The organism is Pseudomonas sp. FBF18 (genome assembly GCF_024261405.1).
GTDB lineage: Bacteria > Pseudomonadota > Gammaproteobacteria > Pseudomonadales > Pseudomonadaceae > Aquipseudomonas > Aquipseudomonas palmensis.
This window is the reverse complement of record NZ_QKRS01000011.1, coordinates 60,097-173,193: the sequence shown is the minus strand read 5'-3', so window position 1 is coordinate 173,193 and position 113,097 is coordinate 60,097. Positions and strand designations below refer to the sequence as shown.

Annotated in this window: 109 protein-coding genes (1 of these 109 only partly in view); 80 read left to right on the top strand and 29 right to left on the bottom strand. The window is 64.3% G+C overall.

Going from position 1 to position 113,097, the window contains the following annotated elements:
- The 4 genes in view from lpdA to DN387_RS18105 are tightly spaced (at most 2 nt apart) and all read right to left on the bottom strand, a layout consistent with a single transcriptional unit that may run on beyond the window.
- Positions 1-478, bottom strand: partial view of a dihydrolipoyl dehydrogenase gene (gene lpdA, locus DN387_RS18120; protein ID WP_054915651.1) — the 5' portion only. 905 nt of this gene lie to the left of the window's left edge; 478 of the gene's 1,383 nt are visible here — the first part of the coding sequence; the start codon lies at positions 476-478; its stop codon lies beyond the left edge, outside the window.
- Positions 479-480: 2 nt separating this feature from the next.
- Positions 481-1,776: a dihydrolipoamide acetyltransferase family protein gene (locus tag DN387_RS18115; RefSeq protein ID WP_054915650.1), complete on the bottom strand. Its 1,296-nt coding sequence runs from the start codon at positions 1,774-1,776 to the stop codon at positions 481-483.
- The gene (locus tag DN387_RS18110; RefSeq protein WP_043861770.1) at positions 1,777-2,835 is read right to left on the bottom strand and encodes an alpha-ketoacid dehydrogenase subunit beta; all 1,059 of its coding nucleotides are present in this window, start codon (positions 2,833-2,835) and stop codon (positions 1,777-1,779) included.
- Between the two features lies 1 nt (position 2,836).
- On the bottom strand, positions 2,837-4,069 hold the full coding sequence (locus tag DN387_RS18105) for a 3-methyl-2-oxobutanoate dehydrogenase (2-methylpropanoyl-transferring) subunit alpha (protein ID WP_043861771.1): 1,233 nt from the start codon (positions 4,067-4,069) through the stop codon (positions 2,837-2,839).
- Between the two features lie 199 nt (positions 4,070-4,268).
- On the opposite strand from DN387_RS18105, the gene bkdR reads away from it, so the two are divergent.
- From bkdR to DN387_RS18090, 3 genes are all read left to right on the top strand, one after another.
- Positions 4,269-4,760: a Bkd operon transcriptional regulator BkdR gene (bkdR, locus tag DN387_RS18100; protein ID WP_043861772.1), complete on the top strand. Its 492-nt coding sequence runs from the start codon at positions 4,269-4,271 to the stop codon at positions 4,758-4,760.
- A gap of 235 nt (positions 4,761-4,995) precedes the next feature.
- Complete coding sequence (locus DN387_RS18095; protein ID WP_177332976.1) at positions 4,996-6,237, top strand: glutamine synthetase family protein; 1,242 nt, start codon at positions 4,996-4,998, stop codon at positions 6,235-6,237.
- A 173-nt stretch (positions 6,238-6,410) separates the two neighbouring features.
- Positions 6,411-7,751 (top strand): MFS transporter, encoded by a 1,341-nt coding sequence (locus DN387_RS18090; RefSeq protein WP_054915648.1) that lies wholly within the window; start codon positions 6,411-6,413, stop codon positions 7,749-7,751.
- Between the two features lie 137 nt (positions 7,752-7,888).
- On the opposite strand, the gene DN387_RS18085 is transcribed toward DN387_RS18090, so the two are convergent.
- From DN387_RS18085 to flgA, 4 genes are all read right to left on the bottom strand, one after another.
- Entirely contained in the window at positions 7,889-8,632 is a 744-nt protein-coding gene (locus DN387_RS18085; RefSeq protein ID WP_043861775.1) for a flagellar brake protein, read from the bottom strand.
- A gap of 80 nt (positions 8,633-8,712) precedes the next feature.
- Positions 8,713-9,180 (bottom strand): flagella synthesis protein FlgN, encoded by a 468-nt coding sequence (locus tag DN387_RS18080; RefSeq protein WP_043861776.1) that lies wholly within the window; start codon positions 9,178-9,180, stop codon positions 8,713-8,715.
- A gap of 46 nt (positions 9,181-9,226) precedes the next feature.
- Positions 9,227-9,538, bottom strand: a complete 312-nt coding sequence (flgM, locus tag DN387_RS18075; protein WP_043861777.1) for a flagellar biosynthesis anti-sigma factor FlgM — start codon at positions 9,536-9,538, stop codon at positions 9,227-9,229.
- 175 nt (positions 9,539-9,713) lie between these two features.
- The gene (gene flgA, locus DN387_RS18070) at positions 9,714-10,466 is read right to left on the bottom strand and encodes a flagellar basal body P-ring formation chaperone FlgA (protein ID WP_043861778.1); all 753 of its coding nucleotides are present in this window, start codon (positions 10,464-10,466) and stop codon (positions 9,714-9,716) included.
- A 68-nt stretch (positions 10,467-10,534) separates the two neighbouring features.
- On the opposite strand from flgA, the gene DN387_RS18065 reads away from it, so the two are divergent.
- Positions 10,535-11,464 (top strand): chemotaxis protein CheV, encoded by a 930-nt coding sequence (locus tag DN387_RS18065; protein WP_043861779.1) that lies wholly within the window; start codon positions 10,535-10,537, stop codon positions 11,462-11,464.
- Positions 11,465-11,513: 49 nt separating this feature from the next.
- A complete protein-coding gene (cheR, locus tag DN387_RS18060) occupies positions 11,514-12,341 on the top strand; it encodes a protein-glutamate O-methyltransferase CheR (RefSeq protein WP_043861780.1) in 828 nt (275 codons plus the stop codon).
- A gap of 58 nt (positions 12,342-12,399) precedes the next feature.
- Here the strand turns inward: cheR and DN387_RS18055 are convergent, their stop codons facing one another.
- A complete protein-coding gene (locus DN387_RS18055; RefSeq protein ID WP_054915647.1) occupies positions 12,400-14,994 on the bottom strand; it encodes an autotransporter outer membrane beta-barrel domain-containing protein in 2,595 nt (864 codons plus the stop codon).
- A gap of 139 nt (positions 14,995-15,133) precedes the next feature.
- Entirely contained in the window at positions 15,134-15,292 is a 159-nt protein-coding gene (locus DN387_RS18050) for a hypothetical protein (protein WP_156326233.1), read from the bottom strand.
- 59 nt (positions 15,293-15,351) lie between these two features.
- On the opposite strand from DN387_RS18050, the gene flgB reads away from it, so the two are divergent.
- From flgB to DN387_RS17940, 22 genes are all read left to right on the top strand, one after another.
- Complete coding sequence (gene flgB, locus DN387_RS18045) at positions 15,352-15,759, top strand: flagellar basal body rod protein FlgB (protein WP_054915646.1); 408 nt, start codon at positions 15,352-15,354, stop codon at positions 15,757-15,759.
- 3 nt (positions 15,760-15,762) lie between these two features.
- Positions 15,763-16,206, top strand: coding sequence for a flagellar basal body rod protein FlgC (flgC, locus tag DN387_RS18040; RefSeq protein ID WP_054915645.1), 444 nt, complete (start codon positions 15,763-15,765; stop codon positions 16,204-16,206).
- Positions 16,207-16,221: 15 nt separating this feature from the next.
- The gene (gene flgD, locus DN387_RS18035; RefSeq protein ID WP_043861783.1) at positions 16,222-16,926 is read left to right on the top strand and encodes a flagellar hook assembly protein FlgD; all 705 of its coding nucleotides are present in this window, start codon (positions 16,222-16,224) and stop codon (positions 16,924-16,926) included.
- Positions 16,927-16,957: 31 nt separating this feature from the next.
- Positions 16,958-18,319, top strand: a complete 1,362-nt coding sequence (gene flgE, locus DN387_RS18030) for a flagellar hook protein FlgE (protein ID WP_043861784.1) — start codon at positions 16,958-16,960, stop codon at positions 18,317-18,319.
- Positions 18,320-18,340: 21 nt separating this feature from the next.
- Complete coding sequence (locus DN387_RS18025; RefSeq protein ID WP_229590460.1) at positions 18,341-18,583, top strand: hypothetical protein; 243 nt, start codon at positions 18,341-18,343, stop codon at positions 18,581-18,583.
- A 192-nt stretch (positions 18,584-18,775) separates the two neighbouring features.
- The gene (locus tag DN387_RS18020) at positions 18,776-19,516 is read left to right on the top strand and encodes a flagellar basal body rod protein FlgF (protein ID WP_043861786.1); all 741 of its coding nucleotides are present in this window, start codon (positions 18,776-18,778) and stop codon (positions 19,514-19,516) included.
- A gap of 45 nt (positions 19,517-19,561) precedes the next feature.
- The gene (gene flgG / locus DN387_RS18015) at positions 19,562-20,347 is read left to right on the top strand and encodes a flagellar basal-body rod protein FlgG (protein ID WP_043861787.1); all 786 of its coding nucleotides are present in this window, start codon (positions 19,562-19,564) and stop codon (positions 20,345-20,347) included.
- A 53-nt stretch (positions 20,348-20,400) separates the two neighbouring features.
- Complete coding sequence (gene flgH, locus DN387_RS18010) at positions 20,401-21,096, top strand: flagellar basal body L-ring protein FlgH (protein WP_043861788.1); 696 nt, start codon at positions 20,401-20,403, stop codon at positions 21,094-21,096.
- Between the two features lie 12 nt (positions 21,097-21,108).
- Entirely contained in the window at positions 21,109-22,218 is a 1,110-nt protein-coding gene (locus DN387_RS18005; RefSeq protein ID WP_054915656.1) for a flagellar basal body P-ring protein FlgI, read from the top strand.
- 10 nt (positions 22,219-22,228) lie between these two features.
- Entirely contained in the window at positions 22,229-23,434 is a 1,206-nt protein-coding gene (flgJ, locus tag DN387_RS18000; protein ID WP_043861789.1) for a flagellar assembly peptidoglycan hydrolase FlgJ, read from the top strand.
- A 10-nt stretch (positions 23,435-23,444) separates the two neighbouring features.
- A complete protein-coding gene (flgK, locus tag DN387_RS17995; RefSeq protein WP_054915644.1) occupies positions 23,445-25,484 on the top strand; it encodes a flagellar hook-associated protein FlgK in 2,040 nt (679 codons plus the stop codon).
- 13 nt (positions 25,485-25,497) lie between these two features.
- Positions 25,498-27,081: a flagellar hook-associated protein 3 gene (locus tag DN387_RS17990; RefSeq protein WP_054915643.1), complete on the top strand. Its 1,584-nt coding sequence runs from the start codon at positions 25,498-25,500 to the stop codon at positions 27,079-27,081.
- 70 nt (positions 27,082-27,151) lie between these two features.
- Entirely contained in the window at positions 27,152-30,709 is a 3,558-nt protein-coding gene (locus tag DN387_RS17985; protein ID WP_054915642.1) for a glycosyltransferase, read from the top strand.
- Positions 30,710-30,766: 57 nt separating this feature from the next.
- Positions 30,767-33,553 carry a glycosyltransferase gene (locus tag DN387_RS17980; protein ID WP_082405756.1) on the top strand — a complete coding sequence of 929 codons (2,787 nt, stop codon included), beginning with the start codon at positions 30,767-30,769 and terminating at the stop codon, positions 33,551-33,553.
- 219 nt (positions 33,554-33,772) lie between these two features.
- Positions 33,773-34,936, top strand: coding sequence for a dTDP-4-amino-4,6-dideoxygalactose transaminase (rffA, locus tag DN387_RS17975; protein ID WP_054915641.1), 1,164 nt, complete (start codon positions 33,773-33,775; stop codon positions 34,934-34,936).
- Positions 34,937-34,973: 37 nt separating this feature from the next.
- Positions 34,974-38,549 carry a glycosyltransferase gene (locus DN387_RS17970; protein ID WP_054915640.1) on the top strand — a complete coding sequence of 1,192 codons (3,576 nt, stop codon included), beginning with the start codon at positions 34,974-34,976 and terminating at the stop codon, positions 38,547-38,549.
- A 238-nt stretch (positions 38,550-38,787) separates the two neighbouring features.
- Complete coding sequence (locus tag DN387_RS17965; protein ID WP_054915639.1) at positions 38,788-39,729, top strand: ketoacyl-ACP synthase III; 942 nt, start codon at positions 38,788-38,790, stop codon at positions 39,727-39,729.
- Positions 39,730-39,997: 268 nt separating this feature from the next.
- On the top strand, positions 39,998-40,846 hold the full coding sequence (locus DN387_RS17960) for a flagellin domain-containing protein (RefSeq protein WP_054915638.1): 849 nt from the start codon (positions 39,998-40,000) through the stop codon (positions 40,844-40,846).
- 72 nt (positions 40,847-40,918) lie between these two features.
- A complete protein-coding gene (locus DN387_RS17955) occupies positions 40,919-41,284 on the top strand; it encodes a flagellar protein FlaG (protein WP_054915637.1) in 366 nt (121 codons plus the stop codon).
- A 72-nt stretch (positions 41,285-41,356) separates the two neighbouring features.
- A complete protein-coding gene (fliD, locus tag DN387_RS17950; protein WP_054915636.1) occupies positions 41,357-42,766 on the top strand; it encodes a flagellar filament capping protein FliD in 1,410 nt (469 codons plus the stop codon).
- 133 nt (positions 42,767-42,899) lie between these two features.
- Positions 42,900-43,295 (top strand): flagellar export chaperone FliS, encoded by a 396-nt coding sequence (gene fliS, locus DN387_RS17945; protein WP_043861798.1) that lies wholly within the window; start codon positions 42,900-42,902, stop codon positions 43,293-43,295.
- 9 nt (positions 43,296-43,304) lie between these two features.
- On the top strand, positions 43,305-43,601 hold the full coding sequence (locus DN387_RS17940; protein WP_043861799.1) for a flagellar assembly protein FliT: 297 nt from the start codon (positions 43,305-43,307) through the stop codon (positions 43,599-43,601).
- Between the two features lie 94 nt (positions 43,602-43,695).
- Here DN387_RS17940 and DN387_RS26175 read toward each other — a convergent pair whose 3' ends face one another.
- Complete coding sequence (locus DN387_RS26175; RefSeq protein ID WP_229590459.1) at positions 43,696-43,884, bottom strand: hypothetical protein; 189 nt, start codon at positions 43,882-43,884, stop codon at positions 43,696-43,698.
- Between DN387_RS26175 and fleQ the strand changes: the two genes are divergently transcribed.
- From fleQ to DN387_RS17760, 35 genes are all read left to right on the top strand, one after another.
- Entirely contained in the window at positions 43,798-45,249 is a 1,452-nt protein-coding gene (gene fleQ / locus DN387_RS17930; protein ID WP_229590457.1) for a transcriptional regulator FleQ, read from the top strand. The two genes, DN387_RS26175 and fleQ, sit on opposite strands and share 87 nt — an antisense overlap.
- 206 nt (positions 45,250-45,455) lie before the next feature.
- Complete coding sequence (locus DN387_RS17925) at positions 45,456-46,664, top strand: PAS domain-containing sensor histidine kinase (RefSeq protein WP_054915635.1); 1,209 nt, start codon at positions 45,456-45,458, stop codon at positions 46,662-46,664.
- Positions 46,661-48,046, top strand: coding sequence for a sigma-54 dependent transcriptional regulator (locus DN387_RS17920; protein ID WP_054915634.1), 1,386 nt, complete (start codon positions 46,661-46,663; stop codon positions 48,044-48,046). The genes DN387_RS17925 and DN387_RS17920 overlap by 4 nt, the downstream gene beginning before the upstream one ends.
- Before the next feature lie 116 nt (positions 48,047-48,162).
- A complete protein-coding gene (gene fliE / locus DN387_RS17915; RefSeq protein WP_043861803.1) occupies positions 48,163-48,489 on the top strand; it encodes a flagellar hook-basal body complex protein FliE in 327 nt (108 codons plus the stop codon).
- A 15-nt stretch (positions 48,490-48,504) separates the two neighbouring features.
- Positions 48,505-50,283 (top strand): flagellar basal-body MS-ring/collar protein FliF, encoded by a 1,779-nt coding sequence (fliF, locus tag DN387_RS17910; protein ID WP_043861804.1) that lies wholly within the window; start codon positions 48,505-48,507, stop codon positions 50,281-50,283.
- Positions 50,276-51,295 carry a flagellar motor switch protein FliG gene (gene fliG, locus DN387_RS17905; protein ID WP_043861805.1) on the top strand — a complete coding sequence of 340 codons (1,020 nt, stop codon included), beginning with the start codon at positions 50,276-50,278 and terminating at the stop codon, positions 51,293-51,295. Before fliF ends, fliG begins: the two co-directional genes overlap by 8 nt.
- A gap of 131 nt (positions 51,296-51,426) precedes the next feature.
- Positions 51,427-52,209, top strand: coding sequence for a flagellar assembly protein FliH (gene fliH / locus DN387_RS17900; RefSeq protein WP_054915633.1), 783 nt, complete (start codon positions 51,427-51,429; stop codon positions 52,207-52,209).
- On the top strand, positions 52,199-53,557 hold the full coding sequence (gene fliI / locus DN387_RS17895) for a flagellar protein export ATPase FliI (RefSeq protein WP_043861807.1): 1,359 nt from the start codon (positions 52,199-52,201) through the stop codon (positions 53,555-53,557). The genes fliH and fliI overlap by 11 nt, the downstream gene beginning before the upstream one ends.
- A gap of 6 nt (positions 53,558-53,563) precedes the next feature.
- Entirely contained in the window at positions 53,564-54,016 is a 453-nt protein-coding gene (gene fliJ, locus DN387_RS17890) for a flagellar export protein FliJ (protein ID WP_043861808.1), read from the top strand.
- 90 nt (positions 54,017-54,106) lie between these two features.
- Positions 54,107-54,412 (top strand): STAS domain-containing protein, encoded by a 306-nt coding sequence (locus DN387_RS17885; RefSeq protein ID WP_043861809.1) that lies wholly within the window; start codon positions 54,107-54,109, stop codon positions 54,410-54,412.
- Positions 54,409-56,124, top strand: coding sequence for a fused response regulator/phosphatase (locus DN387_RS17880; RefSeq protein WP_054915632.1), 1,716 nt, complete (start codon positions 54,409-54,411; stop codon positions 56,122-56,124). Before DN387_RS17885 ends, DN387_RS17880 begins: the two co-directional genes overlap by 4 nt.
- A gap of 25 nt (positions 56,125-56,149) precedes the next feature.
- Positions 56,150-56,515 (top strand): Hpt domain-containing protein, encoded by a 366-nt coding sequence (locus DN387_RS17875; protein ID WP_043861811.1) that lies wholly within the window; start codon positions 56,150-56,152, stop codon positions 56,513-56,515.
- A 71-nt stretch (positions 56,516-56,586) separates the two neighbouring features.
- Positions 56,587-57,903 carry a flagellar hook-length control protein FliK gene (locus tag DN387_RS17870; RefSeq protein WP_254506153.1) on the top strand — a complete coding sequence of 439 codons (1,317 nt, stop codon included), beginning with the start codon at positions 56,587-56,589 and terminating at the stop codon, positions 57,901-57,903.
- Positions 57,904-58,077: 174 nt separating this feature from the next.
- The gene (fliL, locus tag DN387_RS17865) at positions 58,078-58,575 is read left to right on the top strand and encodes a flagellar basal body-associated protein FliL (RefSeq protein WP_054915630.1); all 498 of its coding nucleotides are present in this window, start codon (positions 58,078-58,080) and stop codon (positions 58,573-58,575) included.
- Between the two features lie 9 nt (positions 58,576-58,584).
- On the top strand, positions 58,585-59,553 hold the full coding sequence (fliM, locus tag DN387_RS17860) for a flagellar motor switch protein FliM (RefSeq protein ID WP_043861814.1): 969 nt from the start codon (positions 58,585-58,587) through the stop codon (positions 59,551-59,553).
- Positions 59,554-59,601: 48 nt separating this feature from the next.
- Positions 59,602-60,072, top strand: coding sequence for a flagellar motor switch protein FliN (gene fliN / locus DN387_RS17855; protein ID WP_043861815.1), 471 nt, complete (start codon positions 59,602-59,604; stop codon positions 60,070-60,072).
- Positions 60,073-60,126: 54 nt separating this feature from the next.
- The gene (gene fliO / locus DN387_RS17850; protein ID WP_229590456.1) at positions 60,127-60,528 is read left to right on the top strand and encodes a flagellar biosynthetic protein FliO; all 402 of its coding nucleotides are present in this window, start codon (positions 60,127-60,129) and stop codon (positions 60,526-60,528) included.
- Positions 60,528-61,280 (top strand): flagellar type III secretion system pore protein FliP, encoded by a 753-nt coding sequence (fliP, locus tag DN387_RS17845; RefSeq protein WP_054915628.1) that lies wholly within the window; start codon positions 60,528-60,530, stop codon positions 61,278-61,280. The genes fliO and fliP overlap by 1 nt, the downstream gene beginning before the upstream one ends.
- A gap of 18 nt (positions 61,281-61,298) precedes the next feature.
- Complete coding sequence (fliQ, locus tag DN387_RS17840; protein ID WP_043861818.1) at positions 61,299-61,568, top strand: flagellar biosynthesis protein FliQ; 270 nt, start codon at positions 61,299-61,301, stop codon at positions 61,566-61,568.
- Positions 61,569-61,575: 7 nt separating this feature from the next.
- Positions 61,576-62,352 (top strand): flagellar biosynthetic protein FliR, encoded by a 777-nt coding sequence (gene fliR, locus DN387_RS17835; protein WP_054915627.1) that lies wholly within the window; start codon positions 61,576-61,578, stop codon positions 62,350-62,352.
- A gap of 2 nt (positions 62,353-62,354) precedes the next feature.
- Positions 62,355-63,491 (top strand): flagellar biosynthesis protein FlhB, encoded by a 1,137-nt coding sequence (gene flhB, locus DN387_RS17830; RefSeq protein WP_054915626.1) that lies wholly within the window; start codon positions 62,355-62,357, stop codon positions 63,489-63,491.
- A gap of 164 nt (positions 63,492-63,655) precedes the next feature.
- On the top strand, positions 63,656-65,785 hold the full coding sequence (gene flhA / locus DN387_RS17825) for a flagellar biosynthesis protein FlhA (RefSeq protein WP_043861821.1): 2,130 nt from the start codon (positions 63,656-63,658) through the stop codon (positions 65,783-65,785).
- Positions 65,786-65,796: 11 nt separating this feature from the next.
- Positions 65,797-67,107, top strand: coding sequence for a flagellar biosynthesis protein FlhF (gene flhF / locus DN387_RS17820; protein ID WP_054915625.1), 1,311 nt, complete (start codon positions 65,797-65,799; stop codon positions 67,105-67,107).
- A 119-nt stretch (positions 67,108-67,226) separates the two neighbouring features.
- Positions 67,227-68,060 carry a flagellar synthesis regulator FleN gene (gene fleN / locus DN387_RS17815; protein ID WP_054915624.1) on the top strand — a complete coding sequence of 278 codons (834 nt, stop codon included), beginning with the start codon at positions 67,227-67,229 and terminating at the stop codon, positions 68,058-68,060.
- On the top strand, positions 68,057-68,797 hold the full coding sequence (gene fliA, locus DN387_RS17810) for an RNA polymerase sigma factor FliA (RefSeq protein ID WP_043861824.1): 741 nt from the start codon (positions 68,057-68,059) through the stop codon (positions 68,795-68,797). Before fleN ends, fliA begins: the two co-directional genes overlap by 4 nt.
- Positions 68,798-68,901: 104 nt before the next feature.
- Positions 68,902-69,276 (top strand): chemotaxis response regulator CheY, encoded by a 375-nt coding sequence (locus DN387_RS17805; RefSeq protein WP_043861825.1) that lies wholly within the window; start codon positions 68,902-68,904, stop codon positions 69,274-69,276.
- Between the two features lie 20 nt (positions 69,277-69,296).
- Positions 69,297-70,085 (top strand): protein phosphatase CheZ, encoded by a 789-nt coding sequence (locus tag DN387_RS17800; RefSeq protein ID WP_043861826.1) that lies wholly within the window; start codon positions 69,297-69,299, stop codon positions 70,083-70,085.
- A 12-nt stretch (positions 70,086-70,097) separates the two neighbouring features.
- A complete protein-coding gene (locus DN387_RS17795; protein WP_054915623.1) occupies positions 70,098-72,335 on the top strand; it encodes a chemotaxis protein CheA in 2,238 nt (745 codons plus the stop codon).
- Between the two features lie 45 nt (positions 72,336-72,380).
- A complete protein-coding gene (locus DN387_RS17790) occupies positions 72,381-73,502 on the top strand; it encodes a chemotaxis response regulator protein-glutamate methylesterase (protein WP_054915622.1) in 1,122 nt (373 codons plus the stop codon).
- Entirely contained in the window at positions 73,502-74,242 is a 741-nt protein-coding gene (locus DN387_RS17785; RefSeq protein ID WP_043861829.1) for a flagellar motor protein, read from the top strand. Before DN387_RS17790 ends, DN387_RS17785 begins: the two co-directional genes overlap by 1 nt.
- Positions 74,243-74,245: 3 nt before the next feature.
- The gene (gene motD, locus DN387_RS17780; RefSeq protein ID WP_043861830.1) at positions 74,246-75,133 is read left to right on the top strand and encodes a flagellar motor protein MotD; all 888 of its coding nucleotides are present in this window, start codon (positions 74,246-74,248) and stop codon (positions 75,131-75,133) included.
- A 43-nt stretch (positions 75,134-75,176) separates the two neighbouring features.
- Positions 75,177-75,965 (top strand): ParA family protein, encoded by a 789-nt coding sequence (locus DN387_RS17775; protein WP_043861831.1) that lies wholly within the window; start codon positions 75,177-75,179, stop codon positions 75,963-75,965.
- The gene (locus tag DN387_RS17770) at positions 75,965-76,858 is read left to right on the top strand and encodes a CheW domain-containing protein (RefSeq protein ID WP_054915621.1); all 894 of its coding nucleotides are present in this window, start codon (positions 75,965-75,967) and stop codon (positions 76,856-76,858) included. The genes DN387_RS17775 and DN387_RS17770 overlap by 1 nt, the downstream gene beginning before the upstream one ends.
- A gap of 64 nt (positions 76,859-76,922) precedes the next feature.
- Positions 76,923-77,402, top strand: coding sequence for a chemotaxis protein CheW (locus tag DN387_RS17765; protein WP_043861833.1), 480 nt, complete (start codon positions 76,923-76,925; stop codon positions 77,400-77,402).
- Between the two features lies 1 nt (position 77,403).
- Positions 77,404-77,796, top strand: coding sequence for a DUF2802 domain-containing protein (locus DN387_RS17760; RefSeq protein ID WP_043861834.1), 393 nt, complete (start codon positions 77,404-77,406; stop codon positions 77,794-77,796).
- A gap of 25 nt (positions 77,797-77,821) precedes the next feature.
- On the opposite strand, the gene DN387_RS17755 is transcribed toward DN387_RS17760, so the two are convergent.
- Both DN387_RS17755 and DN387_RS17750 read right to left on the bottom strand, forming a co-directional pair.
- Positions 77,822-78,157: an EscU/YscU/HrcU family type III secretion system export apparatus switch protein gene (locus DN387_RS17755; RefSeq protein WP_043861835.1), complete on the bottom strand. Its 336-nt coding sequence runs from the start codon at positions 78,155-78,157 to the stop codon at positions 77,822-77,824.
- The gene (locus DN387_RS17750) at positions 78,154-79,725 is read right to left on the bottom strand and encodes a flagellar hook-length control protein FliK (protein ID WP_054915620.1); all 1,572 of its coding nucleotides are present in this window, start codon (positions 79,723-79,725) and stop codon (positions 78,154-78,156) included. The genes DN387_RS17755 and DN387_RS17750 overlap by 4 nt, the downstream gene beginning before the upstream one ends.
- A gap of 182 nt (positions 79,726-79,907) precedes the next feature.
- Between DN387_RS17750 and ccmA the strand changes: the two genes are divergently transcribed.
- From ccmA to DN387_RS17690, 12 genes are all read left to right on the top strand, one after another.
- Entirely contained in the window at positions 79,908-80,540 is a 633-nt protein-coding gene (gene ccmA, locus DN387_RS17745; RefSeq protein ID WP_043861837.1) for a cytochrome c biogenesis heme-transporting ATPase CcmA, read from the top strand.
- Positions 80,537-81,205 carry a heme exporter protein CcmB gene (gene ccmB / locus DN387_RS17740; protein ID WP_043861838.1) on the top strand — a complete coding sequence of 223 codons (669 nt, stop codon included), beginning with the start codon at positions 80,537-80,539 and terminating at the stop codon, positions 81,203-81,205. The genes ccmA and ccmB overlap by 4 nt, the downstream gene beginning before the upstream one ends.
- Positions 81,206-81,248: 43 nt before the next feature.
- The gene (locus tag DN387_RS17735; protein WP_043861839.1) at positions 81,249-82,025 is read left to right on the top strand and encodes a heme ABC transporter permease; all 777 of its coding nucleotides are present in this window, start codon (positions 81,249-81,251) and stop codon (positions 82,023-82,025) included.
- Entirely contained in the window at positions 82,022-82,198 is a 177-nt protein-coding gene (gene ccmD, locus DN387_RS17730) for a heme exporter protein CcmD (protein ID WP_043861840.1), read from the top strand. The genes DN387_RS17735 and ccmD overlap by 4 nt, the downstream gene beginning before the upstream one ends.
- A complete protein-coding gene (gene ccmE, locus DN387_RS17725) occupies positions 82,195-82,650 on the top strand; it encodes a cytochrome c maturation protein CcmE (protein WP_058542048.1) in 456 nt (151 codons plus the stop codon). The genes ccmD and ccmE overlap by 4 nt, the downstream gene beginning before the upstream one ends.
- Before the next feature lie 11 nt (positions 82,651-82,661).
- Complete coding sequence (locus tag DN387_RS17720) at positions 82,662-84,635, top strand: heme lyase CcmF/NrfE family subunit (protein ID WP_167400228.1); 1,974 nt, start codon at positions 82,662-82,664, stop codon at positions 84,633-84,635.
- Positions 84,632-85,168: a DsbE family thiol:disulfide interchange protein gene (locus DN387_RS17715; RefSeq protein ID WP_043861843.1), complete on the top strand. Its 537-nt coding sequence runs from the start codon at positions 84,632-84,634 to the stop codon at positions 85,166-85,168. The genes DN387_RS17720 and DN387_RS17715 overlap by 4 nt, the downstream gene beginning before the upstream one ends.
- Positions 85,165-85,641, top strand: coding sequence for a cytochrome c-type biogenesis protein (locus DN387_RS17710; protein ID WP_054915617.1), 477 nt, complete (start codon positions 85,165-85,167; stop codon positions 85,639-85,641). Before DN387_RS17715 ends, DN387_RS17710 begins: the two co-directional genes overlap by 4 nt.
- Entirely contained in the window at positions 85,634-86,818 is a 1,185-nt protein-coding gene (gene ccmI, locus DN387_RS17705; protein ID WP_054915616.1) for a c-type cytochrome biogenesis protein CcmI, read from the top strand. The genes DN387_RS17710 and ccmI overlap by 8 nt, the downstream gene beginning before the upstream one ends.
- A 10-nt stretch (positions 86,819-86,828) precedes the next feature.
- A complete protein-coding gene (locus tag DN387_RS17700; RefSeq protein WP_043861846.1) occupies positions 86,829-87,239 on the top strand; it encodes a hypothetical protein in 411 nt (136 codons plus the stop codon).
- A 50-nt stretch (positions 87,240-87,289) separates the two neighbouring features.
- Positions 87,290-88,228 (top strand): 2-hydroxyacid dehydrogenase, encoded by a 939-nt coding sequence (locus DN387_RS17695; RefSeq protein WP_054915615.1) that lies wholly within the window; start codon positions 87,290-87,292, stop codon positions 88,226-88,228.
- 91 nt (positions 88,229-88,319) lie between these two features.
- Complete coding sequence (locus DN387_RS17690) at positions 88,320-88,733, top strand: GFA family protein (RefSeq protein WP_054915614.1); 414 nt, start codon at positions 88,320-88,322, stop codon at positions 88,731-88,733.
- Here DN387_RS17690 and DN387_RS17685 read toward each other — a convergent pair.
- Positions 88,726-89,619, bottom strand: coding sequence for a LysR substrate-binding domain-containing protein (locus tag DN387_RS17685; RefSeq protein ID WP_054915613.1), 894 nt, complete (start codon positions 89,617-89,619; stop codon positions 88,726-88,728). The genes DN387_RS17690 and DN387_RS17685 overlap by 8 nt on opposite strands.
- Before the next feature lie 156 nt (positions 89,620-89,775).
- On the opposite strand from DN387_RS17685, the gene DN387_RS17680 reads away from it, so the two are divergent.
- The 3 genes from DN387_RS17680 to DN387_RS17670 all read left to right on the top strand — a co-directional run bounded on the left by DN387_RS17680 (position 89,776) and on the right by DN387_RS17670 (position 92,126).
- Positions 89,776-90,708, top strand: coding sequence for a DMT family transporter (locus DN387_RS17680; RefSeq protein WP_054915612.1), 933 nt, complete (start codon positions 89,776-89,778; stop codon positions 90,706-90,708).
- Between the two features lie 91 nt (positions 90,709-90,799).
- Complete coding sequence (locus tag DN387_RS17675; RefSeq protein WP_043861851.1) at positions 90,800-91,138, top strand: FKBP-type peptidyl-prolyl cis-trans isomerase; 339 nt, start codon at positions 90,800-90,802, stop codon at positions 91,136-91,138.
- A 325-nt stretch (positions 91,139-91,463) separates the two neighbouring features.
- Positions 91,464-92,126, top strand: coding sequence for a hypothetical protein (locus DN387_RS17670; protein WP_054915611.1), 663 nt, complete (start codon positions 91,464-91,466; stop codon positions 92,124-92,126).
- Positions 92,127-92,129: 3 nt separating this feature from the next.
- On the opposite strand, the gene DN387_RS17665 is transcribed toward DN387_RS17670, so the two are convergent.
- From DN387_RS17665 to DN387_RS17655, 3 genes are all read right to left on the bottom strand, one after another.
- Positions 92,130-92,807: a hypothetical protein gene (locus DN387_RS17665; RefSeq protein WP_043861855.1), complete on the bottom strand. Its 678-nt coding sequence runs from the start codon at positions 92,805-92,807 to the stop codon at positions 92,130-92,132.
- The gene (locus tag DN387_RS17660) at positions 92,807-93,703 is read right to left on the bottom strand and encodes a hypothetical protein (RefSeq protein WP_143516676.1); all 897 of its coding nucleotides are present in this window, start codon (positions 93,701-93,703) and stop codon (positions 92,807-92,809) included. The genes DN387_RS17665 and DN387_RS17660 overlap by 1 nt, the downstream gene beginning before the upstream one ends.
- A gap of 98 nt (positions 93,704-93,801) precedes the next feature.
- The gene (locus DN387_RS17655) at positions 93,802-94,239 is read right to left on the bottom strand and encodes an Lrp/AsnC family transcriptional regulator (RefSeq protein ID WP_043861856.1); all 438 of its coding nucleotides are present in this window, start codon (positions 94,237-94,239) and stop codon (positions 93,802-93,804) included.
- Between the two features lie 131 nt (positions 94,240-94,370).
- Between DN387_RS17655 and DN387_RS17650 the strand changes: the two genes are divergently transcribed.
- A complete protein-coding gene (locus DN387_RS17650) occupies positions 94,371-95,276 on the top strand; it encodes a DMT family transporter (RefSeq protein WP_054915609.1) in 906 nt (301 codons plus the stop codon).
- 81 nt (positions 95,277-95,357) lie between these two features.
- Entirely contained in the window at positions 95,358-96,278 is a 921-nt protein-coding gene (locus tag DN387_RS17645) for a class I SAM-dependent methyltransferase (RefSeq protein ID WP_102063796.1), read from the top strand.
- A 102-nt stretch (positions 96,279-96,380) separates the two neighbouring features.
- On the opposite strand, the gene DN387_RS17640 is transcribed toward DN387_RS17645, so the two are convergent.
- The 12 genes from DN387_RS17640 to gcl all read right to left on the bottom strand — a co-directional run bounded on the left by DN387_RS17640 (position 96,381) and on the right by gcl (position 112,352).
- A complete protein-coding gene (locus DN387_RS17640) occupies positions 96,381-97,832 on the bottom strand; it encodes a PepSY domain-containing protein (RefSeq protein WP_054915608.1) in 1,452 nt (483 codons plus the stop codon).
- Positions 97,833-97,880: 48 nt separating this feature from the next.
- On the bottom strand, positions 97,881-100,034 hold the full coding sequence (locus DN387_RS17635) for a TonB-dependent siderophore receptor (protein ID WP_054915607.1): 2,154 nt from the start codon (positions 100,032-100,034) through the stop codon (positions 97,881-97,883).
- Between the two features lie 90 nt (positions 100,035-100,124).
- A complete protein-coding gene (locus DN387_RS17630) occupies positions 100,125-100,511 on the bottom strand; it encodes a DUF2946 domain-containing protein (protein ID WP_043859887.1) in 387 nt (128 codons plus the stop codon).
- A 54-nt stretch (positions 100,512-100,565) separates the two neighbouring features.
- Positions 100,566-102,605, bottom strand: a complete 2,040-nt coding sequence (locus DN387_RS17625; protein ID WP_043859888.1) for a mechanosensitive ion channel family protein — start codon at positions 102,603-102,605, stop codon at positions 100,566-100,568.
- Between the two features lie 238 nt (positions 102,606-102,843).
- Entirely contained in the window at positions 102,844-103,845 is a 1,002-nt protein-coding gene (locus tag DN387_RS17620; protein ID WP_043859889.1) for a sulfate ABC transporter substrate-binding protein, read from the bottom strand.
- A 92-nt stretch (positions 103,846-103,937) separates the two neighbouring features.
- Positions 103,938-104,762 (bottom strand): ion transporter, encoded by an 825-nt coding sequence (locus DN387_RS17615; RefSeq protein ID WP_043859890.1) that lies wholly within the window; start codon positions 104,760-104,762, stop codon positions 103,938-103,940.
- 31 nt (positions 104,763-104,793) lie between these two features.
- On the bottom strand, positions 104,794-105,672 hold the full coding sequence (locus tag DN387_RS17610; RefSeq protein ID WP_054915606.1) for an urea transporter: 879 nt from the start codon (positions 105,670-105,672) through the stop codon (positions 104,794-104,796).
- A gap of 169 nt (positions 105,673-105,841) precedes the next feature.
- Positions 105,842-107,257, bottom strand: a complete 1,416-nt coding sequence (pyk, locus tag DN387_RS17605; RefSeq protein ID WP_043859892.1) for a pyruvate kinase — start codon at positions 107,255-107,257, stop codon at positions 105,842-105,844.
- Positions 107,247-108,527 (bottom strand): glycerate kinase, encoded by a 1,281-nt coding sequence (locus tag DN387_RS17600; protein WP_054915605.1) that lies wholly within the window; start codon positions 108,525-108,527, stop codon positions 107,247-107,249. Before DN387_RS17600 ends, pyk begins: the two co-directional genes overlap by 11 nt.
- A 183-nt stretch (positions 108,528-108,710) precedes the next feature.
- Positions 108,711-109,604 (bottom strand): 2-hydroxy-3-oxopropionate reductase, encoded by an 894-nt coding sequence (locus DN387_RS17595; RefSeq protein WP_054915604.1) that lies wholly within the window; start codon positions 109,602-109,604, stop codon positions 108,711-108,713.
- Positions 109,605-109,736: 132 nt separating this feature from the next.
- Positions 109,737-110,519, bottom strand: coding sequence for a hydroxypyruvate isomerase (hyi, locus tag DN387_RS17590; protein ID WP_054915603.1), 783 nt, complete (start codon positions 110,517-110,519; stop codon positions 109,737-109,739).
- A 57-nt stretch (positions 110,520-110,576) separates the two neighbouring features.
- Positions 110,577-112,352 carry a glyoxylate carboligase gene (gcl, locus tag DN387_RS17585; protein ID WP_054915602.1) on the bottom strand — a complete coding sequence of 592 codons (1,776 nt, stop codon included), beginning with the start codon at positions 112,350-112,352 and terminating at the stop codon, positions 110,577-110,579.
- Positions 112,353-112,609: 257 nt separating this feature from the next.
- On the opposite strand from gcl, the gene DN387_RS17580 reads away from it, so the two are divergent.
- Positions 112,610-113,050 carry a heme-binding protein gene (locus DN387_RS17580; protein WP_054915601.1) on the top strand — a complete coding sequence of 147 codons (441 nt, stop codon included), beginning with the start codon at positions 112,610-112,612 and terminating at the stop codon, positions 113,048-113,050.
- Positions 113,051-113,097: the final 47 nt, after the last annotated feature.

Here is a 113,097-nt window from a genome sequence, read left to right as displayed (position 1 = left end):
AGATGATCGGGCCGCCCAGTGGAAGCATGGGCAGCTCCACACTGCTGGAGCCCGTGGCGAGCAGCAGGTGCTCGCACTGAATGCGCTGGCCTTCGACGTCGACGGTTTTGCCGTCGACGATCCTTGCCCAGCCATGAATCACCGTCACGCCGTGTTTCTTCAGCAAGGCGGCAACGCCGCTGGTCAGGCGGTCGACGATGCCGTCCTTCCAGGCCACGCTCTGGGTAATGTCCAGGCTGGGAGCCTGTACCTTGATGCCCAGGCTGGAGTGCTGGCTGTGCTGACAAGTCTGGTGGAACTGCTCCGCTACATGGATCAGTGCCTTGGATGGAATACAGCCGATGTTCAGGCAGGTGCCGCCCAGTGCCTGGCCTTCGACCAGTACAGTGGGGATGCCCAGTTGACCGGCACGAATCGCCGCGACATAACCGCCGGGGCCGCCCCCAATGATCAGCAGGGTGGTATTGAGAGTCTGCATGGTCACTCCACAAACAGGCTGGCAGGTTGTTCGAGCAGGCCGCGGATGGCCTGGATGAAGAGCGCGGCGTCCATGCCGTCGACCACACGATGGTCGAACGAACTGGACAGGTTCATCATCTTGCGCACCACGATCTGGCCGTTGACCACCATTGGCCGCTCGACGATGCGGTTGACCCCGACAATGGCCACCTCCGGCGTGTTCACCACCGGTGTGCTGACGATGCCGCCCAGTGCGCCGAGGCTGGTGAGCGTAATGGTCGAGCCGGACAGCTCTTCACGGCTGGCCTTGTTGTTGCGGGCGGCGTTGGCTACCCGGGCGATCTCGCTGGCATTGCTCCACAGGCTGCCGGCCTCGGCATGGCGCAGCACCGGTACCATCAGCCCGTTGTCGCCCTGGGTGGCGATACCCACATGCACTGCACCATGGCGGGTAATGAGCTGGGCTTCGTCGTCATAGGTGGCGTTGATCTGCGGGAATTCGCGCGCGGCGATCACCATTGCCCGTACCAGGAAGGGCAGCAGGGTCAGCTTGCCGCGGCTGTCACCATGCTTCTTGTTCAGGTGCACGCGCAGTTCTTCCAGCGCGGTCACGTCGATTTCCTCGACATAGCTGAAGTGCGCGACGCGGCGCTTGGCATCCTGCATGCGCTGCGCGATCTTGCGGCGCAGGCCGATCACAGGCACCTGCTCGCTGTCGTCACGCCTTGCATAGCCACCGGGGCCCGATGCACTGCTGGTACTCGGTTGAACGAGAAAAGCGTCCAGGTCTTCGTGCAGGATGCGCCCGGCAGGGCCACTACCATGCACATAGCGCAGCTCTATGCCCGCATCCAGCGCGCGCTTGCGCACCGCCGGGGAGGCCAGCGGACGCTCGTTGGCCTCACGTGGCACGATCGTCGGTGAACGCTGTGCGTTGCCTGAAGGTGCCGCTGCCGGGGTAGACACGACGGCGGGCTGGGGTTGGGCTTCGGGTACGCTGGCCTTCGGTGCGGCAGTTACCGCAGGCGGCGTGGCTGCTGCCGGCTTGCCGGCGCCTTCCTGATAGTTGCCGGCCCCTTCGACCTCGATGCGAATCAGCTCGCTGCCTACGGCCATGACCTCACCGGGCTGGCCGCCCAGGGCCAGCACCTTGCCGGTGACCGGCGAAGGAATTTCCACGGTGGCCTTGTCGGTCATGACGTCGGCGACCACCTGATCTTCGGTGACGGTATCGCCGACCTTTACGAACCATTCCACCAGCTCAACCTGTGCGATGCCTTCGCCGATGTCCGGCATCTTGATGACGTGCGTGCCCATTCAGACCTCCATGACCCGTTTCAATGCCGCACCCACTCGCGATGGGCCGGGGAAGTACGCCCATTCCTGCGCGTGCGGGTAGGGGGTGTCCCAACCGGTGACACGTTCGATCGGGGCTTCGAGGTGATGGAAGCAGTGCTCCTGTACCAGCGCCACCAGCTCGGCGCCAAAGCCGCAGGTGCGGGTGGCTTCGTGCACGACCACACAGCGGCCGGTCTTCTTCACCGACTCGACGATGGTCTCCAGGTCCAGTGGCCAGAGGCTGCGCAGGTCGATGACCTCGGCGTCGATGCCGGTCTCTTCGGCAGCCACCTGGGATACATACACCGTGGTGCCGTAGGTCAGTACCGTCACCGCATTGCCTGGGCGGGTGATGGCAGCCTTGTCCAGTGGCACGGTGTAGTAGCCATCCGGTACGGCGCTGGCGGGGTGTTTGGACCAGGGCGTTACCGGCCGGTCGTGGTGCCCGTCGAAAGGGCCGTTGTACAGGCGCTTGGGCTCCAGGAAGATCACCGGGTCGTCGTTTTCGATCGAGGCGATCAACAGGCCCTTGGCGTCGTAGGGGTTCGAAGGCATCACGGTACGCAGGCCGCAGACCTGGGTGAACATCGCCTCCGGGCTCTGGCTGTGGGTCTGGCCGCCGTAGATGCCGCCACCGCACGGCATGCGCAGGGTCAGCGGGGCCACGAACTCGCCGGCAGAGCGGTAGCGCAGGCGGGCCATCTCCGAGACGATCTGGTCCGAGGCAGGGTAGAAGTAGTCGGCAAACTGGATTTCCACCACAGGGCGCAGGCCATAGGCACCCATGCCCACGGCGGTGCCGACGATACCGCTTTCGGAGATCGGTGCGTCGAACACCCGCGACTTGCCGTACTTGTTCTGCAGCCCTTCGGTGCAGCGGAACACGCCGCCGAAGTAACCGACGTCCTGGCCATAGACGACAACATTGTCATCGCGCTCAAGCATGATATCCATGGCCGAGCGCAGGGCCTGGATCATGGTCATGGTGGTAGTCGCCATGGCGGTTTCCAACTGGATAGTGGTGTTGTGATCGTTCATGTCAGATCCCCAGTTCCTGGCGCTGGCGCCGCAGGTGTTCCGGCATTTCCTTGTACACATCCTCGAAAATGCTCGCCGGGCTGGGCATCTGCCCGCCGGCCAGGGTGCCGTACTGCTCGGCTTCCTTCTGCGCACTGATGATTTCGGCTTCCAGCTCAGCAGTCACCGCCTGATGCTCTTGCTCCGACCAGTGCCCGATGGCCACCAGGTGCTGCTTGAGGCGGGCGATCGGGTCGCCGAGGGGGAAGTGGCTCCAGTCGTCGGCCGGACGGTACTTGGACGGGTCGTCCGACGTGGAGTGCGGCCCGGCGCGGTAGGTCACCCATTCGATCAGGGTCGGGCCCAGGCCGCGGCGGGCACGTTCGGCGGCCCAGCGCGAGGCCGCGTACACCGCGATGAAGTCGTTGCCGTCGACCCGCAGCGAAGCGATGCCACAGCCAACGCCGCGGCCGGCGAAGGTGGTGGATTCACCACCGGCGATGGCCTGGAAGGTGGAGATGGCCCACTGGTTGTTGACCACGTTGAGAATCACCGGGGCCTGGTACACGTGTGCGAAGGTCAGCGCGGTGTGGAAGTCCGACTCGGCCGTAGCACCATCGCCGATCCAGGCCGAAGCGATCTTGGTATCGCCCTTGATGGCCGAGGCCATGGCCCAGCCGACCGCCTGCACGAACTGGGTCGCCAGGTTACCGCTGATGGTGAAGAAGCCGGCTTCGCGCACCGAGTACATGATGGGCAGTTGGCGACCCTTGAGCGGGTCGCGCTCGTTGGACAGCAGCTGGCAGATCATCTCCACCAGCGACACGTCGCGGGCCATCAGGATGCTCTGCTGGCGGTAGGTGGGGAAGCACATGTCGCTGCGGTTCAAGGCCAGTGCCTGGCCGCTGCCGATGGCTTCCTCGCCCAGGCTCTGCATGTAGAAGGACATCTTCTTCTGGCGCTGCGCCACGACCATGCGGCTGTCGAACAGCCGGGTCTTGAGCATCGCGCGCATGCCTTGGCGCAGCACTTCGGGGCCGATGTCCTCGGCCCAGGGGCCAAGCGCACGGCCCTGTTCGTCGAGCACGCGGATCAGCCCGTAGGCAAGGTCGGCGGTACCGGCGGGTTCGGCATCGATGGCGGGTTTGCGGACCTGACCGGCGTCATTCAGACGCAGGTAGGAAAAATCGGTCTGGCAGCCTGGCCGGCCTGTAGGCTCGGGCACATGCAGACGCAGGGGGGCGTACTCGTTCATGCTTTTTTACGCTCGCTCTGTCTTGTGTTTTTGTTGAGCTTTGAAGCGGTCGCTACTGAACCCGGCTTGTGACCGGAGAGTCAGTCTTGCCTACATCATATTCCGCTGGCGGAAGAATATTTTTCTCAAGTTCATTGCCTTTGGGCTGGCTTGCGGATAAACATTCTTCAAAAGAACAAGAAGCAGGTGAATTTGTCTCATGCGCAAACTGGATCGTACTGACATCGGCATTCTCAACAGCCTTCAGGACAATGCCCGCATCACCAACGCCGAGCTGGCCCGTTCGGTAAATCTGTCGCCCACCCCCTGTTTCAACCGGGTCAAGGCGCTGGAGGAGCTTGGCGTGATTCGCCAGCAGGTGACCTTGCTGTCGCCCGAAGTGCTGGGGCTGGACGTCAACGTGTTCATCCACGTCAGCCTGGAAAAACAGGTGGAGCAATCGCTGCACCGCTTCGAAGAGGAAATCGCCGAGCGCCCGGAAGTGATGGAGTGCTACCTGATGACCGGCGACCCGGATTACCTGCTGCGTGTACTGCTGCCGAGCATCCAGGCCCTGGAGCGGTTTCTGGACTACCTCACCCGCTTGCCCGGGGTGGCCAATATTCGCTCCAGCTTCGCCCTCAAGCAGGTGCGCTACAAGACTGCGCTGCCGCTGCCGGCCAACGGTATTACGCTGCCAGGCACAGTGTAGACAGCTTCTACGGGTTGGCTGGCGGCGTTCGCTCAGCGATCGGGCCTACATGGTGCTTGATATTTTTAACACCCCCGGACTATGTTGTTCGGGTCGCCGTTCGCGGCTTGTTAAAAATAACAAGGATCAAGTCATGACGACCAATGGCCAACGTTCTCTCGCCGAGCGATTGACGGGCATTGATGAAATCGAATGCGTCACCCCCGACCTCAATGGCGTGCCTCGCGGCAAGGTGATGACCGCCGAGGGGTTCCTGGAAGGGCGGCGCCTGCAGATGGCACGCGGCGTGCTGCTGCAGTGCATCATGGGCGGATACCCTGCGGCACGCTTCTACGGCAGCGACGATGGCGACCTTGCCCTGGCGGCCGACCCCCTGCATATCTACCGCCTGCCCTGGAGCGACGAACCAAGGGCACTGGCGATCTGCGATGCCAATGAGCTCGATGGACAGAGTTCGGGCTTGTCCACCCGCGGCCAGCTCAAGGCGGTGATCGAGCGGTATCGCACGCACGGCCTGGCGCCAGTGGTGGCCACCGAGCTCGAGTTCTTCGTGTTCGCTCCCAATCCCGACCCGAGCCAGCCGTTCCTGCCGCCCACCGGGCTGGACGGTCGGCGCGAGGACGGCCATTCGGCGTTCAGCGTCAGTTCCAACAATGGCCTGCGCCCGTTCTTCAGCGAGGTCTACCGTTGCATGGAGGCCCTGGGCCTGCCGCGCGACACCTTCATGCACGAGATGGGCGTCAGCCAGTTCGAGATCAACCTGCTGCACGGTGACCCGCTGCTGCTTGCCGACCAGACCTTCCTGTTCAAGCACCTGCTCAAGGAGGTTGCGCTCAAGCATGGCCTGAATGTGGTGTGCATGGCCAAGCCGCTGGCCAGAACTCCAGGCAGTTCGATGCACATTCACCAGAGCGTGGTCGAGATCGACAACGGCCGCAACGTGTTCAGCGACGCCCAGGGGCAGCCCACGCCCGCCTTCTATCACTTCATCGGCGGCCAGCAAGCGTGCATGGCCGACTTCACCGCGTTGTTCGCGCCCAACGTCAATTCCTATCAGCGCCTGTGTCACCCCTATGCCTCGCCCAACAATGCCTGTTGGTCTGAAGACAACCGCGCTGCGGGCCTGCGTATTCCTGCCAGCGCACCGGTAGCGCGCAGGGTCGAGAACCGCCTGCCCGGGGCCGATACCAACCCCTACCTGGCCATCGCCGCCAGCCTGGCGGCCGGCTTGTACGGCATCGAACAGCAACTGGAGCCGGCGCCGGCGATCCAGGGCGAATTCGAGGTGCCCGACAACCTGTCACTGCCCTGCACGCTGCACGCGGCACTGGAGCGTCTCAAGCGCAGCCAGTTGGCGAGGGAACTGTTCGGGACTGAGTTCATCGAAGGTTACATCGCGTCCAAGACCCTGGAACTGACCAGCTTCTTCGACGAGATCACCCCGTGGGAACGGCGCGTGCTGGCGGCACAGGCGTAACTGCGGGGCGGCAATGCCGCCTGGCGCCAGGGTAAGCAGAGGCAGGTGGCAGCCATGATCGAGATCATGGTTTGTCACCTGTTTTTTTATGCCCGGCCCGCCGCGTCGGCGTTTTTTTCACTTATGCTTTCAAGCAGTTTTTTCACCTGCTCAAGGGGCCCTCAGGGACGTCGATGCGAAGTATCTGGAAGTCTTTTCGCGCGCTGTATTTCGCCGCATTGATGATGTTGATCGGTTCCGGCCTGTTGAGCACCTACCTGGCCCTGCGCCTGGCGGCCGATCAGGTCGACAGCCTGTGGGTCGGTGCGCTGATGGCGGCCAACTATTTCGGCCTGGCGCTGGGGGGCAAGATCGGTCACCGGCTGATCGCCAGGGTGGGGCATATCCGCGCCTACGCTACGTGTGCCGGCATCGTCGGCGCAGCGGTGCTTGGTCATGGTCTGGTCAGCTGGCTGCCGGCCTGGCTGCTGCTGCGGGTGATCGTCGGCCTGGGCATGATGTGCCAGTACATGGTGATCGAGAGCTGGCTCAACGAACAGGCCGACGCCAAGCAGCGTGGGGCGGTGTTCAGCGGTTACATGATCGCCTCCTATCTGGGCCTGGTACTGGGCCAGCTGATTCTGGTGGTTCACCCGCAGTTGGGCCTGGAGCTGCTGATGCTGGTGGCCATGTGCTTTGCGCTATGCCTGGTTCCGGTGGCCCTGACCCGGCGCATCCACCCCGCACCGCTGCGTCCGGCCCCCATGGAGCCGCGGTTCTTCATCAAGCGCGTCCCCCAGTCGCTGAGTACGGTACTCGGGGCGGGGCTGATCGTGGGGTCGTTCTATGGTCTGGCGCCTCTGTACGCCTCCAAGCAGGGGCTCAGTACAGAACAGGTCGGTGTGTTCATGGGCTGCTGCATCTTTGCCGGCCTGCTGGTGCAGTGGCCATTGGGCTGGTTGTCGGACCGTTACGACCGGGCCGTGCTGATTCGCAGTGTGGCGGTGGGGCTGGCCGTCACCTCCCTGCCATTGGCGCTGCTGCCGAGCGTACCGCTCGAGGTGCTGTTCATCACCGGTTTTGCGGTCTCGCTGCTGCAGTTCTGCCTCTACCCGCTGGCGGTGGCGTTTTCCAACGACCACGTTGAAAGCGAGCGACGGGTCTCGCTCACCGCGATGCTGCTGGTGACCTATGGCGTGGGGGCGAGCATCGGGCCGCTGGTGGCCGGTGTGCTGATGAAGACCCTGGGCGACCAGATGCTGTACGCGTTCTTCTGTTTCTTCGCGCTGGTGCTGGTGTGGCGCATCCGTCCCAAAGCGGTTACCAACCTGCATCAGGTCGAGGATGCGCCATTGCTTCACGTAGCGATGCCGGCGGCAGGTTCACCGCTGTCTGCGGCGCTCGACCCGCGGGTTGATGAGCAGGTGGTGCAGGATCAGATGCAGGCACCGGTGGGTGCCGAAGATACCGAGGAGGAGGGCGCGCCCGGGGAGGCTGAGGGCGTCGAACCTGTCAAGCCTGCGCCAGAAGTGTGAGTGGCGTGGGGGGCAGATAGTGGCGAAGGGCTGCGTCTGAGTTCCGCTGGCAGGCGGGGCGCCAGGCGCCCCTTTGCGGATGAATCCGTTGCCGCTGAATGGGTAGCGACCCTTGGAAATGTGAAGCGTGATGTCTATCAGTAATCGTCTTTGTCGAAGCGTCGCGCTTCACGTTGCAGCTGGTACACAAAGCTTTCGATCTTGCGCGCCATCTGTCCTGTCACGTTATGAAAGCGAATGCCGGCGAAGGTGGCGTTCAGGCGCTCTTCATAGTGCAGGTGGCGCAGCTCGACCATTACCTGAGAAAGCCCCAGCGGCAGGCCGGTAGCAAACTTCTCGTAGACCTGGCCCAACTGCAACCGCTCCTCGATATCGCCCTCGAAGCGAAGCTTGCAGCCAGTAGCCGAAATATCCAGCAGCTTGCCCTTGAGCGGGTGCTCGCCACGCAGTTTCTCGCCGTCGAAAATCACGTCGACCAGTTGCGACAGCTTCAGTGCCGCGCGAAACGCATTGCGACGCTGGTGATAGGTAACTTCTGTGGGCAGGCTGCCGCGGTAGCAGCGTGAGCCGTCAGAGGTGCTGATGCTCAGCGGGGTAGTGCAGTCCCAGGCAATGCGCACGCCGTCATGGAAGCCTTCGATACGGAATGGTTCGCCATTTTCGAGGAAGCGTTCGCCATCGCGCGGGATCATTTCGTCCAGGGCCATGCTGTTGCTGTCCCGGTCTACCTCCACCACATAACTCTGGAAGCGCTGGCTGCGTTCGGGGAACGTGATGATCAGTGGGTCATGGCTCTCTAGCAACATCCGCAAATGAGCGGCAATTTCCAAAGGCGTAGTCAGCACCTTCGGAGGCTGAGGAGCTTCTTCGTCATTGAACACGGTTGATGAATCTCCAGGCAAAAACGACACAGGCAATTGCTGGCATTCTGCCAGCATGAATCGTGCCTTGATAGAGGGGGTCACGCCTGGCTGAGTGCACGAGGCTTTGAAAGCGGCGATGTAGTGCCGCGGGCATCGTAGAGCGACGGTGATTCGCCACCCATGAGGATCTTGATCTGGTTTTCGGTGGTGTACTGCTGAAGCTGGATCGCCTGGCCGTTGCGTGCGTTGACCGCCTGGCAATCATTCATCAGCGCAGCCAGCACATCGAGCTGCTCGATGAGCAGGGAGCCCAGGTCCGATTGCTCGGCCATGGCCACTACACCTTCGCGGCTTTGCGGCAGGCCCAGGTTCGCAAGCAGCGCACTACGTCGTTGTCCGCCTTGATCGAGCAGCACCACCAGCGATTGCTTGCGGGCTAGAATATTTTCCAGCAAGGGCATGTCGCGGCCATGCAGGGCCACGGCTTCAGCCTGCAACAACTCGAGCAGTTGTTGCGCTGGAGCAATATCATCTTCGATCAGTTGCAGCAGAGTAGTGTCGTGCATTGGCTGGCTCTTGGTTCTAGCGTCCTGAAGTCAGCGCGCCAGAGGGCTAGCGCTGGGCTTCGAAATTGAGCAGTTTGCTGGCGACGCGCTGGGCGTCCACCTGGTAGCTGCCGTCGGCGATGGCCTGTTTCAACTCGGCCACGCGGGCGCTGTTGACAACCGGTTGATCGCGCAGCTTGTCGCTGACCTGTTGCAACTGCTGGGCCTCGTGGCTCAGGTGTACGGCTTCTCCGCTCTGGCCAGCCTCGGTAGCGCTGGTGGCAGTGCGAGCAGTGGCCGTGCTTTCCTGGCTGTTGCCAGTGCGCACGGCGCCCGTCACGGACGGGGAATTATTCAAACGACTGAAGTCGATGACCATGATCAGAAAACCTCTGGGTGTTTGGACGCTTGCCTTGTTTTCGGCCAACCCGAAAGAAACTTTAGACGCAAATGCAGTGCAGCTTGCGCGGCCAGCCCATCAACCCGGTTCGACACAGTTTAGGAAAAGCGGTTCCTGATCGCCAGCCTTGTTTGTTCTGGCGTCGTGACCCGCTTCACATCGCGACTTCCACCTGCCCTGGTCCAGTGACCCGTGCCTTCACCACCCGTTTGGAGTTCAGATTGCGTACCCGTATCTGTTCACTGATGCCGCCCTTGCTCAAGGCTTCTCCCGGCATGCGCACGCTCAGCGTGCCGCTGCGGGCGATGATGACCACATGATCGCCCTTGCGGACCACTTCGGCCTGCTCCAGATGCAGCGGCGTGAGCACCTGATCGATGACCGTCGGTCGGATGACCTTCAGGCCCACGGCCTGCTCCAGGCTGGTCAGGTAGCCCTGGTTGAGCATGCCCACGTCCCGCTCGCGCAGGCTCACGTCCTGTTCGCCGACCACGCTGTCGCGCTTGAGCGGACGCGCCACGGTCACCACATTGCGAAACAGCCGCACCTGGGCCGGCACGAACACCGTCCACGGGGAGCTGCCATCGCAGCGTACGCGCACGGTCACCCTGCCCAGCGGTTGCGCCGGGCTTTCCAGGGTGGCGCCCAGTTGCTGGTCGCACAGTGGCATGCGCAGGCGCGGGTCGAGGCTGTTGACCTGGATCTCGAAGCGCCCTTCGGTCTGGCTGGTCGCCAGGTAATCCTCGACCGTGAATTCAAGAAACCCCTGAGTGACACCGATAAGCTGTTCAGGCAAGGTGAAAGCGTCAGCCAGAGTTCGAACGCCGGGGGCCAGCAGGCACAGCGCAGCAAGGATGCCGGGCAAGGGGCGGGTCAGGCGTCGGAAAAATGTCGTTTTCGTGTTCATACAGTTAAAAAAGCAAGGCGCGTGCCGACTGCGGTACGACGCTCGAGCATTTGGTCGAGGAGTCTGGCATGGCTGGTGTAATGGATTCGGTTAACCAGCGCACACAACTGGTAGGGCAGAACCGTCTCGAACTGCTGTTGTTCCGCCTCAATGGCGAGCAGCTGTACGGGATCAACGTGTTCAAGGTGCGGGAGGTGCTGCAATGCCCGAACCTGACCGTGATGCCCAAGTCCAACCCGGTGGTGCGCGGTGTGGCGAATATTCGTGGGGCAACCATCCCGATCCTGGATCTGGCGATGGCGACCGGCATGCCCGGTCTGAGTGAAGATGTCAGCAAGAGCTTCGTGATCATCACCGAGTACAACACCAAGACCCAGGGGTTTCTGGTGCACTCGGTCGAACGCATCGTCAACATGAACTGGGAGGAGATCCATCCGCCACCCAAGGGCACCGGTCGTGACCATTACCTGACGGCCGTGACCCGGGTGGACGGCAAGATGGTCGAGATCATCGACGTGGAGAAGATCCTCGCCGAGGTCTCGCCGACCTCCGAGGCGATCTCCCTGGGTGTGGTCGACGAAGAAGTGCAGGTCAAGGCCGTGTCGCTGCGCGTGCTCACCGTGGATGACTCCTCGGTGGCACGCAAGCAGGTCAGCCGTTGCCTGCAGACGGTGGGGGTCGAGGTGGTGGCGCTCAACGACGGCCGGCAGGCGCTGGATTACCTGCGCAAGATGGTCGATGAGGGCAAGCATCCGGAAGAGGAATTCCTGATGATGATTTCCGACATCGAGATGCCGGAAATGGACGGCTATACCCTGACTGCAGAAATCCGCAACGACCCGCGCATGCAAAAGTTGCACATCATCCTGCATACTTCGCTTTCCGGCGTCTTCAACCAGGCCATGGTCAAGAAGGTGGGCGCGGATGATTTTCTCGCCAAGTTCCGGCCGGATGACCTGGCGCAACGCGTGGTCGACCGGATCAAGGCCACCCACTAACGGCCAGGGCTCGTCCCTGGCGTTACACATGATTTAAGAGGCGGCATCATTGTCTACGGGTAATTTGGATTTCGAACAATTCCGGGTCTTCCTGGAAAAAGCCTGTGGCATCCTGCTGGGCGAAAACAAGCAGTATCTGGTCTCCAGCCGTCTCAACAAGCTGATGGAACAGCAGGGCATCAAATCGTTGAGCGAGCTGGTGCAGCGGATCCAGACCCAGCCGCGTAGCGGCTTGCGCGAGCAGGTGGTCGATGCGATGACCACCAACGAAACCCTGTGGTTTCGCGACAACTATCCGTTCGAGGTGCTCAAGAACAAGGTCTTGCCCGAGCAGATCAAGGCCAACCCTGGCCAGCGCCTGCGCATCTGGTCGGCGGCCTGTTCGTCGGGGCAGGAGCCGTACTCGATCTCCATGGCCATCGACGAGTTCGAGCGCAGCAACATCGGGCAATTGAAGATGGGGGCGCAGATCGTCGCCACCGACCTGTCCGGCTCGATGCTGGCCAACTGCAAGACCGGTGAGTACGACAGCCTGGCCATTGCCCGTGGCTTGTCCCAGGAGCGCCTGCAACGCTATTTCGACCCCAAGGGGCCGGGGCGCTGGGCAGTCAAGGCCCCGATCCGCAGCCGCGTCGAGTTTCGTTCGTTCAACCTGCTCGACAGCTACGCGAGCCTGGGCAAGTTCGACATCGTGTTCTGCCGCAACGTGCTGATCTACTTCTCCGCCCAGGTGAAGAAGGACATCCTGCTGCGCATTCACGGCACGCTCAAGCCCGGCGGTTACCTGTTCCTGGGGGCGTCCGAGGCGCTCAACGGGCTGCCCGACCATTACCAGATGGTGCAGTGCAGCCCGGGGATCATCTACCAGGCCAAGTGAAACGAAAAAGGCCGGTGTCGCGAGACACCGGCCTTTTTCATGCAGCTGCTGTCATCGATCAGAAATCGTAACGCACCTTGGCCGAGAACACATCGGCGTCAAAGCCCGATTTGCCGATGTAGTCGTAGTTCACGCCCAGGGTCACCGCTCCCAGCTTGTAGTCGGCGCCTACGCCGGCTTCGTAGCTGTTGCGCACGGCCTTGGCGCCGCTGGTGACGAACGGGGTGCTACCCAGCAGGAAGGTCGAGGTGCTCTTGGCTTCGTCCGCCGCGAAGTCATGGTATGCCATCAGGCGAGCCTGTGGCTGCAGGGTGCCGGCGCCCAGCGGATACTCGCCGGCAACGCGCAGGCCTGCGCCCAGCTCGATGGCCTCGTAGCGCTGGTCTTTGACCTTCAGTGCAGCCGACGAACCCTTCTCGCGGTAACCGTCGATGTTCACCAGGCTGTAGCGCGCTGCAATGCGCGGCTCGACCAGCATCTGCGGGTTGATGTGATAGGTGTAGCCACCCACCACGTTCAGGCCCAGCAGGTCGCTGTCGTAATCGGCCTTGGCCGAGGTGCCGGCAATCTTGCGTTTGCTGTCGTTGTCGTTCAAGCCATAGCTCAGGCTGGCATCGACGAAGTAGTTGCCCTGCTCGAAGCCGCCGTACAGCGTGAAGGCGTGGCTGTCCACCTTGGTCTGGTTGCCGCTTTTGCCGTTGACGTCGGTGTTGATGAAGCTGTACGCCAGGCCCAGGGTCAGGTTGTCGTTGAGCTTGCCGTCGGCACCCACCGCGATGCCGCGGCTGTAGGCGTTGTAGCCGGCCACGCCGTCGCGCAGGTCCTGGCTGGCATCGCTGTAGAGGGTCTGCACCCACACGCCGGTGTCCTTGAACGCTTCGCCCGAGGAGGCGCCGCGCAGGCTGCTGGTACGGCTGCCGGTGACATTGCTCACCAGGTTCTGGCTGGTGGTGGCTGCCTGGGTGGCGCCGCCGTTGACTTCAGGTGTCAGTTGCTCGGCCAGCTTGGCCAGCTGGGCCTCGTCGGCATTGGCGAAGGCTTGCAGCAGCGGATCGTTGGCGCTCAGTTTGCTCAGGATGCTGTCGCGGTTCAGGCTGCCCAGGGCCAGCTGGCTGTTGGCCGAGGCACCCTGGCCGACCAGGATGTCGGTGACTTCTTCGGCGCCCTTGCCGGTGACGGTAGCCACCAGCTTGTTGTCCTGCAGGCTGTAGCTGTCGATCTTGAGCAGGGCCGAGCTGCTCACCAGGTTCAGCTTGCCGTTGGCGTCGACATTGTCGGAAGCGTCCAGCAGATCGATGCGCCCGGCCTGGAACAGGTTGTACGTGCTGCCCTGGGCGCTGAAGTCGCTGCCCTGTGCGGCCAGGCGAATCTGTGCGCCCTTGCCGAACTCGGCAGTACCGCTGACGGCCACCACGGCGGTGTCGGCACGGGTGGCGCTGCTCAGGTTCAAGTCCAGCGACGAGTTGCCGGCCACGTACAGGTTGCCGTCGATGGTGGTGTGCGGCTGCACGAAGTTCAGGTGCGCTGGCGCATTGCGGCTGACGCTGCCCACGTCCATCCAGCCGCCCTGGCGCAGACGGATGTTGGCACCGTCGCTGCTGCTGTCGGTGCCGCTGAAGTCCACCTTGCCGTACACCTCGACGGTGGTCAGGTCGATCAGGTTGCCGGTGATCTTGCTGCCGTCCAGCAAGGTCAGGTACACGCTGCGCTCGGTTTCGGAGGCATCGACCGCTTCGTCTTCGGAGATCAGCGTGCCGCTGTTGACGATTTCCAGCCCTGCATAGCTGTTGTACAGCCGGTTGTCATCGTAGGCATCGATGTCGAAGTTGCCGATCACGATGGCCGCATCGGTCGCCTTGATGGTGCCGGTGTTGACGATCTGGCGCTCGGCGGTGGTGAAGCTGGCGCCGTCCACACGGATGCCTTCGGCGTCATCGCCGGTGGCGATGATGGTGCCGTTGTTGACGATGCCGGCCAGGTCGACCATGTCCACATTCTGCCCGTTGAAGCTGGTAGTGGCGTCGATGGCGGTAGCGCCGTCGCCGGTAACCTGGATCAGGCCGTTGTTGATCAGCTTGCCGTCGATACGGCCGCCTTCCAGGTTGATGCCCTTGGCGCTGGTGCCCTTGGCGATGATGCGGCCAGTGGTGTCATTGAGCAGGTCGCCCTTGATCGTGCCGGTGAAGTCCAGTGCACGGGCCACGTCCATTTCGCTGCCGTCGAGCAGCGGTTCGCCGGTGGCGCTGAGCAGGCCCTGGTTGATGACGCTGCCATTGATGGTGGCCGGGTCGATCATCAGGGCATTGGAGCCGCCGCCCACGGCGCTGATGCTGCCCTTGTTGATCAGGTTGCCGTCGATCTGGTTGCTGGCCCAGCTGCTGCCGTCTTCCCAGGCGTCCAGGTCGATGCCGCCGGCAAAGTCGCCGCTGCTGTTGATCGTGGTGTTGAGAATCAGGTCGCCCTTGACGTGGTTGCCGTTGAATTCGATCGCGTCTTCGGCGGCACTGCCGGTGTAGGCGCCAGTGAATTCGAGGTTGCCTTCGTAGGTCTTGTGCTCGCTGATGAAGCCGGCATCGGTCAACTCGATGGTTTGGGCGCCGACAGGCAGGGCGGTGGCAGTGATTGCCAGGGCGAGCAGGGTCTTGCGAAACATCACAGGAGTCACGGTTTATTCCTTAAACACAGCGTATTGAATTCGGCGCTTGCCTGCGTGGCGTGACGGCTGTGCGGTGATAGCCAGATGCCACGTAGCGGAGCGGGACGGATCTTAGATGAGAGATGGCGAATTGGCATTAAAATTTGACGCCAAAAGGGCGCAGGGTGGGGTTGCCGCTGCCAGGCAATTGCCGCTTTGCCGGTGTCTGGCGGAAATCCGTTGCCGCTTTTCTGGCATTGCCATCGCTGGCAAGCGCGGCAAAGCCCCGGCTTTGCTGGGTTTTGTGTTTTGGCACGGGACTTGCTCTATCACCGGCAACGAACCCTACGGTCAACCTTCAAAGGTTTCCCCGACATGAGCATCAGTTTCGACAAAGCGCTTGGCATTCACGAAAAGGCACTGGGCTTTCGCGCCCAGCGTGCCGAAGTGCTGGCCAACAACATCGCCAACGCCGACACGCCCAACTACAAGGCGCGCGACATGGACTTCTCGTCCGTGCTGGCGGCCGAGACCGACAAGGTCAAGAACGGCCATTTCTCCCTCGAGCGCACCAACACCCGGCACATCGAGGCCCAAGGCCTGGCGATGGGTGACGAAACCCTGCAGTACCGCACGCCCATGCAGCCCTCGATCGACCAGAACACCGTTGACGCGCAGCTCGAGCAATCCAGCTATGCCGAGAACGCCGTGGGTTTCCAGGCCAGCTTCACGCTGCTCAACAGTAAATTCAAAGGGCTGGTGTCAGCCCTGCGCGGAGAGTAAGTCATGTCCCTTGCCAGCGTTTTCAACATTGCCGGTAGCGGCATGAGTGCGCAGACCACGCGCCTGAACACCGTTGCCTCCAACATCGCCAACGCCGAGACCGTTTCCTCGAGCATCGACCAGACCTACCGTGCCCGCCACCCGGTGTTCGCCACCACGTTCCAGCAGGCCCAGAATGGCGTCAGCCAGTCGCTGTTCCAGGACCAGGGCGAAGCCGGGCAGGGCGTTCAGGTGCTGGGTGTGGTCGAAGACCAGGGCAACCTCGAGGCGCGCTATCAGCCCAACCATCCGGCGGCGAACAAGGACGGCTACGTCTACTACCCGAACGTCAACGTGGTCGAGGAAATGGCTGACATGATCTCCGCCAGCCGCTCGTTCCAGACCAACGCCGAACTGATGAACACGGCCAAAACCATGATGCAGAAGGTCCTGACCCTGGGTCAGTGATAAGGGGCGTTTTTTATGGCTGATGTAAACCTGAACGACGTCATTTCCAATTCCGGCGTCAAGAAGTCCAGCAATACGAACGCGGCAAGCGGCCTGGGCGGCAAGACCGCCAACGGCCAGACCCTGGGCAAGGACGCGTTCCTTCAGCTGCTGGTTACCCAGATGCAGCACCAGAACCCGCTCGACCCGCAGGACAACAGCGAGTTCGTGGCCCAGCTGGCGCAGTTCTCCAGCCTCGAAGGCATCACCTCACTGAACGATTCGGTCAACGCCATCACGGGGGCCATGGGTTCCTCGCAGGCGCTGCAGGCCTCCGGGCTGGTCGGTCGCTCGGTGATCACCCAGGCCGACAAGGCCGTGGTCGACACCACCAAGAGCTTCACTGGCCAGGTGGTGGTCCCGCAGTCGATCACTTCGGGCACCGTCACTGTCACCGACAAGGATGGCAAGACCATCAAGACCATCGACCTGGGCGAGCAGAAGGCCGGCAATGCCGACTTCATCTGGGACGGTACCAACGAGAAGGGCGAAAAGGTCGACCCGGGTACCTACACCTTCACGGCCAAGACCACCGTCGATGGCAAGTCGGCCGAGATGTACACCCTGCTGCCGGCCACCGTCAGCAGCGTCACCATCAGTCAGACCGGCGGCGAGCTGATGCTCAACCTCGCTGGCCTGGGCAGCGTTGCGCTGTCCAAGGTCCAAACTATCGGTATATAGAGCCGGCTAACGCGGCACAAGGAGTGGAAAGATGTCTTTCAATATCGGCCTTAGCGGTCTCTATGCAGCCAACAAGCAACTGGCTGTCACCGGCAACAACATCGCCAACGTTTCGACCACCGGCTTCAAGGCCTCGCGCGCCGAGTTCGCCGATGTGTACTCGGCCAGCAAACTGGGCGTGGGCAGCAAGACCGTCGGCAACGGGGTGCGTCTGGCTGCAGTCTCCCAGCAGTTCGGTCAGGGTGACATCAACAACACCGGCAACGTACTGGACATGGGTATCCAGGGCCAGGGCTACTTCGTCCTGAGCGACAACGGCTCGCTGAGCTACACCCGTTCCGGTGCGTTCCAGACCAACAAGGACAACTACGTGGTGACCTCGGACGGTATCCGTCTGCAAGGTTACGCGGCCGACGTCAACGGCAAGATCATCAAGGGCGTGCTGACCGACCTGAAGATCGACACCTCCGCGCTGGCGCCAAAGACCACCACGCTGATCGATCAGGGCATCAACCTGAACTCCTCGGCGCCGTCGATCCCGCTGCAGGTACTGGATGACAGCACGCCGCCGGTGCTGGTGGACAACAAGACGTTCGACCCTTCGGACGAGAGCACCTACACCAAATCGTTCCCGACCAAGATCTACGACAGTCAGGGCAACGAGCACACGATGGAGCAGTTCTATCGCAAGACCGGTGACAACCAGTGGACCACCTACACGCTGGTCGATGGTCGCAACCCGTTCGACCCTGCCAGCACCAAGCCACTGTCCGGCACCATCAGCTTCAATCCTGATGGCAGTGTCAAGGCCATGACTGCCGACAATACCGGTCACCCGGCGGGCTCCGAATTCACCGTGGTCAACAACAACTTCACCATGAAAGGCTGGGTGCCGGCGTCCTACGACAAGGCCACCGACAAGTGGGCATCCAACGGTTCGGCCGGCAATGCCGACGGCATCCGTATGAACATGACCAGCACCACGTCGTACAACACCGACACTGCCCGCATGTCCCAGGCGCAGGACGGCTATGCCACCGGCATCCTGTCCAGCCTGAGCATCGACTCCACCGGTGTGATGTTCGCCAGCTTCAGCAACCAGCAGTCCCGCGCCATCGGCCAGGTCGCGATTGCCAGCTTCGCCAACGAGCAGGGCCTGGAGCAGCTGGGTGGTACCCGCTGGAAAGAGACCTACGCCTCGGGCATCCCGGGCATCGACACGCCGAAGACCGGTACCCTGGGTTCGATCGAGTCCAACGCACTGGAAGCGTCCAACGTCAACCTGACCATGGAGCTGGTCGAGCTGATCAAGGCGCAGAGCAACTTCCAGGCGAACTCCAAGACCATCTCTACCGAAAGCACCATCATGCAGACCATCATCCAGATGACCTGATGATCGCCTGATGGAATGAGCATGGACGAACCCCTTTCTCGGAAGGGGTTCGTTGTTTCGGAGGCAGTAGAAATGAAGTGCGCACTCGCAATCGTGGGCTTCGCCTTGCTGGTGGTGGCTGTGCAGGTCGGCGCCGACATGGCCGCCTGGTATCGCTGGGAAAGCCAGGCCGATGGCCGGCTCGTCTGTTCGCAGGTTTCGCCGGGCGAGGGCTGGCGTCGGTTTGCCGGGCCTTTCAACAATGGCGCTTGCCGTGACAACTGAGGTTTGCCGCTAGCGGCAAGCTGGCGCCGTATTTTCGACGGTGCATCGCACGCGCAGGCGCTGGCCTGTGCTCCAGCCCCCGCATTGACGGGGCTTTACCCCTGTTTTGCAGAGTTGGTTTGAAACTTGCTTGAGTGACCGGCAAAGCAGCGGTGAACGGCAAGTGTTCGCCAGCGCAGCGGAGGATGATCTGTGGACAAGATGCTTTACGTGGCCATGACCGGTGCCAGCCAGAACGCACTGGCGCAACGGGCGCATGCCAACAACCTGGCGAACATTTCCACCAGCGGCTTTCAGCGCGACCTGGAGCAGGCGCGCTCGATGCCGGTGTTTGGTGACAGCTTTCCGGCGCGTGCCTATGCCATGACCGAACGTCCTGCCACCGATTTCAGCCCCGGTGCCATGCAGGAGACCGGCCGCGACCTGGACATCGCCATTGGTGGCGACGGCTTCATCGCCGTGCAGGCCCCGGATGGCAGCGAAGCCTACGTGCGTACCGCCAGCCTCAACATCGATGCCCTGGGCGTGCTGCGCGCGGGCAACGGCATGCCGGTGATGGGCAATGGTGGCCCGATTGCCGTGCCGCCCGAGCAGAAGGTCGAGATCGGCCAGGACGGCACCATCAGCATTCGCGCCATGGGTGAAGGCCCGCGGGTGATGGCCGAGGTCGATCGCATCAAGCTGGTCAACCCCGACGTCAAGACCCTCAACAAGGGCCTGGACGGCATGATCCACACCAAGAGCGGCCAGCCTGCCGATGCCGATGCCAACGTGCAGGTGGTGTCCGGTTTCCTGGAAGCCAGCAACGTCAACGCCGTCGAGGAAATGACCTCGGTGCTGGCGCTGTCCCGTCAATTCGAACTGCACGTCAAGATGATGACCACGGCCAAGGAAGGCGACGAAGCCATGGCTCGGGTTTTGCAAATCGGCTAATTACACAGACGTAGCGCCGTAAAACAGGCGCACGAGGAGAACAGCATGCTTCCGGCTCTTTGGGTCAGTAAAACCGGTTTGTCCGCCCAGGACACCAACCTGACCACCATTTCCAACAACCTGGCCAACGTCTCGACCACCGGCTTCAAGCGTGATCGTGCCGAGTTCCAGGACCTGCTCTACCAGATCAAGCGCCAGCCAGGTGCACAGTCGACCCAGGACAGCGAGCTGCCATCGGGTCTGCAGGTGGGTACTGGTGTGCGCATCGTCGGCACCCAGAAAAACTTCAGCACCGGCAGCCTGCAAACCACCGAGAACCCGCTGGACATGGCCATCAACGGTCGCGGCTTCTTCCAGGTACTGCAGCCAGACGGCACCGTTTCGTACAGCCGTGACGGTACCTTCCACCTGAACTCCGATGGCCAGGTGGTCACCGCCAACGGTTTCGCCCTCGAGCCTGCCGTGGTCGTGCCGCCAGACGCGCAGACCTTCACCGTGGGCCAGGACGGCACCGTATCGATCACCACCGCCGGCAACCCGGCCGCGCAGATCATCGGCAACATCCAGACCGCCGACTTCATCAACCCGGCCGGCCTGCAGGCCATGGGCAACAACCTGTTCCTGGAAACCGCCGCCAGCGGTGCGCCGCAGATCGGCACGCCGGGCCTGAACGGCTTCGGTACCACCCTGCAGCAGACCCTGGAAAACTCCAACGTCAGCACCGTGGAAGAGCTGGTCAACATGATCACCACCCAACGTGCCTACGAGATGAACTCCAAGGTGATTTCCACCGCCGACCAGATGCTCTCGTTCGTTACCCAGAACCTGTAAGTGAAGCCCCAGGGGCGCTGATGCGGCGCCTGTTACACCGTGAGGTCAGAGTCATGAGCCGTTTGTTGTCCGTATTCGCCCTGGGTGGGGTGGTGTTGCTGGCCGGTTGCGTCGCGCCGACGCCAAAGCCCAACGACCCGTACTACGCGCCTGTGTTGCCGCGTACACCCCTGCCTGCAGCGGCCAACAACGGCTCCATCTACCAGGCCGGTTTCGAGCAGAACCTGTACAGCGACCGCAAGGCGTTCCGGGTGGGCGACATCATCACCATCACGCTCAACGAGCGTACCCAGGCGAGCAAGAACGCCAACTCGCAGATCGCCAAGAACAGCAAGGCCGAGCTTGGCCTGACCTCGCTGTTCGGTGCCGGGGTCAACACCAACAATCCGTTTGGCGACGGTGACCTGAGCCTCAGCGCCGGCTACAGCGGCGACCGCGCCACCAAGGGCGACAGCAAGGCGGCCCAGGGCAATACCCTGACCGGTTCGATCACCGTCACCGTGGCCGACGTGCTGCCCAACGGCATCATCGCGGTACGCGGCGAGAAGTGGATGACCCTCAACACCGGCGACGAGCTGGTGCGTATTGCCGGCATGGTACGCGCCGACGACATCGCCACCGACAACACCGTGCCGTCGACCCGGGTCGCCGATGCGCGCATCACCTATTCGGGCACCGGCTCGTTTGCCGATGCCAGCCAGCCCGGTTGGCTGGACCGCTTCTTCATCAGCCCGCTTTGGCCTTTCTAGGTTCGGATGATCATGTTCAACATCAAGCAGCTGATTGCCGCGACTGTCCTGTTGTCCACCGCGTTCGGCGTACATGCCGAGCGCCTCAAGGACATCGCCAGCATTTCCGGCGTGCGTACCAACCAGTTGATCGGCTACGGCCTGGTGGTGGGGCTCAACGGCACGGGTGACCAGACTACCCAGACCCCGTTCACCCTGCAGACCTTCAACAACATGCTCTCGCAGTTCGGTATCAAGGTGCCGCCGGGCTCGGGCAACGTGCAACTGAAAAACGTCGCGGCAGTGTCGGTGCACGCCGACCTGCCGGCGTTCGCCAAGCCGGGCCAGGTGGTGGACATCACCGTGTCGTCCATCGGCAACTCCAAGAGCCTGCGCGGCGGCAGCCTGCTGATGACCCCGCTCAAGGGTATCGACGGCAACGTCTACGCCATTGCCCAGGGCAACCTGGTGGTGGGCGGCTTCGATGCCGAGGGCCGTGATGGTTCCAAGATCACCGTCAACGTGCCATCGGCCGGGCGTATTCCGGGCGGTGCATCGGTAGAGCGCTCGGTGCCGAGCGGCTTCAACCAGGGCAACAGCCTGACCCTGAACCTCAATCGCCCCGACTTCACCACCGCCAAGCGTATCGTCGACAAGGTCAACGAACTGCTCGGCCCTGGTGTGGCCCAGGCGCTGGATGGTGGCTCGGTGCGCGTCACCGCACCCCTGGACCCGAGCCAGCGCGTCGACTACCTGTCGATCCTGGAGAATCTCGAGATCGACCCCGGCCAGGCAGTGGCCAAGGTCATCATCAACTCGCGTACCGGTACCATCGTGATCGGCCAGAACGTCAAGGTATCGCCAGCGGCGGTCACCCACGGCAGCCTGACCGTGACCATCACCGAAGACCCGATCGTCAGCCAGCCCGGCCCGTTCTCCAATGGCGAGACGGCAGTGGTGCCGCGCTCGCGGGTCAACGCCGAGCAGGAAGCCAAGCCGATGTTCAAGTTCGGGCCGGGCACCACGCTCGACGAGATCGTGCGTGCGGTCAACCAGGTGGGCGCGGCCCCCGGTGACCTGATGGCGATTCTCGAAGCCCTCAAACAGGCCGGCGCGCTGCAAGCCGACCTGATCGTGATCTGAGGGGCTGGTCATGGATATGCCTAAAAGCGGCATCAGTGCCGCCGACAGTGGTGCCTACACCGACCTCAACCGCCTCAACTCGCTCAAGGTGGGTGATCGCGACAGCGACGCCAACCTGCGCAAGGTCGCCCAGGAATTCGAGTCGCTGTTCCTCAACGAGATGCTCAAGTCGATGCGCTCGGCCAGCGATGTGCTGGCCAAGGACAACCCGCTCAATACCGAAACCACCAAGCAGTACCAGCAGATGTACGACCAGCAGCTGGCGGTGAGCATGTCCCGCGAGGGCGGCGGCATCGGCCTGCAGGATGTGCTGATGCGCCAGCTGTCCAAGCAGAAGGCCACCAACGCTGCAGCGGCGGCCAGCAGCCCGTTCCCGCGGGTCGATCTGCAGCAGCGCAGCCTGTGGGCGACCAAGGTGGCCGAGCCACTGCGTGATGCAGCCAGCACCAGCCACCGCAACGACATGGCGGCGCTCAATTCGCGGCGCCTGGCGTTGCCCGGCAAGCTCACCGATCGCCTGCTGGCCGGTATCGTGCCGTCGGCAGATGGCACGCCAGCCACCACCAATACCGCCGCGTTGCCGCAGCGCACCACGGCCATGACCGATGCGCTGGTCAAGGGCGACTGGGCCCCGGCCCAGACTTTTGCCGCGCCGGGCTCGATGCGTATCTACGGACGTGCCGTGGCGCAGCCGCCACTGGCCCCGGCCAAGCGCGCGTTCGATTCCAGCGACGAGTTCGTCACCACCATGCTGCCGATGGCCGAGCAGGCCGCCAAGCGTATCGGCATCGACCCGCGGTACCTGGTGGCACAGGCCGCCCTGGAAACCGGCTGGGGCAAATCGGTGATGCGCCAGGCCGATGGCAGCAGCAGCCACAACCTGTTCGGCATCAAGGCCACCGGCAACTGGAAAGGCGATCAGGCACGTGCGATCACCAGCGAGTTCCGTGACGGGCAGTTCGTCAAGGAAACCGCTGCGTTCCGTTCCTATGACTCCTACCAGGACAGCTTCCACGACCTGGTGAGCCTGTTGCAAAACAATGCTCGCTATAAAGATGCGGTAAATGCGGCCGATAAGCCTGAACAGTTTGTGCGAGAGCTGCAGAAGGCCGGGTATGCAACCGATCCGGACTACGCCAGCAAGATCTCGCAGATCGCAAAACAGATGAAGTCGTACGAGAGCTACGCAGCTGTCGCTACTACAACGAAACTATAAGGTTTGAATTATGGCGAGTTTGATCAATATCGGCTTATCCGGTGCCAGCGCTGCCCAATCGGGCATGCACACCACGGGTAACAACATCGCTAACGTCGATACCGCTGGTTACTCGCGCCAGCAGAACATTCAAAACTCCAAGAGTTCGATCCGCGAAGGCCAGGTGTTCATCGGCACCGGCACCACGCTGGCCGATGTGCGCCGCGTGTACAACAACTTCCTGGAAAACCAGCTGCGTACCACCAACTCGCTGAGCAGCGAGGCCAACGCCTTTCTCGACCAGGTCAGCCCCACCGACAAGCTGCTGTCGGACAAGGACACCGGTATCACTGGCGCCCTGCAGAGCTTCTTCACCGCCCTGCAGAGCGCTGGCGCCAAGCCGACCGAAGACGCCTCGCGCCAGTTGCTGCTGACCAGCGCCCAGGCACTGAGCAAGCGCTTCAACACCATCGCCGCGCAGCTCAACCAGCAGAACACCAACATCAACGGCAACCTGTCGTCGATGGCCACCCAGGTCAACAACCTGACGGCCACCATTGCCAACTACAACGACCAGATCTCCCGCGTGTCGTCATTGCAGGGCAGCCCCAACGACCTGCTCGACAAGCGCAACGAAGCGGTGCGCCAGCTCAGCAACCTGGTGGGCGTGGATGTGGTCGAGCGCGAGGGCAACCTCGACGTGTACCTCAAGAACGGCCAGTCGCTGGTGCTCGGCAAGACCACCAACACCCTCGAGACGGTGAACAGCCCGACCGACCCGACCCGTTCCAACCTGGTGCTCAACCGCGGCACCACCAAGATCGATATCACCAACAGCGTCAGCGGTGGCGAGATCGGCGGCCTGATCACCTACCGCAATGACGTGCTGGAACCGGCGCTCAACGAACTCGGCCGTGTGGCCCTGGTGGTGGCCGACCGGATCAACAGCCAGCTGGCGCAAGGTATCGACAAGAACGGTGACTTCGGCGCGACCCTGTTCAACGATATCAACAACGCCACCATGATGGCTCAGCGCAGCATCGCCAAGGCGGGCAACAACGCCGCCACCGGCAGCCTTAACGTCAACATCAAGGACACCGGCAAGCTGACCACCAGCGACTACCAGGTGACCTTTACCGACGACAACAACTACACCGTCACCCGGCTCCCGGGTGGCACTGCAGTGGGCTCCTACAAGCTGGACGAGACGCCACCGCCGGTGATCGACGGCTTCACCCTGGAAATGAACGGTGGCCTGCCCAGCAAGGGCGACTCGTTCAAGATCACCCCGACCCGCGGCGCCGCGGGAAGCCTCGACACCGTGCTCACCGACCCCAAGCGCATCGCGCTGGCGGCGCCGCTGACCGGCACCAGCGGTGCAGGCAACCAGGGTACCGGCATCATCGGTCAGCCCAACCTGACTTCGATGATCGACATCTACGACTCGGCCCAGCGCATCGAGCTGCAGAACGGCCTGAAGTACTCGACGCCGGTCAAGCTGGTGTTCGGTGATGAAAGCACCAACCCGCAGACCTACAAGATCCACAACGCCCAGGGCGATGAAATCGGCAGCGGTACTATCATTCCGGGCCAGGAAAACAAGCTGCAGATCAACGTGCCGATGGTCGATGCCAGCGGCAACCCGGTGGGTACGCCACAAAAGAACATCACTTTTGAAATGACCGTGGCCGGTTCGCCCAAGCAGGGCGACAACTACACGGTGGGCATGACCGGTGCCGGCTCGGCCGACAACCGCAACGGCCAGGCGGTGATCGATCTGCAGACCAAGGCCACCGTCGACGTCGGCCCCAACGGCAAGGGCATCAGCCTGACCGACGCCTACGGCAAGCTGGTGGAGAACGTCGGCGGCAAGGCGGCCCAGGCCAAGCTCGATACCGAGGCCACCGGGGCCCTGCAGAAGTCTGCGGTAGCCGCCAGCGCTTCGGTGTCCGGCGTCGACCTGGACGAAGAAACCGGCAACCTGATCAAGTTCCAGCAGTACTACACGGCCTCCTCGCAGATCATCAAGATCGCGCAGGAAATTTTCTCCACGCTGATCAACAGCCTTTAAGGAGTCGTAGATCGTGCGCATTTCCACCGCCCAGTTCTACCAGACCAGCACCTCCAACTATCAGGCTAACTTCGCCAAGGCCGTGGAGTCCCAGCAGCAGGCCAGTGACCAGTTGCGCGTACGTACCGCCGCGGACGACCCGGTCGGTGCCGCGCGCCTGCTGCAACTGGAACAGCAGAACAACCTGATCACCCAGTACAGTGGCAACATCTCCAGTGCACGCTCCAGCCTGGGCACCTCCGAGGCCACCCTCAACAGCATCACCAATGTGCTGTCGCGGGTGAAGGAGCTGGCGATCGGCGCCGGCAGCGGCAACATGACCGACAACGATCGCAAGGCCAACGAGCAGGAGTTGTCGCAGCTCGAAGAGCAACTGTTCAGTCTGATGAACAGCCGCGACGAGAACGGCAAGTACATCTTCTCGGGTTCGCGTGGTGACACCCAGCCGTTCGAACGCAATGCCGATGGCACCTACTCGTACAAGGGCGACCAGAGCACCACCAACCTGCAGGTCGGTGACATGCTCAGCGTGGCCACCAACGAGACCGGCTACGACGTGTTCCAGAAGGCGCTAAACACCAGCCGCAGCCAGACCACCATGACCGCGCCTGCCAACCCGGCCGACGTGCGTGTCAACCTGTCCAATGGCCAGGTCTCCGGCAGCTCGACCTACAACGACCTGTTCCGCAGCGGCGAGCCGTACAAGATCGAGTTCGTCAGCGCCACCGAATTCAAGATCACCGACGTCAACAACGTCGACCGTACCCTGGAAGCCACCAATGGCGGGGTCTTCAACCCGAAGGGCGGCAACACCACCATCAATTTCCGCGGCGTCGACATCCGCATGGAAGTCGGCCTGCAGGGCGACGAATTGACCGATCCCACCGCCGCTGACGACGCGGTGCGCGGGCACGAGTTCACCCTCGCTTCCAAGCCCGACGAAATCACCGGCACCCGCAGCCCCGGCAACGTGTCGCCCGACGGCCAGCTCAGCGGCCTGTCGATCGCGGACAAGGCAAAATACGACGCTGCGTTCCCCGGTGGCGGTGCGGTCGTCAAGTTCACCAGCGACACCACGTTCGATGTCTATGCGCAGCCGATGACTGCCGACAGCCGTCCTGTGGGCAGCGGTGATACCACCGTCAGCCCGACCCGTGTGGCCGGCGTCGACTTCACCTTCACTGGTACTCCGAAAGATGGCGACCAGTACTCGGTGCAGGTCAACAACCACCAGAACCAGAACGTGCTCGACACCATCCATCAGTTGCGTACCGCGCTGCTGACACCTGTCGACAACGATCCGACAGCCCGCCGCAACTTCCTCGCGTCGATGGACTCGGCTATCTCCAACCTGGCCAGCGCAGCGGACAAGATCGCCGAATCCATCAGCTCCATCGGTGGACGCGGTGCGGCACTGGATGTGCAGGCAGAAACCAACGAAGCCTTGCAGTCGGCCAACACCATCACGCAGAACTCGATCCGCAACGCCGACCCTGCCGAGACGATGATCCGTCTCACGCTTCAGCAGAACATGCTGCAAGCCTCGCAACTGGCCTTCAGCAAGCTGGCCGCGCTCGGGCTGTTCAACCGGCTCTGATTGACCCTTTTCTGCAGTACCCACCCGGGGGCGCTCAGTCGCCCCCGGGGTTTTCTCCAGGTCTATCTCAATGAACGAACTGCCGCTCGTCAGCATCGCCATCCCCGCGTTCAACCCCGAATTTTTCAGCCGCGCCCTGCACAGTGCCATTACCCAGCGTTATGCCAATGTGGAAGTGGTCGTGTGCGACGACAGCCAGGGTGACGAGATCAAGGCGATTTTCGACCTGTGGGCAGGCCAGGCCACGTGCGCGCTGCGGTATGTGCGCAACCCGTCGACGCTGGGCTTTTCGCGCAATGTGCTGATGTGCCTGGAGCAGGCGCAGGGTGAATTCATCAAGTTTCTCTGCGATGACGACTGGCTGGTGAGTGACTGCATCGCTCAGTCGGTGCAGGTGATGCTCGACTGCCCGGATGTGAATGTGCTGGTTCACCATCGGCTGATCTGCGCGGCGGACGAGACGCTGCTGCCTATGCGCCCGGCCAACTGCATGATTTCCCCCAGCAGTGCGGTGATCAACGGCGGCGATTTGCTGGAAGCGCTGGAGAGCAGCCTGCCGAACCTGTTCGGTGGCATCAGCCATGCCCTGGTGCGCCGCGCCCAGGTTCAGGCATTGCTGCCGCAACTGGTGCAGGACGGCGAGGGCTTTCGCGCGCGTCTGGTCGAGGCACTGTTCATCTGCCTGCTGCGCCGTGGCCACCTGGCCTACCTGAACACCATGCTCAGCCTGGAGCGCGTTCACCCTGGGCGCTTGAGCCATCACCCCAGCATGACCCTGGCTTTCGCTACCGAAAGCGAGTGGTTGCGCCAGATGCTCGCCTCGCGCACCAGTGAACCGGCGCCGGCCAGCGGTTGGGTGCGGCACATACCACTGGAGCTCTACACCGCCGGCGCTGACAAGGCCTGGGAAGAGTTCGAGCTGACGCGCCTGTATGCGCGCCAGGTCGCCAGCTTTCAGCAACAGGTCGGCACCAGCAGCCTGAGCTTCACCGAGCTGTACGGCGAGTGGCTGGGGTGTCGGGTATTGTCGGCGGCGCAGCTTGACCTGCTGCCCAAGCGCATTGCGCAATGGCCGCGTCGCCCGCGCATCGACGTGCTGGTGCTCGCTGCCCAAGACGATGGCGTGGCACTCAAGGCCACGCTGGACAGCCTCGAGCAACAGTCCTATGCCGCTGCGGCCATTTGCGTGCTGGGCCCGGCAGCGCTGCAACCGTTGAACCCCAAGCTCGTGCAGGTGCACGCCCAGGGCCACGCCATCGAGCAGCTCAATGACTGCGTGACCCGCGATGGGGCGGGTGACTGGGTATTCCTGCTGCGTGCAGGCGACTGCCTGCACCCGCATGCGTTGGTCATCATGGCCGAGCGCATGGCACTGCAACCCGACTGCGCGTGCCTGTACACCGATGAAGGCACCCACGACAACCTGCAGCCCAGCCAGCCGATCTTCAAGCCGGACTTCAACCTGGACCTGATGCGCAGTGTTCCCTACGTAGGCAGGCTGCTGGCCTTCGATACCGCCCGGGTGCGTGAGCAGGGCGGTTTCGACCCGCAGTTCGAGTCGCTGGCACCCCACGACATGCTCTGGAAACTGGTCGAGAGTCAAGGGTTGGGCGCGGTGGGGCATGTCGCCGAGCTGCTGGTGCAATGTCGCTACGGCTATGAGGCCTGGCAGCGGGAAGCGGCCTGTGCCGTACAGGCACCCAGGGTGCTGCGTGCGCATCTGGCACGCCTGGGCGTCGAGGCCGAGGTGGTCAGCGCCGAAGGCTCGATGTTTGCCCATGTGCAGTATCGACATGCCGATACGCCGGCGGTGTCGATCATCGTTGCCGCAGGCGATGACGTAAAGGCACTGACGCGCTGCGTCGAATCGATTTTCGAGCACACCGCCTACCGCAACTACGAGATCCTGATTGCTGTCAGTGGTCGTGAGTCGATGCCAGTACAAGGCTGGCTTGCTGCAATGCAGGGGCTTGGCAGCGAGCAGTTGCGCATTGTGCCGGTAACCTCGGCGAATGGCCCGGCGCTTTACAACCAGGCCAGCCTGCAGGCACGTGGCAGCTACCTGCTGTTGCTCGATTCGGACTGCGTGTTTTTCGACGCGCAATGGCTTGATGAACTGGTAGGTCAGGCCCAGCGCCCAGAGGTCGGCATCGTCGGGCCAAAATTGTGCAACCAGACTGGCAACGTGACCGGAGCAGGCCTGGTGCTGGGGCTGCACGGTGTTGCCAGCAGTCCGTTTTTCGGCCAGCCCGCAGACGCCAATGGCTACATGAATCGGTTGGCTTGCGTGCAGAACTACAGCGCCGTGAGTGGCGTCTGCCTGATGGTACGTCGCGAGCTGTTCGACCAGCTTGGCGGTCTGGACGGCGAAACCTTCTCGACCGGCTTGAGTGATGCCGACCTTTGCCTGCGTATGCGCGACCATGGCTATCTGATCGTCTGGACTCCCTTTGCGGTGGTTGCCAAGGCCACCTCGCAGACGGTGGCCCTGGACGAGCAGCACAAGGACAGCTTCTACGAGCGCTGGCTGCCGCGCGTGGCCAATGACCCGGCGTACAACCACAACCTCAGCTTGCGCATGGCCAGTTTCAACCTGGAGCCGGGCCTGCGCGAGGGATGGGTGCCGTTCATCCAGCCGGTGCTGCCTTTTGTCATGGCCTTGCCAATCAACACCACTGCGGTCGGACACTATCGCGTCAGCCAGCCGTTCAAGGAGCTGGAACGGGCCGGCTGGATACAGGGACAGTTGAACTATGTGCTGCCGAGCATGGTGGAGCTTGAGCGTTGCAAGCCGGATGTGATCATCCTGCAGTGCCGCTATACCACCGGCTCGCTTGAGGAGATGGCGCGCATCCAGCGACTTTCTTCGGCTCGGCGCATCTACGAGATCGATGACTACATCATCGATGTGCCCGAGAAGAATGAACACCGGCGCAACATGCCCGGCAACATGCGCGAAATGGTCAGCCGCGGTATCGCCCTGTGTGATCGGGTGGTGGTCTCCACCGAGCCACTGGCCGACGCGCTGTCGAGCATGCACCGGGATATTCGCGTGGTCCCCAACATGCTCTCGCGCTCGTTGTGGGGCGGCCTGAAGGGGCGCCGCCAGACGTCGGCGCGTCCGCGTGTCGGCTGGGCGGGCGGCACCAGCCACCGCGGCGACCTCGAACTGCTGGCCGAGGTGGTCAAGACCTTGGCCAATGAGGTCGACTGGGTGTTCTTCGGCATGTGCCCGCAGCTGCTGCGTCCCTACATCAAGGAGTTTCATGCCGGCGTGCCGCTGCACCTGTACCCGCAGAAGCTGGCGGGCCTGAACCTCGATCTGGCGCTGGCGCCGCTCGAGCAGAACCTGTTCAACGACTGCAAGAGCAACCTGCGCCTGCTGGAATACGGTGCTTGCGGTTTCCCGGTGATCTGCACCCAGACCAAGGCCTACGGTGGTTACCTGCCCTGTACGCGGGTCGCCAGTAACACCACCGAGCAGTGGCTGGACGCGATCCGCATGCACCTGGCAGATCCGCAGGCCAGTTATCGCCAGGGCGATGCGCTACGCGAAGCGGTACTGCGTGACTACGTACTCAATACACACAATCTGCAGCAATGGGCCAACGGCTGGTTGGCCGATTGACCTCCACCGGCCGGCAAGTCGCCTGGTCGGGCATCCAACAACAGAGGTAGGTGCTTTATGACTGACAACGCAACCGGGTTGGGCAAAGACGTTACGGTCGTGCTGCTGGGGCATGAAGAGCAGGGCTATCGCGAGCGCGCACTGCATTACTACAAGACGCAGGGTCTCGCCTGTGCAGTGGTCGAGCACGCCTCGTCGAACCTGACTGGCGATGCCTGCACCCAGGGGCTGCAGGCGCTGCTTTCGCAGCTTGCAACGCCGTTCGTGAGCCTGGCGCTGGATACCGACTTTGTCCGTGTTCAGGCCCTGGAGGCTGCGGCAGAGCATCTTCATGCGCACCCGCAGTGCCAGTTGGCCCAGGGCTACGTGCTGGGCTACGCCCCCGGCAGCAAGCAGGTGGCCTACCACAAGATCGGCGATGCACTTGATGCCGCCGTTGGCGAAAACGCACGTGTTGCCATCGAGCAGTATGCCGCCAGCGGACAGTCGGCCTGGCGTGCGCTCGTGCGAGTACCGACGCTGCAGGCTGTGCTGGCGACCTTGCCCGCCGGGCTCGATTTCGATACCTGGCTGGTGGTGGTGTCGTACTCGATGCTCGGCCAGGGCGCGCTCAAGCGGCTGGACCAGACCGATGCGCTGGTGCAGTACGCCGAAAGCCGGCTGAGCCAGGTCGAACGCGAAGAGCAGCGAGTGCGTGCGGTGCGCGTGCTGCGCCAGTGGGACGCCGACCACCTTCGGCTATGCGCCGACGATGAGGGCTTCACCGTCATCGACCGGTTCGTTGGCGCCACCCAGGGTGGTGTTGCTACCGATCTGCTGTTCACCTCCACCTGGAGCGGCATGAATGCAGCGCCCGAGCGCAGGTTCGAGCCGCGCCAGTTTGTCGAGCTGCCTTACTACAATGCGCCGTTGTTCGAGGTACTGACCGGTCTGGAGTTCCTGTTGCACGCCTGGCCTGTGGGACAGGCCCATCGGCAGGCGGTCGAGGGTACCTGGGTGAGCCAGTTCGAGCTGTTGCGCGAGCACCCCAACGACACCGTCGATACCCTGAGGGCACGCTACTGGCAAGCGTTGGACCTGGGGGTGTTCACCCCCGAGGTTTGCCGCCGTCTGCTTGCGACCCTGGTGGATGAGGACGTCCAGGCCGATGCCCGCGAGCTGCAGGCATGGCTGGAACGCCTGGATGGTCTGCCGGGCATCGACCCGGCCGCGTGGCTCAGGGCCACCGCCTCGGGCCTGGTGCAGGAGTCGATTGCCGCTGCCACGCCGGACGCCGCCACCCAGCAGCGCATCGTCGCCCACCTGAGCAAGCAGCGTGCTGCGCAGATCGCCTTCGTGGTTGTCGACCTGGAAGACGACAACGGCGCACTGCAGAACACCTTCGACAGCCTGTTGGCCAGTGGCCTGCGCGACTTCAAGCTGGTCGTGCTCAAGGCCGGCAAGCCGCCGGTGGTGACCACGCCCCGCGATACCCTGCATTTCATCCAGGTGACGCCGGGCAATTTCGTCTCCCACCTGAACCAGGTGGCGCGTCAGGTACCAAGTGAATGGCTGTTGCTGCTGCAGGCCGGCGACCTGCTGACCGTGGGCGGCTTGCTGCGCCTGCAGGTGGAGCTGGCGTCAGCCCCGGGCTGCCTGGCCATCTGCGCCAACGAAGTGCAGCGCGACTCCGACGGGCGTCTGGTCAGCGTGGTGCGCCAGGGTGGCAACCTGGACCTGCTGCGCAGCCGTCCCGACCTGATGTCGCAGCACTGGCTGGTACGTCGCGAGGCAGTGGTCGAACTGGGCGGCTACAGCGAAACCTACCCGCAGGCGGTGGAGTTCGACCTGCTGCTGCGTCTGGTCGAGCACAACGGCCTGAACTGCCTGGCACACATGGACGAGTACCTGGTGATCGGCCGGGGCGGGCGTGAGGGCATGGCCCAGGACGCGCTTTCCACGCTCAACCGTCACCTGGTGGCGCTGGGCTACCGTGGCCAGGTCAATGACGCAGGCGAGGGGCAGTTGCAGATCGACTTCCGCCATCAGTCCACGCCACTGGTGAGCATCCTGATCGCGGCCGACGATGACCTTGAGCAACTCAAGGCCTGCGTGGTCAGTGTGCTGCAGCGTACCCGCTACCCGCGCTACGAAGTGCTGGTGGCCTGCCGCGACACCCTGGCAGACCTCACGGTCGCTGCGCTGCAAGGGTTTGGCGGGCGGGTCAAGCTGCTGGCCGGCGAACACGTGCAGTCAGCCTCGCAGCTCATCAACCTGGCTGCCGTCAACGCCAGTGGCGAGTACCTGGTGCTGCTCTCCAGCCGTTGCCAGGTGGTGACGCCGGCCTGGATCGAAGCCCTGCTCAACCAGGCCCAGCGCCCTGAAGTGGGCGTGGTGGGTGCGCGTCTGGTGGACCGCGAAGCCGCCATCAGCCATGCCGGTTACGAACTGCTTGCCGGCGCCCAGGTGCAGTCGCCCTGGCTGGGGGTGTCGACGCGCGACAGCAAGGCGTCGCTGTGGTCGGGCGTGGTCCGCAGTTGTGCGGCGGTGTCGGCTGACTGCCTGATGGTACGCAAGGCACTGTTCGAGCAGTGCGATGGCCTGTCTGCCGAGGGCGGTGCCGACATCGAGCTGTGCCTGAAGGCAGCCGATGCCGGCCTGCTGGTGATCTGGGCGCCACAGGCGCAGTTGCTCAGCGACCAGGTGCCGATGCCGGATGCCCAGGCCTGTCAGGCGCTGGAAGGCCGTTGGCCGGCTGCGTTCAGCAGCCGGGTGATCATCGACGGCCGGTTTGGTGTCGATGTGTCGCGCTCGGTCGCTGCCGGTGGTTCGCCGGTGCTGGAGTGGCTCGCCGACCTGGGCTGATGGCGCGGGTTTTGCAAAAGCCGGGTTTCGTGCCCGGCTTTTTTGTGCCCGACCCGCTCAGGCATGAGCGCCGCGTCAGGATCATGCCGGGGTACGGCAGTTTATTGACAGCCATCGCAGGGCGGGCGGGCTTTTCAAGCCGCAGGTGCGCCGTTGTGATCGCCTGAAAAACCTACACAGATCGTATCGGCCCCAGGGCCGTGCGATGGAGGCGTTACCGTGAGCAAACAGGTTATCCCTTTCAACAAGCCGTTCGTGGTTGGCAAAGAGCTGTTCTACATTGCCCAGGCGGTCATGAACGGCTCCATTGCGGGGGACGGCGAATTCACCACGCTGTGTCAGGGCTGGCTGGAAAACAACCTGGGCTGTGAAAAGGCGCTGCTGACCCATTCGTGCACCGCTGCGCTGGAAATGGCCGCGATCCTGGCCGACGTCGGGCCGGGCGACGAAGTCATCATGCCGTCCTTCACCTTCGTCTCCACGGCCAATGCCTTCGTGCTACGCGGCGCGGTACCGGTGTTCGTGGACATTCGCGACGACACCCTGAACCTGGACGAGCGCCTGGTCGAGGCGGCCATCACCGACAAGACCAAGGCCGTGGTGGCGGTGCACTACGCCGGGCAGCCGTGCGACATGGATGCCTTGGCGCAGATCTGCGAAAAGCATGGCCTGTTCCTGATCGAGGATGCCGCCCAGGCGATCCTGGCCCGGGACCGCAAGCGCGCCCTGGGCACCATCGGGCACCTGGGCTGCCTGAGCTTTCACGAAACCAAGAACGTCATCAGCGGCGAGGGCGGTGCCCTGCTGATCAACGATCCGCGGCTGGTCGAGCGGGCCGAGATCATCTGGCAGAAGGGCACCAACCGCAAGGCCTTCAGCCGCGGCGAAGTGAGCAAGTACACCTGGGTGGATGTCGGCTCGTCGTTCCTGCCCAGCGAGCTGACGGCCGCATTTTTGTACGCGCAGCTCGAGCATGGCGAGCGCATCAACAAGCACCGTCGGACCCTGTACGAGAAGTATTTCAGCCTGCTGCGACCGCTGGCCGCCGATGGTCTGTTTCAGCTGCCGCGTACCCTGGACGACAAGCCGGCCAACGCACACATCTTCTACCTGCTGATGCGCAGTGTCGAAGAGCGCACGGCGTTGATCGCGTTTCTGCGCGAGCATGGGGTGAATGCGGTGTTCCACTATGTGCCATTGCATGACTCGCCAGCCGGCCTGCGTTATGCGCGCAGCAGCGGCCAGTTGCCGATCACCACGGATGTCTCGCAGCGCCTGTTGCGCCTGCCGTTGTTTTCCGACATGCGTAGCCGCCAGGTGGCGCATGTGTGTGCGTGCATCGCGCGCTTTTTCCAGGACAAGCCTTCGAGCGCCTCGCGCTGACAGCAGCACGCCCCTAATCAGAGATTGGAGTTTCACCATGTCGCATGCCTCGCAGGTCGACGCGCAGGTCCTTGAGCAGGCGTTGTTTCGACACACCCTGATGTTCGCCAAACCCGAACACCCTTACTACATCATGGCGCCCGACTACCGGGACACCTCCTCGGGCATCGTGTCGCTGCACTACCTGTGTCACGTGCTCAACCTGAACGGGCGCGAGGCGTATCTGTGCGGGCCCAAGGTGGTCAACCCCAACCTGAAGACGCCGCTGCTCGACGCCGCCACCGAGCAGCGGCATCAGCAACACGGCAAGGTGGCCATCGCCGTGTATCCGGAGGTGGTGGTCGGCAACCCGCTGGGGCGCAGGGTGGTCTCGCGCTTTTTGCTGAACTTCGAAGGGCTGATCAACGGCAAGTCGATGGAGGCCGCGCCCACCGACCTGCTGTTCTACTACGGCCCGGCGCTGGCCAAAAAACGCGGCCACGCCAACCCCGACCTGCTGGGCCTGCCGGTGCTCGACATCGACCTGTTCAAGGCGCCGCCGGCGGGCACGCCACGCAGGGGTTGCTACCTGTATCAGAATCGTCATCCCCTGGAGCAGATCGACTACTCGCTGTTGCCCGAGGGTATCCAGCTGCTGCGCATCGCCAATGCGCTGCCGCTTCATGAACTGGCCCAGGTGCTGCGCTCGGCCGAGGTGATGTACAGCTACGAATGGTCGATGACCTGCGTGATCGCCGTGCTGTGTGGCTGCCCGGTGATCTTCATGCCCGGTAGTGGTGTCGACCAGGCGTTTCTCGAAACCGGCTTCCTTGGCAGCGCCGGCTTTGCCCTGCTTGACCAGCCGGACGCGCTGGCCACCGCCAGGGCAGGGGTGGAGGGGGCATTGCAGCGCTACGTGCTGGCAACGCTGCCGTTCTGGCAGCAGCTGGATACGTTCATTGCCAAGACCCAGGCCGCGGCCGCGCTCGAAGCGGCGGACCTGAACCTGGGCGTGCTGCCCTGGTTGCGCGAGCGCCACCCTGATGCCCAGCAGCTGCGCCTGATCAACGAGCGCCTCGACAGCCAGCCGATGCCGGTCATCGGTGTGCTTGTGCTGGATGACGGTGATGATCGCCAGCGCCTGGCCGCCACCCTGGCCAGCCTGGGTACGCAGCGCTGCCTGTACCCGCACCTTGAGGTCAGCGTGCTTGGCAACCAGTCGTTGGCCGACCCGCAGGTACGGCATGTGCTCTGTGCCCGGGAGCGGCAAGCTGAAGCCATCAATACTGCGCTGCAGCACAGTCGGTGCGACTGGTTCCTGATCGTGGAGGCGGGCGTCGAATTCACGGCCTCGGGCCTGTTGATCGCGGCACTCGAGCTGGGCGGTGCCGAGGCCGGTTGCCTGGCGTACATGGCTGATGAAGCGATGCGCGCGACCAACGGCAGCACCGACATCGCACTGCGACCGGATTTCAACCTCGACCTGCTGCTGAGTTTCCCGGCGAGTCTGTCGCGGCACTGGTTGTACCAGCGCCAGGCCTTGTTGCAACGGGGCGGCTTCGCCCTCGACTGCGTTCGGGCCTTCGAGCTGGAGTACCAGCTGCGTCTGGTCGAACAGCAGGGCCTGGGCTGCGTGGGGCATGTCGCCGAGCCGTTGCTGATCGGCGAGGCCCTGCCGTTGCGTGATTGCGCCCACGAGCGCGCGGTGCTGGAACGCCACCTGCAGGCCCGCGGTTACACGCAGGGGCAGGTCGCGGTGCTGGCGTCGTCGCCGGGCCGTTATCGTCTCGAGTACGGGCATGCCCAGGCCGCCTCGGTGAGTATCCTGATCGCCCTGGAAGGCAGCGTCGGCCACTTCCAGCGCTGCATCGAAACCTTGCTGGAGAACACGACGCTGGCTGGCGGCTTCGAAGTGCTGTTGCTGGCGCCGTCTGCCCTGGACGAGGCTGCCCGTGAATGGCTGGCGATGGTCGAGCAGATCGGCGGTGAGCAGATTCAGGTCCTGCACTATGCTGCCGGCCAGTCGCGGGTTGCCATGTGCAATCACGCGGCGCAGCAGGCCCGTGGCGATTTCCTGCTGTGGCTGGATGCGCGTGCGGGGATCCTCGCGCGCGACTGGCTGCAGCAATTGCTCAATCACGCCCAGCGGCCCGAGGTGGGCGCGGTGGGGGCCAAGCTGCTGGCGGCCGACGGCAAGGTCCGGCATGCCGGCCTGGTGCTGGGGCTCACCGGCCTGGTGGGCTCGGCATTCGACGGGGTCGATCATCAGCAGGCCGGTTACATGGGGCGGCTGCAGGTCGATCAGGACTGTTCGGCGCTCAGTGGCGAATGCCTGATGCTGCGCCGGGCGCTGTTCCTCGAGGCCGGCGGCTTTGCCGAAGATCCGCTGCTGGCCCGCTGGGTGGATGTCGACCTGTGCCTGAAGCTGCAGGAGGCCGGTTACCTGAACGTCTGGACGCCCCATGTGCAATTGCTGATGGACGCTTGCGAGCGCGACGCGGCGACCACGGAGCAGGAGGACGCTCTGCTGGCCCGTTGGCTGCCACGCCTGGCCCGCGATCCGGCATACAACGCCAACCTGTCGTTGCAGGTGCCGGGTGGCTTTGTCCGGGCGAGCAACTCGCTGGTGTGGAACCCGCTGAAAAGCTGGCACCCGCTGCCCATGTTGCTGGCTCACCCGGCCGACCTGCAGGGCGCCGGCCAGCAGCGCATCGTCGAGCCGTTCAAGGCGCTGCGCGAGGCGGGGTGGGTGGACGGGCTGGTCACGCCGCACCTGCTGTCTGCCGTGGAGCTGGAGCGCTACGCACCGGACACCGTGCTGCTGCAGCGCCCGCTCGATGACGCGCAACTTCTGGCCATGCGGCGCCTGCGGGCGTTCTCGCGGGCGTTCAAGGTGCTCGACGTGGACGGCTATCTGCCGCAGATGCGCTTGCAGGGCGCGCATGCCGGGTTTGGCGCCGACGAAATCAGCCAGCGCTTGCAGAGCGCGGTGATCCTCGCCGATCGCATCATCGTGCCTGCGCCCGCGCTGGCCGAGGTGCTGGCAGGCCAGCACGACGATATTCGTGTGCTGGAGGCCAGCTTGCCGGGCCGATGGTGGCGCAATCTCCAGGGCAAGCGTGGCATGGGCAGCAAGCCCCGTGTCGGCTGGGCCGGGGCGGTGGATGCCGACCTGCTGGTCGATGTGGTCAGGACGCTGGCCGCGGAGGTGGAGTGGGTGGCGCTGGGCGACTGCCCCGAGGCCCTGCGCCCCTACATGAAGGAGGTACACGCCGCCGTCGCCCCCGAACGGCAGGCCGCAGCGCTGGCCGCGCTCAACCTGGACCTGGCGCTGGCGCCCATGGCCCAGAGCCTGCTCAATGCCTGCTCGGGCAACCCGGGGTTGCTGGAGTACGCCGCCTGTGGCTACCCGATCATCTGCAGCAATGTGCCGGGCTTTGCCGGTGTCGATGTGCTGCCGCTGACCCGCGTGGCCAACACCACGGCCGACTGGCTGGCCGCGATCCGCCTGCACCTGGGCGACCCGCAGGCTTCCGCCAGCCTGGGCGAGGTGCTGCAGGCCAGCGTGCGGCGCGACTGGCTGCTCGAGGGCGAGCGCCTGGCGCTGTGGCGCGCGGCCTGGCTGGCGGGCTGAGTGGTTTTGCAGGGCGGTCGGGCCTTCCCGACCTGGCCGTCCTCACGTGACCGTGAAGTGCTGTGCACAAGCATCGCCCTGGTTCGCGTACAATGCCGTGACTTGGCAGTCGAAACGTGCATCTCTAAGCTAATGAATCAGCGGGCGGTGCAGGTGGCCTGGAGCGGCGCTGCGTGAGATCCCTTGCCTGCAGGGGAGTGAGGCCCGTGAAAATCCGCATATCTATCGGGAAGCCACAATGATTGGCATCAAAAGTATCGCGAGTTACGTACCTGTCGAGGGTCTGAACAATTACGCCCAGGGTGCGAAATTCGGCAAGGATCAGGACTTCATTCTGGGCAAGATCGGTTCGACCTTTCTGCCGCGCAAGGAGGCAGGTCAGGAGACCTCGGACTTGTGTGTAGAGGCCGCCAAGGTCCTGTTCGCTGCCAATCCTTCGTTGTCCCCGGAGTCGATCGATGTGCTCATCGTGGTCACCCAGAACGGCGACGCCGAAGGGTTGCCGCACACTGCCGCGATCGTCCAGCACAAGCTTGGCCTGCCCACCCATGTGGCGGCCTTCGACATTTCCCTGGGCTGTTCCGGTTACGTCTACGGTCTTTATGCCATCAAGGGCTTCATGGAGGCGGCGGGGCTGAAGAACGGCCTGCTGATCACCGCCGATCCCTATTCCAAGATCGTCGATCCGGAAGATCGCAACACCACCATGCTGTTCGGTGATGCTGCCACGGTCACCTGGATGGGCGAGGACGCGGCCTGGCAACTGGGCAAATCGAGCTTTGGCACCGACGGTGGCGGCGCAGAGCACCTGAAGGTGAATGACGGGGTGTTCTTCATGAACGGTCGCCAGGTGTTCAACTTCGCGTTGCTCAAGGTACCTGCGCACCTGCGTCAGTTGCTCGAGGCGAGCAATCTGGGGGCCAACGACATCGACCTGTTCTGCATTCACCAGGGCAGTGCGGCAATCGTCGATGCCGTGGCGCGCCGCTTCGAGGAAGACAAGCCCGAAACCATCGAGAAATTCGTCAAGGACATGGTCGAGACCGGCAACACGGTGTCCTCGAGCATTCCGTTGCTGCTGGAAAAGCACGTACTGGGCACCCAGCACAGGCGTGTGGCCTTGAGCGGTTTTGGCGTGGGCCTGTCGTGGGGCTCGGCAATCATCGAGCGTCGGGACTGAACCGACCTCCCGTCTACAGAAGCGCTGCCTTGAAGGTGGCGCTTTTTTTTGCCTTTGCGGTATGCCACAACCAAGGCTGTGCCGCAGGGGCCATAAAGCTGGCGTCAAACCCTTGATTTCATTGGAGTGGCAGGGTGCCAGTAAAAATTTTCAAAAAACCCCTAAAGCAACCTGCACAGACGACGATAACTATTACGAAGGTTCTCTAGGCCACACCCGGCGCTTGCCAGGGCCGGAAGCCGCAATACCCACAAACGAGGAATTCGTCATGGCATTAACCGTAAACACCAACGTCACGTCGCTGAACGTTCAGAAAAACCTGAACCGCGCTTCCGACGCCCTGAGCACCTCGATGACTCGCCTGTCTTCCGGCCTGAAAATCAACAGCGCCAAAGACGACGCCGCTGGCCTGCAGATCGCTACCCGTATGACCTCGCAGATCCGCGGTCAGACCATGGCAATCAAAAACGCCAACGACGGTATCTCGATCGCCCAGACCGCTGAAGGCGCGATGCAAGAGCAGGTCAACATCCTGCAGCGTATGCGTGAACTGGCTCTGCAATCGCGAAACGACTCGAACGATTCGGACAACCGTGACTCGCTGAACTCCGAGTTCGCTCAGATGCGTGACGAGCTGACCCGTATCGCTCAGTCCACCCAGCTGAACGGCAAGAACCTGCTGGACGGTTCCGCCAGCACCATGACCTTCCAGGTCGGTTCGGAAACCGGTGGCATCAACCAGATCAGCATCGACCTGACCGGCAAGTACCTGGCCAGCGACCTGGGTATCACCAACGCCATCACCATCGCCGGTAGCGACAGCGCCACTGCCGAGACCAACTTCTCGGCTGCAATGGACGCGATCGATGCTGCGGTCAAGACCATCGGTGAAGGCCGTGCTGCACTGGGTGCCGTTCAGAACCGTCTGACCAGCACCATCAACAACCTGCAGAACATCAACGAAAACGCCGACGCTGCCCGTGGTCGTGTACAAGATACCGACTTCGCTGCCGAGACCGCTCAGCTGACCAAGCAGCAGACTCTGCAACAAGCTTCGACTTCGGTTCTGGCCCAGGCCAACCAGCTGCCATCCGCCGTACTGAAACTGCTTCAGTAATCGCCTGATGGTTATCGGCGGGGGAGTGCACCTGTGGCGCTCCCCCGCCTTTTGCATTGAGAGGTGGTTGGCATGGATATGAGCGTCAAGCTGAACCTGTCCTACCAGGCTGCAAAGCCTGTGGAGCAGCCCACCGAGCGCCCTGCGGTCAAGCCCGTGGAGGCTGTCGAATCCATCAAGCCAGCGAAGGAAAGCGCCGACAGCGGCCTGCCCGAAGCTGAGAAGGTCAAGAACGCGCTCAAGGACATCGAGAAGTTTCTCGCCTCGTCGCGTCGCAATCTCGAATTTTCCACGGATGAAGAATCCGGCCGAATTGTAGTTAAAGTCATCGCCAGTGAAACCGGTGAGCTGATCCGCCAACTTCCTTCGGAAGAGGCGTTGAGAATTGCCCACAGTCTGAGCGATGTTAACAGCCTGCTGTTCAACGCCAAGGTCTGATGCTGGCGTCCGAGCAGCACGTTCGCTAGCCTTGATCGGCTAGGGGCGGCGCGCAACCAAGAGGGAATAGCAATGGCGAGTTCAATTTTACCGGGCACCGGTCTGGGTTCTGGGGTCGATATCAACAAGATCGTCAGCACGCTGGTGGCGTCTGAAACCGATCCGAAAGCCAACCAGATCAAACGCCAGACTGCCAACAACTCGGCCATGCTTTCTGGTGTCGCATCGCTCAAGAGCGCGCTGTCTGTCTATCAGGCGGCGATGAAGAAGCTCAATGATCCCCTCGCGCCGTCGTTCAATGCCTATGCGGCAACGTCCAGCAACGACGCCGCGATCAAGGCAACCTCCAACAATACCGCGGTGCCTGGTACCTACACGATCCGTGTCGACAACCTGGCCACCTCGTCCAAGGTGGCCAGCCAGAACTTCGACACCGGCGCCACCACGCCGATTCCCGAAGGTGACCTGCTGATTACCCGGGACGGTGTCACCCACACCGTCAAGGTCGGCCCTGGTGCAACCTTGCAGTCCGTGCGCGACACCATCAACTCGTCGCTGTCCGAGAAAGGCATCACTGCCAACCTGGTCAATGGTGCAGACGGTTCGCGCCTGGTGTTCAGTTCGACCAAGACCGGTGAGGGTACGGACATTTCCGTCGACGGCACCATCGACGCGCTCAAGATCGCGCCGGGCGAGAAGATGGTTGGTGACGGTGCCGGCTACATCGGTGAGCCGGCCAAGGACGCAAAACTGTACGTCGACGGCCTGCCGGTCACGAGCAAGAGCAATACCGTCACCGGTGCCATCAGTGGCATCAGCCTGGACCTGCTTCAGGCAACCGGCCCCGACGACAGCAAGGCTGTACAGGTTACGGTGGGCGAGAACACCGATGGCCTGAAAAAATCGGTGCAGGCCTATGTCGATGCCTATAACACCCTGATCAAGGCGGTCACCAACCTGACCTCCGTGAGCAAGGATGCCGATGGCAACACCGTGCTGGGCCCGTTGACCAACGACCCGACCACCCGTTCGCTGCTGAGCGACCTGCGCAGCCAATTGGCGACAGAGTCGGACGGTACCCGCCTGACCACCCTCAGCCAGCTGGGCATCAACACCCAGAAGGACGGTACCCTCGAGTTCAACTCCGTCAAGTACGACGCCGCGATGAAGGACAAGAAGCTCGGTGCCGACGTGCAGGAGCTTTTCACCGGCAAGAATGGCGTGTTCGCGCACATGAACAAGGCGATCGAACCGTACCTGCAGACCGGTGGCATTCTCGACTCGCGCAAGAACGGCCTGGACAGGCTGCAGAAAGACCTCGAGAACCAGCAGGAGGCCCTGGATCGGCGCATTGCGTCGCTGACCGAGTCGCTGACCAAACGCTACGTGGCCATGGATACCCTGGTCGGCAAGCTCGAGGCGCAGCGCAAGAACATTGCCTCGATGTTCGCCTCGATCGAAGCGCAGCAGAAGAACTCCTGATAGCAGGGGCCGCAAAAAAGCCCGGCAGCACCCCTTCGGGTGCTCCGGGCTTTTCGTTTTCGGGGTTAAAGTTTTTTGACCCGCAGGCGATACAGGCGGTATATGAACCTTTTCGTTTGTTACGAGGTAGAACATGAACCCTATGTTGGCCCTTCGGCAGTACCAGAAAGTCAACGGCGTGGCGCAGACCTCCGAGGCCAGCCCGCACCGTCTCGTGCAGATGCTCATGCAGGGCGGGCTGGATCGCATCGCGCAGGCCAAAGGTGCAATCGCGCGCAATGACCTGGCCCAGAAGGGCATCCTGATCGGCAAGGCCATCGGGATCATCGGCGGTCTGCGCGAAGGGCTCGACCTCGAAAACCAGGCCGAGGCACTGGCCGACATCGATGGGCTGTACGCCTACATGAGCAGGCGCCTGGTCGAGGCCAACGTGCAGAACGACCCGGAGATCCTCAATGAAGTCGCACGCCTGCTGATTACCGTCAAGGAAGGTTGGGACGCGATCGGCGATCAGGTCGCCGACGTCTAGGAGAACGCCATGAGTGCCGTGCTCGAACGTATCGAACAAACCCGCGAAGCCCTGCTCGGGGCATTGGCCAGCCGCGACTGGGAAACGATCACCGAACTGGACCTGAGCTGCCGTGTTTGCGTCGAGGACGTACTGGCCGAGGCATCGACCAATGAACAGGTTCTGCGCACCAGTCTTGAGGAGTTGCTCGACGTCTACCGCCAACTAATTGATGTTGCAAGTGGTGAACGTCAAACAATAGTCGACGAGATGACGCAGATCCGCCAAGCGAAAAACGCCGCAAAGGTATACCATCTGTTCAGCTGACGCTGGACGGTTCGAAAATGCAGTGCGCCATAAATTTGACTGTGTACGATTTTTTGACTTAACTAGTGGCTGTTTTCTAATTTCAGACGTCCGATCACTGACCGCTCCAGTCGGAATGGATGTCGAGCATGCCCACATTGGGTGTCGAGTTGACTAGGGAAGTTTCGATTGCATGTGGCGTGAAACCAAAATTCTCCTGATCGATGACGATGACGCTCGCCGCCGCGACCTGGCGGTGGTGTTGAATTTTCTTGGCGAAGAAAATCTTTCCTGCTCCAGCCACGATTGGCAGCAGGTCGTTCAGTCGTTGTCATCCAGCCGTGAAGTACTCTGTGTCCTGGTCGGCACCGTGAACGCTCCGGCAAGCCTTTTGGGCTTGCTTAAGACCGTGGCTGCCTGGGATGAGTTCCTTCCGGTATTGCTGTTGGGTGAAATATCATCTGCCGAGTTGCCCGAGGACCTGCGCCGCCGGGTGCTTTCCAACCTGGAGATGCCGCCCAGCTACAGCAAGCTGCTCGATTCGCTGCACCGTGCCCAGGTCTATCGCGAGATGTACGACCAGGCCCGCGAGCGCGGTCGTCAGCGTGAGCCCAACCTGTTCCGTAGCCTGGTCGGTACCAGCCGCGCCATCCAGCATGTGCGCCAGATGATGCAGCAGGTGGCCGACACCGACGCCAGCGTGCTGATCCTCGGCGAGTCGGGTACGGGCAAGGAAGTGGTCGCGCGCAACCTGCACTACCATTCCAAGCGCCGTGAAGCGCCGTTTGTGCCGGTCAACTGCGGCGCGATCCCGGCCGAGCTGCTCGAAAGCGAACTGTTCGGTCACGAGAAGGGGGCGTTCACCGGCGCCATCACCAGCCGTGCCGGGCGTTTCGAGCTGGCCAATGGCGGCACCCTGTTCCTCGACGAAATCGGCGACATGCCGCTGCCGATGCAGGTCAAGCTGCTGCGCGTGCTGCAGGAGCGCACCTTCGAGCGTGTGGGCAGCAACAAGACCCAGAGCATCGATGTGCGCATCATCGCCGCCACTCACAAGAACCTCGAGAGCATGATCGAGGTGGGCAGCTTTCGCGAAGACCTGTACTACCGCCTCAATGTGTTCCCGATCGAGATGGCCCCGCTGCGTGAGCGGGTCGAAGACATTCCGCTGCTGATGAACGAGTTGATCTCGCGCATGGAGCACGAGAAGCGGGGGTCGATCCGCTTCAATTCCGCCGCGATCATGTCGCTGTGCCGCCATGGCTGGCCGGGCAACGTGCGCGAGCTGGCGAACCTGGTGGAGCGCATGGCGATCATGCACCCGTATGGCGTGATCGGCGTGTCCGAGCTGCCGAAGAAGTTCCGCTACGTCGATGATGAAGACGAGCAACTGGTCGACAGCCTGCGCTCGGACCTGGAAGAGCGCGTGGCAATCAACGGCCATACGCCCAATTTCAGCAACCATGCGATGTTGCCGCCCGAAGGTCTTGACCTCAAGGACTACCTGGGCAGCCTCGAGCAGGGCCTGATCCAGCAGGCGCTGGACGATGCCAACGGTATCGTGGCGCGTGCCGCAGAGCGCCTGCGCATCCGCCGCACCACGCTGGTGGAAAAAATGCGCAAGTACGGCATGAGCCGTCGCGATGGAGACGAACAGGCGGAGGATTGACGCCTGCTTCCTGCCGGCAGGCCCCGACCGGGGCCTGCCGAACGCAATACCCCTATTTTCCACAGGGCTGTAAAGCCTGCCCTTGCTGGCTTTGGGCGGCGCGCCGCTGCTGCTGGCAACCCCCCGTCAAAGTATCCGGCACGGCTATTGCTATACCGCTGGCAACATACCGTTTTATGACGGTGAGCCATGCGAGAGAGCAACCCATGCCCCACGCCGCCCACATCCCCGCCGCCGAGCCCAGGCGTTCTGACGCCGCCGAACAGCAGAGTCGTCAGGGGCTCGAGCAGGCGTTTGCCCTTTTCGACCAGGTGTCGACCCAACTGAGCCAGTCCTACAACCTGCTCGAGGCCCGTGTCACCGAGCTCAAGGGGGAGTTGGCCGTGGTCAGTGCGCAGCGCATGGCGGAGCTGGCGGAGAAGGAGCGACTGGCCAACCGCCTGCAGAACCTGCTGTCGCTGTTGCCCGGCGGGGTGATCGTGATCGACGGCCAGGGCCGCGTGCGCGAGGCCAACCCGGCCGCCGTCGAACTGCTGGGCCAGCCGCTGGTGGGCGAGCTGTGGCGTCAGGTGATCGCCCGCAGCTTTGCGCCGCGCGAGGACGACGGCCACGAAGTGTCGCTGCGCGATGGTCGCCGCCTGTCGATCGCTACCCGCTCGCTGGATGCCGAGCCGGGCCAGCTGGTGCTGTTGACCGATCTCACCGAAACCCGCCACCTGCAAAGCCAGCTGGCGCGGCACGAGCGCCTGTCGACCCTGGGGCGAATGGTGGCCTCGCTGGCGCATCAGATCCGCACGCCACTGTCGGCCGCCTTGCTGTATGCCAGTCACCTGGCCGAGCAGGACCTGCCGCTGGACACCCGTCAGCGTTTTGCCGGCAGCCTCAAGGAGCGTCTGCACGAACTCGAGCACCAGGTACGCGACATGCTGGTGTTCGCCCGCGGCGAACTGCCGCTGACCGACCGTGTGACCCCCAAGGCGTTGTTCCAGGCGCTGCAGCAGGCCGCGCAGGTACATGTACAGGGGCATGCTGTGCGCTGGCAGTGCGACAGCCACCTGGGCGAATTGCTGTGCAACCGCGACACCCTGGTGGGGGCGCTGCTCAATCTCATTGAAAACGCCCTGCAGGCCGCGCCCGGCGCTGCTCGGCTCAAGGTACACCTGTATCGTCGCGGGCAGAGCCTGCGCCTGTGCATCAGCGATGCCGGGCCGGGCATCGACAGTGCATTGCTGGCGCGCCTGGGCGAGCCGTTCCTGACCACCAAGGCCACTGGCACCGGGCTTGGCCTGGCGGTGGTGATGGCGGTTGCCCGAGCACACCAGGGCACCGTGCAGCTGCGCTCGCGCCCCGGGCGCGGTACCTGCGCGCTGGTGACCCTGCCGCTGATCGGCGCACCGCTGGAGGCAACGGCATGAGGGCGATCAAGGTTCTGCTGGTCGAGGATGACCGCGTACTGCGCCAGGCCCTGGCCGATACCCTGGAGCTGGGTGGCTTTGCCTATCACGCGGTGGGCTCGGCCGAAGAAGCGCTGGAAGTGGCGGCCAGTCAGCCCTTCAGCCTGGTGGTCAGCGACGTCAACATGCCGGGCATGGACGGCCACCAGTTGCTGGCCGCGTTGCGGGCCCGCCAGCCGCAGTTGCCGGTGTTGCTGATGACCGCGCACGCCGCCGTTGAGCGTGCAGTGGATGCGATGCGCCAGGGCGCTGCGGACTATCTGGTCAAGCCCTTCGAGCCGCGCGCTTTGCTCGACCTGGTGGCCCGTCATGCCCTGGGCGTTGCCAGCGGCGCGGACGCCGACGGTCCGGTGGCGCGCGAGCCTGCCAGTGCGCAGTTGCTCGAACTGGCCGCGCGGGTGGCGCGCAGTGATTCCACCGTGCTGATTTCCGGCGAATCGGGCACCGGCAAGGAGGTGCTGGCGCGCTACATTCACCAGCAGTCCCTGCGTGCCGACCAGCCATTCGTGGCCATCAACTGCGCCGCCATCCCCGACAACATGCTCGAAGCGACGTTGTTCGGACATGAAAAGGGCTCGTTCACCGGGGCGATAGCCGCCCAGCCAGGCAAGTTCGAGCAGGCCGACGGTGGCACGCTGCTGCTCGACGAGATTTCCGAAATGCCGCTGGGGCTGCAGGCCAAGCTGCTGCGAGTGCTGCAGGAGCGCGAGGTCGAGCGGGTAGGCGGGCGCAAGCCGATCGCGCTGGACATCCGCGTGGTCGCCACCACCAACCGCGACCTTGCCGGCGAAGTGGCGGCGGGGCGGTTTCGCGAAGACCTGTTCTATCGCCTGTCGGTGTTCCCGCTGGCCTGGCGACCGCTGCGCGAGCGCAGCGCCGACATTCTGCCGCTGGCCGAGCGTCTGCTGGCGCGACACGTCAATAAAATGAAGCATGCCCCCGTGCGCCTGTCGGCCCAGGCCCAGGCCTGCCTGCAAGGCTATCCGTGGCCGGGTAACGTGCGCGAGCTGGACAACGCCATCCAGCGGGCGCTGATCCTGCAGCAGGGCGGGGTGATCGAGGCGGCGGACTTCTGCCTGGCCGGGGTGCTGCCGCTGCTGGCGGCATCGCCCGTAGAGCCGGTGCCGGTGCTGGCCGAGCCGTCCGAGCCAGCCGGGCTGGGGGATGATCTGCGCCGCCACGAGTTCCAGATGATCATCGATACCCTGCGCGCCGAGCGCGGGCGCCGCAAGGAGGCTGCCGAGCGTCTGGGCATCAGCCCGCGCACCTTGCGCTACAAGCTGGCACAGATGCGTGATGCCGGCCTGGATGTGGAGGCGAGTCTCTACGCCAGCGGCGTGTGACGCTGTAACCGGTCGTTTTTGTTGGTCCTGTGGGTAGAGCTGGCACTCTTGTTGCTAAGTTCTGCCTGTCCGCTGCGTAGTGTCAAAAAAATGCGGGTCGTCGGAGAGAAGAGTCAATGAGCCAAGGTGTTGAATTTAATCGATTGATGTTGGACATGCGGGCCATGCAGGCGGACGCCATGTCGATGTCGAAGGCTGCCCCTGCGCCAGAGCTTGGCTCGAGCGGTTTTGCCGACATGCTTGGCCAGGCCATCAACAAGGTCAGCGATACCCAGCAGGCGTCCACCCAGTTGGCCAACGCCTTCGAGATCGGCAAGAGCGGCGTCGACCTTACCGACGTGATGATCGCCTCGCAGAAGGCCAGCGTGTCGTTCCAGGCCTTGACCCAGGTGCGCAACAAGCTGGTGCAGGCGTATCAAGACATCATGCAGATGCCGGTATAAGGGCGAGATTGAGTCATGGCCGAAGCAGTCGTTGATAACGTGCCCGCCAAAGGCAGCCCGGCGCCCAAGCCGCCGCTGTTCGGCATGTCCTTTCTGGAAAACATCGCAGAGATGCCCATGCTGCGTCAGGTCGGCCTGCTGGTCGGGTTGGCGGCGAGCGTGGCGATCGGCTTTGCCGTGGTGCTGTGGTCGCAGCAGCCCGACTACCGCCCGCTGTACCCAAGCCTTGCCGGCATGGACACCAAGCAGGTCATGGACACCCTGTCCGCTGCCGACATCGCCTACAACGTCGAGCCCAGCTCCGGGGCGCTGCTGGTCAAGTCCGAAGACCTCTCCCGTGCGCGCCTGAAACTTGCCGCGGCCGGCGTGGCGCCAGGCGACGGCAACGTCGGCTTCGAGCTGCTCGACAAGGAGCAGGGGCTGGGCACCAGCCAGTTCATGGAGGCCACCCGTTATCGTCGCGGCCTGGAAGGTGAACTGGCGCGTACCATCTCCAGCCTGAACAACGTCAAGGGTGCCCGCGTGCACCTGGCCATCCCGAAAAGCTCGGTGTTCGTGCGCGACGAGCGCAAGCCCAGTGCCTCGGTACTGGTCGAGCTGTATTCGGGGCGTGGCCTCGAGCCCGGCCAGGTGGCGGCCATCGTCAACCTGGTGGCGTCCAGCGTTCCGGAGCTGAACAAGTCCCAGGTGACCGTGGTCGACCAGAAGGGCAACCTGCTGTCCGACCAGGGCGAGAACTCCGAGCTGACCATGGCCGGCAAGCAGTTCGACTACAGCCGCCGCATGGAAGGCATGCTCACCCAGCGCGTGCACAACATTCTGTTGCCGGTGCTGGGCAACGACCGCTACAAGGCCGAAGTCTCCGCCGACGTCGACTTCAGTGCGGTCGAGTCCACCTCCGAACAGTTCAACCCCGACCAGCCTGCCTTGCGCAGCGAGCAGTCGGTGAACGAACAACGCTCCAGCAGCATGGGCCCGCAGGGCGTGCCTGGTGCCCTGAGCAACCAGCCACCCGGCCCGGCCACTGCGCCACAGCAGACCGGTCAGGCACAGGCTGCCGCGGGCATGGTGCAACCAGGCCAGCCGCTGCTGGACGCCAACGGCCAGCAGATCATGGACCCGGCCACCGGCCAGCCGATGCTCGCACCGTACCCGGCCGACAAGCGTCAGCAGTCGACCAAGAACTTCGAACTGGACCGTTCCATCAGCCACACCCGCCAGCAGCAGGGGCGCCTGAGCCGCCTGTCGGTCGCGGTGGTGGTCGACGACCAGGTCAAGCTCGACCCGGCCACTGGCGAGTCGACACGCGCCCCATGGGGGGCCGAAGACCTGGCGCGCTTCACGCGCCTGGTGCAGGACGCCGTCGGCTTCGATGCCAGCCGCGGTGACAGCGTCAGCGTGATCAACGTGCCATTCGCCGCCGACCGTGGCGAAGTGTTCACCGAGATTCCGTTCTACCAGCAACCGTGGTTTTGGGACATCATCAAGCAGGTCATGGGCGTGCTGTTCATCCTGGTGCTGGTGTTCGGCGTGCTGCGCCCGGTGCTCAACAACATCACCGGCAACGGCAAGCAGGGCGCCGGTGCCGATGGCGACATGGAGCTGGGCGGCATGCTCGGTCTGGATGGCGATCTGGCCAACGACCGCGTCAGCCTGGGTGGTCCGCAAAGCATTCTGTTGCCTAGCCCGAGCGAGGGTTACGACGCTCAGCTGAACGCAATCAAGAGCCTGGTGGCCGAAGACCCGGGTCGTGTGGCCCAGGTCGTGAAAGAGTGGATCAACGCCGATGAGTGATAATCGAGCCCTTACCGCCAAACTGACCCGTGTCGACAAGGCGGCCATCCTGCTGCTGTCGCTGGGTGAAACCGATGCGGCGCAGGTGTTGCGCCACATGGGCCCAAAGGAAGTGCAGCGGGTCGGCGTGGCCATGGCGCAGATGGGCAACGTCCATCGCGAACAGGTCGAGCAGGTGATGAGCGAGTTCGTCGAGATCGTCGGCGACCAGACCAGCCTGGGTGTCGGCTCTGACGGCTACATCCGCAAGATGCTCACCCAGGCCCTGGGCGAGGACAAGGCCAACGGCCTGATCGACCGCATCCTGCTGGGTGGCAACACCAGCGGCCTGGACAGCCTGAAGTGGATGGAGCCGCGTGCCGTGGCCGACGTGATCCGCTACGAGCACCCGCAGATCCAGGCCATCGTGGTGGCCTACCTGGACCCCGACCAGGCCGGTGAGGTGCTGGGCAACTTCGATCACAAGGTGCGCCTGGACATCATCCTGCGCGTCTCCTCGCTCAACACCGTGCAGCCGGCGGCGCTCAAGGAGCTCAACCAGATTCTGGAGAAGCAGTTCTCGGGCAACTCCAACGCGGCGCGTACCACACTGGGCGGTATCAAGCGCGCGGCCGACATCATGAACTTCCTCGACAGTTCGGTCGAAGGCCAGCTGATGGACGCGATTCGCGACGTCGACGGCGAGCTGTCCGAGCAGATCGAAGACCTCATGTTCGTCTTCAACAACCTGGCCGATGTCGACGACCGCGGTATCCAGGCGCTGTTGCGCGAGGTGTCCTCGGACGTGCTGGTGGTGTCGCTCAAGGGCGCCGACGAGAAGGTCAAGGACAAGATCTTCAAGAACATGTCCAAGCGGGCTTCCGAGCTGCTGCGTGACGACCTCGAGGCCAAGGGCCCGGTGCGGGTCAGCGACGTGGAAACGGCGCAGAAAGAGATCCTCACCATTGCCCGGCGCATGGCCGAAGCCGGCGAGATCGTGCTCGGCGGCAAGGGCGCCGAAGAAATGATCTAAAGCCGTTCGCCGGTTCCGGCTCCTCCACAGGAGCCGGCCTTGCCGGCGGATGCCTCAACGCGGTACCCGCCGGTGCCTGGCGGCCGCATCGCCGACCACCCCGGCGCCTACCCAATTGAACGCGTGGAATCATGTCGACCAACGAGCACCTGAGTGAACTGATCCCCGCCCGCGACGTCGAGGGCTTCGACCGCTGGGCGCTGCCCAGCTTCGACCCGGAGCCGGAACCCGAGCCCGAACCCGAGCCGGAAATCGTCGAGGAAGTCGAAGAAGTGCCGCTGGAAGAAGTCCAGCCGCTGACCCTCGAAGAGCTCGAAAGCATTCGCCAGGAAGCCTACAACGAAGGCTTTGCCACCGGCGAGCGCGAAGGGTTTCACAGCACCCAGCTCAAGGTCCGCCAGGAGGCCGAAGTGGCCCTGAGCGCCAAGCTGGCGAGCCTGGAGCAGCTGATGGGCCACCTGCTCGACCCGATCGCCGAGCAGGACAACCAGATCGAGAAGGCCCTGGTGCACATGGTCAGCCGCATCACCCGCGAGGTGATCGGGCGTGAGCTGGCAACCGACTCCAGCCAGATCACTCACGTGCTGCGCGAGGCCCTCAAGCTGCTGCCGATGGGCGCCGAAAACATCCGCATTCATGTCAATCCGCAGGACTTCGAGCTGGCCAAGGCCTTGCGCGAGCGTCATGAGGAAAACTGGCGCCTGCTCGAAGACGACGCCCTGTTGCCCGGTGGTTGCCGCATCGAGACGTTGCACAGCCGTATCGACGCCACCGTCGAGACCCGCATCGAAAAGGCCATGACCCAGTTGTTCGACCAGTTGCATGACCAGGGCCTGCACCCTGCCGCGCCAGACTTGCACGTCGACCTTGCTGGCGACGCGGGCACCCGCGAGGCCACGCCCGATGCGCCTTGACCGCACCAGCTTCGGCAAGCGCCTGGGCACCTATGCCGAGGCCGTAAGCCTGCCGGCGCAGCCGGTGGTGGAGGGGCGGTTGTTGCGCATGGTCGGCCTGACCCTGGAGGCCGAAGGCCTGCGCGCTGCCGTCGGCAGCCGCTGCCTGGTGATCAACGACGACAGCTACCATCCGGTGCAGGTCGAGGCCGAGGTCATGGGCTTTGCCGGTGACCGGGTATTTCTCATGCCGGTGGGCAGCGTTGCCGGCATCGCGCCCGGTGCGCGGGTGGTGCCGCTGGCCGAAAGCGGCCGCCTGCCGATGGGCATGAGCATGCTCGGTCGCGTGCTGGATGGTGCCGGCCGGGCGCTGGATGGCAAGGGCGGGATGAAGGCCGAGGACTGGGTGCCGATGGACGGCCCCACCATCAACCCACTCAACCGCGACCCCATCAGCCAGCCGCTGGACGTGGGCATTCGCAGCATCAATGGCCTGTTGACGGTGGGCCGTGGCCAGCGCCTGGGCCTGTTCGCCGGTACCGGCGTGGGCAAGAGTGTGCTGCTGGGCATGATGACCCGTTTCACCGAGGCCGACATCATCGTGGTGGGGCTGATCGGTGAGCGGGGGCGCGAGGTCAAGGAGTTCATCGAGCACATCCTGGGCGAGGAGGGCATCAAGCGTTCGGTGGTGGTGGCATCCCCTGCCGATGATGCACCGCTGATGCGCCTGCGCGCCGCCATGTACTGCACGCGGATCGCCGAGTACTTTCGCGACAAGGGCAAGAACGTGCTGTTGCTGATGGATTCGCTGACCCGTTTCGCCCAGGCCCAGCGGGAAATCGCCCTGGCCATCGGCGAGCCGCCAGCCACCAAGGGCTATCCGCCTTCTGTGTTCGCCAAGCTGCCCAAGCTGGTGGAGCGCGCCGGCAACGGCGAGGCCGGTGGTGGCTCGATCACCGCCTTCTACACCGTGTTGTCCGAAGGCGACGACCAGCAGGACCCGATTGCCGACTCCGCGCGGGGCGTACTCGACGGCCATATCGTGCTGTCCCGGCGCCTGGCCGAAGAGGGGCATTACCCGGCCATCGATATCGAGGCTTCGATCAGCCGGGTCATGCCGCAGGTGGTCAGCCCCGAGCAGATGACCCAGGCCCAGCAGTTCAAGCAGCTCTGGTCGCGCCTGTCGCAAAGCCGCGACCTGATCAGCGTGGGTGCCTATGTGGCTGGCGGCGACCGCGAGACGGACCTGGCGATTTCCCTGCAACCCAAGCTGGTGCAGTACCTGCGCCAGGGGCTCAATGAAAACGTCAGCCATGAGCAGAGCCGCGATGAACTGGCGGCGGTGTTCGCCCCAGCGGCTTCGGGCTGATAACCGATGGCCCTGCCAAGTCGTGCCGCGCGCCTGGTGCCGGTGGTGGAGATGGCCGAGGAGGCCGAGCGCAAGGCTGTGCAGCGCCTCGGGCATTTCCAGCAGCAGGTGAGCATGGCCGAAACCAAGCTCCGGGAACTGGACCAGTTTCGCAGCGAGTACCAGAACCAGTGGATGGAAAAGGGCGGCCAGGGCGTTTCAGGCAGCTGGCTGCTGGGCTATCAGCGCTTTCTCAGCCAGCTGGACACCGCCGTGGCCCAGCAACACCAGAGCCTGGTGTGGCACCAGACCAACCTCAACAACGCACGGGCCACCTGGCAGCAGGCCTACGCCCGGGTCGAGGGCCTGCGCAAGCTGGTACAGCGCTACCGCGATGAAGCCCGCATGCTCGAGGACAAGCGCGAGCAGAAGCTGCTCGACGAATTGTCCCAGCGATTGCCGCGCCACGATCGCTTCTAGCACGGCATTGGTCGGCGCAGGTTGCCCAGGGGCGGGCGGGCTGCTAAACCTGTGGTGTCTGCAATCGCCATGATCGAAGGAGTCGAGCATATGGCCGTGGAGCACGATCTATCGCCGGATGGGAACAGCCTGACGATCAGGGTCAAGGGACGGTTCGATTTCGGCAAGCACCAGGCGTTTCGTGAATGCTACGAGCGCGAGCCAGTACCTTCCAAGGGCGTGGTCGTCGACTTGAAGGACGCCACCTATCTCGACAGCTCCGCCCTGGGCATGCTCCTGCTGCTGCGTGACCACGCCGGCGGCGACGATGCGTATATACGGGTGATCAACGCCAGCTCCGACGTTCGCAAGATCCTCGCCATCTCCAATTTCGACAAGCTGTTCGAGATCACTTGAGCGACCTCGTGAACGAGCAGTCGTCGCTGACCGTGCTGATTGCCGAAGATGGCGCCACCGACCGCCTGTTGCTGGCGCGCATCGTGCGCGAGCAGGGGCATTCGGTGATCACGGCCGAGAACGGTGCGCAGGCAGTGGCGCTGTTTGCCGAGCTGCGTCCGCAACTGGTGCTGCTCGACGCGCTGATGCCGGTGATGGACGGCTTCGAGGCGGCTCGCCAGATCAAGCTGATGGCTGGCCAGGCGCTGGTGCCGATCATCTTTCTTACCTCGCTGAGTGAGGAGCAGGCCCTGGTGCGTTGCCTGGAGGCTGGTGGCGACGACTTTCTGCCCAAGCCTTATCGCCCGGTGATCCTTGCCGCCAAGATCAAGGCGATGGATCGCCTGCGTCGCCTGCAGGCGACCGTGCTGGAGCAGCGCGACGAGCTGGCGCGCCACCACGGTCACCTGCTCAACGAGCAGCGGGTGGCCAAGGCGGTGTTCGATCAGGTCACGCACTCGGGGTGCCTGAATGCGCCGAACATCCGCTACCTGCAATCTCCCTATGCGCTGTTCAACGGCGACCTGCTGCTGGCGGCGTTCACGCCGACCGGTGAAATGCATGTGCTGCTTGGCGACTTCACTGGCCATGGCCTGCCGGCTGCAGTGGGCGCCATGCCGTTGGCCGAGGTGTTCTACGGCATGACCGCCAAGGGCTACGGCCTGGCCGAAACCTTGCGCGAGATGAACGCCAAGCTCAAGCGCATCCTGCCGGTCGACATGTTCTGCTGCGCAATGATGCTCAGCCTGAGTTTTGAGCGGCGCCTGGTCGAGGTATGGAACGGCGGCATGCCGGACGGCTACCTGCTGCCCGCGGCCGGTGGCGAGCCCCAGGCGCTGGTGTCGCGGCACTTGCCCTTGGGGGTGCTGGCGCCGGAGCGTTTCGACGAGCACCCCGAGGTGGTGTCGCTGGCGTTGGGGGATCGCCTGTTCCTGCTGTCCGATGGGGTGGTGGATACCTGCGACCAGGATGAGCAGCTGTTCGGGGTGGAACGCCTGCGCCAGGTGTTTGCGCGCAACCGTGCGCCGCAGCACCTGTTCGAGGATGTGCTGCAGGCGCTCGAAGACTTTCGCGGCCAGTCCCGCGACGATGTCAGCATGCTCGAGATCAGTGTGGTCGAGCCACAGACACTGGCCCCGCCGCCGCTGGTGTATTCGGACAGCGGCCAGTCCAGCCCGCTGGACTGGTCGCTGTCGTTCGAGTTTCGGGCGCAGACCCTCAAACGCTTCAACCCCTTGCCCTATCTGTTGCAGGTACTGCAGGAAATACACGGCCTGCGCCCCCAGAGCGGTGCGCTGCACAGCGTGCTCAACGAGCTCTACACCAATGCACTGGAGCACGGTGTGCTGGCCCTCGACTCGGCCCTCAAGCGCGACGCCCAGGGGTTTGCCGCCTATTATCAGGAGCGCAGCCGACGCCTGCAGGCATTGCAGGAGGGTTACATACGCTTGCACCTTCAGGTTGAACCCGTAGCGGGTGGCGGGCGTCTGGTGATTGAGATCGAAGATAGCGGCAGTGGCTTCGATGTGGGTACAGTGCTGGCCCGACCGGTGTTGGAGCAGCGGTTGTGCGGGCGTGGCCTGAGCCTGATCCGGCGTTTGAGCCGTCACGCCGAATGGGCCGACGGAGGGCGCAGGGCCCGCGTGGAGTTCGCCTGGGTGGCTCTGGCATAATTGAACTTGATCAAGGAGTGAGCAAGTGTCCGATCAGCGTATCGATAACAAGGTAGTGGGCGAGTTGCGGGAGGTCATGGGTAGCCAGTATGCCGAGTTGCTGGAGACCTTCCTGGCCGATTGCGAAAAGCGCATGGTGCAACTGCGCGACGCCCGCTCCCCCCGGCAGCTGAGTGAGGCTGCCCACAGTTTCAAGGGTAGCTGCAGCAACATGGGCGCCACCGACCTGGCCGAGTTGTGTCGGCAGCTGGAAGTGCGCGTGATGGAGCAGCCGGCACACGGCATCGAGGACCTGATCAGCCAGATCAGGTGCGAGTACCTCGAAGTGCGTCCCTTCTATGTCGCCGAGTTGGAGCGCGTGTCGCCGCAGGCGGCCAGGCATCCTGTGTAGCGCAAACCTGGCGCGACTCTTGCAGTCTCTTCGCTATTCAAGTTCGCGCTTCTGTAGTGGAGACCCTTCCCATGCCTGTCGCTTCAAACCCGCTGCTGCAACCGTCCGCCGTGGCCAAGGCCTCGCGCACGGCTGCGCCAGCGCCCGAAAAGGTGCCCCAGGTCGCCAATGACAAGGCTGCGGGCTTCTCCAAGGTGTATGCCGATCAGTCCCGCGACAAGCTGCCGGCCAAGGCGGATGTGCCCAATGCCGACAAGGCGGGCGTTGCAGCCGGGGCGGCAAATGCCGGCAAGACGGCGACCGATCAGGAGCGCACTGTTGCCGACAGCGGCAATTCATTGCCTGAACAGAAGCCGGTATCGGACGAGTCGACGCCAGTTGCCGATGACCTTCAACTGCTCGATTCGAGCCTGGTGGCGGGTCAGGTTACTGACGCCCAGGCCGGTGCACAGCTGATCCAGGCTCAGGCCGAAGCGGTGGCCCCAGTGGTGCAGGCGGCTGCCGCACAGTTGCAGGCCCAGGTGCAGGCCCCGGCCGTCGCGCCGCAGCCACCGGCCCCGGAAGAACCCGCTTTCGACCCGGCCGGCGACGTGCTCGAGGACCTGCCGGCATTGCGCCTGGCTCTGGAGCAGAACGCCCAGGCCCAGGGCACCACCTCTGCCCATGCCAGCAAGCCGGCCACGGCGCAACCCGAAGCCACCCAGGGCCAGCCTGCCGTCAATACCCTGGCGGCCATGCTCGACCCGCGTCAGGCCGATCCGGGCGACAGCGAGCCGGGCGAGAAGGGCTTCAGCAATCTGCTCGATGACGGCCTTAAGGACCTCAAGGGCGCCTCCAGCGATACCCGTGTCGATGACTTTGCCGAGCGCCTCAGCGCGCTGACCCAGGCTGCGACGCCCAAGACCGCCAATGCGGTGCCGGTGGCGATGCCGCTGAACCAGCCGCTGGCGATGCACCAGGGTGGCTGGACCGAGGGCCTGGTCAATCGCGTGATGTACCTGTCCAGCCAGAACCTGAAGTCGGCTGAAATCAAGCTGGAGCCAGCCGAGCTGGGGCGCCTGGACATTCGCGTGCACATGACACCCGAGCAGCAGGCGCAGATCACCTTCACCAGTGGCAACGTGGTGGTGCGCGAAGCGCTGGAAAACCAGGCCAGCCGGCTCAAGGAAATGTTCGCCGAACAGGGCCTGGCGCAACCTGACGTGAACGTGGCCGATCAGTCCCGCGAGCAGCAGCAGGGCTCGCAGGACCGCACCTCGAAGCTCAGCGGCGTGGCCGCGCGTCGCAATGAAGGCGCGGGCGGCCAAGAGGCCGACGCCGACGCGGCGGCCCAGCCCGTGGAGCGACCGGTGGTGCTGGGGTCCAGCGCGGTCGATTTCTACGCCTGATTGCACGGGTAGGGCTGGGCGGTTGCGGGGCGGCTGCCCAGCCCTTCACGGATGAATCTGCCCCTGCGTTCGTCGCCTTCCTCAATCGGGCCGGTGTGGCCCGCAAATCTGGCATAACACTTGCTCAACCCTCGCCATGTGGGACAAACCTCTTGTGAGTGACGGATTATTGGCATGGCGAAGAGCGAAGCAGTGAAAGACCCCGCCGTAAAAGGCAAACTCAAGCTGATCCTGCTGCTGGTGCTGGCATTGCTGCTGGCCATCGGCTTGTCGGTGGGCGCCACCTGGTTCTTCCTGCAAAGGGGCGACAGCAAACCTCAGGTCGACCCGGCAACCGTCAGCAACGTCAGGCCTGCGGCCATCTACGAGCCGCTGGCGCCAGCCTTCGTCGTCAACTTCAACCAGAACGGTCGTCAGCGCTACATGCAGGTGAGCATCACCATGCAGGGGCGCGACCAGGCTGCGCTGGATGCGCTGAAAGTGCACATGCCAGTGATCCGCAACAACCTGGTGATGCTCTTCTCCGGCCAGCCGTTCGACTCCCTGGCGACCCCGGTCGGCCAGGAGATGCTGCGCCAGAAGGCCACCGCCAGCGTGCAGGAAGTGGCCCAGAAAGAAGTCGGCAAGCTGGTGATCGACCAGTTGCTGTTCACCAATTTCGTATTGCAGTAGGAGCCCAAGATGGCCATGCAGGACCTGCTGTCCCAGGATGAGATCGATGCCCTGCTGCACGGCGTCGACGACGGGCTGGTGCAAACCGATAGCGGCGCCGACCCCGGCAGCATCAAGAGCTACGACCTGACCAGCCAGGACCGGATCGTGCGCGGGCGCATGCCGACCCTGGAAATGATCAACGAACGATTCGCCCGCTATACCCGCGTGAGCATGTTCAACCTGCTGCGCCGCTCGGCGGATGTGGCAGTGGGGGGCGTGCAGGTGATGAAGTTCGGTGAGTACGTGCACTCGCTGTACGTGCCCACCAGCCTCAACCTGGTGAAGATCAAGCCGTTGCGCGGCACCTCGCTGTTCATCCTCGATGCCAAGCTGGTGTTCAAGCTGGTGGACAATTTCTTCGGCGGTGACGGTCGTCACGCCAAGATCGAGGGTCGCGAGTTCACGCCCACCGAATTGCGCGTGGTGCGCATGGTGCTGGACCAGTGCTTCGTCGACCTCAAGGAAGCCTGGCAGGCGATCATGCCGGTCAACTTCGAGTACATCAACTCGGAGGTCAACCCGGCCATGGCCAACATCGTCGGCCCGAGCGAGGCGGTGGTGGTGTCCACCTTCCACATCGAACTCGATGGCGGTGGCGGCGACCTGCACGTGACCATGCCCTACTCGATGATCGAGCCGGTGCGCGAAATGCTCGACGCGGGCTTCCAGTCCGACCTGGACGACCAGGACGAACGCTGGATCAAGGCCCTGCGCGAAGACGTGCTGGACGTCAGCGTGCCGATCAGCGCCACCGTGGCACGCCGCGAGCTGCGCCTGCGCGACATCCTGCACATGCAGCCGGGTGATGTGATCCCGGTCGAACTGCCGGACGAGCTGGTACTGCGCGCCAATGGCGTACCGTCGTTCAAGGCCAAGTTGGGCTCGCACAAGGGCACGCTGGCATTGCAAGTAACCGAGCCGATCGAGCGCCGCTGATCGGTACCCTGGCTTTAACTCCGAATTGATTGCCCCGTCGAGGACAAGATGGCTGACGAAAACGATATCACCTCCATGGAAGACCAGGCCCTGGCCGATGAGTGGGCAGCAGCCCTGAGCGAGACCGGCGACGCCGGCCAGTCCGACATCGACGCGCTGTTGGCGGCTGACGGCGGCAGCAGTGCCGGCTCGCCCAACCGCCTGCCGATGGAAGAATTCGGCAGCTCGCCCAAGGGCAACGATGCAGTGACCCTGGACGGCCCGAACCTGGACGTGATCCTGGATATTCCGGTGAGCATCTCGATGGAAGTGGGCAGCACCGAAATCAACATCCGCAACCTGCTGCAACTGAACCAGGGTTCGGTGATCGAGCTGGACCGCCTGGCCGGCGAGCCGCTGGACGTGCTGGTCAACGGCACCCTGATCGCGCACGGCGAGGTGGTGGTGGTGAACGAGAAGTTCGGCATCCGCCTGACCGACGTGATCAGCCCGAGCGAACGCATCAAGAAGCTGCGCTGAGTGAAGCGTCTTCTGCAAGCGGGGCTGACCGGGGTCGGCCTGCTCTGGCTCGACCTGGCACTGGCGGCACAGCCCGCGGCCACGACAGCCGCGGCGACCACGGCAGCAGCCGGCAGTGCCAGCGGGCAGTTGGGCCGTCTGGTGCTGGGGTTGTTGCTGGTGCTGGGCCTGATCTTCTTTCTCGCCTGGCTGCTGCGCCGGGTGCAGAACGTGACGCCGCGTGGCCAGCAGGTCATCGAGATCGTCGGCACGCGCGTGGTCGGCCCGCGTGATCGGCTGCTGCTGGTGCAGGTGGGCAACGAACAGATACTGATCGGTCATACGCCGGGCAGCCTTACCGCGTTGCATGTGCTGGCCGAGCCGGTGCAGGTACCGGCCAGCGCCCGCCAGGCTACGCCCGAATTCGCCCAGCGCCTGATGGAGCTGCTGGGCAAGGATCAAAAGGACAAGTCGTGATGGGCGCATTGCGCATGCTGTTGACCCTGCTGCTGATGTTCGCAGCGCCGCTGGCCCTGGCCGCCGACCCGCTGTCGATTCCGGCGATCACCCTGTCCAACGGGGCGGATGGGCAGCAGGAGTACTCGGTCAGCCTGCAGATCCTGCTGATCATGACGGCGCTGAGCTTCATTCCGGCGTTCGTGATCCTGATGACCAGCTTCACCCGGATCATCATCGTGTTCTCGATCCTGCGCCAGGCCCTGGGCCTGCAGCAGACGCCGTCGAACCAGATCCTCACCGGCATGGCGCTGTTCCTGACCCTGTTCATCATGGCGCCGGTATTCGACCGGGTGAACAAGGATGCCCTGCAGCCGTACCTGGCCGAGACCCTGTCGGCCCAGGACGCGGTGGCCAAGGCCCAGGTGCCCCTCAAGGACTTCATGCTGGCGCAGACCCGCGAGAGCGATCTCGACCTGTTCATGCGCCTGTCCAAGCGTACCGATATCGCCACGCCGGACGAGGCGCCGTTGACCATCCTGGTACCGGCCTTCGTCACCTCCGAACTCAAGACCGCGTTCCAGATCGGCTTCATGATCTTCATCCCGTTCCTGATCATCGACCTGGTGGTGGCCAGTGTGCTGATGGCCATGGGTATGATGATGCTGTCGCCGCTGATCATCTCCCTGCCGTTCAAGATCATGCTGTTCGTGCTGGTGGATGGCTGGGCGTTGATCATGGGCACCCTGGCCGGCAGTTTCGGTGGCGTCTAGCGCGCCGAGGAGAACAACATGACCCCAGAAGTTGCTGTCGACCTGTTCCGCGATGCGCTGTGGCTGACCACCATGATCGTGGCCGTGCTGGTGGTACCGAGCCTGCTGGTGGGCCTGATGGTGGCCATGTTCCAGGCCGCCACCCAGATCAACGAACAGACCCTGAGCTTCCTGCCGCGCCTGCTGGTGATGCTGATCACGCTGATCGTGGCCGGGCCCTGGCTGGTGCAGAAGTTCATGGAATACATCCTGTCGTTGTACGGCAGCATCCCCCAGTTGATCGGCTGAGCGCGCGATGCTCCAGTTGACCGATGCGCAGATCGCCACCTGGGTGGCGAGCTTCATCCTGCCGCTGTTTCGCATTGCCGCCGTGCTGATGACCATGCCCATCATCGGGACCAAGATGGTGCCGGGGCGTATCCGCCTGTACCTGGCCCTGGCGATCACCGTGGTGGTGGTGCCGGGCCTGCCGCCGATGCCCGAAGTCAATCCGCTGTCGCTCAGCGGGCTGCTGCTGATTGCCGAGCAGATCCTCATCGGTGCGGTATTCGGCCTGTCGCTGCAGCTGTTCTTCCAGATATTCGTGGTGGCCGGGCAGGTGGTGGCCATCCAGATGGGCATGGCCTTCGCCTCCATGGTCGACCCGGTCAACGGCGTCAACGTGGCGGTGGTCAGCCAGTTCCTGAGCATGCTGGTGACGCTGCTGTTCCTGTCGATGAACGGGCACCTGGTGGTGTTCGAGGTGATCACCGAGAGCTTCACCACCTTGCCGGTGGGCACCGGCCTGATGGTCAACCACTACTGGGACCTGGTCGGGCGGCTGAGCTGGGTGCTGGGCGCGGCGCTGCTGCTGGTGCTGCCGGCGATCACCGCGCTGCTGGTGGTGAACATCGCCTTCGGCGTGATGACCCGTGCAGCGCCGCAGCTGAACATCTTCTCCATCGGTTTCCCGTTGACCCTGGTGCTGGGGCTCGGGATTTTCTGGGTTGTCCTGGCCGACATCCTTTCCCATTACCAGGCGCTGGCCTCCGAGGCCCTGCAGTGGCTGCGTGAGCTGGCGAGGGCGAGCTGAGCATGGCAGAGAGCGAAAGCGGTCAGGACAAGACAGAAGACCCCACGGAGAAAAAGAAGAAGGACGCCCGCGAGAAGGGCGAGATCGCCCGTTCCAAGGAGCTCAACACGGTGGTGGTGACCCTGGCCGGGGCCGGTGGCCTGCTGGTGTTCGGTGGTGGCCTGGCCGAAGTGCTGATGGACATCATGCGCATCAACTTCACCCTGTCGCGCGACACGCTGATCGACGAGCGCTCGATGGGCACCTTCTTGCTGGCCTCGGGCAAGATGGCCCTGATGGCGCTGCAGCCGGTATTGCTGGTGGCGCTGATCGTGGCCTTCATCGGGCCGATCTCGCTGGGTGGCTGGCTGTTTGCCGGCGGCACCCTGGCGCCCAAGTTCAGCCGCATGAACCCGCTGTCGGGGATCAAGCGCATGTTTTCCCTGAACGCACTGACCGAGCTGCTCAAGGCCTTGGCGAAGTTCTTCGTGATCCTGATCGTGGCGCTGGTGGTGTTGTCGTCGGACCGTGACGACCTGCTGGCCATTGCCAACGAGCCGCTGGAGCAGGCGATCATCCACAGCGTGCAGGTGGTGGGCTGGAGTGCCCTGTGGATGGCCGCCGGCCTGTTGCTGATTGCCCTGGTGGACGTGCCGTTGCAGCTGTACCAGTCGCACAAGAAGCTGCTGATGACCAAGCAGGAGGTGCGCGACGAGTACAAGAACAGCGAGGGCAAGCCGGAGGTCAAGCAGCGTATTCGCCAGCTGCAGCGCGAGATGTCGCAGCGGCGCATGATGGCGGCGATCCCCGATGCCGACGTGATCATCACCAACCCGACCCACTATGCGGTGGCGCTCAAGTACGACCCCGAGAAGGGCAATGCGCCGACGCTGCTGGCCAAGGGCACCGATTTCCTGGCGCTGAAGATTCGCGAAATCGCCAATGCCCACAACATCCAGGTGCTGGAATCGCCTGAGCTGGCGCGTTCGATCTTCTACTCCACCGAGCTCGAGGAAGAGATCCCGGCTGGCCTGTACCTGGCCGTGGCCCAGGTGCTGGCCTACGTGTACCAGATTCGCCAGCACCGGGCGGGCAAGGGCAAGGCGCCGGAGCCGCTCAAGGATCTGCCGATTCCGCCGGACCTGCGCCGCGATTCCTGAACCGTTTGAGCTCTTCCCGTCGGCGCCGAGGTGTCGGCCCCTTCGCTGCAGGAGCCGGCAGTGTCGGCGAAGGTCGCGTCACTGATCCAAAGTTGGAAAGCTTCTTGCAATAGCAGCGCCAAGCGCCCGCATGGCGTCAAAAGTTTGCTTGAAGAGGAATATCGGTGGATCGCTCTCAGTTAATCAACAGCGCCCGTAGCAACCTGTCCGGGCTCGGCCGGGGCAACCTGGGGGTGCCGCTGTTGCTGCTGGTGATGTTGGCAATGATGATGTTGCCGATCCCGCCGTTCCTGCTCGACGTGTTCTTCACCTTCAACATCGCCCTGTCCATCGTCGTGCTGCTGGTGTGCGTGTACGCCTTGCGCCCGCTGGATTTCGCCGTGTTTCCGACCATCCTGCTGGTGGCCACGCTGCTGCGCCTAGCGCTGAACGTGGCGTCCACGCGGGTGGTGATGCTCCACGGCCACGACGGCCACGAAGCCGCGGGCAAGGTGATCCAGGCCTTCGGCGAGGTGGTGATCGGCGGCAACTACGTGGTCGGTATCGTGGTGTTCGCGATCCTCATGATCATCAACTTCGTGGTGGTGACCAAGGGTGCGGGGCGCATTTCCGAGGTGAGCGCGCGCTTCACCCTCGACGCCATGCCCGGCAAGCAGATGGCCATCGACGCCGACCTCAACGCCGGCCTGATCGACCAGGCCCAGGCCAAGGCACGGCGTACCGAAGTGGCCCAGGAGGCCGAGTTCTACGGTTCGATGGACGGTGCCAGCAAGTTCGTGCGCGGTGACGCCATCGCCGGCCTGCTGATCCTGTTCATCAACCTGATCGGCGGCATGGCCGTGGGTATCTTCCAGCACGGCATGACCTTCGGCGACGCCGGTCGCGTGTATGCGCTGCTCACCATCGGTGACGGTTTGGTGGCGCAGTTGCCTTCGCTGCTGCTGTCCACCGCCGCCGCGATCATGGTTACCCGTGCCTCGGGCTCCGAGGAAATGGGCAAGCAGATCAACCGGCAGATGTTCGATTCGCCCAAGGCGCTGGCCGTGTCCGGCGGCCTGATGATCGTCATGGGGCTGGTGCCGGGCATGCCGCACGTGGCATTCCTCAGCCTCGGCCTGATGGCCGCGGGCGGCGCCTACCTGGTGTGGCGCAAGCAGAACCAGGCCAAGGTCAAGGCACAGCAGGAAGTGCAGCGCCAGCAGGACCTGCTGCCGTCGCCGCAGCGTGCTCAGGAAACCAAGGAGCTGGGCTGGGACGACGTTACCCCGATCGACATGATCGGCCTGGAAGTCGGCTACCGGCTGATCCCGCTGGTGGACCGCAACCAGGGTGGGCAGTTGCTGGCGCGGATCAAAGGGGTACGCAAGAAGCTGTCCCAGGACCTGGGCTTCCTGATGCCCACCGTGCACATCCGCGACAACCTCGACCTGGCCCCCAGCGCCTACCGCCTGACGCTGATGGGGGTGATCCTGGCCGAGGCCGAGATCTACCCCGACCGCGAACTGGCGATCAACCCGGGGCAGGTGTTCGGCAACCTCAACGGCATCGCCGCCAGGGACCCGGCCTTCGGCCTGGAGGCAGTGTGGATCGATGTGGCCCAGCGCAGCCAGGCGCAATCGCTGGGCTACACCGTGGTGGACGCGAGCACCGTGGTCGCCACCCACCTCAACCAGATCCTCTACAAGCATTGCCACGAGCTGATCGGTCACGAAGAGGTACAGCAACTGCTGCAGGTCCTGGCCAAGGGCTCGCCCAAGCTGGCCGAGGAACTGGTGCCGGGGGTGCTGCCGCTGTCCGGTCTGCTCAAGGTGCTGCAGGCGTTGCTGGCCGAGCAGGTGCCGGTGCGCGACATCCGCACCATTGCCGAAGCCATCGCCAACAATGCCGCCAAGAGTCAAGATACCGCCGCGCTGGTGGCTTCGGTGCGCGTAGGATTGAGCCGCGCAATCGTGCAAAGCATTGTAGGAACTGAGTCCGAGCTGCCTGTGATCACGCTTGAGCCAAGGTTGGAACAGATTTTGCTCAATAGTTTGCAAAGGGCCGGGCAGGGTCAGGAAGATGGTGTTCTTCTTGAGCCGAGCATGGCCGAAAAGCTTCAGCGTTCGTTGATCGAGGCCGCCCAGCGTCAGGAGATGCAAGGGCAACCTGCAATCCTGCTGGTCGCAGGACCCGTTCGACAGATGCTGTCGCGTTTTGGCCGCCTGGCTGTACCGAATTTGCATGTTTTGGCGTATCAGGAAATACCTGACAACAAGCAAGTTACCATCGTTGCCACAGTAGGCCCCAACGGCTGAGGTAGTGGGATATGCAAGTTAAGCGTTTTTTCGCCGCTGATATGCGTCAGGCCATGAAGCTGGTTCGTGATGAGCTGGGGGCAGAGGCCGCCATCATCGGCAACCGACGGATTGCTGGCGGTGTCGAGCTGACGGCGGCGCTGGACTACAAGCTGTCCGCGCTTGCGCCGCGGGTGCCGAACGTCGAGCTCGAGGACGAACTGCGCAAGACCCAGTCGCGCATCGTCACCGCGCAGGCCGAGCTCAGCAGCCGGGGCGAAGGCGAGGAGGGCAACCGCCAGTTGTTCGCCGGCCTGCCGCTGACCGCCTCCGAGCCGCTGGTAGAGCCGCAGGTCGAGGCCCCCGTGCGGCCTCAGGCAGCAGCCCCGGCGCCGGTCGATCAGCGTCTGTTCGATTCCATGCGTTCGGAGCTCTCGGGCCTGCGCGAGCTGCTCGAAGTGCAGCTCGGCTCGCTGGCCTGGACCCAGCTGCAGGGCAGCAAGCCGCACCAGGCCAACCTCTGGCGCCGCCTGCAGCGCATCGGCATCGCCGGGCCGCTGGCCCGCGAGGTGCTGGACATCACTGCCGACATCGAAGAGCCCCGCCAGGCCTGGCGCATGCTGCTGGCGCACCTGGCCCGCATGATCCAGGTGCCGGAAATCGAGCCGATCGAAGAGGGCGGCGTGATCGCCATGGTCGGCCCGGCCGGCATGGGCAAGACCACCACCCTGGCCAAGCTGGCGGCGCGCTATGTGCTCAAGTACGGCGCGCAGAACATCGCGCTGGTGAGCATGGACAGCTTTCGCATCGGCGCCCAGGAACAACTCAAGACCCTGGGGCGCATCCTGAATGTGTCGGTGACCCACGTCGACCCCGGCCAGTCGCTGGCCCAGGCCCTGGACCCTCTGCTGCGCAAGCGCGTGGTGCTGATCGATACCGCCGGCCTGCAGGCCAGCGACCCGGCACTGCGCATGCAGCTCGAAACCCTGGCCGGGCGCGGCATCCAGGCCAAGAATTACCTGGTGCTGGCCACCACCAGCCAGAAGCAGGTGCTGACCGCTGCCTACCACAGCTACAAGCGCTGCGGGCTGGCCGGTTGCATCCTGACCAAGCTCGACGAAACGGCGTGCCTGGGCGAGGTGCTGAGCCTGGCCATCACGCATGAGTTGCCGGTGGCCTATCTGACCGATGGGCCGCGCATTCCGGACGATCTGCACTTGCCGCGCCGGCACCATCTGGTCAGTCGCGCGGTCAGTGTACAAATGCAGGACGATCCCAGCGAAGAGGCCATGGCCGACATGTTCGCCGATCTGTACCACAGCGACGGCAAGCGTGTCGGCTGAGGTAAATGTGTATACGTTGCAAAGTACCTACATCAATGGTCTGCCAGGCATTTTTCAGGTGTTGAAAGCGCAGCCAGTCATGTGGCCTCGGTCTAAGTAAGACAAGGTAAAGAACAAACATGGGCAGCATGCATCCCGTACAGGTGATCGCCGTGACAGGCGGCAAAGGTGGCGTCGGCAAGACCAACGTGTCAGTGAACTTGTCATTGGCGCTGGCTGAGCTTGGCCGTCGGGTCATGCTGCTGGACGCCGACCTGGGCCTGGCCAACGTCGACGTCTTGCTCGGCCTGACCCCCAAACGCACACTGGCCGATGTCATCGAGGGCCGCTGCGAGCTGCGCGACGTGCTGCTGCCGGGGCCTGGCGGGGTACGCATCGTGCCTGCGGCCTCCGGCACCCAGAGCATGGTGCACCTGGCGCCGGCCCAGCATGCCGGGCTGATCCAGGCGTTCAGCGAGATCGGCGACAACCTCGACGTGCTGGTCATCGACACCGCGGCCGGCATCGGCGATTCGGTCGTCAGCTTCGTGCGCGCGGCCCAGGAAGTGCTGCTGGTGGTGTGCGACGAGCCCACGTCCATCACTGACGCCTATGCCCTGATCAAGCTGCTGAACCGCGATTACGGCATGAACCGTTTCCGGGTGCTGGCCAACATGGCACAAAGCCCTCAGGAAGGTCGCAATCTGTTCGCCAAATTGACCAAGGTCACGGATCGCTTCCTGGATGTCGCCTTACAATACGTCGGTGCTGTGCCCTACGACGAATGTGTCCGCAAGGCAGTGCAGAAGCAGCGAGCAGTCTACGAAGCCTTTCCGCGTTCCAAGTGCGCGCTGGCCTTCAAGGCCATTGCTCAGAAGGTCGATAGCTGGCCGTTGCCTGCCAACCCGCGTGGTCATCTGGAGTTCTTCGTCGAACGGCTGGTGCAACCGACCAGTGCGGGACCAGTGCTATGAGTGCAAGCGGCTATCGGATGTACAGCAAGGCTTCGCGTGATGCCCAGTACGAGCTGATCGAGCGGTACGCACCCTTGGTCAAGCGCATTGCCTATCACCTGCTGGCGCGTCTGCCAGCCAGTGTGCAGGTGGAAGACCTGATCCAGGCCGGCATGATCGGCCTGCTCGAGGTCTCCAACAAGTACGACTCCAGCAAGGGTGCTAGTTTCGAGACCTATGCCGGTATCCGCATCCGTGGGGCCATGCTCGACGAGGTGCGCAAGGGGGATTGGGCGCCGCGTTCGGTACACCGCAATACCCGCATGGTGAGTGACGCGATTCGTGCAATTGAAGCAAAAACCGGTCGTGATGCTAAAGATCACGAGGTTGCTGCCGAACTTCAATTGAGTCTCGATGATTATTACGGGATTTTGAACGATACCTTGGGCAGTCGCCTGTTCAGTTTCGACGACCTGTTGCAGGACGGCGAACATGAAGGCCTGCACGAGGACGGCGCCAGTGCCCAGCTCGAGCCATCGCGCGATCTGGAAGACGAGCGCTTTCAGGCAGCCCTGGCGGATGCAATCGCCAACCTGCCCGAGCGCGAGCGCCTGGTGCTGGCGCTGTACTACGACGAAGAGCTGAACCTCAAGGAAATCGGCGAGGTGCTGGGGGTCAGCGAGTCGCGTGTCAGCCAGTTGCACAGCCAGTGCGCCGCACGCTTGCGCGGTCGCCTGGGGGAATGGCGGGCGCGTTGAGCAGCCGTTCCATACAGTCGTGAAATGTAGTGCCCGAATTGATTGAATGCGCGTTCAGCGCTGAGCGCGTTAAAGACTGCTTGGAGGTCTAATTGAACAAAGACATGAAAATCCTCATCGTCGACGATTTTTCGACGATGCGGCGGATCATCAAGAACCTGTTGCGTGACCTGGGCTTTACCAATACCCAGGAAGCCGACGACGGCAACACCGCGTTGCCGATGCTCGAAAGCGGTCACTTCGATTTCCTGGTGACCGACTGGAACATGCCCGGCATGTCCGGTATCGACCTGCTGCGCAAGGTACGTCTGGATGAGCGCCTCAAGCACCTGCCGGTGCTGATGGTGACGGCCGAAGCCAAACGCGAACAGATCATCGAAGCCGCCCAGGCGGGCGTCAACGGCTATGTGGTCAAACCGTTCACCGCCCAGGTGCTGAAAGAAAAGATCGAAAAGATCTTCGAGCGCGTCAATAGCTGAGGTACGCCACGGGGGCGCTTATGGAGCAAAAAAGATCATCTTTGGACGACTTCGAGTCGACTCTGAAGAAACATGCCCAGGAGCTGGTCAGCAGCCTTGAAAAAGGCAGGTTCGGCGACGCGGTGCAACTGATCCATCAGCTGAACCAGACCCGTGACCTTGGCCTGTACCAGGAAGTCGGCAAGCTTACCCGCGAGCTGCACAGTGCGATCGTCAGTTTCCAGATCGATCCGCACATGCCGCAGGCCGAGGAAGTCTCGCAGATTACCGACGCCACCGAACGCCTGTCGTATGTGGTCAAGCTGACCGAGGGCGCTGCCAACCGCACCATGGACCTGGTGGAGGCAAGCACGCCGGTACTCAACGACCTCAGTGCCGAGGCGGCCAGCCTGAGTGGCGACTGGCAGCGCTTCATGCGCCGCGAAGTCGAGGCTCCGGAGTTTCGCGAGCTGGTCAAGCGCGTCGACAGTTTCCTGACGCACAGCGCCGAGGGCAACCGCAAGGTCGCCGGCCATCTCAACGACATTCTTCTGGCTCAGGACTACCAAGACCTGACCGGCCAGGTGATCAAGCGCGTCACGGCACTGGTCACCGAAGTAGAAAGCAATCTTCTGAAGCTCGTGTTGATGGCGAGTCAGGTCGACCGGTTCGCCGGCATCGAGCATGACCACGACCAGCTGCGTGCCGAAAAAGATCAAGAAAAACATCCGACTCGGGGTGAAGGACCACAGATTCATGCCGATAAACGTGAAGACGTTGTGTCCGGTCAGGACGATGTCGACGATCTGCTGTCCAGCCTGGGTTTTTAGGGAGCACGTTTAATGAGCTTCGGCGCCGATGAAGAAATCCTCCAGGATTTTCTGGTAGAAGCCGGCGAAATTCTTGAGCAACTGTCCGAGCAACTGGTCGAGCTGGAAAGCCGCCCGGATGATGCCGACCTGCTCAATGCAATTTTTCGCGGTTTTCACACTGTAAAAGGGGGCGCCGGCTTCCTCCAGCTCAATGAGCTGGTGGAGTGCTGCCACATCGCCGAAAACGTCTTCGACATCCTGCGCAAGGGTGAACGACGTGTGGACGCCGAACTGATGGACGTGGTCCTGGAAGCCCTGGACACCGTCAACAGCATGTTCGGCCAGGTGCGCGAGCGCACCGACATCACCGCAGCCACTCCGGAACTGCTGGCCGCCCTGGCGCGCCTGGCCGAACCTGCCGGTGCCGAAGCGGCGGCGCCTGCGCCGGTGGCGGCGGTTGCCGAGCCGGAGCCTGAGGCCGAGGCGAGCGGGGGTGATATCACCGACAGCGAGTTCGAGCAGTTGCTCGACTCGCTCAATGCCGCCAAGGCCCAGGCCGAGGCGCCCGAGCCGGTGGCCGTGGACGCTGCCAGCGATGAAATCACCGACGCCGAGTTCGAGTCGTTGCTGGACCAGTTGCATGGCAAGGGCCAGTTCGCCCCCGACAGTGTGGCGGCGGCATCTGCTGCTGCACCTGGCGCGGACGCGGCGCCCAGCGGTGACATCACCGACGATGAATTCGAAGCATTGCTGGACCAGTTGCACGGCAAGGGCACCTTTGCCGCCGATGCACTGCCCGGCGCTGTAGCGGCCGCCGCACCGGCCGCTGCCGCACCCGCAGCGGCGGGTGACCATATTTCCGAACACGAATTCGAGGCCCTGCTCGACGAGTTGCACGGCAAGGGCAAGTTTGCGCCCGACGCCGTCAGCGGCGCTGGCGCTGCCAGCGCGCCTGCTGCTGCGGCGACGGTTGCGGCCAAGCCGGCGGCCAAGCCCGCAGCGGCAGCCGCTGCATCGGCACCGGCACCGGCCAAGGCCCCCGCCCCCGCGCCGGCCCGTCAGGCGGCTCCCGCTGCCGACAAGCATCCGGCCAGCGAGGCCGAGACCACCGTGCGGGTCGACACCGCGCGCCTGGACGAGATCATGAACATGGTCGGCGAACTGGTGCTGGTGCGTAACCGCCTGGTGCGCCTGGGCCTGAACAGCGGCGATGAAGCCATGTCCAAGGCCGTCTCGAACCTGGACGTGGTGACCGCCGACCTGCAGACCGCGGTGATGAAGACCCGCATGCAGCCGATCAAGAAGGTCTTCGGGCGCTTCCCGCGTCTGGTTCGCGACCTGGCCCGCCAGCTCAAGAAAGAGATCAACCTGGAGCTGGTCGGCGAAGAGACCGACCTGGACAAGAACCTCGTCGAGGCCCTGGCCGACCCGCTGGTGCACTTGGTGCGCAACGCCGTCGACCATGGCGTGGAAACCCCGGAAGAGCGCGAAGCCGCCGGCAAGTCGCGCAATGGCAAGGTGATCCTCGCTGCCGAACAGGAAGGCGACCACATCCTGCTGTCGATCTCCGATGACGGCAAGGGCATGGATGCCAATGTCCTGCGCGCCATTGCGGTCAAGCGCGGGGTGATGGACAAGGACGCCGCCGATCGCCTCAGCGAAAGCGACTGCTACAACCTGATCTTCGCCCCGGGCTTCTCGACCAAGACCGAGATCTCCGACGTGTCCGGTCGCGGTGTGGGCATGGACGTGGTCAAGACCAAGATTTCCCAGCTCAACGGCTCGATCAACATCTACTCGACCAAGGGCCAGGGCTCGAAGATCGTCATCAAGGTGCCGCTGACCCTGGCGATCATGCCGACCCTGATGGTGATGCTCGGCAACCAGGCCTTCGCCTTCCCGCTGGTGAACGTCAACGAGATTTTCCACCTGGACCTGTCGCGCACCAACGTGGTCGACGGCCAGGAAGTGGTGATCGTGCGTGACAAGGCCTTGCCGCTGTTCTACCTCAAGCGCTGGCTGGTCAGCTCGGCAGCCCACGAGGAGCAGCGTGAAGGCCACGTGGTGATCCTGTCGGTGGGTACCCAGCGCATCGGCTTCGTGGTCGACCAGCTGGTGGGCCAGGAAGAGGTGGTCATCAAGCCGTTGGGCAAGATGCTGCAGGGCACCCCGGGCATGTCGGGCGCCACCATTACCGGTGACGGGCGCATTGCGCTGATCCTCGACGTGCCGAGCATGCTCAAGCGTTACGCCGCTCGGCGTATCTGATCCCGGTGGCGTGGCCAGGTGGCCGCGCCCCGTAATGGAGTGTTTATGGTAGTCAAGGTCCTGGTGGTGGATGATTCCGGTTTTTTCCGCCGCCGTGTCTCGGAAATTCTTTCAGCGGACCCGACTATCCAGGTGGTCGGTACCGCGACCAACGGCAAGGAAGCGATCGATCAGGCGCTGTCGCTCAAGCCCGATGTCATCACCATGGACTATGAAATGCCCATGATGGATGGCATCACCGCCGTGCGTCATATCATGCAGCGCTGCCCCACGCCTGTACTGATGTTCTCCTCGCTCACCCACGAAGGCGCCCGCGTCACCCTCGATGCACTGGACGCCGGTGCGGTGGACTACCTGCCGAAAAATTTCGAGGACATCTCGCGCAACCCCGAGAAGGTCAAGCAGATGCTGTGCGAAAAGGTGCATACCATTTCGCGCAGCAACCGTCGTTTCAGCAGCTATGCCAGCCCGGCACCGGCCGCAGCGCCTGCACCGTCGCACAGCGCCGGCAGCAGCGTCCCGGCAGCGTCCATGCGCGCCGCCCCGGTTGCCCCGCAAGCCCCTGCGCGGGCCGCTGCACCCAGCTCGCCGGCGCCCAAGCGCAAGGCCTACAAGCTGCTGGCCATCGGTACCTCCACCGGTGGCCCGGTGGCGCTGCAGCGCGTGCTGACCCAGCTGCCGGCCAACTTCCCGGCGCCGATCGTGCTGATCCAGCACATGCCGGCGGCCTTCACCAAGGCCTTCGCCGAGCGCCTGGACAAGCTGTGCCGCATCAGCGTCAAGGAAGCCGAGGACGGCGACGTGCTGCGCCCCGGCCTGGCCCTGCTGGCACCGGGCGGCAAGCAGATGATGGTCGACGGGCGCGGCACGGTGAAGATCCTGCCAGGTGACGAACGCCTCAACTACAAGCCCTGCGTGGACATCACCTTCGGTTCGGCGGCCAAGTCGTATGGCGACAAGGTGCTGGCCGTGGTGCTGACCGGCATGGGCGCCGATGGCCGCGAAGGCGCGCGCCTGCTCAAGCAGGGCGGCAGCCAGGTGTGGGCCCAGGACGAAGCCAGCTGCGTGATCTATGGCATGCCCATGGCCATTGCCAAGGCCAACCTGGCCGATGCGGTGTACGGCCTGGACGAGATCGGCCGGCACCTGGTAGAGGCGTGCATCTGATGGACGTGTTGAGCCTTATCGGGATCATCCTGGCGTTCGTCGCCATCGTTGGCGGCAACTACCTCGAAGGCGGCCATCTGTCGGCGCTGATCAACGGCCCGGCGGCGCTGATCGTGATCGGCGGGACGCTGGCGGCCTCGCTGCTGCAGGCCCCCATGAGCGCGTTCAAGCGCGCCCTGCAGATCGTGCGCTGGATCCTCTTCCCGCCGCGGGTCGACCTGGCCGGCGGTATCGACCGGGTGGTCAACTGGAGCCTCACCGCACGCAAGGAAGGCCTGCTGGGCCTTGAGGGCGTGGCCGATGCCGAGCCCGACCCGTATGCCCGCAAGGGCCTGCAGCTGCTGGTCGACGGCGCCGAGCCCGAAGCCATCCGCAGCATTCTAGAGGTGGATTTCTACACCCAGGAAAGCCGCGACATCCAGGCCGCCAAGGTGTTCGAGAGCATGGGCGGCTATGCGCCGACCATCGGCATCATCGGCGCGGTGATGGGCCTGATCCACGTGATGGGCAACCTGGCCGACCCGACCCAGCTGGGCAGCGGTATCGCCGTGGCGTTCGTGGCCACCATCTACGGCGTGGCCAGTGCCAACCTGATCCTGTTGCCGATCGCCAACAAGCTCAAGGCCCTGGCCATGCGCCAGTCGCGCTATCGCGAAATGCTCCTGGAAGGCTTGCTGTCGATTGCCGAAGGCGAGAACCCACGTTCAATCGAACTGAAGCTTCAGGGCTTCATGGAGTAAGCCATGGCCCGTCGTCGTCAACCCGAGGAACATGAAAACCACGAACGCTGGCTGGTGTCGTATGCCGACTTCATCACCTTGCTGTTCGCCTTCTTCGTGGTCATGTATTCGATTTCCTCGATCAACGAGGGCAAGTACAAGGTCATCTCGCAGGCGCTGATCGGCGTGTTCAACGACCCCGAGCGCAGCATGAAGCCGATTCCGATAGGCGACGAGCGCCCCCTCAGCGTCAAGCCGGCCGAACCGCTGATCAAGGACAGCGAGCAGGTCGATGCGGGCCTGGGGCAAAGCTCCAGCGACCCGCTGCAGACCATTGCCGACGATGTGCGCGATGCCTTTGGCGACCTGATCAAGTCCGACCAGATGACCGTGCGCGGCAACGAACTGTGGATCGAGATCGAGCTCAATTCCTCCCTGTTGTTCGGCAGTGGCGATGCCATGCCCAGCGACAAGGCGTTCGACATCATCGACAAGGTGGCGCACATCATCAAGCCGTTCGCCAACCCGGTGCACGTCGAAGGCTTCACCGATGACCAGCCGATCCGCACGGCGCAGTACCCGACCAACTGGGAGCTGTCGTCGGCGCGTGCGGCGAGCATCGTGCGCCTGCTGGCGATGGAAGGGGTCAATCCGGCACGCATGGCCTCGGTGGGCTACGGCGAGTTCCAGCCCATCGCCAGCAATGCCAGCCCTGAAGGGCGCGCGCAGAACCGCAGGGTGGTGCTGGTGATCTCGCGCAATCTGGAGGTGCGCCGCAGCCTGACCGGTACCGGCAGCGCCAATGCCACACCCGATGCGGCGCTCAAGCGTGCTGGCACACAAACTGCACCGCCAGCCGTAGCACCGACGGCCGGGCGCAATCCCGTCAATTCCCCGTCGTCGACCCTTTAATCGATCCCGGCAGGGTCCGACCCGACCGGGAGGAAGCAGCGCAATGAGAGTCTGGGCAGTAGCCAATCAAAAAGGTGGTGTCGGCAAGACCACCACATCCATCGCCCTGGCCGGCCTGCTGGCCGAGGCGGGCAAGCGCGTGGTCGTGGTCGACCTCGACCCGCACGGGTCCATGACCAGCTACTTCGGTCACAACCCGGACACCCTCGAGCACAGCAGCTACGACCTGTTCCTGCACAAGGGCACGGTGCCCGAAGGGCTGCCGGGCCAGCTGTTGCTGCCCACCAGCGACGAGCGCATCTCGCTGCTGCCTTCCAGCACCGCCCTGGCGGTGCTCGAGCGTCAGTCACCGGGCCAGAGTGGCCTGGGCCTGGTGATCGCCAAGAGTCTGGCGCAGCTGTGGCAGGATTTCGACTACGCGATCATCGACAGCCCGCCGTTGCTGGGCGTTCTGATGGTCAATGCGCTGGCTGCCAGCCAGCAACTGGTGATCCCGGTGCAGACCGAATACCTGGCGGTGAAAGGCCTCGAACGCATGGTCAGCACGCTGAGCATGGTCAATCGCTCACGCAAGCAGGCCTTGCCGTACCACATCGTGCCGACCCTGTTCGACCGCCGTACCCAGGCCTCGATGGGCACCCTGCGGGTGCTGCGCGACGCTTATCCCGAGACCATCTGGCAGGGCTACATTCCGGTCGATACGCGCCTGCGCGACGCCAGCCGTGCCGGGCTCACGCCGTCGCAGTTCGATGGCAGGAGCCGTGGCGTGATTGCCTACCGGGCATTGCTCAAGCATCTGCTGGCGCAGAATGCCGTTGCACAGGTGGCCTGATGAACAGCCCGCAGCAGGTCACCATAAAGCCTCAACTGGCCTTGCAGTCGTACCTGGACGGCCTGTTGCAGGAGGCCACCGAAGAGCTGCAGCCATTGCCCCTGGCGGTGGCCGAACGCGTCGCAGTGGCCCCGGCCCCGGTGGTCGTCACGACGCCTGAAGCGATCGACGAGTTCCAGGCCGCAGTGCTCGAAGAACAGGCCCGTGACGCCCAGCTCAAGACCGCAGCGCCGGCATTCGCCGAGCCGACGCGGCTGGTCATGCCGGTGATGGCGCCACCGGTGGTGGCCAAGGTGGTGGAGGCGGCCCCGGTGGTCGCCCCGGTCATCGCCGACGTGCCGACCCCGGTCGAGCCGCTGGTGCAGGTGCACCTGCCCGCAGCACCGGACCAGCCGGTGCCGCCGTTGACGGGCGACGGTCGCCCGGCCTGGGCCGCCGAGCCGTTCGAATGCCTGCTGTTCGACGTGGCCGGGCTGACCCTGGCGGTGCCGCTGGTGTGCCTGGGCTCGATCTACTCGCTGGCCGGCCAGGAGCTCACGCCGCTGTTCGGCCAGCCCGAGTGGTTCCTGGGCATCCTGCCGAGTCAGGCGGGCAACCTGAAGGTGCTCGATACGGCGCGCTGGGTCATGCCCGACCGCTACCGCGACGACTTCCGCCAGGGGCTGCAATACGTTATTTCGGTACAGGGCTACGAGTGGGGGCTGGCGGTGCATCAGGTCAGCCGCTCGCTGCGCCTGGACCCGAGCGAGATCAAGTGGCGCAGCCAGCGTGGGCAGCGCCCGTGGCTTGCCGGTACGGTCATCGAACACATGTGCGCGCTGCTGGATGTCGCCGAGCTGGCCGAGCTGATCGCCAGCGGCGCCGTAAAGCAGATGCACGGTACGCATAAATAATCGGTCGCAACTGCCGCGACCGCACTGAGTACACCGCCGAGAACGGCTTTTGAGGGTTAGGGGAATGAAAAACATGACTGCGCAGGGTTCCGACGATCCGATTCTGCAGTGGGTAACGTTCAAGCTGGACAACGAGTCCTACGGCATCAACGTGATGCAGGTCCAGGAAGTGCTGCGCTACACCGAAATCGCTCCGGTGCCGGGCGCGCCGAGCTATGTGCTGGGCATCATCAACCTGCGCGGCAATGTGGTGACCGTGATCGATACGCGCCAGCGCTTCGGCCTGATGTCTGCCGAAATCTCCGACAACAGCCGTATCGTGATCATCGAGGCGGACAAGCAGGTGGTCGGCATCCTGGTCGATAGCGTGGCCGAGGTCGTGTACCTGCGTCAGTCGGAGATCGAGACCGCGCCGAATGTCGGCAACGAGGAATCGGCCAAATTCATCCAGGGCGTGTGCAACAAGAACAACGAACTGCTGATCCTGGTCGAGCTGGACAAGATGATGACCGAGGAAGAGTGGTCCGAGCTGGAGAATATCTGAGTTGATTCTCGAGGGTGCTGTCATATTTCTGGCGCTGGTCTGGATCCTCAGCCTGTGGCTGTTCTACGGCTACAGCAAGCGCCAGCGCGAGCTGGCCTCGCAGCAGGCTCAGGGCGATGCGCTGCGTGACCAGCGCATCAAGGACCTGGCCAAGCGTGTGGACGATTACCAGAACGGTACGGTGCGCATGGGCGACGCGTTGCACGAGCTGCGCGCCGTGGTGGCGCCGTTGCCGGACAAGCTGATGCAACTGGAACAGCGCGACCCCAACAGCCTGTCGTTCGCCCAGGCGGCGCGGCTGGTGGGCATGGGCGCCAGCGTCGATGAGCTGACCCAGTCATGCGGCCTGACCCAGGCCGAAGCCGAGCTGATGAGCAAGCTGCACCGCAGCTGATGCAAGGCACCCGGCCTGCGCGGCGTCAGTCCGGCGCAGGCAGGCTGTACAGGTTCGGGGTAATGTCGCGCTCCTGCGGGGCGTTGTCCACGAACCCCTCCGGCACCTGGCCCTTGAGCTGCCAGGCGAAGGCGATGATTTCGGCGATGGTCAGGTACAGCGCTTCCGGGATCTGATCGCCCAGCTCCATGCGCGCCAGCAGGCGTACCAGCTCGGCATTCTCGTAGATCGGCACTTCGTGTTCGCGGGCAATGGCCAGGATCGCCTCGGCCAGCTCGTCGTCGCCCTTGGCGCTCAAGGTCGGGGCCTGCTGGCCGTCGTAGGTCAGGGCAATGGCCTGACGTGGAGGGGTCTGGCTCATGCGTTTTCATCCACCCAGCGTTGTTCCAGATGCGTACGCGGCCCCTGTGGCGGCGTACCGTGATGGCACAGCAGTTCACCGACGTTGAGCCCGCGCTCCACCAACCGCGCGCGCAGCTTGCCGAGCTGGCTGTCGATCAGTTGCGCGGTGCTCGGCAGCTCCGCCCACAGCTGGCTGGACAGGTTGCCCTGGCTGATCTGCGCCTGCACCTGCAAGGGCCCCAGCGGGCTGAGGTCGAATGCCAGCTCCACGCGCCAGAGCATCTCCAGCGGGTCGCGCTGTTCGCGTTCCGGATCGGCCTGCTGCTCGGGGGTTTCCTCGCGCTGCAGCTTCACTTGCAGCGGCATGAACTCCTGACCATTGCGCACCGGTATCTCCAGTTGCCAGGTGGTCTGCAGGTTGCCGTCGGCGGTGGTGCGGGTTTGCTCCAGGCCAGCGAGCTGGTGGCTCTGCAGGCGTGAAATGGCTGCCGCTGCCAGGCGCAGCAGGTGTTCCAGGTCGCCTTCTTCGTCGCCACTTTGCAGCAACCGCGAGGGCAGCGGAAAGCTTCCCGGGGCCGGGCGCGGGCTTACCTGGCCGAGCATGCCCAGGGCGTTGCGCACCATGCCCGGCAGCACCTGGGCCAGGGTGCTGGCGGCCACGGCCGGGTTGAACTGGGTGCTGCCGGGGAGGCCGGGCAGCAACTGCGCCACCAGCCGGATCACCTGGGCCTTGAGGTCGGGGGCGAGGGCGGCGGGGGCGCCAGCCAGCAGCTTGGCTTCCAGAAACGCGCCGCTGTTGTTCAGGGCCTGGGCCAGGCCCTTGGCCGTGCCGAGCTGTTCCATGTCCGGCAGGCTGGCCAGCAGGGTGCTCACGCTGGCCCGCACATCGGCCGGCAGGCGCTGCTCGGCGCTCATCTGTTGCAGGCTGGCGAGCAGGCCCGGCAGCGAGGCCTGGCGGCTCAGCTGCGCGCTCAGGTGCTGGGTGATCGCCAGTTGTTCCTGGCGCCCGCTCAAGGGCACGAAGCTGATCGACTGTTCACTCTGTACCCGTGCGCTGAGCAGGCTGCCCAGCGCCAGTGGCCGAGGGCTGTCGATGTTCAGGGTGGCGCCGGTCTGGGCAGTGTTGAGCAGGGTCACCAACGAGCGGAACAAGGCCGGCTGCCCGGCGGCCTGGGGTAGCGCCTGGGTGGTCAGTACCTTGCCCTGCAGCAGGGTGCCCGGCGGCAACTGGCGGGTGTCGAGCTGGGTGAGGGTGGCCACGCTGCGCGCGATGGCCTGCTGCACGGTGATGCTCAGGTTGCCGGCATTGGGCTGGCTGACCGTCAGCTCGCTGCCCTGGGGCAGGGGCTGGCTGGCGCTGGTCTGCACGGTGGTCTGGCGCCCGTTGGTCTGGGTCAGTTGCAGCAGCAGCTGGAAGTCCTGACCGACCTGGCGCAACGACAGTACCTGCGCCTGCGCGGTCTCGCCCGGGGCGAGCAGTGCAGGCTGGGGTTGCAGCAGCTTGAGCAGTTCGCCGGTCATCGCCGCGCTGCGCGCCTGGGGGTTGGCCAGGGCCTGCGGGCCAAGGCTGTTGATTTCGCCTGTCATCACGTTGCAACCTGTGGAAATAGCCCTCTTTGCAGTAGGACATGCCATGTATAATGCCGCCCGTTCCTGGCGGGTGCGCACGTCCTGTGGCGTGCCCGATGCGACCGGCCATGCCGTACAGCTGTTGCTCAGTATAACGGCCAGGCCCGGACCGACTTGAGACCGAACCATAAGGCGAACCTGTGACCCCTCGACTCGAAGCTGTGGGCCTGGCCTGCGAGCGCGACTGGCGAATGCTTTTCGAACACCTCGAACTGCACCTGGCGGCCGGTGACATGCTGCAGATCAGCGGCCCCAATGGCAGCGGCAAGACCAGCCTGCTGCGCCTGCTCAGCGGGTTGATGCGGCCCACCAGCGGTGAAATCCGCCTGGACGGCAAGCCCTTGGCCGAGCAGGGCAGCGAACTGGCCAGGATGCTGCTGTGGATCGGTCATGCGGCCGGCATCAAGGACCTGCTCACCGCCGAGGAAAACCTGGCCTGGCTGTGCGCCCTGCATCAGCCTGCCAGCCGCGAGGCGATCTGGCAGGCACTGGCGGCCGTGGGCCTGCGCGGCTTCGAAGATGTTGCCTGCCATACCCTGTCGGCCGGCCAGCAGCGCCGCGTGGCGCTGGCGCGGCTGTACCTGGACAGCCCGCCGCTGTGGATTCTCGACGAACCCTTCACCGCCCTCGACAAGCAGGGCGTGGCCCAGCTCGAAGCGCACCTGGCGGCGCATTGCGAGCGCGGCGGCATGGTCGTGCTGACCACCCACCACACGCTGGCGCAGACGCCGTCCGGCTACCGAGAACTGAACCTGGGGCAGTACGCGGCATGAGTGTGTTCGTTCATTTGCTGCGCCGAGAAGCGCAGGTGCTGTGCCGCCGGCCGGCCGAGCTTGCCAACCCATTGGTGTTCTTCGCGATCGTGATCGCGTTGTTCCCGTTGGCGGTCGGGCCGGAGACGCAATTGTTGCAAAACTTGTCCCCTGGGTTAGTCTGGGTGGCCGCCCTTTTATCCGTTCTGCTCTCGCTGGACGGGCTGTTTCGCAGTGATTTCGAGGACGGATCCCTCGAGCAGTGGGTCCTTTCGCCGCACCCCCTGGCGCTTCTGGTATTGGCAAAGGTGCTGGCACACTGGGCCTTTTCCGGCCTGGCACTGGTATTGTTGTCGCCGCTGCTGGCCCTGATGCTCGGTTTGCCGGTGCAATGCCTGCCGGTACTGCTGGCCTCGCTGCTGCTCGGTACCCCTGTACTGAGCCTGCTGGGTGCAGTGGGCGCAGCCTTGACCGTGGGTTTGAAGCGCGGTGGCCTGCTGCTGGCACTGCTTATTTTGCCGTTATATATCCCGGTGTTGATCCTGGGCAGTGGCGCCTTGCAGGCGGCACTGCAAGCTATGCCGGCGACCGGTTACCTGCTCTGGCTTGGCAGCCTGACCGCCCTTGCAGTAACCCTGGCACCCTTTGCAATAGCGGCTGGCCTGAAGATCAGCGTCGGCGAATAATGAGGTCTGGGCCCCGCCCAGCAAAGACCCTGGATGTACCGTGATGAAAAGCAGCGCAATAAGCTGGACGTGGTTTCACAAGCTGGGTTCACCCAAATGGTTCTATGCCATCAGCGGCCGCATGCTGCCGTGGCTGAGCATCGCCGCCATCCTGCTGATCGCCGTGGGCGTGGTCTGGGGCCTGGCCTTCGCCCCGCAGGACTACCAGCAGGGCAACAGTTTCCGAATCATCTACATCCACGTGCCGGCGGCCATGCTGGCGCAGTCGTGCTACGTGATGCTGGCGGTGGCCGGCGTGGTCGGCTTGGTCTGGAAGATGAAGATCGCCGACGTGGCACTGCAATGCGCCGCGCCCATCGGCGCCTGGATGACCGTGGTGGCCCTGAGCACCGGTGCCATCTGGGGCAAGCCGACCTGGGGCAGCTGGTGGGTTTGGGATGCACGACTAACGTCGATGCTGATCCTGCTGTTTCTGTACTTCGGTCTGATTGCCCTGGGCCAGGCGATCAGCAATCGTGAGAGCGCGGCCAAGGCCTGCGCGGTACTGGCGATTGTCGGTGTGATCAATATCCCGATCATCAAGTACTCGGTGGAGTGGTGGAACACCCTGCACCAGGGCGCCACCTTCACCCTCACCGAAAAGCCGGCGATGCCTGCCGAGATGTGGCTGCCGCTGCTGCTGACCGTGCTGGGGTTCTATTGCTTCTTCGGGGCGGTGCTGCTGTTGCGCATGCGCCTTGAAGTGCTGCGGCGCGAGGCACGCGCCAGTTGGGTCAAGGATGAAGTGTTGGGCCACCTGGGGCGGGAGACCGCACGATGAGTTTTGCCAGCTTCAATGATTTCCTCGCCATGGGCCATCACGGCCTCTATGTCTGGTCGGCCTATGGCATCTGCCTGCTGGTGCTGGCCATCAATGTTGCCGCGCCCGTACTGAGCAAGCGCCGGTATCTGCAAGAAGAAGCGCGCCGCCTGCGCCGGGAGAAGTCCAAGTGAATCCGCAACGCAAGAAGCGTCTGTTCATCATCCTCGGCCTGCTGGTGGGTGTCGGCGTCGCCGTCGGCTTGGCCCTGAGCGCGCTGCAGCAGAACATCAACCTGTTCTATACCCCTACCCAGATCGCCAACGGCGAAGCCCCGCTCGATACCCGCATCCGGGCCGGCGGCATGGTCGAGGCCGGTTCCCTGCAACGCTCCGGCGACTCGCTGGACGTGCGTTTCGTGGTCACCGACTTCAACAAGTCGGTGCCCATCACCTACCGCGGCATCCTGCCCGACCTGTTCCGTGAAGGGCAGGGCATCGTCGCCCTGGGCAAGCTCAACGCCGAGGGCGTGGTGGTGGCTGACGAGGTGCTGGCCAAGCACGACGAAAAATACATGCCGCCAGAGGTCACCAAGGCCCTGAAGGAAAGCGGCCAGGTGTCCACCGACGGCGGAGCCAAGCCATGAATGCTGCACTGATGATTCCCGAGCTGGGCCAGTTGGCGATGATCCTGGCCATCTGTTTTGCCGGCGTTCAGGCCAGCGTGCCGCTGCTCGGCGCCTGGCGGGGCGACAGCCTGTGGATGAGCCTGGCACGCCCGGCGGCGTGGGGCCAGTTCGCCTTCCTGGCGTTTGCCTTCGCCTGCCTGACCCATGCCTTCATGACCGACAACTTCTCGGTGGCGTATGTGGCCAGCAACTCCAACAGCGCCTTGCCCTGGTACTACAAGTTCAGCGCCGTGTGGGGCGCCCACGAAGGCTCGCTGCTGCTGTGGGCGCTGATCCTGGGCGGCTGGACCTTCGCCGTGTCGATCTTCTCGCGCCAGTTGCCGCAGGTGATGCTGGCCCGGGTGCTGGCGGTGATGGGCATGATCAGCGTGGGCTTCCTGTCGTTTCTGATCGTTACCTCCAACCCGTTCCAGCGCCTGCTGCCGCAGGTGCCTGCCGATGGTCGCGACCTCAACCCGCTGCTGCAGGACATCGGCCTGATCGTGCACCCGCCGATGCTCTACATGGGCTACGTGGGCTTCTCGGTGGCCTTCGCCTTCGCCATCGCCGCCTTGCTCGGCGGGCGCCTGGACGCGGCCTGGGCACGCTGGTCGCGGCCCTGGACCATCGTGGCCTGGGCGTTCCTGGGCATCGGCATCACCCTGGGCTCGTGGTGGGCCTACTACGAACTCGGCTGGGGTGGCTGGTGGTTCTGGGACCCGGTCGAAAACGCCTCGTTCATGCCGTGGCTGGTGGGCACCGCACTGATCCACTCGCTGGCCGTCACCGAGAAGCGCGGCGTGTTCAAGAGCTGGACCGTGCTGCTGGCGATCGCTGCGTTTTCGCTGAGCCTGCTGGGCACCTTCCTGGTACGTTCCGGCGTGCTGACCTCGGTGCACGCCTTTGCCGCCGACCCCGAGCGCGGCGTGTTCATCCTGATCTTCCTGCTGTTCGTGGTCGGCGGTTCGCTGACCCTGTTCGCCTTGCGCGCCCCGGTGGTCAAGAGCCAGGTCGGGTTCGCCCTGTGGTCGCGGGAAACCCTGCTGCTGGCCAACAACCTGGTGCTGGTGGTGGCGGCCTCGATGATCCTGCTGGGCACCCTGTACCCGCTGGTGCTCGATGCACTGACCGGGGCCAAGCTGTCGGTGGGGCCGCCTTACTTCGATGCGCTGTTCATCCCGCTGATGGCCCTGCTGATGGTGGTGATGGCGGTCGGCGTGATCGTGCGCTGGAAGGACACCCCGACGAAATGGCTGGTGAGCATGCTCACCCCGGTGGCGATCGGCAGCGTGGTGCTGGCACCCATCGGCGGGCTGCTGGTGGACGACTTCGACTGGCAGGTACTGACCACCTTCGCCCTGGCGGCGTGGATCCTGCTGGCCGGCGTGCGCGACCTGCTCGACAAGACCCGTCACAAGGGCCTGCTCAAGGGCATGCGCGGCCTGAGCCGCAGTTACTGGGGCATGCACGTGGCGCACCTGGGCATCGCGGTATGCGCCCTGGGCGTGGTGCTGTCGAGCAACAACAGCGCCGAACGCGACCTGCGCCTGGCGCCGGGCGAGTCGATGGAACTGGGCGGCTACCAGTTCGTGTTCGAAGGCGCCAAGCATTTCGAAGGGCCGAACTTCACCTCCGACAAGGGCACCGTGCGCGTGCTGCGGGACGGTCGTGAAATCAGCGTGCTGCACCCGGAAAAACGCCTGTACACCGTGCAGCAGTCGGTGATGACCGAGGCTGGCATCGATGCCGGTTTCACCCGCGACCTGTACGTGGCGCTGGGCGAGTCGCTGGACAACGGCGCCTGGGCCGTGCGCGTGCACGTCAAGCCGTTCGTGCGCTGGATCTGGCTGGGCGGCCTGCTGACCGGCCTGGGCGGCCTGATGGCGGCGATGGACAAGCGGTATCGGGTCAAGGTGAAAAGCCGGGTACGTGAAGTACTGGGTATGTCGGGAGCAACTGCATGAAGCGTTGGATCATGGTGCTGCCGCTGGCGGTGTTTCTGCTGGTGGCGGTGTTTCTGTACCGGGGCCTGTACCTGGACCCGTCCGAGCTGCCCTCGGCGATGATCGGCAAACCCTTCCCGGCGTTCTCGCTGCCGACCGTGGAAGGCGACCGGACCCTGACCCGCGACGACCTGCTGGGCAAGCCGGCGCTGGTCAACGTGTGGGCCACCTGGTGCCCCTCGTGCAAGGTCGAGCACCCGGTGCTGAACAAGCTGGCCGAGCAGGGCGTGGTGATCTACGGGGTCAACTACAAGGACGAGAACGCGGCTGCGATCAAGTGGCTGACCGAGTTCCACAACCCCTACCAGATCGGCATCCGTGACGAGCACGGCACCCTCGGCCTGGACCTGGGTGTGTACGGCGCGCCGGAGACCTTCATCATCGACGCCAAGGGCATCATCCGGCACAAGTTCGTCGGCGTGGTCGACCAGACCGTGTGGCGCGAGCAACTGGCGCCGCTGTACCAGGGCCTGCTCGACGAGGCCGGCCAATGAGGCGCTGGCTGGCAGGCGTGCTGCTGGGCCTGAGCATCGCCGGCGTGGCCCACGCGGCCATCGACACCTATCAGTTCGCCGACGACGCCGAGCGCGAGCGTTACCACGTGCTGACCAAGGAACTGCGCTGCCCCAAGTGCCAGAACCAGGACATCGCCGACTCCAACGCACCGATTGCCGCCGACCTGCGCCGCGAGATCTTCCGCATGCTCGGCGAAGGCAAGGACAACCAGCAGATCATCGACTTCATGGTCGACCGCTATGGCGACTTCGTGCGCTACAAGCCGGCCCTGACGGCGCGTACCTGGCTGCTGTGGTTCGGCCCGGGCATCCTGCTGCTGGGCGGCTTCGGCATGCTGGCGCTGATCGTGCGCAAGCGCCGTACCCAGGCGGCGGGCGGCACCGTCGACCTTTCCCCCGAGGAGCGTGAGCGCCTCGCCAAACTGCTGGACAAAGAACGCACCCATGACTGAATTCTGGCTTCCCGCAGGCCTGCTGTTACTGGTAGCCCTGAGCTTTCTCCTGATCCCGGTGTTGCGCGTGCGTCGTGCGCAACAGGAAGAAGACCGTACCGCGTTGAACGTGGCCCTGTACCAGGAGCGCGTGGCCGAACTGCAGGCCCAGGGCGAGGCCGGTGTGCTCACCGCCGAGCAACTGGACCGTGGCCGCGACGAGGCCGCCCGCGAATTGCTGGCCGACACCGACAACGCCGAACCCGACCGCAGTGCGCGCCTGGGCAAGACCTTGCCGCTGCTGGCCGCGGTGCTGGTGCCGGTGATGGGCCTCGGGCTGTACCTGCACTTTGGCGCCAGCGACAAGGTCGAGCTGACCCGCGAGTTCGCCCAGGCGCCGCAGTCGGTGCAGGAGATGACCTCGCGCCTGGAGCGTGCGGTGCAGGCCCAGCCAGACTCGGCCGAAGGCCTGTACCTGCTGGGCCGTGCCTACATGGCCCAGGAACGCGCCGCCGATGCTGCCAAGGCCTTCGAGCGCGCTGCTGCCCTGGCCGGGCGTCAGCCTGAGCTGCTTGGGCAATGGGCGCAGGCGCTGTACTTCGGTAACGGCAAGCAGTGGACAGCGCAGATGCAGGCGTTGACCGACGAAGCGCTCAAGGCCGATCCGGCGGAAGTCACCAGCCTGGGGCTGCTGGGTATCGCCGCGTTCGAGGACGGGCGCTACCAGCAGGCCATCGACTACTGGAACCGTCTGATTGCCCAACTGCCCGAGGGCGATGCCTCGCGTGCCGCGCTGCAGGGCGGCATCGAGCGTGCTGGCGAACGGCTCAAGGCCGCGGGCCAGGCGCCGGCCACCAGCGCACGCCTGACGGTGCGGGTCGAGCTGGCGCCGGCGCTCAAGGACAAGGTGCGTCCCGATGACAGCGTGTTCATATTTGCCCGCGCCAGTTCCGGGCCGCCGATGCCGCTGGCGGCCAAGCGCGTGACCGTGGCCGACCTGCCGATCGAGGTTCAGCTCAGCGACAGTGATGCGATGATGCCGAACATGAAACTGTCGAGCTTCCCCGAAGTCCAACTGGTTGCGCGCGTCTCCCGTGCCGGCCAGCCGACCAAGGGCGAGTGGATCGGCCGTGGCAGCCCGCTGGCCAGCAGCACCGAGGCGCCGCAGCACCTGACCATCGACAGCCCGGACCCGTAGAGAGCTCACTATGAACAGCATCGCACGCCTCACCCTGATCGCCCTGGCCGTGGGCTTGAGTGCGTGTACGGTGCATCGGCCCAGCGAGCCCACTGTGCCGCCGATCGAAACCCTGCCGCCGACCGGGCCGGTGATCAAGCCGGTGCCGGGGCCCAAGCCAGGTACCCCGGCCACGCTGCCGACGCCCAAGCCGATGCCACGCACCTCTGCAAGCTTCGCGCCGCCGCCGGGTGGCGCCAGCCACTGGGACCCGAAACTCGGGGTGTACGTGCTCGAAGGCAAGACCAACACCTTCTACCGCCAACGCACCTACTACCGCTTCAGCAATGGCTGGAGCTGGGCCACCAGCCCTGACGGCCCCTGGCAGGACACCGACAGCAGCGGCGTGCCGGGCGGCCTGGGACGGGCTTTCGCCCAGTAAGCCCAAGCCGGCATAATGCCCCTTTTTTGCGAATGGCCAGGGGGCAGGGCATGACACACAAGGTACTGGTGCTGGTAGAAACGGTGGATGACTACCTGCCCTTGCTCGAACAGGCCGGCTTCGAGCTGATTCGTGCACAGACCCCGGCCCTGCGTGCCGAGGCCATCGCCCGCCACGGCGGCGCAATCGATGCGGTACTGACCCGCGGGCCGCTGGGCTTGCGGGCCGACGAAATCGCCGCCTTGCCCCATCTGAAAATCATCTGCGTCATCGGCGCCGGCTACGAGGAAGTGGACCTGGCAGCGGCTGCTGCGCGTGGCATCACCGTGACCAATGGCGCCGGTGCCAACGCCACGGCGGTGGCCGACCATGCCCTGGCGCTGCTGTTCGCCATCGTGCGCGATATTCCCCGTGCCGATGCCACCACCCGCCAGGGGCAGTGGAACCGTGTGATCAGCCCGTCGCTGAGCGGCAAGCGCCTCGGGGTACTGGGCCTTGGCGCGACGGGGTTGGCGATTGCCCGGCGTGCGGCGCTGGGCTTCGACATGCAGGTCAGCTACCACAACCGCCGGCCACGCACCGACGTGCCCTACACCTGGTGCGAAAGCCCGCTGGCGCTGGCGGGGGAGGTGGACTTTCTGATCGTTGCCACCCCGGGCGGGGCCGGTACGCGCCACCTGGTCGACGCGGCGGTGCTGGACGCACTGGGGCCGCAGGGTTTTCTGGTGAACATTGCGCGGGCCAGCGTGGTGGACACCGATGCGATGGTGGCTGCGTTGCGCGAAGGGCGTATTGCCGGGGCCGGGCTGGATGTGTTCGATGCCGAGCCTGAAGTCCCGCAGGCACTCAAGGTGCTGGACAACGTGGTGCTGACCCCGCATGTGGCCGGACAGTCGCCGGAAGCGGCGCGCGATACGGTGGCGCTGGTGCTGCGCAACCTGCAGGCGTTCTTTGCCGGGGAACCGGTGTTGACCCCGGTGACGGCGTAATCCGCTGTAGGAGCCGGCCTTGCCGGCGAAAGGGCCGGGGCCGACTGCTGCTAGACTTCAGCCCTACCGCTCACCGCAAGGACCCTGCACCATGTCCCAACCCCAGGAAAAACACGGCAGCTGCCTGTGCGGCGCCATTCACCTCAGCGTCAGCCTCGACAACGCCAGTGTCAGCGCCTGCCATTGCAGCATGTGCCGCAAATGGTCCGGTGGCCCGTTGATGGTGGTGCACAGCACCCAGACCCTCAGGCTCAGCGGCGACACCCCGCGCATCTACGATTCCTCCGAGTGGGCCCAGCGCGGCTTCTGCGGCACCTGCGGCACCCACCTGTTCTATCGCCTCAAGGCCGGCGGCTTCGACGCCGTGCCGGTGGGCGTGCTCGATGGCGAGAGTGACTGGGCGCTGGAACTGCAGATCTACATCGATCAGAAGCCGGGCTACTACTGCTTCGCCAACCAGACCCAGACCCTCACCGGCGCCGAGGTGCAAGCGCAGTTCAGTTGAGCGCAAGCAACCAGTCCCTGAACACCTGGGCCGCCGGCGAGCACACGCGCTGCCTGTCGTGCACCAGGTAGTCGGCCTGGCCGGTGTGCACGACGAACTCCGACACCGGCCGCACCTGCCCGCTGGCGATGCGCTCGCGGGCCATGAACTCCCAGCCCAACCCCACCCCCATACCCTGCATCACCGCGTCGAACACCAGGGTGATCTGATTGAATGTCACCGCATCGGCCGGCGCCTTGTAGCGCACCCCCAGGTGCGCGAACCAGTCGGGCCAATCCAGACAGTTCCAGGCCGAGGCATCCAGCTGGATCAGCGGCAGGGCCTGCAGCGCCGCCAGCGAATCGGCTGGCGGCAGGGCCCGCTGGGTGCTGACGATGGGGTAGATGCATTCATCGAACAGCTTGTCGGCCTGCAGTGAACTCCAGCGGCCATGGCCGTACAGCACGCCGAAGTCATAGTTGCCCACCACGCGTTCATCCATCTCGTTGCTGGCATGGATGTTCACTGTCAGCTCGGGGTGCTGTGCGTTGAAGCGCAGCAGCCGCGGGAACAACCAGTACTGTGCCACCGCATGGGTGCAGATCACGCTGACATTGCGGCTGCCGTGCCCGCTCTTGAGGCGCAATACGTTGGCAAGCAGGCTGTCGAGCATCGGCTCGACGATGGCATTGAAGCCACTGCCGGCGGCGGTCAGGGTGATGCCGCGGGCGCGGCGTTCGAACAGCGGCGCACCCAGGTGTTCTTCAAGCAGCTTGATCTGTTTGCTCACCGCGCTCTGGGTCAGCGACAGCTCGGCGGCGGCGCGGGTGAAACTGCCGGTGCGTACCACCGCCTCGAAAGCGATCAGGGTATCCAGCGGGGGCAGGTGACGGCTGAAGCGGCTCATTGCGGGGTCTTCGGTTCAGGGAATGGCTGGATGGTAAACCCGGTGCTTTGCGCTTTAAAGGTATTCCCCATGGGAATGCCTGCATGCCGAATGATCTTTTGCCTGGACGCCTGCATTTGGCTAGCCTGCGTGCTCTGAAAAACGAGGAGCAGGCAAGTGAAACGGGGTGTGGCGTATGCCGGCGTGGCCGGTGCGATGTGGGGCATGGTGCTGATGGTGCCGCAACTGCTGCCGGAGTTCAGCCCGGTGCTGCTGGCCTGTGCGCGGTTCGTCCTGCTAGGGGCGGTATCGCTCGCGCTGCTGCTGCCAATGCGCAAGGCGCTGCGTCAGCTCGAACGGGCAGACGTGTGGATGCTGGCGCGCCTGGCGCTGATCGGCAACCTGCTGTACTTCATGTGCCTGGTGGCGGCGATCCAGCGCCTGGGCGTGGCGCCGGCATCGCTGATCGTTGGTGTGCTGCCGCTGACCATCACCCTGTACGGGCGCAATGACAGCGGCGCGGTGGCCCTGTCGCGCCTGGCCGGGCCATTGGCGCTGATCCTGGCGGGCATGCTGTGCATCAACCTGCAGACCTTCGCGGTGGAGCCGGGGGCGGTGCAGGACAAGCTCGCCGGGCTGCTCTATGCGCTGGCCGCGCTAGCGTGCTGGACCTGGTACGCCACCTACAACAGCCGCTATCTCAAGCAGTGCCGGCACCTGGACAGCCATCAGTGGTCGGTGCTCACCGGGGTGGTGACCGGCGTGTTCAGCCTGGTGCTGGTGGCGCTGCTGTGGGTGTGGCAGCCGCAGCAGTTGCAGGTGCAGGCCACTGCTGAGCGCTGGCAGCTGTTCTGGGCGATCAGCCTGGGTTGCGCGCTGTTTGGCTCGTGGCTGGCGGGGGTGTTGTGGAATGCGGCAGCCAAGCGCATGCCGCTGACCCTGAGCGGGCAGTTGATCGTGTTCGAGACCCTGTTTGCCTTGCTATATGCGTTCATCTGGCGCCAGAGCGGGCCGAACCTGCTGGAGGGCGCGGCGATCGTGCTGGTGGTGGGCGGGGTGTGCTGGTCGATGCGCCAGCACGAGCCGGTGACAGCCGGCGCCACCTCATGATCCGCGTTCGCTCCCCACAGCCTTGCAAAACACGGCCATTGCTGCGAAAACGCATCGGCAGAAAACGTCCCATAGCCGTCAGAGATCACCCATGAGCAACGAACTTCAAATCATCGACCTCCAGTTGGGCGACGGCAAGGCGGCCGTCAAGGGGGCGCTGATCACCACCCAGTACACCGGCTGGCTGGACGATGGCAGCGTATTCGATTCCTCCCACCAACGCGGCAAGCCGTTCCAGTGCGTGATCGGCACCGGCCGCGTGATCAAGGGCTGGGACCAGGGCCTGATGGGCATGCAGGTGGGCGGCAAGCGCAAGCTGATCGTGCCGGCGCACCTGGGTTACGACGCGCGCAGCGTAGGCAGCATCCCGCCGAATTCGACCCTCACCTTCGAGATCGAGTTGCTCGAGGTCCTCACCCGCGACGATTGACCCCCAGAGCCCCTCGCGCCAGGCCGCCAACCGGCTGGGCATCCACGCCGAAGACCCGCTGCCATCTTCGAGCACCTGAGCAGTTCGGTTGAAGAAGCGATCCGGCGCAAGCTGATCTGAGCGTCATCATCGCGAAACATCCCTGCGCCAGACTGGCGCGGGCTCAAGGCTGAGCCGGCACGGATGAACCAAACGGGTTTGCGACACTCTCAAGCACGCCCGTTTCCACGGATGGAACGACAGACAGGGATCACCCCGCAGCCTCGGCTGCGGGGTGGCACAGGCGGGTCAGCCTCAACCCTATTTGTCGCAAAGAGCCCGTGCCATGAAGTTGCCCTCCTTTTTTCGGCGTTATCGCCCTGCGCTGTTTTCCGTTCCGCTGGTCGTCGGCGGCGTCCTGCTGACTTTCGAAGCGCTCGAAAGCCGAGCCCAGCCGGTGGACGGCACCCAGACCCTGGTCTTCCTGCGCCACGCAGAAAAGCCCGGCGAAGGCCTCGGGCAACTGAACTGCCAGGGCCTCAACCGCGCCCTGGACCTGGCCACTCTGCTCCCGGAAAAATTCGGCCCCGCCGACTACGTGTTTGCCGCCAACCCCAGCCGCGAAGTGGAGGAGGGCAGCAACGACAATGCCTACAGCTATATCCGTCCGCTGATGACCATCAGCCCGAGCGCGATCAAGCTCGGCCTGCCGGTGAACATCGACTTCGGCGCCAACGACACCGGCGACCTGGCCGACGAGCTGCTGCAGGACAAGTACCGCAACGCCACGGTCTACACCGCGTGGTCACACGGCTACCTGCCCGAGCTGATCAACACCGTGGCCGGCAAGGCGCTGGGCGAAAAACGCACCATCACCGACGACTGGGACGGCGAGGATTTCGACTCGCTGTATGTGCTGACCCTGACCTGGCACGACGGCAAGGCCAGCCTGCTCAGCCGCAACTACAAGCAGGGGCTGGACAACGGCGACCTCGCCTGCCCGAGCTGAGGGCTAGTTCACCACCTCGAAGCGTGCGCTGGCCTCGCGCCACTCGAACGTCTTGCCCAGGCAATACGGGCTGGAAGGGATGAGCACCTGGGTGGCGCCACCCTGCAGGCGTACCTGGACGGTGTCGATACCCTTGCTGCGACAGCCCGGCACCTTCACCTCCAGCGTCTGCTGCAGCTTGCCGGTGGCCTTGTCCATCACCTGGATGGTTTCGAGGGCGGCATAGTCCATGTCCATCGGCAACTGGAAGTAGAAGCGTTCGGTGGATGCGGCCTGGGGCAGTACCGCGCCCGGCGAGGGTGTCTGCAGGCCGATGTCGGCCACCAGCTTGAGCGTGAAGGGCAGCTGCTTGCCGCTGGCGTAGGCGGTCCAGGTGCCTTGCAGCGGCTGGGCACGGCTGCTGAAATCGGCTTTCTGGAAATGCAGGCGCGCGGTGGGCAGGCCGCCGCTGTCCAGTTCGTCCATGGCGAAGTTGTAGGTGTCGGTGTTGCGCGTGGGCTTGAGCCGGATCGGCGTGTGGTAGCGCTCGTAGTAGTAGATACCGGTCACGTAGTCGTTGGTGCGCTCGATCACCAGCGTCACCGGCAACCCGCCGAGTTTGCCCTGGTACACGGAATGGTAGGCCAGGGCATTGGCGCTCAGGCACAGCAGCAGGCAGGCGAACAGGGTACGAAACGGCATCAGAAAGGCTCCACGCTGTGGCGCTGCCACACCAGTTGCTTGGGGTCGACGAAGTGGTAGTACTGCCAGTCGCTGGTCCCGGTGTCGTAGTTGCTGCCCTGGCGCTGGGCTACCCAGCCGGGGGCGGGGAACTTGAGCGCGCCCTTGTCGCCCAGCGCTTCGAGTTCGGTGTGGCGTTGGTAGGTATTGCTGGTGGGCTGGTACAGGTAGAACTGGTCCGGCTCCTGGTTGGCGCCGCCGGTGGCGCGCTGGCCGATGGGCGAGGCCCTGAAGTCGATGATGCCGTCACCGTTGTAGTCGGCGAAGGTCAGGGTCCGGGTGCCGTTGAACGCCAGCGCCAGGTTGTCCAGCACCTGCAGTGTGCTGCCGCTGGCGAGGTCGATGATGGTGATGCGATCGACCTTGCCGGTGTATTCGCCCTCGGCCTTGCTGGCGTGCACATAGAAGCTCTTGCCGCGGTTCTGCGGCTGTTGCAGCAGCTCGCCTTGCCAGCTGGAGCGCTGCTCGTCGCTGAAGCGAGTCTGGCGCGTGAGGCTGAAGGGCACACGTTCGCGGGTGCGCAGGTCGATCCATTCGCCACTGAAGTCGCGATCGTGCGTGAACACGAAGGGGCGCACCCGCAGTGCTGCGGCGGGCATGCGCGGGTTGTCCATGATGTTGATCAGCAGTGGCACGTCCTTGCTGTAGGGCGTCACTTCCAGTGGCTGGCTGGTGTGGTGCTCGGTGTCCAGCAGGTAGCCTTGCACGTACTCGTACTGCGAGGTGTATTGCAGGGCGACCTCGACCTTGCGCTCGCCGAGGGTGCCCTGGTACAGGTTGATCGGGTCGGTGGCGTGGGCGCTGGTGAAGGCCAGCGCCAGGCCCAGCATGCAGAGGGGCCTTGGGAAAGCGAACATGGTGACGGTGCGTCCTTGCGGGAGAGGGGCGCAAGGCTAGCATATGTGTGGAACGTGCCGTTGCTCTGCGAATCCCGCGCTGCCCGCCAGTATGGCGCTTATGCCATCGGCGGCAGCCGTCGCTTCACCGGGCTTTTCTTGACGATGGCGGTGTTGGTTTCGGCGTGGCTGTTGAGCTTGTCGAGCAAGGTGTCGAGCTGCTCCATCGAGCGTACATGCAGGCGCGCGATGAAGCAGTCGTCACCCGTGACCTTGTCGCACTCGGTGAACTCGGGGATGGCGATGATTTGGCGCTCCACCTCCTGCAACTGCCCCGGCAACGGACGAATGCGCACGATGGCCTGCAACTGGTACCCGAAGCTGCGCGGGTCGATGTCGACCGTGTAGCCCTTGAGCACGCCGCGTTCTTCCAGGCGACGCAGGCGCTCGCTGACGCTGGGCGCCGACAGGCCGCTCAGGTGCGCCAGCGCCTTGAGCGAACGCCGCGAGTCTTCCATCAGCGCCTTGATCAACAGCTGGTCGATATCATCAGTCATGCAATCCTCGTCAGGCAGATCAATGAAATTGCCTTGATAAAAAAGGCAAGGCTTGAGTCTAGCCTTGTTTTTGCTATGGAGTGCCCTGGCTTCTCGCTCGCATAATCTGTCCATCGTCTGGGAGGTGAGAGATGGACAATTCAATACGCCGTGGGTCGTTGGAAATGGTCGCCGCGATGCTGATATCCGGCACCATCGGCTGGTTCGTGCTGGTGTCGGGGCAACCGGTGCTGGACGTGGTGTTCTGGCGCTGCGTGTTCGGCGCCGGCACGCTGTTGCTGGTGTGCGCCGTGCTGGGCTTTTTGCGGCCGGGCATCCTCACACGTGCCAGCTTTGCCCTGGCGGTACTCAGCGGGGTGGCCATCGTGGGCAACTGGGTGCTGCTGTTCGGCTCCTATTCACGGGCCTCGATTGCCATCGGTACGGCGGTGTACAACGTGCAGCCGTTCATGCTGGTGGGGCTGGCGGCGGTGTTTCTGGGTGAAAAGCTCAGTGTGCCCAAGCTGTTCTGGCTGGGGGTGTCGTTTGCCGGGATGCTGGCCATTGTGAGTGCCCACGGCAGCGGGCAGGGCAGTGGCGAGGATTACCTGCTGGGCATCGCGCTGGCGCTGGGCGCGGCGTTTCTGTACGCGGTGGCCGCGCTGATCATCAAGCGCCTGAGTGGCACGCCGCCGCACCTGATCGCGCTGATCCAGGTGAGCACCGGCATCCTGTTGCTGGCGCCCTTTGCCAATACCGGCGGCCTGCCGGGCACTGCGGGGGCGCTGGCCAGCCTGGTGACGCTGGGTATCGTGCACACCGGCCTGATGTACGTGCTGCTGTATGGCGCCATCCAGAAACTGCCGACCGCGTTGACCGGGGCGCTGTCGTTCATCTACCCGATTGCGGCGATCTTCGTCGACTGGTTCGCCTTTGGCCATCGCTTGAGCGCGCTGCAATGGCTGGGGGTGGCGGCGATTCTGCTGGCGGCTGCCGGCATGCAGCAGGGCTGGTGGTGGAGGGCGAGCGGCAAGCTGCACGCCACAAGCGACAAGTAAACAGGCGCCCGGCGCAAACTTGTCGCTTGCTGCGTGAAGCTTGCCGCTAAAATAGCCCTTTTTGTCCCAGTGAATCCTGCCATGCCGATTGCCACCCTTCACGCCCACCTGCTCGGTGCCCTGAACCCTGCGCCTGCCGAAACCCGGCGCCTGTTCCATGGGCGCGGGCGCTGCTGGCCGGGGCTCGAACAGATCACCGTGGACTGGCTGCAGGGCGTGCTGCTGGTCTCGCTGTTTCGCGAACCGCCCGAAGGGCAGCTGGCCACGCTGGAGCAGATGCTGCGCACCCTGGCCGCCAGCCCTGGCTGGCCCGGGCAGGCGATTCTGATTCAGCACCGCTACCTGCCCGATAGCCCCGGCCAGTGGTTGCTGGGCGAGCCGAGCGAGCACCGCGTGATCGACGAGGATGGCCTGCGCTATCAGCTGGACCTGGGCCTGAAGCAGAACACCGGGCTGTTCCTGGACATGCGCTATGGCCGGCGCTGGGTGCGCGAGCAGGCGGCGGGCAAGCGGGTGCTCAACCTGTTCGCCTACACCTGTGGGTTTTCGGTGGCAGCGATTGCCGGGGGGGCCGAGCAGGTGATCAACCTCGATATGGCGCGCTCGGCCCTGAGCCGTGGGCGCGACAACCATCGGCTCAACGGGCATGACCTGGGGCGGGTGGGGTTTCTGGGGCATGAGCTGTTCAAGTCATGGGGCAAGGTGCGCAAGAGCGGGCCGTATGACCTGATCATCATCGACCCGCCGACGTTCCAGAAGGGCAGCTTTGTGCTGACCCAGGACTACAGCAAGATCCTGCGCCGCCTGCCGGAGCTGTTGAATGAAGGCGGCACGGTGCTGGCGTGCGTGAACGACCCGGCCATCGGGCCTGACTTTCTGATCGAGGGGATGGCAGCCGAGGCGCCGGGGCTGGTGTTCGTGGAGCGTCTGGCCAACCCACCGGAGTTTGCGGACAGTGATCCGGTGGGCGGGCTGAAGGCGCTGGTGTTTCGCCAGGGGTGAATCTGTTGTGCCAGTGCTGGCCTATCGCGGGTCAAGCCCGCTCCCACAAGGATTGGCACTAACCCTGTGGGAGCGGGCTTGACCCGCGATGCGATCCGAAGGCTAGCGGCGCAAACGCCGCCACCCCATCACCACACCACTCACGCTCAGCACCAGCCCACCCAGGCTGAGCACGATCATCCACCCATCCCACAACGGCCGCCGCGTCAGCAGCGGTAGCCAGTCCCAGCTGTGCAGCAACGCGAACAGCCAGCGTGACACGCGCCGTGGCTGGTCCAGCTGCCCCAGTACTTCACCGGTGTACAGGTCCAGATGCAGCCAGGTCTGCGCCGGGTCGTCGAAGCGCACCCGCAGCACCGGCAGACGCTTTTCAAGATGCCCGAGCATGCTCTGCTCGGCCCGCGCGTAGTAGTAGAAGTCGTAGGCCTCCAACTGCTGCACCTGCATCGCCGGCCCGATCGCCCGCGCCGCCTGCTCCAGCACCGCCCGTGGCAGACGCTGCAGCACCTGGCCGTCGTGCATCGACAGTACCCGCGTGCGTCCCGCGCCGTCCTGGCCCACCACATACCCCGCGCCCCCGATCAGCCGCCACTCCAGCTCGCGGGCGGTGAAGCCCTTGTCGGCAAAGCGCGCCAGTGCCTGGGGCACCGACAGCGGGAACGCCGCCGCATTCAGCGGCCCGCCCTGATACGCCGAGGTATCCAGCGGCTGCGCACTGCTGAACAGCCGCCACGGGTTCATCGACATCAGCCCACTGAAAATCCAGGTGATGGCCAGGGCACCGAACAGCAACCCGCCCACATGGTGCCAGCGTGCCCAGCCCTTGTACGGCGAACGCGAACCGCTGCGGTAGGGCCGGCTGAAACGCCAGCGCATCACCCCCACCACCGCGCCCAGCAGCGCCATCACGCTGGCCGCCAGCGACAGGTAGATCACCAGGTTGCTCCACAACCCGTCCACGCCGATGCCGCGCAACGGATACAGCCAGTGCAGCCAGGCGCCGATCAGGTTCCAGCCGCGCTCGCTGGCGCTGGCATCGCGCACCACTTCGCCGGTCTGGCCGCTGATGTACAGCAAGGTGCCGTCCGTATCGCTCAACTGCACGCGATGCAGCGGCCGGTGCGCATCCAGTGCGCGCGAATGGCTCCACAGGTCTTCCTGCACCGCGTCGCGATAGGTCAGCGGCGCATGCGGGTCGTATTGCCCGGCACTGGCCAGCGCCCGTTCGCGGGTGGTGGGGGCGATGCGCTGGCCGCTAGTTGCGTCCACCGCCACGGCCTTGCCGCTGGCATAGTCGAACAGGTAAAGCGCATGCCCCGCCACGCTGCTCAGGCGTATGCGTGCAGGTTGCGGATCGGCCACCGCCAGCGCCTCGCCCAGCGAGACGCAACAGCCCTGCGCCGACAGCGCCGGCAGGTGCGCCAGGTGCTCGCGCGGGGTCAGCTTGGGGTAGCCCACGTACAGCATCACCATGCCCGAGACGAACCACAGCGCCATGAACACGCAGGTCACGATCCCCAGCCAGCGATGCCACAGATACAGATAACGCTTCATTGCAACGCTCCATCAGGGCCGGGGCGCGAACGCCCCGGCCCGGCCCAGTCAGAAGCGGGTCTGCACCGCCAGTTCGAAGGTGCGCGGTGCACCCAGGTAGAGCATGCTCGACGAGGTCCAGCGTGCGTACACCTCGTCGGTCAGGTTGCGCACCCGCGCGGTGATGCGCGTGTCGGCATCCACCTTGTAGCCGACGAAGGCCCCGAACAGGGTGTACGACGGCGCGTAGCGGGTGTTGGCCGCATCGGCATACACCGACGACACATAGCGGCTGTCGCCGCCCACCTGCCACTGTGGGTCCAGGTCGTAGGTCAGCCACAGGTTGGCCACCCGGTCCGGGGTATTGGTGGGGGTGTTGCCCTTGCGCGAGAACGACTGGCCGCCGACGTTTTCGTTGAACGCGTCGTACTGCGCATCGACATAGGCGAAGTTGCCTTCGGCCAGCAGTTGCGGGGTGACGCGCAGCGCCGCCGCCACCTCGATACCGCGTGACGACTGCTTGCCCACCGGCTGGGTGAAGCCGGGGTTGGCCGGGTCGGCGGTGGCCAGGTTGTCGCGCTCGATGCGGTAGGCGGCCACGGTGGCCGAACCGCGTCCGTCCAGAAAGTCGAACTTGCTACCCACCTCCAGCTGCTTGCCGGTGCTCAGGTCGAAGTCGCGCACCTGGCCGAAGCTGGCGGTGGTGAGCATGCCGGCGGGCGGGTCGGCGGCGGTGCTGTACTGCACATACACGTTGGCCGACGGGGTCAGCTCGAACACCAGGCCCACACGCCCGGTGGTGGGCTGGTAGCGGCGTTTGAACTGCGCCGGGTTGGCCTCGTTGACGGCGCGGTAGTTGCGTACCTGCAGGTCGATGCTGTCGTGGCGCAGGCCCGTCAGCAGGGTCAGGCGATCGGTCAGGGTCAGGCGGTTCTCCAGAAAGCCGGCCCAGGTGTCGACCGTGTTCTGACGGTTCTTCTCGTAGCCGGGGAACATGCCCGGCAGGTCGTAGAAGTGTCCCGGGTCGAAGTGGTCGGGGTCGACGCTGCCGGCAGCGGTGCCCGAGCGCGGGTAGGTCATCTGCACGTTGTGGCTGTAGTCCAGGCCCGTCGACCACTGGCTGCGCAGGCCGAACAGCTGGCCGTCATGCAGCAGTTCCACGCGGTTGCCGTTGAGCTCCTGGTCGTGCCGTTGCAGCAGGCTGCCGGCGCGTTGCACGCGGCTGTTGTCGGCGTTGTAGGTGTAGGTCTCGAGATTGCGGAAATTGCGCTCGGCGTTGTAGTGGTAAAGCGTATTGCGCAGCGAGGTGGCGTCGTCGAAACGGTACTCGGTGATCGAGCGCAGCCAGCGCACGCGCTGCTCGTAGCGCCCGTCCTCGACGTTGTAGTTCTCGAAGCGCCGGCTCTTGTCGACCTTCATCTGGCCGCCCAGCGGGTTGAGCACCGGGCTGCCCCAGTAGGGGCTGTCGACGCTCTCGTTCTGGTATTCGAGTGCCAGGGTGTGGGACAGCTGGTCGTTGATGTCGGTCAGCAGCGAGAACGCCACGCTCCAGGCATCGCGCTCCTCGCGGTCGACGTAGCCATTGCTGCGGGTATGGCTGAAATCCAGGCGCGCATGGTTGGTGTCGTTGAGTGCGTGGTTGAAGCCGAACGAGGTCTCGCTGCTGTCGTAGCTGCCATAGCTGACGCGGCCTTCATTGAAGTCTTCGTCGCGGTTGGCCAGCTTGGTGATGTAGTTGATCGAGCCGCCTACGGCGCCGGCGCCGAACAGGAAGCTGGACGGGCCGCCGACCGCTTCGACGCGGTCATAGATCCAGCTGTCGACCGGGCGTGCGGCGATCGAGTCGTACTGCACGCTGATGCCATTGAACAGCTGGGTGATCTGCGCCCCGGAAAAGCCCCGGTACGACACCGAGCCGGCCGAGCCGGGCGGGGAGGCGGCGTTCAGGCCGGGTACGCCGGCGAGCATGTCCTGGGTGGTCCTGGCGCCGCGCTGTTCGATCTGGTGGCGGTTGACGATGCTGATCGAGGCCGGGGTTTCGCGGGGCGTGAGGCCCAGGCGCGAACCGGTTTGCGAGGGGGTGTCGAGCAAAACGCCGTCCACCGGAATCGGCCGGTCGCTGACCAGTACATCGGGCAGCACGAGTGCCTCGTCGGCAACGGCGTTGAGCGACAGGGCGCAGAGCAGGGCAGTGCAGCCCTGCAAACGTGGGAAAGGGGTCATTGAGCGAACTCTGCAGGTGAGCCAACGGCACCCCCGCGCAGTGGCGCAGGCGTGTGCCGGTACGGGCAGCGGCAAGGCTGCCGGGTTGGATCAGGCCAGCAGGGGGGAGGCGCGCGGGTTGGCCGAGGGCCAGCAGTAGCGAGGTGGTGCCTTGCTGCGCAGTTCGCGGTGGTAGCGGCGCGTGCGGGTGAACGCCAGCAGCCAGCCGATCACCAGGCTCAGGGCCAGGCACACCACGGCCGCGGCACACACCGGGCAGGTTTGCAGGCTGTCCCAGCCGGCGATGGAGGCGTCGCTGTAATCGGTCTTGAGGGTCGGGCCCGGGGTGCCCATGGCCGAGCAGAAGGCTCCGCCGATGCCGTTGAGCTGCAGGCCCATCATCTGCCCGTGGCCGATACCGCAGGCGAACAGATTGAACAGGACGCTGAAGTACAGCGTCCAGGCAATCAGCGAGCGGTCGGCACGGGTAAATTTCATGGCGGCGACTTTAGCACCACCTTCCCATGCCGGGAAGGTTGAACGCCGCAGTGTCTACACCGTTTCGTCGCGTACGTGGGCCGGCTGCGGGTAATACTGCGCGAAGCTCACGTCGTCGGTCTGGTCCACGCGCTTTTTCAGGCGTTCGTTGAACGCCCGGTTCACCGCGTACTGCCCGCCCGAGGTGGTGCGGAACTGGGCGGTGAGGGTGATGCCGTTGAGGTTCATGGCGTCCACCCCGAACACCTGCAGCGGCCCTTGCAGGCTGTGGCGCAGCACCGGGTCCTCGCTGATCGACTGGCCCACCTCGCGGATCAGGTGCAGGGCGCTGTCGACATCGGTCTGGTAGCTGAACTGCACCGAGAAGAACGCATAGGCGAACTGGCGCGACTGGTTGGTGACGGCCTTGATCTGGCCGAACGGTACCGAGTGCACGAAGCCCTTGCCGTCGCGCAGGCGCAGGGTGCGAATGGTCAGGCTCTCGACGGTGCCGGCGTGGCCGGAGTCGAGCACCACCCAGTCGCCGATGGCGATGGTGTCCTCGATCAGGATGAACAGGCCGGTGATCACGTCCTGTACCAGCTGCTGCGAACCGAAACCGATGGCCAGGCCGACCACCCCGGCACCGGCCAGCAGCGGCGCCACGTTGATGCCCAGGTTGGCCATGGTGGTGATGGTGCAGATCACCACCAGCACGATCTTCACCGCGTTGCGCAGCATCGGCAGGATGGTGCGCACCCGTGTGCTGGGCTGGCGCGAAGCGCGCCGGCCGGCGCTGGGCTTGAGGGCTTCCTGGATGGCGGTGTCGATCACCACCCACAGCAGCCAGGTGACCAGCAAGATCAACCCGATGCTGCTCAGCGAATCGCTGATTGCCCGGCCCAGGCTGTTGCGCACGGCGAATTCGAGCACCGAAAAGCCCCAGATGCGCCCCAGCAGCTCGATGAAGGCGATGGCCATGCCGATGCGCAGCAGCGCGTGGGCGAGGTTGCGCACCAGTTCCTTGTAGGGGCGAAGGCGCTGGCCGGGGTCGACCTCGCGGGACTTGAACAGGTGCTGCAGCACCGTGCTCAGGAACACCGTGCCCACCAGCAGCACCGTGGTCAGCAGGGCCTTTTGCAGGGCCTTCTGGCTTTCTTCGCCGGCGCCGATCAGGTTGATCGCCGATACCAGGATCATCATCAGGATCGGCAGGTACCACAGCCACGAGAAGATCCGCAGGGTTTCCTGCAGGGCGCGGTGCTGCAGGCGGTCGTGCAGGTCGCGGTTGCGGATCAGGTGGGCCACCGGGCGGCGCAGGCGAATCACCAGCGCGGCGAAGGCGAAGGTGGCCAGCAGGCCGGTGATCACCGCGATGCTGCTGGTGAGGTTGCCACCGATCTGGCGGGTGATCTGCGGGCTGGTCAGGGCGTCGGCCCAGGCGGCGAGAAAGCCGATCATGAACAACGGGCGTGGCGCGATCTTGCGAATGATGCGCACGGCGGTGCGCTTGTGGCCGGTGTCGAACACGGTGATCAGGCACAGGATGATCGACGTCGAGAACAGGCCGCTGCTGGTGGCGTAGGCCAGGCTCAGGCCCAGCGCGCGGCCGATCGAGGGGTCGAGCAGGCGCGTGCTGGCGTAGAGGGTGGCGGGCAGGCTGGCCAGGGCCGGCAGGGTGTAGGGCAGCAGGTAGCCGAGCAGTTTCTGCAACCGCGGACGTTCGCGCAGCGGGCGCCTGCGATTGATGTGGTGGGACAGCACGCGGCCCAGGCTGGTGAGCACGCCGAACACCACCAGCCAGGTGAGGCTGAGCAGGGCAAAGTCCACCAGCAGGTCGAAGGAGTCTTCGGCGTGGCGGTCGACCAGCTGGTTGGCCTCCTTGCTGGCGCGATTGGCGCGCAGGCGCCAGGCGTCGACCAGGTGACCGTCGACGTCGATTTCCTGGGTGACGCTGTCGAGGCTGTTGGCCAGGGCGCCGAGCAGGCCGCCCTGAACCACGGGTTCCGGTGCTTTTTCGGCGGTTTCGGCGCTGTCGGTGCCGGGGATGAGGCTGGCGGCGAGCAGTTGCGTGCTGAGCAGGCAACCGAGCAACAGGGTGAGCAATCGGGTCACTGGGCACTCCTTGAGCCGTGAATGACGGAAAGGGTAGTCCAAGGAACTGATCGGTATTTGCCGGGCAAGTTCGAAACCGAGGTGAATTCATCGCGGGTCAAGCCCGCTCACACAGGTGCGACATCGCCCTTGAAATCGGCACATCACCTTGTGGCAGCGGGCTTGACCCGCGACAGGCCCGAACGCCGGCCACAAAAAATCCGGGGCCCGTCACAGGCCCCGGATTCGTCACCCGGCCTTACTGCCCGGTGTAGATCTGGTCGAAGATCCCGCCGTCGTTGAAGTGGGTCTTCTGCACGGTGCGCCAGTCACCGAAGGTCTTTTCCACCGACAGGAAGTCGACTTTGGGGAAGCGGTCGGTGTACTTGGCCAGCACGGTCGCGTCGCGTGGGCGCAGGTAGTTGTTGGCGGCAATTTCCTGGGCTTCAGGCGACCACAGGTACTTCAGGTACTCCTCGGCGGTGGCACGGCTTTTCTTCTTGTCCACCACCTTGTCGACCACGCTCACCGGCGGCTCTGCTTCGGCCGACACGCTCGGGTAGATCACCTCGAACTGGTCGCGACCGAATTCGCGCGCGATCATCTCGGCTTCGTTCTCGAAGGTCACCAGCACGTCGCCGATCTGGTTGGTCATGAAGGTGGTGGTCGCGGCACGGCCACCGGTATCGAGCACCGGTGCCTGCTTGAACAGCTTGCCGACGAAGTCCTTGGCCTTGTTCTCGTCACCGCCGTTCTTGAGCACATAGCCCCATGCCGACAGGTAGGTGTAGCGGCCGTTGCCCGAGGTCTTGGGGTTGGGCACGATCACCTGTACGCCGTCCTTGAGCAGGTCGGGCCAGTCCTTCAGGGCCTTGGGGTTGCCCTTGCGCACGATGAACACGGTGGCGGAGGTGAAGGGCGCGCTGTTGTTGGGCAGGCGGGTGACCCAGTTGTCCGGCACCAGTTTGCCGTTGTCGGCCAGGGCATTGATGTCGGTGGCCATGTTCATGGTGATGACGTCGGCCGGCAGGCCGTCGATCACCGAGCGCGCCTGCTTGCTCGAACCGCCGAAGGACATCTGCACGTTGATCTTCTCTTTGTGCTCGGCTTCCCAGTGCTTCTGGAACGCGGCGTTGTAGTCCTTGTAGAAGTCGCGCATCACGTCGTAGGAGACGTTGAGCAGGGTGGTCGGGGCGGCCTGGGCGAGGTTGCCCAGGGCCAGGCCTGCGGCCAGAAGCGAGGCACCAAAGAGTTTTTTCACTGCGCATTCCTTGTTCGAGTTGGGAGAAAGGCATTATGCCAGCGACTATAGCGGCTCGGCCTTAGTCGCTTAAAGATTAAAAAGTGCTTTGGTTATTCCATTTTCTTGAACAGCGCATTGCCGCAGCGTGAACAGAACGCGGCGCTCTGCTCGTGGCTGCCCTTGTGGCAGGTGGGGCAGGCGTGCTGCAGCTGTTCGCCGCGCATGGCGTTGGCCAGCTCGGCAGTGAAGATGCCGGTGGGCACGGCAATGATCGAGTAGCCGGTGATCATCACCAGCGAGGAAATCACCTGGCCCAGCGGGGTCTTGGGCACGATGTCGCCAAAGCCCACGGTGGTCAGGGTCACGATGGCCCAGTAGATGCCCTTGGGGATGCTGGTGAAGCCGTGCTCCGGGCCTTCGACCACGTACATCAGGGTGCCGAACACCGTGACCAGGGTCGACACGCTGACCAGGAACACGATGATCTTCTGCTTGCTGCCGCGCAGCGCCGACATCAGGTAGTTGGCCTGCTTGAGGTACGGGCCGAGCTTGAGCACGCGGAAGATGCGCAGCATGCGGATCACGCGGATGATCAGCAGGTACTGCGCGTCACTGTAGTAGATGGCGATGATGCCCGGCACGATCGCCAGCAGGTCCACCAGCCCGTAGAAGCTGAAGGCGTAGCGCAGCGGCTTGGGCGAGCAGTACAGGCGGGTGAGGTATTCGGCCAGGAAGATGGCGGTAAAGCCCCACTCGATCCAGGCCAGCAGCCCGGCGTAGCCCTGGTGGACCTCGTCGATGCTGTCGAGGATGACGGTGATCAGGCTGGCCAGGATGATCAGCAGCAGAATGCTGTCGAAGCGCCGGCCGGCCACGGTGTCGGCTTGAAAGACGATGACGTAGAGGCGCTCGCGCCAGCTCGAAGGGGTGCTCATGGGCGCTTTCCATTACAAGATGGAGCAGAGCCTAGGGGCTGGCCCGCAGCTGTGCAAGCGGGCGACGTCGGGCAGCGGTACCCAGTTGCAGCAGCCAGCAGGCGAGGATGAACGGCGCGGTCAGGCCCGGCACCGGCAACAGGCCCAGCAGCGGTTGCAGCACGATGGCCAGAACGATGGCCAGCAACGGCCGCCAGGGTTGTGCGCGGGTCTGGCTGAAGGCCAGCGCGGCCAGCGCCGCATTGAAGCCGTACAGGCCGTAGTAGCCGGCGCCGGCCTCGCCACCGAGCAGCGCCACGCTGCCGCCCAGGGCGGCGCCCAGTAGCGCCCAGGCGGCGGCGTAGCGGTTGGCGATCAGCAGGCCCAGGGCAATCAGCAGGCCAGCCAGCGGCTGGTCGAGCAGGAAGATCTGGCCCAGGCCGCGGCCCAGGGCGAACAGCGGGTTGGCCGCGACCGGGGCGTAGCCGGCGCTGGAAGGCTCGGCCAGCGCCAGTACCGCCCAGCCGATCAGCACGAAGGGCGCGGTGTAGGCGGGCAGCAGGCGGCGGCTTTTGCGCTTGAGCCACTGGTGCACCAGCATGCTGCTCAGGCCCGCAGCGGCGATGATCAGCGGGGGCAGCAGGGCCGACCAGGGCAGTGCGTGGCTGAGCAGCAGGCCCAGCAGCACGCCGTTGTAGCTGTACAGGCCGGCCTGGCGGTCGGCGCGGTTGTAGCCGCGGCGCTGCGCGGTGAGCAGCCCGGCAAGGGCGCCCAGCAGCGCACCGCCGATGAGTTCGGGGGCGGTGATCAGGATGGCCAGCAGGCACAGCAGGCCGCACAGCGGGTTGCGCTGCAGCAGCACCTGACTGAAACCGTTGAGCAAGGCGGTGGCCCAGTCGGGGCACGGGTTGACGAAGTTCTTGGTGTACATGGCAGTGGGTCAGGGTGGGTGGAGTGGGGCGCCTCTTCGGGCTTTGTTGTCCCACGGTGTGGTGTGTCAATGCGCCCATCGCGGGTCAAGCCCGCTTCCACAAGGGCCGATGTGATCCTTGTGGGAGCGGGCTTGACCCGCGATGGGCGGCGCAGCCGCCCCAATCAAATCAGAGCAGGGTTTCGATCCGCAGCGTATTGGTCGACCCCGGCTTGCCAAAAGGCACACCGGCAGTGATCAACAGGATGTCGCCACGGCTGGCCATGCCCTGGGCCTGGGCAATCTCCAGTGCCGTGGACACCACTTCGTCCACCTGGCGCAACCGATCGTTGACCACCGAATGCACGCCCCAGGCCACACTCAGGCGCCGTGCGGTGTTGAGGTTGGGGGTCAGGTTGAGGATCGGTGCACGCGGCCGTTCACGCGCTGCGCGCAGGGTCGAGTTGCCCGACTCGCTGTAGTTCACCAGCACCGCCACCGGCAGGATGCCGCTGATGCGACGGATCGCGCAGCTGATCGCATCCGACACCGTGGCCTCGGCCTGTGGCCGGCCCACGTCCAGCTGGGCTTGGTAGTCCGGGCCGCTTTCGACCTGGCGGATGATCTTGCTCATCATCTGCACCGCTTCGAGCGGGTAGTCGCCCGAGGCGGTCTCGGCCGACAGCATCACCGCATCGGCGCCCTCGGCCACGGCGTTGGCCACGTCGGTGACCTCGGCGCGGGTCGGGGCCGGGCTGAAGCGCATCGACTCGAGCATCTGCGTGGCCACCACCACCGGGCGGCCCAGCTGGCGGCAGGTGGTGATGATGCGCTGCTGGATCTGCGGCACGCTTTCGGCCGGCACTTCCACGCCCAGGTCGCCACGGGCGACCATGATCGCGTCGCTCAACTGGGCAATCTCGCGCAGTTGCGTGACCGCCGAGGGCTTCTCGATCTTGGCCATCAGGTAGGCCCGGTCGCCGATCAGCTGGCGCGCCTCGATGATGTCTTCAGGGCGCTGCACGAACGACAGGGCCACCCAGTCCACGCCCAGTTCCAGGCCGAAGGTCAGGTCGCGACGGTCCTTTTCGGTCAGCGGGCTGAGCTCGAGCAGCGCCTGGGGCACGTTCACGCCCTTGCGGTCGGACAGTTCGCCGCCGTTGAGCACCTCGGTGTCGATGGCGTCGGCGTGCTTGGCGGTCACGCGCAGGCGCAGTTTGCCGTCATCGAGCAGCAGGTCCATGCCCGGCTCCAGCGCGGCGATGATCTCCGGGTGGGGCAGGTTGACCCGCTGTGCATCGCCCGGTGTGGCATCCAGGTCCAGGCGCAGGGCCTGGCCGCGTTGCAGCTGCACCTTGCCTTCGGCAAAACGCCCGACACGCAGCTTGGGGCCTTGCAGGTCCATGAGGATGCCCAGCGGGTAGTTGAGCTGGCGCTCCACTTCGCGGATCCATTCGAAACGCATGGCGTGGTCGGCGTGCTCGCCGTGGCTGAAGTTCAGGCGAAAGATGTTCACCCCGGCTTCGACCAGCTGACGGATGTCGTCGATGCCTTTGGTCGCGGGGCCGAGGGTGGCGAGGATTTTGACTTTCTTGTCAGGCGTCATGTTGTGCGGTCTCGAGGATCAGGATGGCGCGAAAATCGTTGACGTTGGTGCGCGTGGGCTCGGTAACGATCAAGGCGTCGAGCGCGGCGAAGTAACCGTAGCCATTGTTGTTGTCCAGCTCGTCCGCCGCCGACAGGCCCAGGGCCTGGGCACGCGCATAGCTGTCGGGGGTCATGAAGGCCCCGGCGTTGTCTTCGGAGCCGTCGATGCCGTCGGTGTCACCGGCCAGTGCGTACACGCCGGGCAACCCCTTCAGGCTTTCGGTGAGGCTGAGCAGGAACTCGGCGTTGCGCCCGCCGCGGCCATTGCCGCGCACGGTGACGGTGGTTTCGCCGCCCGACAGGATCACGCAGGGCGCCGCCAGTGGCTGGCCGTGCTGCACGATCTGGCGCGCGATGCCGGCATGCACCTTGGCCACTTCACGCGACTCACCCTCCAGGTCACCCAGGATCAGCGGGCTGAAGCCGGCCTGGCGCGCCTTTACCGCAGCGGCCTCCAGCGACTGCTGGGGGCGGGCGATCAGCTGGAAATGGCTGCGGGCCAGGGCCGGGTCATCGGCCTTGACGGTTTCGGAGGCCGGGTTGTTCAGCCACGCGGTGACGGCGGCCGGGGCCTGGATGTTGTAGCGCTTGAGGATCGCCAGCGCTTCGGCCGAGGTGCTCGGGTCGGCCACGGTGGGGCCGGAGGCGATCACGGTGGCGAGGTCGCCGGGTACGTCGGAAATCGCGTAGGTGTACACCGTGGCCGGCCAGCAGGCCTTGGCCAGGCGGCCGCCCTTGATCGCCGAGAGGTGCTTGCGCACGCAGTTCATCTCGCCGATGGTGGCGCCGGATTTGAGCAGGGCCTTGTTGACCTGCTGCTTGTCGGCCAGGGTCAGGCCTTCGGCGGGCAGGGCCAGCAGGGCGGAACCTCCACCGGAGAGCAGGAAGATCACCCTATCGTCGGCGCTGAGGTCGCTGACCATCGCCAGCACACGCTTGGCCACGGCCAGGCCGGCGGCGTCCGGTACCGGGTGGGCGGCTTCGACCACTTCGATCTTGCTGCAGCTGGCGCCGTGACCGTAGCGGGTCACGACCAGGCCCGAGACCTCGCCCTGCCAGCTGCGCTCGACCACTTCGGCCATGGCGGCGGCGGCCTTGCCGGCGCCGATGACGATGACGCGGCCGCTGCGGTCGCTGGGCAGGTGGGCTTCGAGCACCTGGCGTGGATGCGCGGCATCGATGGCCGTGGCGAACAGCTCGCGCAGAAAGTGTTGCGGATCGACCGACATGGCAGGCTCCCAAATCTTATTGTTTTGCAGAATCGAAAACGCCCCTGGGCCTGCCTCCGTGCAGACGGGCCCAAGGGCGGGTGGTGCTCTTTAGCGCGGCAAGCTTCAGGCTACAAGCTGCAAGAGACAGCGGACCGATGCGCGGTCTGCCGGTCTTGCCGCGTGAAACCTGCCGCTTGACGCTTACTTGTCGCCGCGGATCGAGAAGTTGGCCATGTGCTCAAGGCCCTTGACCAGCGCCGAGTGGTCCCAGTTGGCGCCACCGATGGCCGCGCAGGTGCTGAACACCTGTTGGGCATTGGCGGTGTTGGGCAGGTTGATGTTCAGCTCCTTGGCACCCTGCAGGGCCAGGTTCAGGTCCTTCTGGTGCAGGCTGATGCGAAAGCCCGGGTCGAAGGTGCCCTTGATCATGCGCTCGCCGTGCACTTCGAGGATTTTCGAGGAGGCAAAGCCGCCCATCAGTGCTTCGCGCACCTTGGCCGGGTCGGCGCCGTTCTTGGCGGCGAACAGCAGGGCTTCGGCAACGGCCTGGATGTTCAGGGCCACGATGATCTGGTTGGCGACCTTGGCGGTCTGGCCGTCACCACTGCCACCCACGTGGGTGATGTTCTTGCCCATGGCCTGGAACAGCGGCTGGGCACGTTCGAAGGCTTTGGGGCAACCGCCGACCATGATGCTCAGGGTCGCGGCCTTGGCGCCGACTTCACCACCGGACACCGGGGCGTCGAGGTAGGTGGCGCCGGTGGCCTTGATCTTCTCGGCGAAGGCTTTGGTGGCGGTAGGGGAGATCGAGCTCATGTCGATCACCACCTTGTTCGGGCCAATGCCCTGGGCCACGCCGTTTTCACCGAACAGCACGGCTTCGACCTGGGGAGTGTCCGGCACCATGACGATGATGAATTCGGCTTCCTGGGCCACTTCCTTGGGGTTGGCCAGGGCCACGCCGCCGGCGGCGATCAGGTCGCTCGGCGCGGCGCCGTGGTGCGAGGAAAGGAACAGGCTGTGACCTGCCTTCTGCAGGTTCTGAGCCATTGGAAGGCCCATGATGCCGGTGCCGATGAATCCGATTTTAGCCATGAGAGTTGCCTCTTGTATTTGTTGTGGGGACCCTGTGGGAGCGGGCTTGACCCGCGATAGCGGCGGTGAACGCGCTATCGCATCGCGGGTCAAGCCCGCTCCCACAGGAAATGCGTCCCGGCAGAAAGATGATTAGATCGCGTTGTGGGTCTTGAGCCAGCCAAGGCCCGCTTCGGTGGTGGTCAGCGGCTTGTATTCGCAGCCTACCCAGCCCTGGTAGCCGATACGGTCCAGGTGCTCGAACAGGAAGCGGTAGTTGATCTCGCCGGTGCCCGGCTCGTTGCGGCCAGGGTTGTCGGCCAGCTGGATGTGGTTGATCTTGGCCAGGTTGCCTTCCATCGTGCGGGCCAGGTCACCTTCCATGATCTGCATGTGGTAGATGTCGTACTGCAGGAACAGGTTGGTGCTGCCCACTTCGGCCTGGATCTCCAGCGCCTGCTTGGTGGTGTTCAGGTAGAAGCCCGGGATGTCGCGGGTGTTGATCATCTCCATCACCAGCTTGATGCCTGCTGCCTGCAGCTTGTCGGCGGCGAACTTCAGGTTGTCGACGAAGGTCTTGCGCACCGTGGCGCAGTCCGGGCCTTGTGGGCGAATACCGGCCAGGCAGTTGACCTGGGTGTTGCCCAGTACCTGGGCGTAGGCAATGGCCAGGTCAACGCCGGCACGGAATTCCTCGACACGGGACGGGTCGCAGGCGATGCCGCGATCACCCTTGGCCCAGTCGCCGGCCGGCAGGTTGAACAGCACCTGGGTCAGGCCGTTGCTGTCCAGGTGCTGCTTGATTTCAGCCGAGCTGAAATCGTACGGGAAGAGGTACTCGACCCCGCTGAAGCCGGCGTCGGCAGCAGCCTTGAAACGGGCGAGAAAGTCCTGCTCGGTGAACAGCATGGACAGGTTGGCGGCGAAACGAGGCATGGTTGTCTCCTTGCAAAAGTGGGCCCTGTGCGCTGGGCAGCAGGGCCGCTACAACAGTCAGTCGAGCAGCGAGATCGCGGTTGGCGCGTCGTTGCCGACCAGCGCCAGGTCTTCGAATTCGTTGACCGCGTTGATTTCGGTACCCATGGAAATATTGGTCACGCGCTCGAGGATCACCTCGACCACGACCGGCACCTTGAACTCTTCGGCCATCTGCAGGGCCTTGCGCAGGGCCGGCTGGATTTCTTCCGGCTTGAACACGCGCAGTGCCTTGCAACCCAGACCTTCTACAACCGCGACGTGGTCCACGCCGTAGCCGTTCAGTTCCGGGGCGTTGAGGTTCTCGAACGCCAGCTGTACACAGTAATCCATCTCGAAGCCGCGTTGGGCCTGGCGGATCAGCCCCAGGTAGGAGTTGTTCACCACTACATGGATGTACGGCAGGTTGAACTGCGCGCCCACCGCCAGCTCTTCGATCATGAACTGGAAGTCATAGTCGCCCGACAGTGCCACGACCTTGCGCGACGGGTCGGCCTTGACCACGCCCAGTGCCGCAGGAATGGTCCAGCCCAGCGGGCCGGCCTGGCCGCAGTTGATCCAGTGACGCGGCTTGTACACGTGCAGGAACTGCGCACCGGCGATCTGCGACAGGCCGATGGTGCTGACGTAGCAGGTGTCCTTGCCGAACACCTGGTTCATTTCCTGGTACACGCGCTGCGGCTTGACCGGCACGTTGTCGAAGTGGGTCTTGCGGTGCAGGCTGGCCTTGCGCTGCTGGCAGTCCTTGAGCCACTCGCCACGGTCCTTGAGCTTGCCGGCGGCTTTCCACTCGCGGGCCACTTCCAGGAACACGTCCAGTGCGGCGCCGGCGTCGGACACGATACCCAGGTCCGGGGTGAACACGCGGCCAATCTGGGTCGGTTCGATGTCGACGTGAATGAAGCGACGGCCTTCGGTGTACACATCCACCGAGCCGGTATGGCGGTTGGCCCAGCGGTTGCCGATGCCCAGCACCACGTCCGACTTGAGCATGGTCGCGTTGCCGTAGCGGTGCGAGGTCTGCAGGCCGACCATGCCCACCATCAGCGGGTGGTCGTCAGGGATGGTGCCCCAGCCCATCAGGGTCGGGATGACCGGGATACCGGTGAGTTCGGCGAATTCCACCAGCTTGTCGCTGGCATCGGCGTTGATGATGCCGCCACCGGCCACCAGCAGCGGACGCTCGGCGGAGTCGAGCATGGCCAGGGCCTTCTCGACTTGCACGCGGTTGGCCGACGGCTTGCTCACCGGCAGCGGCTGGTAGGCGTCGATGTCGAATTCGATCTCGGCCATCTGCACGTCGAACGGCAGGTCGATCAGTACCGGGCCAGGACGGCCGGTGCGCATTTCATAGAAGGCTTTCTGGAACGCATACGGCACCTGGCCAGGTTCGAGCACGGTGGTGGCCCACTTGGTGACCGGCTTGACGATGCTGGTGATGTCGACGGCCTGGAAGTCTTCCTTGTGCAGGCGCGAGCGGGGCGCCTGGCCGGTGATGCACAGAATCGGGATGGAGTCGGCCGAGGCGCTGTACAGGCCGGTGACCATGTCGGTGCCGGCAGGGCCGGAGGTGCCGATGCACACGCCGATGTTGCCGGCCTTGGTACGGGTGTAGCCCTCGGCCATGTGCGAGGCACCTTCCACGTGACGAGCAAGGACGTGATCGATGCCGCCGACTTTCTTCAGGGCCGAATACAGCGGGTTGATCGCGGCGCCCGGGATGCCGAATGCGGTGTCGACGCCTTCACGGCGCATGACCAGCACGGCTGCATCGATTGCTCTCATTTTGCTCATGGTTTTGTGCCTCTTAGATTTTGTAATTGTATACAAATTGCTTTTCGACAGAGTGTATTCACGGCAGGCGACTCTGGTCAATCCATTTTCATCCGCCACCGGGTGCTTTCGTCGTTACCCCGTAAAAAAGGGGTTGTGACGGGTTTTGGTCGGATGGAGTGAATTATTGTATACAAAAATATTCTTCATTGTGTTCTATTTGTTGTATTGGTTTTTCACTTGCCCACGTGGGCTTCTAACAACAAGAGGACCTTTGGATGAACGTTCTGAGCTTGAAAGTAGCGGTGAGCCTGGTGAATGGCGCGCTGGCGGCCGGCCGCAGGATTTCGGCGGCGCCGCTGACCGTGGTGGTGCTCGATGCCGGTGGGCACCTGCTGACCCTGCAGCGCGAGGACGGCGCCAGCCTGCTGCGTCCGCAGGTGGCGATGGGCAAGGCATGGGGCGCGATTGCGCTGGGCAAGGGCTCGCGCCTGCTGGCGCTGGACGCGCAGCAGCGTCCGGCGTTCTTCGCCGCGCTCAACGGGTTGGGCCAGAGCCCGGTGGTGCCGGCGCCGGGTGGGGTGCTGATTCGGGATCAGAGCGGGGCAGTGCTGGGCGCGATCGGTATCAGCGGTGATACGTCGGATATCGACGAGCAGTGCGCGATCAGTGCGATCGAAGAGGCGGGGTTGACGGCGGATGCGGGGGTAGCGGCTTAAGGCCCTATCGCGGGTCAAGCCCGCTCCCACAAAGATCACTGGTGTTT

What these genes read in the sequence shown, in the direction of transcription:
- DN387_RS17580 (WP_054915601.1), top strand. Translation starts at nt 112,610, where the DNA reads ATGAACGTTCTGAGCTTGAAAGTAGCGGTGAGCCTGGTGAATGGCGCG.
- DN387_RS18065 (WP_043861779.1), top strand. Translation starts at nt 10,535, where the DNA reads ATGGCTGGTGTAATGGATTCGGTTAACCAGCGCACACAACTGGTAGGG.
- DN387_RS18095 (WP_177332976.1), top strand. Translation starts at nt 4,996, where the DNA reads ATGACCGCCGAGGGGTTCCTGGAAGGGCGGCGCCTGCAGATGGCACGC.
- DN387_RS17710 (WP_054915617.1), top strand. Translation starts at nt 85,165, where the DNA reads ATGAGGCGCTGGCTGGCAGGCGTGCTGCTGGGCCTGAGCATCGCCGGC.
- flgH (WP_043861788.1), top strand. Translation starts at nt 20,401, where the DNA reads ATGAGCCGTTTGTTGTCCGTATTCGCCCTGGGTGGGGTGGTGTTGCTG.
- DN387_RS17640 (WP_054915608.1), bottom strand. Translation starts at nt 97,832, where the DNA reads ATGAAGCGTTATCTGTATCTGTGGCATCGCTGGCTGGGGATCGTGACC.
- fliJ (WP_043861808.1), top strand. Translation starts at nt 53,564, where the DNA reads ATGGCCCTGCCAAGTCGTGCCGCGCGCCTGGTGCCGGTGGTGGAGATG.
- ccmB (WP_043861838.1), top strand. Translation starts at nt 80,537, where the DNA reads ATGAGTGTGTTCGTTCATTTGCTGCGCCGAGAAGCGCAGGTGCTGTGC.
- DN387_RS17650 (WP_054915609.1), top strand. Translation starts at nt 94,371, where the DNA reads ATGGACAATTCAATACGCCGTGGGTCGTTGGAAATGGTCGCCGCGATG.
- flhF (WP_054915625.1), top strand. Translation starts at nt 65,797, where the DNA reads ATGCAAGTTAAGCGTTTTTTCGCCGCTGATATGCGTCAGGCCATGAAG.
- DN387_RS17695 (WP_054915615.1), top strand. Translation starts at nt 87,290, where the DNA reads ATGACACACAAGGTACTGGTGCTGGTAGAAACGGTGGATGACTACCTG.
- DN387_RS17750 (WP_054915620.1), bottom strand. Translation starts at nt 79,725, where the DNA reads ATGACAGGCGAAATCAACAGCCTTGGCCCGCAGGCCCTGGCCAACCCC.
- DN387_RS17645 (WP_102063796.1), top strand. Translation starts at nt 95,358, where the DNA reads ATGCCGATTGCCACCCTTCACGCCCACCTGCTCGGTGCCCTGAACCCT.
- flgJ (WP_043861789.1), top strand. Translation starts at nt 22,229, where the DNA reads ATGGATATGCCTAAAAGCGGCATCAGTGCCGCCGACAGTGGTGCCTAC.
- DN387_RS17770 (WP_054915621.1), top strand. Translation starts at nt 75,965, where the DNA reads ATGAACAGCCCGCAGCAGGTCACCATAAAGCCTCAACTGGCCTTGCAG.
- bkdR (WP_043861772.1), top strand. Translation starts at nt 4,269, where the DNA reads ATGCGCAAACTGGATCGTACTGACATCGGCATTCTCAACAGCCTTCAG.
- DN387_RS17795 (WP_054915623.1), top strand. Translation starts at nt 70,098, where the DNA reads ATGAGCTTCGGCGCCGATGAAGAAATCCTCCAGGATTTTCTGGTAGAA.
- DN387_RS18090 (WP_054915648.1), top strand. Translation starts at nt 6,411, where the DNA reads ATGCGAAGTATCTGGAAGTCTTTTCGCGCGCTGTATTTCGCCGCATTG.
- DN387_RS17690 (WP_054915614.1), top strand. Translation starts at nt 88,320, where the DNA reads ATGTCCCAACCCCAGGAAAAACACGGCAGCTGCCTGTGCGGCGCCATT.
- DN387_RS17595 (WP_054915604.1), bottom strand. Translation starts at nt 109,604, where the DNA reads ATGGCTAAAATCGGATTCATCGGCACCGGCATCATGGGCCTTCCAATG.
- flgG (WP_043861787.1), top strand. Translation starts at nt 19,562, where the DNA reads ATGCTTCCGGCTCTTTGGGTCAGTAAAACCGGTTTGTCCGCCCAGGAC.
- gcl (WP_054915602.1), bottom strand. Translation starts at nt 112,352, where the DNA reads ATGAGCAAAATGAGAGCAATCGATGCAGCCGTGCTGGTCATGCGCCGT.
- DN387_RS17785 (WP_043861829.1), top strand. Translation starts at nt 73,502, where the DNA reads ATGGACGTGTTGAGCCTTATCGGGATCATCCTGGCGTTCGTCGCCATC.
- flgE (WP_043861784.1), top strand. Translation starts at nt 16,958, where the DNA reads ATGTCTTTCAATATCGGCCTTAGCGGTCTCTATGCAGCCAACAAGCAA.
- fliI (WP_043861807.1), top strand. Translation starts at nt 52,199, where the DNA reads ATGCGCCTTGACCGCACCAGCTTCGGCAAGCGCCTGGGCACCTATGCC.
- DN387_RS17885 (WP_043861809.1), top strand. Translation starts at nt 54,107, where the DNA reads ATGGCCGTGGAGCACGATCTATCGCCGGATGGGAACAGCCTGACGATC.
- flgC (WP_054915645.1), top strand. Translation starts at nt 15,763, where the DNA reads ATGTCCCTTGCCAGCGTTTTCAACATTGCCGGTAGCGGCATGAGTGCG.
- DN387_RS17870 (WP_254506153.1), top strand. Translation starts at nt 56,587, where the DNA reads ATGCCTGTCGCTTCAAACCCGCTGCTGCAACCGTCCGCCGTGGCCAAG.
- DN387_RS17955 (WP_054915637.1), top strand. Translation starts at nt 40,919, where the DNA reads ATGGATATGAGCGTCAAGCTGAACCTGTCCTACCAGGCTGCAAAGCCT.
- fliA (WP_043861824.1), top strand. Translation starts at nt 68,057, where the DNA reads ATGAGTGCAAGCGGCTATCGGATGTACAGCAAGGCTTCGCGTGATGCC.
- ccmD (WP_043861840.1), top strand. Translation starts at nt 82,022, where the DNA reads ATGAGTTTTGCCAGCTTCAATGATTTCCTCGCCATGGGCCATCACGGC.
- fliE (WP_043861803.1), top strand. Translation starts at nt 48,163, where the DNA reads ATGAGCCAAGGTGTTGAATTTAATCGATTGATGTTGGACATGCGGGCC.
- fliR (WP_054915627.1), top strand. Translation starts at nt 61,576, where the DNA reads ATGCTCCAGTTGACCGATGCGCAGATCGCCACCTGGGTGGCGAGCTTC.
- DN387_RS17920 (WP_054915634.1), top strand. Translation starts at nt 46,661, where the DNA reads ATGAGGGCGATCAAGGTTCTGCTGGTCGAGGATGACCGCGTACTGCGC.
- flgB (WP_054915646.1), top strand. Translation starts at nt 15,352, where the DNA reads ATGAGCATCAGTTTCGACAAAGCGCTTGGCATTCACGAAAAGGCACTG.
- DN387_RS17610 (WP_054915606.1), bottom strand. Translation starts at nt 105,672, where the DNA reads ATGTACACCAAGAACTTCGTCAACCCGTGCCCCGACTGGGCCACCGCC.
- DN387_RS17615 (WP_043859890.1), bottom strand. Translation starts at nt 104,762, where the DNA reads ATGAGCACCCCTTCGAGCTGGCGCGAGCGCCTCTACGTCATCGTCTTT.
- fliD (WP_054915636.1), top strand. Translation starts at nt 41,357, where the DNA reads ATGGCGAGTTCAATTTTACCGGGCACCGGTCTGGGTTCTGGGGTCGAT.
- DN387_RS17970 (WP_054915640.1), top strand. Translation starts at nt 34,974, where the DNA reads ATGTCGCATGCCTCGCAGGTCGACGCGCAGGTCCTTGAGCAGGCGTTG.
- fliN (WP_043861815.1), top strand. Translation starts at nt 59,602, where the DNA reads ATGGCTGACGAAAACGATATCACCTCCATGGAAGACCAGGCCCTGGCC.
- DN387_RS17685 (WP_054915613.1), bottom strand. Translation starts at nt 89,619, where the DNA reads ATGAGCCGCTTCAGCCGTCACCTGCCCCCGCTGGATACCCTGATCGCT.
- fliF (WP_043861804.1), top strand. Translation starts at nt 48,505, where the DNA reads ATGGCCGAAGCAGTCGTTGATAACGTGCCCGCCAAAGGCAGCCCGGCG.
- DN387_RS17700 (WP_043861846.1), top strand. Translation starts at nt 86,829, where the DNA reads ATGAACAGCATCGCACGCCTCACCCTGATCGCCCTGGCCGTGGGCTTG.
- DN387_RS17715 (WP_043861843.1), top strand. Translation starts at nt 84,632, where the DNA reads ATGAAGCGTTGGATCATGGTGCTGCCGCTGGCGGTGTTTCTGCTGGTG.
- DN387_RS17965 (WP_054915639.1), top strand. Translation starts at nt 38,788, where the DNA reads ATGATTGGCATCAAAAGTATCGCGAGTTACGTACCTGTCGAGGGTCTG.
- DN387_RS17980 (WP_082405756.1), top strand. Translation starts at nt 30,767, where the DNA reads ATGACTGACAACGCAACCGGGTTGGGCAAAGACGTTACGGTCGTGCTG.
- DN387_RS17790 (WP_054915622.1), top strand. Translation starts at nt 72,381, where the DNA reads ATGGTAGTCAAGGTCCTGGTGGTGGATGATTCCGGTTTTTTCCGCCGC.
- DN387_RS17985 (WP_054915642.1), top strand. Translation starts at nt 27,152, where the DNA reads ATGAACGAACTGCCGCTCGTCAGCATCGCCATCCCCGCGTTCAACCCC.
- motD (WP_043861830.1), top strand. Translation starts at nt 74,246, where the DNA reads ATGGCCCGTCGTCGTCAACCCGAGGAACATGAAAACCACGAACGCTGG.
- DN387_RS17800 (WP_043861826.1), top strand. Translation starts at nt 69,297, where the DNA reads ATGGAGCAAAAAAGATCATCTTTGGACGACTTCGAGTCGACTCTGAAG.
- DN387_RS17765 (WP_043861833.1), top strand. Translation starts at nt 76,923, where the DNA reads ATGAAAAACATGACTGCGCAGGGTTCCGACGATCCGATTCTGCAGTGG.
- DN387_RS17635 (WP_054915607.1), bottom strand. Translation starts at nt 100,034, where the DNA reads ATGACCCCTTTCCCACGTTTGCAGGGCTGCACTGCCCTGCTCTGCGCC.
- DN387_RS17630 (WP_043859887.1), bottom strand. Translation starts at nt 100,511, where the DNA reads ATGAAATTTACCCGTGCCGACCGCTCGCTGATTGCCTGGACGCTGTAC.
- DN387_RS17775 (WP_043861831.1), top strand. Translation starts at nt 75,177, where the DNA reads ATGAGAGTCTGGGCAGTAGCCAATCAAAAAGGTGGTGTCGGCAAGACC.
- flgM (WP_043861777.1), bottom strand. Translation starts at nt 9,538, where the DNA reads ATGGTCATCGACTTCAGTCGTTTGAATAATTCCCCGTCCGTGACGGGC.
- DN387_RS18005 (WP_054915656.1), top strand. Translation starts at nt 21,109, where the DNA reads ATGTTCAACATCAAGCAGCTGATTGCCGCGACTGTCCTGTTGTCCACC.
- flgD (WP_043861783.1), top strand. Translation starts at nt 16,222, where the DNA reads ATGGCTGATGTAAACCTGAACGACGTCATTTCCAATTCCGGCGTCAAG.
- flhB (WP_054915626.1), top strand. Translation starts at nt 62,355, where the DNA reads ATGGCAGAGAGCGAAAGCGGTCAGGACAAGACAGAAGACCCCACGGAG.
- DN387_RS18115 (WP_054915650.1), bottom strand. Translation starts at nt 1,776, where the DNA reads ATGGGCACGCACGTCATCAAGATGCCGGACATCGGCGAAGGCATCGCA.
- DN387_RS17940 (WP_043861799.1), top strand. Translation starts at nt 43,305, where the DNA reads ATGAGTGCCGTGCTCGAACGTATCGAACAAACCCGCGAAGCCCTGCTC.
- DN387_RS17755 (WP_043861835.1), bottom strand. Translation starts at nt 78,157, where the DNA reads ATGAGCCAGACCCCTCCACGTCAGGCCATTGCCCTGACCTACGACGGC.
- DN387_RS18080 (WP_043861776.1), bottom strand. Translation starts at nt 9,180, where the DNA reads ATGCACGACACTACTCTGCTGCAACTGATCGAAGATGATATTGCTCCA.
- fliQ (WP_043861818.1), top strand. Translation starts at nt 61,299, where the DNA reads ATGACCCCAGAAGTTGCTGTCGACCTGTTCCGCGATGCGCTGTGGCTG.
- flgA (WP_043861778.1), bottom strand. Translation starts at nt 10,466, where the DNA reads ATGAACACGAAAACGACATTTTTCCGACGCCTGACCCGCCCCTTGCCC.
- DN387_RS17675 (WP_043861851.1), top strand. Translation starts at nt 90,800, where the DNA reads ATGAGCAACGAACTTCAAATCATCGACCTCCAGTTGGGCGACGGCAAG.
- DN387_RS17925 (WP_054915635.1), top strand. Translation starts at nt 45,456, where the DNA reads ATGCCCCACGCCGCCCACATCCCCGCCGCCGAGCCCAGGCGTTCTGAC.
- fleN (WP_054915624.1), top strand. Translation starts at nt 67,227, where the DNA reads ATGGGCAGCATGCATCCCGTACAGGTGATCGCCGTGACAGGCGGCAAA.
- DN387_RS18055 (WP_054915647.1), bottom strand. Translation starts at nt 14,994, where the DNA reads ATGTTTCGCAAGACCCTGCTCGCCCTGGCAATCACTGCCACCGCCCTG.
- fliP (WP_054915628.1), top strand. Translation starts at nt 60,528, where the DNA reads ATGGGCGCATTGCGCATGCTGTTGACCCTGCTGCTGATGTTCGCAGCG.
- flgK (WP_054915644.1), top strand. Translation starts at nt 23,445, where the DNA reads ATGGCGAGTTTGATCAATATCGGCTTATCCGGTGCCAGCGCTGCCCAA.
- DN387_RS18110 (WP_043861770.1), bottom strand. Translation starts at nt 2,835, where the DNA reads ATGAACGATCACAACACCACTATCCAGTTGGAAACCGCCATGGCGACT.
- fliS (WP_043861798.1), top strand. Translation starts at nt 42,900, where the DNA reads ATGAACCCTATGTTGGCCCTTCGGCAGTACCAGAAAGTCAACGGCGTG.
- pyk (WP_043859892.1), bottom strand. Translation starts at nt 107,257, where the DNA reads ATGACGCCTGACAAGAAAGTCAAAATCCTCGCCACCCTCGGCCCCGCG.
- fliL (WP_054915630.1), top strand. Translation starts at nt 58,078, where the DNA reads ATGGCGAAGAGCGAAGCAGTGAAAGACCCCGCCGTAAAAGGCAAACTC.
- fliH (WP_054915633.1), top strand. Translation starts at nt 51,427, where the DNA reads ATGTCGACCAACGAGCACCTGAGTGAACTGATCCCCGCCCGCGACGTC.
- ccmI (WP_054915616.1), top strand. Translation starts at nt 85,634, where the DNA reads ATGACTGAATTCTGGCTTCCCGCAGGCCTGCTGTTACTGGTAGCCCTG.
- DN387_RS17670 (WP_054915611.1), top strand. Translation starts at nt 91,464, where the DNA reads ATGAAGTTGCCCTCCTTTTTTCGGCGTTATCGCCCTGCGCTGTTTTCC.
- DN387_RS17665 (WP_043861855.1), bottom strand. Translation starts at nt 92,807, where the DNA reads ATGCCGTTTCGTACCCTGTTCGCCTGCCTGCTGCTGTGCCTGAGCGCC.
- DN387_RS17600 (WP_054915605.1), bottom strand. Translation starts at nt 108,527, where the DNA reads ATGTCGGTCGATCCGCAACACTTTCTGCGCGAGCTGTTCGCCACGGCC.
- DN387_RS18025 (WP_229590460.1), top strand. Translation starts at nt 18,341, where the DNA reads ATGGACGAACCCCTTTCTCGGAAGGGGTTCGTTGTTTCGGAGGCAGTA.
- fliG (WP_043861805.1), top strand. Translation starts at nt 50,276, where the DNA reads ATGAGTGATAATCGAGCCCTTACCGCCAAACTGACCCGTGTCGACAAG.
- DN387_RS17735 (WP_043861839.1), top strand. Translation starts at nt 81,249, where the DNA reads ATGAAAAGCAGCGCAATAAGCTGGACGTGGTTTCACAAGCTGGGTTCA.
- DN387_RS17960 (WP_054915638.1), top strand. Translation starts at nt 39,998, where the DNA reads ATGGCATTAACCGTAAACACCAACGTCACGTCGCTGAACGTTCAGAAA.
- DN387_RS17660 (WP_143516676.1), bottom strand. Translation starts at nt 93,703, where the DNA reads ATGTTCGCTTTCCCAAGGCCCCTCTGCATGCTGGGCCTGGCGCTGGCC.
- fliM (WP_043861814.1), top strand. Translation starts at nt 58,585, where the DNA reads ATGGCCATGCAGGACCTGCTGTCCCAGGATGAGATCGATGCCCTGCTG.
- DN387_RS17720 (WP_167400228.1), top strand. Translation starts at nt 82,662, where the DNA reads ATGATTCCCGAGCTGGGCCAGTTGGCGATGATCCTGGCCATCTGTTTT.
- DN387_RS17805 (WP_043861825.1), top strand. Translation starts at nt 68,902, where the DNA reads ATGAAAATCCTCATCGTCGACGATTTTTCGACGATGCGGCGGATCATC.
- DN387_RS17655 (WP_043861856.1), bottom strand. Translation starts at nt 94,239, where the DNA reads ATGACTGATGATATCGACCAGCTGTTGATCAAGGCGCTGATGGAAGAC.
- hyi (WP_054915603.1), bottom strand. Translation starts at nt 110,519, where the DNA reads ATGCCTCGTTTCGCCGCCAACCTGTCCATGCTGTTCACCGAGCAGGAC.
- DN387_RS18105 (WP_043861771.1), bottom strand. Translation starts at nt 4,069, where the DNA reads ATGAACGAGTACGCCCCCCTGCGTCTGCATGTGCCCGAGCCTACAGGC.